The sequence below is a fragment of the Bacillus sp. FDAARGOS_1420 genome, assembly GCF_019344915.1.
In the GTDB taxonomy this organism is placed as follows: Bacteria; Bacillota; Bacilli; order Bacillales; family Bacillaceae_G; genus Bacillus_A; species Bacillus_A mycoides.
Genome location: NZ_JAHWJB010000002.1, coordinates 1,499,459 through 1,614,801, shown reverse-complemented (window position 1 = coordinate 1,614,801; position 115,343 = coordinate 1,499,459). Strand labels below are relative to the sequence as shown.

At 33.1% G+C, this 115,343-nt stretch carries 108 protein-coding genes and 11 pseudogenes (1 of these 119 cut by a window edge); 24 read left to right on the top strand and 95 right to left on the bottom strand.

Translation table 11 applies throughout. From position 1 onward, the window contains the following. Positions 1–96: 96 nt before the first annotated feature. The 17 genes and pseudogenes from I6L50_RS18530 to I6L50_RS18455 all read right to left on the bottom strand — a co-directional run bounded on the left by I6L50_RS18530 (position 97) and on the right by I6L50_RS18455 (position 21,552). Positions 97–1,071 carry a sensor histidine kinase gene (locus I6L50_RS18530; protein WP_219302286.1) on the bottom strand — a complete coding sequence of 325 codons (975 nt, stop codon included), beginning with the start codon at positions 1,069–1,071 and terminating at the stop codon, positions 97–99. Between the two features lie 2 nt (positions 1,072–1,073). Continuing rightward, entirely contained in the window at positions 1,074–1,778 is a 705-nt protein-coding gene (locus I6L50_RS18525) for a response regulator transcription factor (protein WP_219302285.1), read from the bottom strand. A gap of 395 nt (positions 1,779–2,173) precedes the next feature. Then, positions 2,174–4,147, bottom strand: coding sequence for a penicillin-binding transpeptidase domain-containing protein (locus tag I6L50_RS18520; protein WP_219302284.1), 1,974 nt, complete (start codon positions 4,145–4,147; stop codon positions 2,174–2,176). 451 nt (positions 4,148–4,598) lie between these two features. Then, positions 4,599–5,192: an SGNH/GDSL hydrolase family protein gene (locus I6L50_RS18515; protein ID WP_219302283.1), complete on the bottom strand. Its 594-nt coding sequence runs from the start codon at positions 5,190–5,192 to the stop codon at positions 4,599–4,601. Between the two features lie 169 nt (positions 5,193–5,361). Next, complete coding sequence (locus I6L50_RS18510) at positions 5,362–6,393, bottom strand: VanZ family protein (protein ID WP_219302282.1); 1,032 nt, start codon at positions 6,391–6,393, stop codon at positions 5,362–5,364. Between the two features lie 162 nt (positions 6,394–6,555). After that, a pseudogene (locus I6L50_RS34935) lies at positions 6,556–6,687 on the bottom strand (Fic family protein); the annotation flags it as partial. A gap of 89 nt (positions 6,688–6,776) precedes the next feature. After that, entirely contained in the window at positions 6,777–7,934 is a 1,158-nt protein-coding gene (locus I6L50_RS18505; RefSeq protein ID WP_219302281.1) for an acyltransferase family protein, read from the bottom strand. Positions 7,935–8,076: 142 nt separating this feature from the next. After that, positions 8,077–8,592 carry a transglycosylase SLT domain-containing protein gene (locus I6L50_RS18500; protein ID WP_002141806.1) on the bottom strand — a complete coding sequence of 172 codons (516 nt, stop codon included), beginning with the start codon at positions 8,590–8,592 and terminating at the stop codon, positions 8,077–8,079. 754 nt (positions 8,593–9,346) lie between these two features. Then, on the bottom strand, positions 9,347–10,660 hold the full coding sequence (locus tag I6L50_RS18495) for a D-alanyl-D-alanine carboxypeptidase family protein (protein ID WP_307897004.1): 1,314 nt from the start codon (positions 10,658–10,660) through the stop codon (positions 9,347–9,349). A 524-nt stretch (positions 10,661–11,184) separates the two neighbouring features. Continuing rightward, on the bottom strand, positions 11,185–12,267 hold the full coding sequence (locus I6L50_RS18490; protein WP_016101995.1) for a sensor histidine kinase: 1,083 nt from the start codon (positions 12,265–12,267) through the stop codon (positions 11,185–11,187). Beyond that, positions 12,264–12,950, bottom strand: a complete 687-nt coding sequence (locus I6L50_RS18485) for a response regulator transcription factor (protein WP_002085507.1) — start codon at positions 12,948–12,950, stop codon at positions 12,264–12,266. Before I6L50_RS18485 ends, I6L50_RS18490 begins: the two co-directional genes overlap by 4 nt. Positions 12,951–13,297: 347 nt before the next feature. Further along, a complete protein-coding gene (locus tag I6L50_RS18480) occupies positions 13,298–14,464 on the bottom strand; it encodes a hypothetical protein (protein WP_219302280.1) in 1,167 nt (388 codons plus the stop codon). Between the two features lie 350 nt (positions 14,465–14,814). Then, the gene (locus I6L50_RS18475; RefSeq protein WP_219302279.1) at positions 14,815–16,662 is read right to left on the bottom strand and encodes an FtsX-like permease family protein; all 1,848 of its coding nucleotides are present in this window, start codon (positions 16,660–16,662) and stop codon (positions 14,815–14,817) included. A gap of 16 nt (positions 16,663–16,678) precedes the next feature. Beyond that, the gene (locus I6L50_RS18470) at positions 16,679–17,440 is read right to left on the bottom strand and encodes an ABC transporter ATP-binding protein (protein WP_219302278.1); all 762 of its coding nucleotides are present in this window, start codon (positions 17,438–17,440) and stop codon (positions 16,679–16,681) included. 718 nt (positions 17,441–18,158) lie between these two features. Next, positions 18,159–18,818 (bottom strand): CatB-related O-acetyltransferase, encoded by a 660-nt coding sequence (locus tag I6L50_RS18465; protein ID WP_061675943.1) that lies wholly within the window; start codon positions 18,816–18,818, stop codon positions 18,159–18,161. A 755-nt stretch (positions 18,819–19,573) separates the two neighbouring features. Next, positions 19,574–19,723 (bottom strand): hypothetical protein, encoded by a 150-nt coding sequence (locus I6L50_RS18460; RefSeq protein WP_187770547.1) that lies wholly within the window; start codon positions 19,721–19,723, stop codon positions 19,574–19,576. A 359-nt stretch (positions 19,724–20,082) separates the two neighbouring features. After that, on the bottom strand, positions 20,083–21,552 hold the full coding sequence (locus tag I6L50_RS18455) for an aminoacyl-histidine dipeptidase (RefSeq protein WP_016102002.1): 1,470 nt from the start codon (positions 21,550–21,552) through the stop codon (positions 20,083–20,085). A 251-nt stretch (positions 21,553–21,803) separates the two neighbouring features. Here I6L50_RS18455 and I6L50_RS18450 point away from each other — a divergent pair, with 251 nt between their 5' ends. After that, entirely contained in the window at positions 21,804–22,193 is a 390-nt protein-coding gene (locus I6L50_RS18450) for a YxeA family protein (RefSeq protein ID WP_002085522.1), read from the top strand. Between the two features lie 19 nt (positions 22,194–22,212). Here the strand turns inward: I6L50_RS18450 and spoIISB are convergent, their stop codons facing one another. The 5 genes from spoIISB to I6L50_RS18425 form a co-directional block, all read right to left on the bottom strand. Further along, complete coding sequence (gene spoIISB / locus I6L50_RS18445) at positions 22,213–22,389, bottom strand: stage II sporulation protein SB (protein WP_002017052.1); 177 nt, start codon at positions 22,387–22,389, stop codon at positions 22,213–22,215. A 75-nt stretch (positions 22,390–22,464) separates the two neighbouring features. Further along, a complete protein-coding gene (locus I6L50_RS18440) occupies positions 22,465–22,590 on the bottom strand; it encodes a hypothetical protein (protein ID WP_000588712.1) in 126 nt (41 codons plus the stop codon). Between the two features lie 112 nt (positions 22,591–22,702). Beyond that, a complete protein-coding gene (locus I6L50_RS18435) occupies positions 22,703–23,443 on the bottom strand; it encodes a type II toxin-antitoxin system SpoIISA family toxin (RefSeq protein ID WP_002032139.1) in 741 nt (246 codons plus the stop codon). Between the two features lie 338 nt (positions 23,444–23,781). Continuing rightward, entirely contained in the window at positions 23,782–24,519 is a 738-nt protein-coding gene (gene gpmA / locus I6L50_RS18430; RefSeq protein ID WP_002032137.1) for a 2,3-diphosphoglycerate-dependent phosphoglycerate mutase, read from the bottom strand. A 153-nt stretch (positions 24,520–24,672) separates the two neighbouring features. Next, complete coding sequence (locus I6L50_RS18425) at positions 24,673–25,149, bottom strand: MarR family winged helix-turn-helix transcriptional regulator (RefSeq protein WP_002017049.1); 477 nt, start codon at positions 25,147–25,149, stop codon at positions 24,673–24,675. 274 nt (positions 25,150–25,423) lie between these two features. Here I6L50_RS18425 and I6L50_RS18420 point away from each other — a divergent pair, with 274 nt between their 5' ends. Next, positions 25,424–26,056: a type 1 glutamine amidotransferase family protein gene (locus I6L50_RS18420; RefSeq protein ID WP_219302277.1), complete on the top strand. Its 633-nt coding sequence runs from the start codon at positions 25,424–25,426 to the stop codon at positions 26,054–26,056. Between the two features lie 176 nt (positions 26,057–26,232). Here I6L50_RS18420 and I6L50_RS18415 read toward each other — a convergent pair whose 3' ends face one another. The 8 genes from I6L50_RS18415 to I6L50_RS18380 all read right to left on the bottom strand — a co-directional run bounded on the left by I6L50_RS18415 (position 26,233) and on the right by I6L50_RS18380 (position 34,386). Further along, a complete protein-coding gene (locus tag I6L50_RS18415) occupies positions 26,233–26,646 on the bottom strand; it encodes a VOC family protein (protein ID WP_219302276.1) in 414 nt (137 codons plus the stop codon). A 119-nt stretch (positions 26,647–26,765) separates the two neighbouring features. Next, positions 26,766–27,476 (bottom strand): class I SAM-dependent methyltransferase, encoded by a 711-nt coding sequence (locus tag I6L50_RS18410; protein WP_219302275.1) that lies wholly within the window; start codon positions 27,474–27,476, stop codon positions 26,766–26,768. Between the two features lie 106 nt (positions 27,477–27,582). Continuing rightward, entirely contained in the window at positions 27,583–28,344 is a 762-nt protein-coding gene (locus I6L50_RS18405; RefSeq protein ID WP_219302274.1) for an ABC transporter ATP-binding protein, read from the bottom strand. A gap of 12 nt (positions 28,345–28,356) precedes the next feature. Continuing rightward, the gene (locus tag I6L50_RS18400) at positions 28,357–30,696 is read right to left on the bottom strand and encodes an ABC transporter permease (protein ID WP_219302273.1); all 2,340 of its coding nucleotides are present in this window, start codon (positions 30,694–30,696) and stop codon (positions 28,357–28,359) included. A 6-nt stretch (positions 30,697–30,702) separates the two neighbouring features. Continuing rightward, positions 30,703–31,752 carry an MFS transporter gene (locus tag I6L50_RS18395; RefSeq protein WP_257475400.1) on the bottom strand — a complete coding sequence of 350 codons (1,050 nt, stop codon included), beginning with the start codon at positions 31,750–31,752 and terminating at the stop codon, positions 30,703–30,705. A gap of 46 nt (positions 31,753–31,798) precedes the next feature. Continuing rightward, the gene (locus I6L50_RS18390) at positions 31,799–32,434 is read right to left on the bottom strand and encodes a TetR/AcrR family transcriptional regulator (RefSeq protein WP_002069302.1); all 636 of its coding nucleotides are present in this window, start codon (positions 32,432–32,434) and stop codon (positions 31,799–31,801) included. Between the two features lie 256 nt (positions 32,435–32,690). Then, on the bottom strand, positions 32,691–34,043 hold the full coding sequence (locus I6L50_RS18385) for a DEAD/DEAH box helicase (RefSeq protein ID WP_219302272.1): 1,353 nt from the start codon (positions 34,041–34,043) through the stop codon (positions 32,691–32,693). 73 nt (positions 34,044–34,116) lie between these two features. Beyond that, positions 34,117–34,386 carry a hypothetical protein gene (locus tag I6L50_RS18380; RefSeq protein WP_219302271.1) on the bottom strand — a complete coding sequence of 90 codons (270 nt, stop codon included), beginning with the start codon at positions 34,384–34,386 and terminating at the stop codon, positions 34,117–34,119. 62 nt (positions 34,387–34,448) lie between these two features. On the opposite strand from I6L50_RS18380, the gene I6L50_RS18375 reads away from it, so the two are divergent. Then, a complete protein-coding gene (locus I6L50_RS18375; protein ID WP_219302270.1) occupies positions 34,449–35,207 on the top strand; it encodes a hypothetical protein in 759 nt (252 codons plus the stop codon). 40 nt (positions 35,208–35,247) lie between these two features. Here the strand turns inward: I6L50_RS18375 and I6L50_RS18370 are convergent, their stop codons facing one another. Then, entirely contained in the window at positions 35,248–35,937 is a 690-nt protein-coding gene (locus I6L50_RS18370) for an MBL fold metallo-hydrolase (RefSeq protein WP_219302269.1), read from the bottom strand. Between the two features lie 243 nt (positions 35,938–36,180). Here I6L50_RS18370 and I6L50_RS18365 point away from each other — a divergent pair, with 243 nt between their 5' ends. Beyond that, a complete protein-coding gene (locus I6L50_RS18365; RefSeq protein WP_078174372.1) occupies positions 36,181–36,510 on the top strand; it encodes a YkvA family protein in 330 nt (109 codons plus the stop codon). 273 nt (positions 36,511–36,783) lie between these two features. Here I6L50_RS18365 and I6L50_RS18360 read toward each other — a convergent pair whose 3' ends face one another. The 10 genes and pseudogenes from I6L50_RS18360 to I6L50_RS18315 form a co-directional block, all read right to left on the bottom strand. Continuing rightward, positions 36,784–38,019, bottom strand: coding sequence for an MFS transporter (locus tag I6L50_RS18360; RefSeq protein WP_219302268.1), 1,236 nt, complete (start codon positions 38,017–38,019; stop codon positions 36,784–36,786). A 208-nt stretch (positions 38,020–38,227) separates the two neighbouring features. Beyond that, positions 38,228–38,698, bottom strand: coding sequence for a MarR family transcriptional regulator (locus tag I6L50_RS18355; protein WP_219302267.1), 471 nt, complete (start codon positions 38,696–38,698; stop codon positions 38,228–38,230). Between the two features lie 240 nt (positions 38,699–38,938). Continuing rightward, positions 38,939–39,940, bottom strand: coding sequence for a bifunctional threonine ammonia-lyase/L-serine ammonia-lyase TdcB (gene tdcB, locus I6L50_RS18350; protein ID WP_219302266.1), 1,002 nt, complete (start codon positions 39,938–39,940; stop codon positions 38,939–38,941). A 106-nt stretch (positions 39,941–40,046) separates the two neighbouring features. Further along, positions 40,047–40,742 (bottom strand): annotated as a pseudogene (locus tag I6L50_RS18345) (GNAT family N-acyltransferase). Positions 40,743–40,859: 117 nt separating this feature from the next. Beyond that, positions 40,860–41,408, bottom strand: a complete 549-nt coding sequence (plsY, locus tag I6L50_RS18340) for a glycerol-3-phosphate 1-O-acyltransferase PlsY (RefSeq protein WP_219302265.1) — start codon at positions 41,406–41,408, stop codon at positions 40,860–40,862. A gap of 135 nt (positions 41,409–41,543) precedes the next feature. After that, positions 41,544–42,443 (bottom strand): annotated as a pseudogene (locus tag I6L50_RS18335) (BadF/BadG/BcrA/BcrD ATPase family protein). An 18-nt stretch (positions 42,444–42,461) separates the two neighbouring features. After that, positions 42,462–43,613 carry an anhydro-N-acetylmuramic acid kinase AnmK gene (anmK, locus tag I6L50_RS18330; RefSeq protein WP_219302264.1) on the bottom strand — a complete coding sequence of 384 codons (1,152 nt, stop codon included), beginning with the start codon at positions 43,611–43,613 and terminating at the stop codon, positions 42,462–42,464. A 21-nt stretch (positions 43,614–43,634) separates the two neighbouring features. Next, complete coding sequence (locus I6L50_RS18325; protein ID WP_085311091.1) at positions 43,635–43,901, bottom strand: hypothetical protein; 267 nt, start codon at positions 43,899–43,901, stop codon at positions 43,635–43,637. Between the two features lie 77 nt (positions 43,902–43,978). Next, positions 43,979–45,262 carry a PTS sugar transporter subunit IIC gene (locus I6L50_RS18320; protein WP_085311089.1) on the bottom strand — a complete coding sequence of 428 codons (1,284 nt, stop codon included), beginning with the start codon at positions 45,260–45,262 and terminating at the stop codon, positions 43,979–43,981. An 11-nt stretch (positions 45,263–45,273) separates the two neighbouring features. Next, positions 45,274–45,579, bottom strand: coding sequence for a PTS sugar transporter subunit IIB (locus tag I6L50_RS18315; protein WP_219302263.1), 306 nt, complete (start codon positions 45,577–45,579; stop codon positions 45,274–45,276). 226 nt (positions 45,580–45,805) lie between these two features. Here I6L50_RS18315 and I6L50_RS18310 point away from each other — a divergent pair, with 226 nt between their 5' ends. Next, a complete protein-coding gene (locus I6L50_RS18310; RefSeq protein WP_219302262.1) occupies positions 45,806–47,365 on the top strand; it encodes a glycoside hydrolase family 10-like protein in 1,560 nt (519 codons plus the stop codon). A gap of 56 nt (positions 47,366–47,421) precedes the next feature. On the opposite strand, the gene I6L50_RS18305 is transcribed toward I6L50_RS18310, so the two are convergent. From I6L50_RS18305 to I6L50_RS18295, 3 genes are all read right to left on the bottom strand, one after another. Beyond that, entirely contained in the window at positions 47,422–48,255 is an 834-nt protein-coding gene (locus I6L50_RS18305; RefSeq protein WP_219302261.1) for a DUF3974 domain-containing protein, read from the bottom strand. 24 nt (positions 48,256–48,279) lie between these two features. After that, positions 48,280–49,392 carry a toxic anion resistance protein gene (locus I6L50_RS18300; RefSeq protein ID WP_002119468.1) on the bottom strand — a complete coding sequence of 371 codons (1,113 nt, stop codon included), beginning with the start codon at positions 49,390–49,392 and terminating at the stop codon, positions 48,280–48,282. Between the two features lie 344 nt (positions 49,393–49,736). Next, positions 49,737–50,330, bottom strand: coding sequence for an O-methyltransferase (locus tag I6L50_RS18295; protein WP_002085565.1), 594 nt, complete (start codon positions 50,328–50,330; stop codon positions 49,737–49,739). A 305-nt stretch (positions 50,331–50,635) separates the two neighbouring features. On the opposite strand from I6L50_RS18295, the gene I6L50_RS18290 reads away from it, so the two are divergent. After that, complete coding sequence (locus I6L50_RS18290) at positions 50,636–50,794, top strand: hypothetical protein (protein ID WP_002085567.1); 159 nt, start codon at positions 50,636–50,638, stop codon at positions 50,792–50,794. Positions 50,795–50,828: 34 nt separating this feature from the next. On the opposite strand, the gene I6L50_RS18285 is transcribed toward I6L50_RS18290, so the two are convergent. From I6L50_RS18285 to I6L50_RS18275, 3 genes are all read right to left on the bottom strand, one after another. Then, positions 50,829–51,698 carry a sigma-70 family RNA polymerase sigma factor gene (locus I6L50_RS18285; RefSeq protein WP_219302260.1) on the bottom strand — a complete coding sequence of 290 codons (870 nt, stop codon included), beginning with the start codon at positions 51,696–51,698 and terminating at the stop codon, positions 50,829–50,831. Beyond that, complete coding sequence (locus I6L50_RS18280) at positions 51,676–52,986, bottom strand: phytoene desaturase family protein (RefSeq protein ID WP_219302259.1); 1,311 nt, start codon at positions 52,984–52,986, stop codon at positions 51,676–51,678. The genes I6L50_RS18285 and I6L50_RS18280 overlap by 23 nt, the downstream gene beginning before the upstream one ends. 72 nt (positions 52,987–53,058) lie before the next feature. Continuing rightward, a complete protein-coding gene (locus I6L50_RS18275; protein WP_219303719.1) occupies positions 53,059–53,376 on the bottom strand; it encodes a luciferase domain-containing protein in 318 nt (105 codons plus the stop codon). A gap of 291 nt (positions 53,377–53,667) precedes the next feature. On the opposite strand from I6L50_RS18275, the gene I6L50_RS18270 reads away from it, so the two are divergent. After that, positions 53,668–54,300, top strand: a complete 633-nt coding sequence (locus tag I6L50_RS18270) for a cupin domain-containing protein (protein WP_219302258.1) — start codon at positions 53,668–53,670, stop codon at positions 54,298–54,300. 618 nt (positions 54,301–54,918) lie between these two features. Here I6L50_RS18270 and I6L50_RS18265 read toward each other — a convergent pair. Next, on the bottom strand, positions 54,919–56,226 hold the full coding sequence (locus I6L50_RS18265) for an exosporium glycoprotein BclB-related protein (RefSeq protein ID WP_219302257.1): 1,308 nt from the start codon (positions 56,224–56,226) through the stop codon (positions 54,919–54,921). A 469-nt stretch (positions 56,227–56,695) separates the two neighbouring features. Between I6L50_RS18265 and I6L50_RS18260 the strand changes: the two genes are divergently transcribed. After that, positions 56,696–56,986 carry a DUF4183 domain-containing protein gene (locus tag I6L50_RS18260; RefSeq protein ID WP_002136293.1) on the top strand — a complete coding sequence of 97 codons (291 nt, stop codon included), beginning with the start codon at positions 56,696–56,698 and terminating at the stop codon, positions 56,984–56,986. Positions 56,987–57,051: 65 nt separating this feature from the next. Here the strand turns inward: I6L50_RS18260 and I6L50_RS18255 are convergent, their stop codons facing one another. Next, entirely contained in the window at positions 57,052–57,963 is a 912-nt protein-coding gene (locus I6L50_RS18255; protein WP_219302256.1) for a DUF4183 domain-containing protein, read from the bottom strand. A 136-nt stretch (positions 57,964–58,099) separates the two neighbouring features. On the opposite strand from I6L50_RS18255, the pseudogene I6L50_RS18250 reads away from it, so the two are divergent. Further along, positions 58,100–58,300: pseudogene (locus I6L50_RS18250) on the top strand (BclA C-terminal domain-containing protein); the annotation flags it as partial. Between the two features lie 369 nt (positions 58,301–58,669). On the opposite strand, the gene I6L50_RS18245 reads toward I6L50_RS18250, so the two are convergent. Next, a complete protein-coding gene (locus I6L50_RS18245) occupies positions 58,670–59,284 on the bottom strand; it encodes a helix-turn-helix domain-containing protein (protein ID WP_219302255.1) in 615 nt (204 codons plus the stop codon). Positions 59,285–59,343: 59 nt separating this feature from the next. On the opposite strand from I6L50_RS18245, the gene I6L50_RS18240 reads away from it, so the two are divergent. Further along, a complete protein-coding gene (locus I6L50_RS18240) occupies positions 59,344–59,928 on the top strand; it encodes a LysE family translocator (protein ID WP_219302254.1) in 585 nt (194 codons plus the stop codon). Positions 59,929–60,510: 582 nt separating this feature from the next. Here I6L50_RS18240 and I6L50_RS18235 read toward each other — a convergent pair. The 6 genes and pseudogenes from I6L50_RS18235 to gabT form a co-directional block, all read right to left on the bottom strand. Next, positions 60,511–62,307: an ABC transporter ATP-binding protein gene (locus tag I6L50_RS18235; protein WP_113936521.1), complete on the bottom strand. Its 1,797-nt coding sequence runs from the start codon at positions 62,305–62,307 to the stop codon at positions 60,511–60,513. Continuing rightward, positions 62,300–64,054: an ABC transporter ATP-binding protein gene (locus tag I6L50_RS18230; RefSeq protein WP_113936522.1), complete on the bottom strand. Its 1,755-nt coding sequence runs from the start codon at positions 64,052–64,054 to the stop codon at positions 62,300–62,302. Before I6L50_RS18230 ends, I6L50_RS18235 begins: the two co-directional genes overlap by 8 nt. A 262-nt stretch (positions 64,055–64,316) precedes the next feature. Continuing rightward, the gene (locus I6L50_RS18225) at positions 64,317–64,913 is read right to left on the bottom strand and encodes a DUF1349 domain-containing protein (RefSeq protein ID WP_002127357.1); all 597 of its coding nucleotides are present in this window, start codon (positions 64,911–64,913) and stop codon (positions 64,317–64,319) included. 33 nt (positions 64,914–64,946) lie between these two features. Further along, positions 64,947–65,830: pseudogene (locus I6L50_RS18220) on the bottom strand (GNAT family N-acetyltransferase). A gap of 262 nt (positions 65,831–66,092) precedes the next feature. After that, positions 66,093–66,782 (bottom strand): MOSC domain-containing protein, encoded by a 690-nt coding sequence (locus I6L50_RS18215; protein ID WP_002085626.1) that lies wholly within the window; start codon positions 66,780–66,782, stop codon positions 66,093–66,095. 14 nt (positions 66,783–66,796) lie between these two features. Beyond that, a complete protein-coding gene (gene gabT, locus I6L50_RS18210; RefSeq protein WP_219302252.1) occupies positions 66,797–68,122 on the bottom strand; it encodes a 4-aminobutyrate--2-oxoglutarate transaminase in 1,326 nt (441 codons plus the stop codon). Between the two features lie 129 nt (positions 68,123–68,251). Between gabT and I6L50_RS18205 the strand changes: the two genes are divergently transcribed. Beyond that, on the top strand, positions 68,252–69,154 hold the full coding sequence (locus I6L50_RS18205) for a LysR family transcriptional regulator (protein ID WP_219303718.1): 903 nt from the start codon (positions 68,252–68,254) through the stop codon (positions 69,152–69,154). A gap of 308 nt (positions 69,155–69,462) precedes the next feature. On the opposite strand, the gene I6L50_RS18200 is transcribed toward I6L50_RS18205, so the two are convergent. Together I6L50_RS18200 and I6L50_RS36010 are read right to left on the bottom strand one after the other, a co-directional pair. Beyond that, complete coding sequence (locus I6L50_RS18200; RefSeq protein ID WP_219302251.1) at positions 69,463–69,759, bottom strand: heterocycloanthracin/sonorensin family bacteriocin; 297 nt, start codon at positions 69,757–69,759, stop codon at positions 69,463–69,465. 486 nt (positions 69,760–70,245) lie between these two features. Beyond that, positions 70,246–70,323: pseudogene (locus I6L50_RS36010) on the bottom strand (replication-relaxation family protein); the annotation flags it as partial. Between the two features lie 348 nt (positions 70,324–70,671). Here I6L50_RS36010 and I6L50_RS18195 point away from each other — a divergent pair. Next, complete coding sequence (locus I6L50_RS18195; protein ID WP_219302250.1) at positions 70,672–71,103, top strand: hypothetical protein; 432 nt, start codon at positions 70,672–70,674, stop codon at positions 71,101–71,103. 107 nt (positions 71,104–71,210) lie between these two features. On the opposite strand, the gene I6L50_RS18190 is transcribed toward I6L50_RS18195, so the two are convergent. Further along, positions 71,211–72,254, bottom strand: coding sequence for an aspartate-semialdehyde dehydrogenase (locus I6L50_RS18190; RefSeq protein WP_219302249.1), 1,044 nt, complete (start codon positions 72,252–72,254; stop codon positions 71,211–71,213). Between the two features lie 129 nt (positions 72,255–72,383). On the opposite strand from I6L50_RS18190, the gene I6L50_RS18185 reads away from it, so the two are divergent. After that, the gene (locus I6L50_RS18185; RefSeq protein WP_219302248.1) at positions 72,384–73,253 is read left to right on the top strand and encodes a LysR family transcriptional regulator; all 870 of its coding nucleotides are present in this window, start codon (positions 72,384–72,386) and stop codon (positions 73,251–73,253) included. 113 nt (positions 73,254–73,366) lie between these two features. Here the strand turns inward: I6L50_RS18185 and I6L50_RS18180 are convergent, their stop codons facing one another. The 3 genes from I6L50_RS18180 to I6L50_RS18170 all read right to left on the bottom strand — a co-directional run bounded on the left by I6L50_RS18180 (position 73,367) and on the right by I6L50_RS18170 (position 75,784). Further along, positions 73,367–73,972, bottom strand: coding sequence for a PRK06770 family protein (locus I6L50_RS18180; RefSeq protein ID WP_219302247.1), 606 nt, complete (start codon positions 73,970–73,972; stop codon positions 73,367–73,369). A 256-nt stretch (positions 73,973–74,228) separates the two neighbouring features. After that, on the bottom strand, positions 74,229–74,870 hold the full coding sequence (locus I6L50_RS18175) for a nucleoside/nucleotide kinase family protein (RefSeq protein WP_219303717.1): 642 nt from the start codon (positions 74,868–74,870) through the stop codon (positions 74,229–74,231). 17 nt (positions 74,871–74,887) lie between these two features. Next, a complete protein-coding gene (locus I6L50_RS18170) occupies positions 74,888–75,784 on the bottom strand; it encodes a CPBP family intramembrane glutamic endopeptidase (RefSeq protein ID WP_219302246.1) in 897 nt (298 codons plus the stop codon). 383 nt (positions 75,785–76,167) lie between these two features. Between I6L50_RS18170 and cspD the strand changes: the two genes are divergently transcribed. Both cspD and I6L50_RS18160 read left to right on the top strand, forming a co-directional pair. Then, positions 76,168–76,371, top strand: coding sequence for a cold-shock protein CspD (gene cspD, locus I6L50_RS18165; RefSeq protein WP_002012849.1), 204 nt, complete (start codon positions 76,168–76,170; stop codon positions 76,369–76,371). A gap of 86 nt (positions 76,372–76,457) precedes the next feature. Then, positions 76,458–76,643: a cold-shock protein gene (locus I6L50_RS18160; protein ID WP_000286202.1), complete on the top strand. Its 186-nt coding sequence runs from the start codon at positions 76,458–76,460 to the stop codon at positions 76,641–76,643. Positions 76,644–76,686: 43 nt separating this feature from the next. Here I6L50_RS18160 and I6L50_RS18155 read toward each other — a convergent pair whose 3' ends face one another. Then, the gene (locus I6L50_RS18155; protein WP_002031946.1) at positions 76,687–77,238 is read right to left on the bottom strand and encodes a GNAT family N-acetyltransferase; all 552 of its coding nucleotides are present in this window, start codon (positions 77,236–77,238) and stop codon (positions 76,687–76,689) included. Between the two features lie 230 nt (positions 77,239–77,468). Between I6L50_RS18155 and I6L50_RS18150 the strand changes: the two genes are divergently transcribed. Beyond that, the gene (locus I6L50_RS18150; protein WP_219302245.1) at positions 77,469–78,017 is read left to right on the top strand and encodes a hypothetical protein; all 549 of its coding nucleotides are present in this window, start codon (positions 77,469–77,471) and stop codon (positions 78,015–78,017) included. Positions 78,018–78,082: 65 nt separating this feature from the next. Here I6L50_RS18150 and I6L50_RS18145 read toward each other — a convergent pair whose 3' ends face one another. The 5 genes from I6L50_RS18145 to I6L50_RS18125 all read right to left on the bottom strand — a co-directional run bounded on the left by I6L50_RS18145 (position 78,083) and on the right by I6L50_RS18125 (position 82,830). After that, positions 78,083–79,483: a protoporphyrinogen oxidase gene (locus I6L50_RS18145; protein WP_219302244.1), complete on the bottom strand. Its 1,401-nt coding sequence runs from the start codon at positions 79,481–79,483 to the stop codon at positions 78,083–78,085. 60 nt (positions 79,484–79,543) lie between these two features. Next, a complete protein-coding gene (locus I6L50_RS18140; protein WP_002141734.1) occupies positions 79,544–80,272 on the bottom strand; it encodes an alpha/beta fold hydrolase in 729 nt (242 codons plus the stop codon). 114 nt (positions 80,273–80,386) lie between these two features. Then, on the bottom strand, positions 80,387–80,536 hold the full coding sequence (locus I6L50_RS18135) for an aspartyl-phosphate phosphatase Spo0E family protein (RefSeq protein WP_002012842.1): 150 nt from the start codon (positions 80,534–80,536) through the stop codon (positions 80,387–80,389). 241 nt (positions 80,537–80,777) lie between these two features. Then, positions 80,778–81,728, bottom strand: a complete 951-nt coding sequence (locus tag I6L50_RS18130; RefSeq protein WP_219302243.1) for a hypothetical protein — start codon at positions 81,726–81,728, stop codon at positions 80,778–80,780. 484 nt (positions 81,729–82,212) lie between these two features. Then, the gene (locus tag I6L50_RS18125) at positions 82,213–82,830 is read right to left on the bottom strand and encodes an XRE family transcriptional regulator (protein ID WP_219303716.1); all 618 of its coding nucleotides are present in this window, start codon (positions 82,828–82,830) and stop codon (positions 82,213–82,215) included. Positions 82,831–82,944: 114 nt separating this feature from the next. Between I6L50_RS18125 and I6L50_RS18120 the strand changes: the two genes are divergently transcribed. Further along, a complete protein-coding gene (locus I6L50_RS18120; protein WP_113936534.1) occupies positions 82,945–83,835 on the top strand; it encodes a DMT family transporter in 891 nt (296 codons plus the stop codon). A 97-nt stretch (positions 83,836–83,932) separates the two neighbouring features. Here I6L50_RS18120 and I6L50_RS18115 read toward each other — a convergent pair whose 3' ends face one another. From I6L50_RS18115 to I6L50_RS18095, 5 genes and pseudogenes are all read right to left on the bottom strand, one after another. Next, positions 83,933–84,838 (bottom strand): DUF2935 domain-containing protein, encoded by a 906-nt coding sequence (locus tag I6L50_RS18115; protein WP_219302242.1) that lies wholly within the window; start codon positions 84,836–84,838, stop codon positions 83,933–83,935. 306 nt (positions 84,839–85,144) lie between these two features. Next, complete coding sequence (locus tag I6L50_RS18110; RefSeq protein ID WP_219302241.1) at positions 85,145–85,657, bottom strand: GNAT family N-acetyltransferase; 513 nt, start codon at positions 85,655–85,657, stop codon at positions 85,145–85,147. 185 nt (positions 85,658–85,842) lie between these two features. Further along, positions 85,843–86,768 (bottom strand): annotated as a pseudogene (locus I6L50_RS18105) (GNAT family N-acetyltransferase). A gap of 54 nt (positions 86,769–86,822) precedes the next feature. After that, positions 86,823–86,921 (bottom strand): annotated as a pseudogene (locus I6L50_RS18100) (GNAT family N-acetyltransferase); the annotation flags it as partial. Positions 86,922–87,241: 320 nt separating this feature from the next. Next, on the bottom strand, positions 87,242–89,476 hold the full coding sequence (locus tag I6L50_RS18095; protein WP_219302240.1) for an MMPL family transporter: 2,235 nt from the start codon (positions 89,474–89,476) through the stop codon (positions 87,242–87,244). Positions 89,477–89,598: 122 nt separating this feature from the next. Here I6L50_RS18095 and I6L50_RS18090 point away from each other — a divergent pair, with 122 nt between their 5' ends. Beyond that, entirely contained in the window at positions 89,599–90,222 is a 624-nt protein-coding gene (locus I6L50_RS18090; protein WP_219302239.1) for a TetR/AcrR family transcriptional regulator, read from the top strand. 126 nt (positions 90,223–90,348) lie between these two features. Here I6L50_RS18090 and I6L50_RS18085 read toward each other — a convergent pair whose 3' ends face one another. Next, on the bottom strand, positions 90,349–91,002 hold the full coding sequence (locus tag I6L50_RS18085) for an MBL fold metallo-hydrolase (protein WP_219302238.1): 654 nt from the start codon (positions 91,000–91,002) through the stop codon (positions 90,349–90,351). Positions 91,003–91,068: 66 nt separating this feature from the next. Continuing rightward, positions 91,069–91,476, bottom strand: coding sequence for a GNAT family N-acetyltransferase (locus tag I6L50_RS18080; RefSeq protein WP_219302237.1), 408 nt, complete (start codon positions 91,474–91,476; stop codon positions 91,069–91,071). A gap of 456 nt (positions 91,477–91,932) precedes the next feature. On the opposite strand from I6L50_RS18080, the pseudogene I6L50_RS34925 reads away from it, so the two are divergent. Continuing rightward, positions 91,933–92,055, top strand: a pseudogene (locus I6L50_RS34925) (MarR family winged helix-turn-helix transcriptional regulator); the annotation flags it as partial. Between the two features lie 346 nt (positions 92,056–92,401). On the opposite strand, the gene I6L50_RS18075 reads toward I6L50_RS34925, so the two are convergent. The 5 genes from I6L50_RS18075 to I6L50_RS18055 form a co-directional block, all read right to left on the bottom strand. Further along, on the bottom strand, positions 92,402–92,905 hold the full coding sequence (locus I6L50_RS18075) for a GNAT family N-acetyltransferase (protein ID WP_002085671.1): 504 nt from the start codon (positions 92,903–92,905) through the stop codon (positions 92,402–92,404). A 154-nt stretch (positions 92,906–93,059) separates the two neighbouring features. Then, entirely contained in the window at positions 93,060–93,530 is a 471-nt protein-coding gene (locus tag I6L50_RS18070; protein WP_085311005.1) for a DMT family transporter, read from the bottom strand. 19 nt (positions 93,531–93,549) lie between these two features. Next, on the bottom strand, positions 93,550–94,242 hold the full coding sequence (locus tag I6L50_RS18065) for a Crp/Fnr family transcriptional regulator (protein ID WP_060751755.1): 693 nt from the start codon (positions 94,240–94,242) through the stop codon (positions 93,550–93,552). Between the two features lie 18 nt (positions 94,243–94,260). Beyond that, a complete protein-coding gene (locus tag I6L50_RS18060; RefSeq protein WP_219302236.1) occupies positions 94,261–94,686 on the bottom strand; it encodes a DMT family transporter in 426 nt (141 codons plus the stop codon). 181 nt (positions 94,687–94,867) lie between these two features. Next, entirely contained in the window at positions 94,868–95,353 is a 486-nt protein-coding gene (locus tag I6L50_RS18055; protein ID WP_219302235.1) for a DUF2798 domain-containing protein, read from the bottom strand. Between the two features lie 225 nt (positions 95,354–95,578). Between I6L50_RS18055 and I6L50_RS18050 the strand changes: the two genes are divergently transcribed. Together I6L50_RS18050 and I6L50_RS18045 are read left to right on the top strand one after the other, a co-directional pair. Continuing rightward, a complete protein-coding gene (locus I6L50_RS18050; protein WP_219302234.1) occupies positions 95,579–96,181 on the top strand; it encodes a DUF2441 domain-containing protein in 603 nt (200 codons plus the stop codon). A gap of 33 nt (positions 96,182–96,214) precedes the next feature. Then, complete coding sequence (locus tag I6L50_RS18045) at positions 96,215–97,156, top strand: nucleoside hydrolase (protein WP_219302233.1); 942 nt, start codon at positions 96,215–96,217, stop codon at positions 97,154–97,156. 126 nt (positions 97,157–97,282) lie between these two features. On the opposite strand, the gene I6L50_RS18040 is transcribed toward I6L50_RS18045, so the two are convergent. The 4 genes from I6L50_RS18040 to I6L50_RS18025 form a co-directional block, all read right to left on the bottom strand. Next, positions 97,283–98,149 carry an MBL fold metallo-hydrolase gene (locus I6L50_RS18040; RefSeq protein WP_219302232.1) on the bottom strand — a complete coding sequence of 289 codons (867 nt, stop codon included), beginning with the start codon at positions 98,147–98,149 and terminating at the stop codon, positions 97,283–97,285. A 391-nt stretch (positions 98,150–98,540) separates the two neighbouring features. Continuing rightward, complete coding sequence (locus tag I6L50_RS18035) at positions 98,541–99,854, bottom strand: hemolysin family protein (protein ID WP_002085679.1); 1,314 nt, start codon at positions 99,852–99,854, stop codon at positions 98,541–98,543. Between the two features lie 586 nt (positions 99,855–100,440). After that, positions 100,441–101,139 carry a DUF7003 family protein gene (locus I6L50_RS34920; RefSeq protein ID WP_242247362.1) on the bottom strand — a complete coding sequence of 233 codons (699 nt, stop codon included), beginning with the start codon at positions 101,137–101,139 and terminating at the stop codon, positions 100,441–100,443. 436 nt (positions 101,140–101,575) lie between these two features. Beyond that, complete coding sequence (locus tag I6L50_RS18025) at positions 101,576–102,346, bottom strand: class I SAM-dependent methyltransferase (protein ID WP_002085684.1); 771 nt, start codon at positions 102,344–102,346, stop codon at positions 101,576–101,578. 141 nt (positions 102,347–102,487) lie between these two features. Here I6L50_RS18025 and I6L50_RS18020 point away from each other — a divergent pair, with 141 nt between their 5' ends. After that, positions 102,488–103,225, top strand: coding sequence for a ZIP family metal transporter (locus I6L50_RS18020; protein WP_219302231.1), 738 nt, complete (start codon positions 102,488–102,490; stop codon positions 103,223–103,225). Between the two features lie 82 nt (positions 103,226–103,307). Further along, complete coding sequence (locus I6L50_RS18015; RefSeq protein ID WP_219302230.1) at positions 103,308–105,008, top strand: pyruvate oxidase; 1,701 nt, start codon at positions 103,308–103,310, stop codon at positions 105,006–105,008. 45 nt (positions 105,009–105,053) lie between these two features. Here I6L50_RS18015 and I6L50_RS18010 read toward each other — a convergent pair whose 3' ends face one another. The 9 genes and pseudogenes from I6L50_RS18010 to I6L50_RS17970 all read right to left on the bottom strand — a co-directional run bounded on the left by I6L50_RS18010 (position 105,054) and on the right by I6L50_RS17970 (position 113,151). Continuing rightward, positions 105,054–106,058 (bottom strand): ABC transporter permease subunit, encoded by a 1,005-nt coding sequence (locus tag I6L50_RS18010; protein ID WP_016092643.1) that lies wholly within the window; start codon positions 106,056–106,058, stop codon positions 105,054–105,056. 1 nt (position 106,059) lies between these two features. Beyond that, a complete protein-coding gene (locus I6L50_RS18005; protein WP_002141702.1) occupies positions 106,060–106,926 on the bottom strand; it encodes an ABC transporter permease subunit in 867 nt (288 codons plus the stop codon). Between the two features lie 222 nt (positions 106,927–107,148). After that, on the bottom strand, positions 107,149–108,180 hold the full coding sequence (locus I6L50_RS18000) for an alpha/beta fold hydrolase (protein ID WP_113937840.1): 1,032 nt from the start codon (positions 108,178–108,180) through the stop codon (positions 107,149–107,151). 232 nt (positions 108,181–108,412) lie between these two features. Next, on the bottom strand, positions 108,413–110,296 hold the full coding sequence (locus I6L50_RS17995; RefSeq protein ID WP_219302229.1) for an ABC transporter permease: 1,884 nt from the start codon (positions 110,294–110,296) through the stop codon (positions 108,413–108,415). Between the two features lie 12 nt (positions 110,297–110,308). Then, entirely contained in the window at positions 110,309–111,085 is a 777-nt protein-coding gene (locus tag I6L50_RS17990; RefSeq protein ID WP_080025008.1) for an ABC transporter ATP-binding protein, read from the bottom strand. A gap of 252 nt (positions 111,086–111,337) precedes the next feature. Further along, positions 111,338–111,568, bottom strand: a pseudogene (locus I6L50_RS17985) (helix-turn-helix domain-containing protein); the annotation flags it as partial. Positions 111,569–111,783: 215 nt separating this feature from the next. Continuing rightward, positions 111,784–112,314, bottom strand: a complete 531-nt coding sequence (locus tag I6L50_RS17980) for a hypothetical protein (RefSeq protein WP_219302228.1) — start codon at positions 112,312–112,314, stop codon at positions 111,784–111,786. 344 nt (positions 112,315–112,658) lie between these two features. Beyond that, a complete protein-coding gene (locus I6L50_RS17975) occupies positions 112,659–112,997 on the bottom strand; it encodes a DUF1064 domain-containing protein (protein ID WP_219302227.1) in 339 nt (112 codons plus the stop codon). 16 nt (positions 112,998–113,013) lie between these two features. After that, positions 113,014–113,151, bottom strand: a complete 138-nt coding sequence (locus I6L50_RS17970) for a hypothetical protein (protein ID WP_219302226.1) — start codon at positions 113,149–113,151, stop codon at positions 113,014–113,016. Between the two features lie 186 nt (positions 113,152–113,337). Between I6L50_RS17970 and I6L50_RS17965 the strand changes: the two genes are divergently transcribed. Beyond that, the gene (locus tag I6L50_RS17965; RefSeq protein WP_098855789.1) at positions 113,338–113,553 is read left to right on the top strand and encodes a spore germination protein; all 216 of its coding nucleotides are present in this window, start codon (positions 113,338–113,340) and stop codon (positions 113,551–113,553) included. A gap of 405 nt (positions 113,554–113,958) precedes the next feature. Here the strand turns inward: I6L50_RS17965 and I6L50_RS17960 are convergent. Together I6L50_RS17960 and I6L50_RS17955 are read right to left on the bottom strand one after the other, a co-directional pair. Further along, positions 113,959–114,201, bottom strand: a pseudogene (locus tag I6L50_RS17960) (DDE-type integrase/transposase/recombinase); the annotation flags it as partial. Between the two features lie 163 nt (positions 114,202–114,364). Beyond that, positions 114,365–115,343: the 3' portion of an IS110 family RNA-guided transposase gene (locus tag I6L50_RS17955; RefSeq protein WP_219302052.1), read on the bottom strand. Its footprint extends 233 nt past the window's final position; the window shows 979 of its 1,212 coding nt (coding positions 234–1,212); its start codon lies beyond the right edge, outside the window; its stop codon occupies positions 114,365–114,367.

Below are 115,343 nucleotides of genomic sequence, written 5' to 3'. Positions count from 1 at the left end.
TAAGTTTATCTAAGCGTCCCTTCTTCTCATATCGATTAACCTTTCATATATCTAACAGGTCTGTAATATTTCTGAAAAATCAAACTAAACACCGTTCTAACGATTTGCATAAGGGAAAATAATACAGATTGTTGTTCCTTTTCCTACTTCCGACTTTATTTCAATATCATGTTCCAATCTTTTTATAATATTTTTCACAAGATATAATCCCATCCCAGTAGATTCCTTAAATTTCCGACCATTTATTCCCGTATAAAATGGGCGGAATACTCTCGGGAGGTCTTCTTTTGGAATTCCTACACCATGATCGTGTATTTCAAGGATTACTGAGCGCTCTTCTTCTAATGTAGTAATAGTAACGTTTTTTCTACTTCCTGCTGAATACTTAATGGCATTGGATATCACTTGATGAATAACAAACCGAAGCCACTTTCTATCGGTTTCTACCATAATAGTTTGTTTTACTTTTACTTCTGGATAAACATAGCTACGGATAAACAGACGTTTATTTTCACGGATTACTTCTTGAACGATTTCCTGTAACGAAACTCTTTCCACATAAAAATCTTGCTCAAACGTTTGTAATCGCGCCATATATAAGACCATTTCTAATCCGTACTGCATTTGATCTACTTCTTCCACAATACTTTCAAAAACCTCCCCATTCTCTTCTTGTGTGATCAGTTCAATAACTGATAGAGGCGTTTTCATCTGATGCACCCATTGATTAATAAATGTAAGGTGCTCTTTTTGTTTATATTCCCAAGTATGATATTGACTGTATTGTGTCTTTAACACACGCTGAAGTGCTACTGATAATGGAGTGGAATCGAGTTCTTCTAAGGAGTCCTCTAATGTTTCAGAAGGGTTGGATAATTTGTTATAAAATCTACGATGGCTAAAGTAGCGATACAGTAAAAACGCAATTAAAAAGCATCCTCCTAAAAACACACTATATAACGCAGTAGATAAGTGGTTATATCCATCCAGCCAATAAACAGTTAGAACGACAAATAGCTGAATGATTGAGAAACAGATGAAAGGGATATGTTCACGTAAAAATAAATTCATTATTATACCTCATCATTCTTCCAAGTTATTTTCAAACGATATCCAGCACCACGAACTGTTTCTAATGCATTTTTTATTCCGATTTCCTCTAATTTTTTTCGGACACGTGTAACATTTACACTTAACGTATTATCATCTACATACGTATAGTCATCCCAAAGTTTTTCTAAGATTTTCTCTCGACTAACAATACTAGGAGATTGTCGTAAGAGAGTTTCTAGTAAAACAGTTTCTTTTTTTGACAGTATACACATGCTATCATTTAGCTTTAATTCCATTTTTTCTGGATAAAGTATTAAACCGGATTGCTGAACAACTCTTTCTTCCGCTTTCGGTGCGTATTCTCCGTAAATTCTTCGAAGATGACTTCGGATTTTTGCCATTACAACTTCATGATGAAACGGTTTAGTGATATAATCGTCTGCACCATGTTCAAGTGCCATAACTTGCTCCATCTCTCCACTACGTGCTGATATAAATATAATGGGACAAGTAGAGACCGTTCTAATTTGTCGGCACCAGTAGAAACCATCAAAACTCGGTAAATTTACATCTAATAAAACTAAATCAGGTTGAATTTTTTCAAAGTTAGCCAAAATATTTTCAAAATCCTCTGTAATATTCCCTTCATACCCGTACTTATTAATATGGGATTGAAGTAGTTTAGAAATTTTTCGGTCATCTTCTACAATCATGATTTTATACATACATTTAGCTCCTTTTATTTATGTATCTATTTATTATCTAGAAATATCTAATTAATACTTTTATCTTTTAGTATAAAGAAATTCCCCTCTTACTTATATTGAATAACCTTACTTCAAACTAACAGTTTTGTAATATTTCTGAAAATAAAGTTAAGTATAATAGCTCTTATTTTTTAAATTTCAATTATCTAATTTAATATTTAAAAATTTGTTATTTTATAATTTTCAAATAAAAAATAATCGTATTTAATTGTGTAAAAAACACGTAATTAAATACGATTATTAAAATCATAAAATCTGCGTTTAGACATAAATTAACCGATTCCTAATATAATCTTGAATCGGTAAGGTTTGTATATTTACTAAAGAAGTAAATTTCACCTTCTAATTAAGTATTATTTCTGAAAAACATGTTTTATTTTTTCACCTGGAACGTTGCTCCCGCCTCTCCCTTTTACATCTTCAATCATCATGGTAACAATCATGTTTGGCGCGCTTGCATCGAAAGCTACAAACCATCCAAGTTCTTTACCCTCTGCTTCTTTCGATTCTTTCAGTTCTGCTGTACCCGTCTTACCAGCGAGAGTTACACCATCAACTTTAGCAATTCTCCCAGCACCATCAGGATCATTAATAACCTTTATTAACGCACTTTTTAATATCTCTTGATTCTTGGTAGAAATTACATTTTCTTTCCAATTTCCCGCTTCTTTTGTTTTTTTCATAAGATGCGGTGACGGAATGTTACCCTCATTGACAATCGGTGCATAAGTCAATGCTAAATGAAGAGGTGTCATTAATACTTGTCCTTGTCCGTACCCCGTGTCTGCTAGTTGAATATCATTTTTTATCCCATCTTTTGCAATGATTGAAATAGGGAATTCGTATTCAATTGGTAATTTTTCATGAAATCCGTATTTCTTAAATTCATTTACATACTGATCTTTTCCTATTTTCAAAGCTTGTTGAGCAAAATAAATATTATCAGAGTACTTCATTGCCTTATCAAAATCAACTGGACTAGCATCCTTCACACGTGTTACATAATAATTTCCCCAAGATGAATCTTTTGTCCACTTTAATCCTTGAATTTTAAATTCTTCCTTAGGATTTATTGTGTTTGTTTCCAAACCAATTGCACCTGTTATCGTTTTAAATACGGAACCTGGTACAAATGCTTGTGTGAAGCGATTCATCATTGGCAGTTTCGAGTCATTATTCCATGCTTCCCGTTGAGCTTTTGATGCTCCTCTAACTATTGTATTTGGATTATAAGCAGGGCTACTTACAAGTGCGATTGTTTCACCCGTTTTAGGATTGACCGCTGCACTAGATCCTGCTTCATTTTTTATCTCATTAAAGATTTTTTCTTGAATTGCAGCATCAATAGTTAACGTAACATTTTCCCCTTTTTTTGCTTCTTGTTTTGCTACGTTTTTAATCTCTTTCCCGTTCTCATCTTCCATAAATACGCGTCCACCCTTTTCACCACGCAATTTATTCTCTAATACTTTCTCTAAACCTGTCTTACCCACTAAATCATCTGCTTGATAACCTTTTTTTTGAAGCGATTTTAACTCCTCTGCATTTACCTTTCCTATATATCCCGTTAAGTGTGCCGCTGCTTCTCCTAATGGATACGTACGAATATTTACTGGGCGAGATAAAACTCCTTCTAATTCAATATAATCATTCTGTCTGGTTCCCTCTTTTAAAATACCAATTGGTACAAAGGAATCTGGTTTTATCCATTTTGCTGCGAGCTTCTGATCGACCTCTTCTATAGACATATCAAGTAATTGTGCTACTATTTCTTTCGTTTGCGCTGCCGTTTCACCTAGTTTCTCTGGAATAATTCCAACTTCAGACGCTTTACCATTCGTTGCAAGCCCTTTTCCATTTCGATCATATATTTCCCCTCGTTTTCCTTGCTCTGTTTGCATACGTACTTTGTAATCTTTTTTCATACCTGGGAAAATGAAGTCTGGTGTCCAATCTATTTTCCAAGATTCCTTATCTTTATCTTTCACGAGTTTTGCTTCATGGATGAATGAAACAGTTCCTCCATCCGTATCCATATTAACTTCAAAAAGAAAAAGTTCTTTATCTTTATTATTCTCTCCTTTCATTTTAATTTTTAAATTCTTAACTCCAATACCCTCATAAATTTTTTGATATTTCTCTGTGAACTCCTTTTTAGAAATCGTTTTTTTTGCATGTTCTGATAAACGATCATACATATTTGTAAATTTTTTATCATTCCATAAATTGATATATTCTTCAAATGCTTGTTTTGGCGGCTCATCTTTATTGCATCCTACCAACATAACTCCAAAACAAAAGAAAAGCAGCATCCATATTTTTTTCAATTCAATCTTCTCCCTTAATTAAAAATGATTATTCCTTTCTAAATATGTTAAATAAAAAATGTTTTAACGCTTAATAGACAGTGTAAGTAATGAAATAGTTCCACATTTACAAAAAAATTAAATTTATGGTTAAGCTGCATTCAAAAAGGGAAGATTTTAAGATTCTTACAAACGACGAATATATTTCGCGAACGTTATCATTATTAGTGTTGTTTTAACAATTCATTTAAAATACCTTTTAGTTCATTTTCGCCAATTTCATCTTTTTTCTTTATAGATTATTGATACAAAAAAAGAATCCTTATAATAAGGATTCTGCAACAGAAAATAACAAAAATATAAACAATAAAAAGAATTACTTAAAGTATAATTTATAGGCACTCTATATCCTTCTTATTCGCACCAAAAACCCCTGTACAGCATGCGACAGGAGTTTAGGTCATTCTACAGCTTATTTAAAAGAGTCATGTACAGGCAAACTACTAAAAATCAATTCAGCAACTTTTACATATCCTTTTGAGTTTGGATGAATTAAATCCGTAGACCAAAGCGTATTGTCATTAACTAAATGATGATCCCAAAAGTCAACATGATGAAGCTTATACTCTCTACTCAGTGAAAGTATAACTTCATTTGCCTCAAATAATTGTTCTTTTAATACTTGTTTTTTTTCAGAAGGAAATGGAAGCCTAACAGTAAAATCTGGAAGGTTTGCTATAATAATATCAGCACCTGCTTTACTTAATGTATCTATCATAAATTCCATATCGTTCTTATATGCTTGATGATTCCAACGTCCTTTTAAAACATCGTTTGCACCTGCAATTAGACCAACCAAATCTGGATTAAAAGTTAATGCCTGTTCCAATTGCTGTGAGCGAATTTCTTTAGTTACTAACCCACGTTTTGCAAAATTAGCATATTTTAAATCATCTACACACAGTTGAACAAAATGATCTACCCAGCTTTTTAATGCTATTCCCTCAACTTCATCCCCTATCCCCTCTGTAAAACTATCACCAATCGCTACAAATCGCTTCCACATATATAGTCCCCCTTTTTTGTTATTCATATCTACACTATACAATAGCCCGCAGCGTAATTGTTCTTCTTAAATGTTTTTCAATTTCAATTAAATTCCATAGGAGATTTTTTAAATGAGCAAGACAACTCGATTAAACTATTTCACATGAACAAAAACATGAAAATCTACGTTATTTTCTCGCAGAAATAGGTTGAGACCAACTATCTTTCCCATTATCATTTAAGCGTACTTGAAAAACATATATAGGTTGAGAAAAGCCTTTTGTATCAGCGTAGTAATCTATATTATAATCTGTAATGACTAATGTATCACCTGCTTTGAAAGATATTATAGGATCAAAGTCTCCTTGTTTTAGTTTTTGAAATACTTCTTTGGGAGACAGAATTTCGACATCTCGAATATGTGATTTTTTTGTAACTGGCTCATTGTCATTAGGCATTTTTGTAATTTCCTCTTTGTAAACAGGCATTTTATTACCTTCGTCTTTTAACTCTATTGATGTTTTTATAGTGACATCAGTCATGTCTGTTTTTGTAATGGGATCTAGAGGCATATTCCCAAATTCCTTCATTTGATACGAAATCATTATTCCAAGTGTAACAAAACTTACTGTAATCGGAAGAAATAAATATTTGGTCATTTGTGTATCTGTTTCTTTTTTCTTCAACAATATAAGAACTATATTTAACATAGAATATCCTAGCATCATTCCTAAAGTATTATGAAGTAAATCGGCTAGTTCCATACTTCCACGTTGCATTATAAATTCAAGGATTTCAATCAATAAACTTGCTATAATTGAGCTGATTAACATCCATTTTGTTTTTTGAAAAACATTACTAAATAAAGGTAATAAAATTCCTAACGGAAAAAGCATACCTATATTCACAATGATATGGAAAAAAGAAGAAAATGAAAAGGTATTCCATGCTTTTTTATAAACACTAAGTACATCAAAGTCAATTGTTCTTGCAAAAGTTATATCATCTGGACGACCAAATGAAGTAGCTGATAATACAAGGGAATAATATCCTATTATCAATATAAACAATATAACTTGTTGTACGGTAAATTCCCCCCCTCCTTTACATACCTTTTTGTATACTACAAAGTAGCTAAAAACAAAAATGAGTAGTAACAAGAATGTGAGTTGTATTGTAGGAATTGCAAAGGTAACAAGTAGTTCGGAAATAAAATTCATTTTACACCTCTGTTTTTACGAATAAAAGATTCAATAGTTTTATATAACATTTTAGATATAGATAGCGATGTGTTGTTCCCCCTAATAATTATTAATACAGAATTAAACCTGTATACATTGAGCATTTCTTCCTCCTGAAACCAGCTTTATTTGACCAAGCAGCTACAAGGAAACTAGCGTTTTACTAATTGTACTTTCGGCTATGTCTGGAAAAACGTTACGAAGATTCTCTTTAGTAAGAGGATTTTTGGAGTTAAGTATAAAATTAAAAATTTGTTCAATTTTAGTATATTTATATAGAATCCGTAATTGACCGATTCCTAATATACTTAAGAATCGGTAATATTCGTATATTTACTAAAGAAATAAAATCCCTTCAAGCATTACACTTTTTTCCGAAAATTTGTTGTTCTTTGTTTTGCCCAGTTGATACATTTCTTTTCAATTAAATGATACGAAACTATAGAAAGAAGTATTGTCATTGAAATACATAAAACAAGAAGGAAAAAGATAGGTATCTTTGTATACAAAAGTTTAAATAGTACCATCATGATTGGAAAATGACACAAATAGATACTGTATGAAATTTCTCCTAAGTATACAAATACACTCTTATTTAAAAATGCTTTCACTTTTAGGTTACTCATGGCCATTATTATAAATATACTAACACCGATTACGACACCCCAATCTTTTAATAAGAAAGTAGTATCATTACGGGAAAAACCATAAATTAAAATGGAATATAAATATAGAATAACCCCTAATGCAATAAGAAATCCTTTATTAAATTTTTTCATATTCCTATATAAGTAGATAAGCTTTTCCTGATGCTTAAAAAGTAACATTCCAACCATAAACATCGATGTGAAATGCAGTGTATCGGCATAACCATTATAAAATCCCTCTGCTTTCCCTATATGCAACATATTAAGGAAAACACTAATTAAAGAAAAGCTCAAAGCAAATAGTATCGTTTTCTTCCAACTCAGTTTATAAAAAAGAAGGAATAACAACGGAAACACAATAGATATACGCATTTCTTGAGCCAATGACCAGATAACTGGATTATAATTTTCCGTAAAAAAGTTATTAAGAAGCACAAAATGGTTTATAATATCTATTTTTGTTATAGACCCTTGCCATCTATCATAGAACCAATCCCGTAGTCCAGCCACTTCATACGGCGAGAACAAAATAAATAAAGCAAAGGTAATGATTATCCAAAAATAATAAGGAATATAGATTCGTACAAATCGCTTAATTAAATATCCCCAATAATTTGTTTTTGAATGATAAAGTGCCATAGATAACACAAAACCACTTAGTACATAAAAAACGATTACAGCTTCCCCGCCAGCCCATAAAAACCTAAGCGGGGAAAATTTAATAGAATTAGGCAACGATGGTAGCATTAAACAAAAATGTCCAAATACCACTGTAAGTGCCGCTAACCCTCGTATGGAATCTAATTCTTTTATTCTCTTACTCATAAAATGTTCTCCTTGTAAATTGTAGATTTTGCTGTTAATAAAGGCCACTATACTATTGTAGTGGGAGAATTATACATATTGTTTCTTTAAATTCCTAATATAAGCAGTACAAAGTCAATCTATGTATCTGTTTTAGGGAACTTTCGTATTTAGGCATAAGTTATATAATAATAGAAAGAAAAAAGAAATTTCATTCTATAAAATCGTATTGTCGTTTAGAAAACATTTTAAAACTGTTTTCTAAACCCTCGTTATAGTCTGTCTGCTTATTTGTCCATTGAACACCCTTATTCCCAGGCCACCCTGAGGTATTAGCAACATATTTTAATAGCTCTGGTCCTTTTAAATTTTGCTGTAAACCACGGTTATATGCATTTATCATATTAGATATTGCAATTCGAGTATTGGTTTCTGCATTTTTCAAATCTTCGTTCGTTAAATCTTTAGGTGCTAGTCCACCTCGATGAAGCTGAAACAGTCCAAATGATGTGCCCTGATCTCCAATTGCGTTTCGATCAAACTTACTTTCATGGAATGCAATAGATAAAGGAATCCATGGTGGTATACCATGCTCTATTGATATTTGTTGAATCGTGTCTCTTACTTTAACTCGGTTAGTATGATGGTCATATGCGTATTTTGTAAGATATAGCCCTCCTGTTAAAACTAAAATAAATACTCCACTTTTTATTAATGTCCCTCTCATCGACGTCACCTCAATTGTCAGTATCAAAGATTGTCACTAGTAATCCTATCTTTTGGGGATATTAACTCGTAATCATGTATCATCTTGTTATTGTTTGTTTCATTAATTACCGATTTTCAGGTGAAATTATTAGGGGGTTCCCTCCATATAACATTCGCTTTTATCACTTTCGGTACAGTTTACTTTTGTATGGGAGAGCGTTTTCTCTGTATGGTACCGTACTTTTTTCTCGAATACCTTGCTTTTTTATTCGATTGAAATTAAAGAATAACTATATACATAGGGACAAACACTATAAAAAGATACTTAAATTTCTTTAAAAAATTCATTTTTCGGCCTCCATTTCTTTATATAATTAATTTAAAACAAAATATTTAATAAGAAGAAAAGATTTTATTAAATTTTTATAAAATTTAATAACAGGAATAAGTACCAGGTATTTATTTTTATTGTCACTTGATGGAATAATGAATGTGTTTTCATCATGTAACTTTATTAAACTAGCCTTGCACCAGAACCCTTTGAATCGAACAATTCATAATAAACGCCATCCTTTCTGTATATTTCTACAAAAAGAATAGCGTTTTTTGATTATATGGATACAAATTTACCTTAGCTTGATTGCAATACCGAAAGTTCCGAAGAACCAGATTTGAGAATTAATGCAATCTTCCATTCCAAGCCATCCACATAAGAATCTATAATACTTTGAAACCTTTTATTTCAGGCTAATATTTAGTTTTATCCTACAAAGTTAGCCTTTTACTATATCAACCGCACTATTCCACATACCGCTAAAGAAAGATCCTATTTCGCGCATTAAACGTGTAAACCAATTTGCTTGTTCTACTTCAGATTTTGTTACAAGGTCTACTTGTAATGATTTACCTGATAAAAATCCAGGATCTGTACTATCTTTAGGTGATATAGTCATTTTACTAATTGTTACATCTTTTTTAATAGGCGCTTCTTGTTCTTTATTCGATACTTTAAATTCTTTTTTATAAACGTCTTTGTTGCCCTTTGGCATTGGAAGTGAAACAGCTTGCTTCGTTTGAACAACTATATCTTTGTCCTTTGCATTTGCTACTCGCACTGTTTCATGACCTTTTACTACTGAATCTTTTTCATAGACCTTCTTCACTTCAAAATTTGCAAATCCATAATCATATAATTTCTTTGTTTCATCAAAACGTGCTGTATGAGAGTTTGCTTTTATAACTACAGAGATTAGACGCATACCGTTTTTTTCTACTGTACCAGTAAAACAATCTCCGGCTTCTGGAGTAGTTCCTGTTTTTAACCCATCTACACCTTCGTATTGCTTAATTAAGCCTTTTAACATCCAGTTAAAGTTCGTCATATCAATCGGATACTTGCCACCCTTTTGGAATGTTTTTTTAGGGATTTTTGCTGTATCTAATATTTTCGGGAAATCTTGAATAAGACGTTGTGCTAAAATCGCACAATCTCTTGCGGACATTTTATTTTTCTCGTCTGGAGTTGTCCCTTCTGGGTGATGTCCTTTTAAATCATGGTTTGTTAAACCTGTAGAGTTTACAAATTTATAATTTTTCATTCCAAACTCTTTTGATTTATCGTTCATCATTTTCACGAAATTGACTTCTTTTCCAGCAATCTCTTCAGCTAAAGCAATTGTTGCACCGTTTGCAGAGTAGATTACCATTGCCTCATATAACTCTTTGACCGTATAAGAGCCACCATTTTCTAATGGAACGTTTGATAATGAGCGATCTTGCGAAATCTTATATGCATATTCAGAAATTTTAACTTTTTGATCCCATTTAAGTTTTCCTTTATCCACCGCTTCATGAACTAAGTATTCACTCATCATTTTTGTCATACTAGCAATTGCTAATGATTCATCTGCATTTTTTTGATATAAAATTTTCCCGGAATTTGCTTCTACTAAAATTGCTGATCCTGCTTCTACGTCTATAGCAGGAACTGTTTCCGCTGATGCTCTTCCAAATGTAACGGCCATGCTACAAAATAGTGTAAGCACTGTTACTATTGTAATAAATCTCTTGCAAAACATACTTTTCACTTCTGTTACCTCCAATATCTTTGTACTCAAAAAAACGTTATTTTAACATAATCCTCCAAAAAATAGACAGCCTTATCAAATTCTATATACGTATAAGACATTAGAACCACTTTCATATAGACCATCTCATCCCACCCTTTTAGGCACACTGACACTTAGTGTTCCCACACATATCCCTCTTTTTAATACCTTTGTATTTTTCGAAATGATCTGTACTTTCATATCTTTTAGGATTACACTTAATAGACAATCTAAGTAATACATTTGTTCCACATTTATAAAAAAATAAAACCAGTGTGCCCCGGTTGAATACCAAAACACACTGGTTGCTAAATTTACTATCGTCTCTTACATTATTCATATCAATGAACTTCCCCTTTATTCGGTTAATCACTTTATAATAATAAATCAAATTAACTTATCAGTATCATGTCTACTATGAATGGCCTACTTGAATTATTAACTTAAGAAGTTTCTTAAGTTTTAAAAAAAAGCTTATGGAACCTTTCATTCCATAAGCCATTCTATTTAATTGGATGTTCAACAATAAAGGACATCCAGCCTACTTTATATTCTGCATGTATATTACCATTATGAAGTTCAACAATTCTTTTTGAAATAGCGAGTCCCAGTCCATTTCCTTGATCATCTTTTCTGGCCTTATCACCCCTGAAAAACCTTTCAAATAATTTATTAGGATCGCTAACAGGCGGCTTCTCGACTTTATTTGATACTTTCAAAATTGCTTTGTTACCTATTAGCTCAAGACATATTGATAATTCGGATGGTTTCATGCTGTACTTTATCGCATTCATAAACAGATTTTCATAAACACGTACCATTTTTTCTACATCCATGAAAATAGGTATTGTTTCTTCCGTTATTGATTTTTGAACACTTAAACCTGCCTTTTCAAATATAGGAATATATTCTCCAACTATTTGCTCCAACAAGCCTGATAAATCAACTTCGTTAATGTTTAACTTAGCATCGATGTCTGATAAACGGGTGTACTCAAATAGTTCATCAATTAGATATTTCAATCTCTGTGATTTTAAATAAGTGGTTTCGAGATACTCCTGTAATTGTGCTTTACTGTCGTATTGCCCTCTTTTTAATAAATCTACATAGCCGATAATAGATGTCAACGGTGTGCGTAAGTCATGAGATACGTTGGTTATGAGTTCATTTTTTGTACGTTCCAATTGTCTTTCCTGTTCAAATGTATTCTCCAATTCCTTGGACATATAATTAATATTTTGAGCAAGATGAGTCAATTCATCCTTTCCCTCAATCCCAATTGTCAAACCCAGCTTTCCATTGGCAATATCATTAACACTATCAGAAATGAGCTTTAAATATATTATTTTCTTTCGAACCAATATCAAAAAAATGATTATAAAAGTAAAGATTGCTAACGCGAATATAAGAAATGTAAGCATATTATTTTCGAATGTACTAAGATCATCAAGATAGTGATTTAGATTTAATGGTATTATGACATATAGAAAAGTGAGGATTGTTAAACCAAACGAAACAAAAAAACTAACTGCAACAGCACCAAGAAGTTTTATAATTATCTTATTTCTAAAACTAACCTTCTTCATATTTTGTACCCAATTCCCCAAACAGTTTTAATATAAATTGGATGTTTAGAATCCTCTTCAATTTTGTCTCTTATTTTTGTAATATGCACCATGACAGTATTATCCGATTTATAAAAAGCATCTTTCCAAACTGCTTCATATATTTTTGCAACACTGAGAACAATTCCTTTGTTACGAGCAAGTAGTTTGAGTATATCGAACTCTTTTGGAGTTAGCCTTACTTCCGTTCCTCTTACCCATACTTGACGTGTATCTGTATTCACGGTTAAATCACCAATTTCTAAGATGCTTTTATTATTATCTGTATGCGTATTGTATTTTTTAAACCTTCTTAGTTGGGATTTTACTCTAGCGATTAACTCCAACGGGTTAAACGGTTTTGATAAATAATCATCGGCACCAGACGCTAGCCCCTGAATTTTGTCTATATCCTCTGATTTTGCAGATAGCATGATAATAGGCATATTTCGTTCTTCCCTAATTTTCATACATGCTTCAATACCATCCATATTAGGCATCATAATATCCAAAATAATAAGATCGAACTTCTTTTCTTCTAACAATTTTAAAGCTTCAATAGCATCTTCTGCCTTTTGAGTTTTCAGACCTTCATTTTCCAAATAAACAGAGATAAGATTTCTAATCTCTTTATCATCATCAACAATAAGAATTTTTGACTCCATCATATTCCTCCACATTTTTCTCGTATTGAACAACTAAAGGCAAAAGCAGGGGGTACATTTCTATCCTCTTTTTAGTATATACTTGCAATTAAAAGCGCCAAAATAACATAATCGGTATAAAAGATAATGTCTTAAATATTGTTCGAAATTTTCTTTAGATCCATTTACAATTAATAAGTTTTCTTCTTCATTAAATTTAGCTTTTAATAAAAAATAATTATTTTGAGATTCCTTCTTTTAATTAAACTTTTTTGATTACACCTGTAGTTTATATAACTTATAAAATGAAAAAAGAATCCTCTTCAATACGCTCATTAAAGGAAATTCTTTTTCAAATCTTATTTTCTTTACTCGTTACTTATTTTAACCAGTTTTTCTCCTTGTTCTAAAAGTGTTTCATAGTCATTGTTCTCTTTAATTTCTTTGATTTTATTTTCAATTGTGGGCGTATTATTTATATTAAAGTACGTATTTAATACTTCATATGGTGTCTTTCCTTGTTTGGTTGCACTATCTTCAATAGCTTCTTTCCATGGAATATTTGCTTTGTCCATGCTTAATTCAAGGGCTGAACCAGTCTCATATCTCATATTCCGCTCTAAAAACTTTGGAGATTCTGCCTGTCCATTAGCAACGAAGTTGAACGCCTCCATAAAAGTAACATGATATGGCTTCTGTTTCTTTGCAAGTACCATAAGATTTCCACCAGTTAACTTACTATAACGATACTCTAAGTATCGTGCTGAACCTTCTATTGCTTCAGTTTTTGTTTCTCCAATTAATTGAGGCCATTTTTTATAGCGATAGTTACGTACAATTGTCCAATCATATAATGCCTGATTAATACTTTCTGGTCTTGTATCAATCATTGCTTTATCTAATAGCTTAAATTCTAATCCCATTAGCGCGTAATTTTCTTTATTAATCGGATATTCGTGAATAAACTCTCCACCATTTGCATCATATGTCCAATCTTTTTGTTTATAAGCATGAGAACCTTCATGTAATAAGAAAGATGAAAAATCAAAATATAAATCTGGATTACTAAACATTTTAGGATGATATTTTAAATAAAATACATCCATATCATTAATATTTATTGTCCCAAAGTTACAAGGAAACCAGGTAGAAATAGTTCTAAAATCAAAACGAGTTAAGCGATAGACTTTAGGTAGATGCAGAGAATTTGAGACTTTTATTTCCTTTGCAAAAATACTATTTTCTAATCCCGTTACATTAACTGCATAAGCTTCTTGTCTAAAGAATCCCCCGTCTTTATTACTACGTATCAGAACCAATGGCATTTTTTCGAAGCGATAATCTTCGTTCCAAAGTTTATCACTCGATTCTTCAAAGCTCTTATAAATAGTAGCTAATTCTTTTAACATCTTTTGATCCGTGTTATCTAAAGACTTAAACTCTGTATGATATGTTTTATTTAAAATTATGCTTCCCAACATAATTCCTATAAATATTACTAATAAGATTAAAATTACCTTTAAAAATTTTTTCAACACACACTCCTTTTCTAAAACGATAATCCTTATGATGAATAAGGTTTACAAGTTTTATGTTTATTTACACTCTTTTGGTGCAGACCCAATTTTAAATGATAGCTATAATAGACACAATTTATACAAGATATTATTTTGATAATTGTTCCATCCTGTCAAAATTCCGGTTATAGTTAACAATTAATATGGGATGATTATTCAATTTTATTGTAAGGGGATAGTGCAAGAGTTCCTACAAATAAGGTTAAAGTAGTACTCAATGTAGGAACGATACTATTTTCCCACTGCCTTTCCCTTCATCATAACGGGGGGCAATTATGATGATACTTAGTATACATAACATTATTACATTAACCTTCTTTCGGAAGTACAATTCTTTTATACAATTGAACTGTAATCCAGTAGTAAATTGAGTAAATCACTATGAAAATAACAATTGGTAACCAAATTCGAAAATACGGATCGATTAAAAGAGGGCCAAACATATTCATACCAACTAATATGTGAACAATACCGATAATTGCTGGGACTAAGAATACGAAGGATAACTCCTTATAAATCGATTGTGTTAATAATTCCCGGCGAACACCAATTTTACGAAGCATTTGATAACGTATACTATCTTTAGATGCGCCAGATAGAATTTTAAACATTAAGCAACTTGCCATCATTGCTAAAAACGCAATTCCAACGAAGAACCCCATAAACATTAGTCCGCTGGAAAAACTTTGATTCACCTTATATGTTTGATACTTACTATCCAGTTCTTCCACTTTCACATTTTTATATTTAGCTACCTGCAATTCATCAATTTTTTTCCATTCTTTTACGTATGCTCCAAAAACATCTGTTTTCCCAATAAACACCGTATTTTCTGTATCTTTCATACTATCGTATATGTTTTGATCTACAATTTTTATTTTATGATCAGGATGTATATAATTTGGCTGAATTGTTTCGAAAGCTTCTCTCCATTGTTTTGATTCCGCATCCTCTTTACCCCATTGTCTTGACAATGCAAATGCATCCATGGGAATCTCTTCTGAAACTTTCATTATCTTCTCATTTTTTCTATCTTTTACTAAAGGACGATTGTTCTCTAGCTCTTCTTTTATATAATAAACATACTTATCATCTACTTTGTAACGATATTCAAGTTTCTCTTGAAATAAAATACTACTCAAAATGTTCTTTTCTTCTGCTGTTGGATTATGAACTACCGAATCGTAAATTGTTCCTTTATCAGTCTGCTTTAAAACGTCATTTTTAAATGCCATACCACACGCAATTCCACCTGCTCCAAGGGCTACTAAGATCGCTACCGTCGCAAGCACATTTGTTAGGCCATTAATGCGGAAGTTTAATTGAGCAAAGGTAAAAGCATTAAGCCTTTTTTCACTACGCTTTTTATTACTTTTTAATTTTTTAATCATAACTGGGAGAAGTGATCCAAACAACATGTAAGTACTAACAGTTGCTGCGATTAATCCAAGAGCCATTAATGTAGGAACGGTTCCTAGATTTTTTGCCTGTGGTATATAGAGCAGTGATGCATAACCAATACCTAACAAAATCAGACCAAGGAATGCAACTACAACTGTCATTTTTCCTTTTACCGCGACATGCTCTGTTTGTGCATCTGCATGTACAAGTTGTAATACAGAAATACGTGATAATTTAATACTATTCATACTTGCTGATAGTACAAATAATGCAAAGAAGAAGATGCAAGTAGCAACCATAGATGGAATGTACAAAGCTTTGTAACCTTCTCCAGTTAACTCCAATTGTTTCATTAATGACTGTCCGATACCTTCTGCAAGTCCTACACCAATTGTGATCCCAATTACAAGTGATGCCGCACCTAATACAATTGTTTCAAGGAACATCAGTAATGTAACTTTATACTTTTTTGCTCCTAACATCATATACATACCAAACTCTTTTTGGCGAAGAGATAATAAGAAAGAGTTTGCATACATAATGTAAAAAAATGTTACAATCGCTAATAAAAAGGAACCTATTTGGAATATTAATACAATAGGACCAACGTTTGCATTAGATTCAAGGAACGTTTTATTTAGTGATAGCGTTTGAAACATATAGAAAGTTGAAATAGATACAATTAGACCAATAAGTAATACAATATAATCTTGTAACTTACTTTTTAGCCCTGACATGGAAAGTTTAAATAACATGCCCAAACCTCCTTTCTTATGCTTTTTGTGTGCCTAAGTCTGCAAGCACGTCTAAAATTTCTTTGTAAAACTCTTCACGTGTACCATTACGGTGAATTTCTTTATATAACTCACCATCTTGAATGAATAAAATACGCTGACAGTAACTTGCACTGTATGGATCATGTGTAACCATCATAATAGATACACCTTGTTTTTTATTTAAGTTTGTCATTGCATCAAGTAAACTTGTTGCATTTTTAGAATCAAGAGCTCCTGTTGGCTCGTCCCCTAAAATAATTGCCGGCTCATGCACAAGTGCACGTGCTGCTGCTGAACGCTGTTTCTGTCCACCAGATACTTCAGATGGATACTTTTGAAGTATTGCTGAAATTCCTAACATATCAGCTACCCTTTCTACTTTCGGCCCAATATTTCGTGATGGAACACCTTGAAGGGAAAGTGGAAGTGCAATGTTTTCATAAATAGATAAGTTCTCTAATAAGTTAAAATCTTGGAAAATGAACCCTAATTTTTGTGAACGGAAATCTGAAAGCTCACCTTGTTTCATTTTCGTAATATCCGTTCCTGCAATTTCAATAACACCACCTGTCGCTTTATCAAGTGTTGAAATTACATTTAATAATGTTGTTTTGCCAGAACCAGATGGCCCCATAATACCGACAAACTCCCCCTCTTGAATCGAGAATGAAACACCTTTTAATGCGTGTGATTGATTCTCAGCTTTTTTACCGTACACTTTTTGAACGTTTTTCACGTCTACAACTGGTTTCATCATATATATCCTCCTACGTTTGTATGATTGATAAGCTACTGTTTGAGTTATGTCTTTTTCGTTTCCACTTGCAATGCTTCATCTGTAAAAGTATTAAACTTGTCCACCACCAATACACATCCTTTTATTTTTCAAAATAATAAGTCCTTTCATACTTTTGTAATACATAAAAATAGGTATCAAACGGGATTTATTGTATTTAATTTGAATATCCATTTTTAGTAATACACGTAATAGACAAACTAAGTAATAAATATGTTCCCCTTTAAGATAAGAAAGCACTAGGTGTTTTGTTAAGAAAACACAATGAATTGCACATAAAAAATCCCTTTTCGCCATCTCACAAAAAAGAATTATTGCTGCAGCCATTATAAACTTTATAATGGCTGGCTCATGCACAAGTATACATGTTGCTGCCCACTAGATACTTCAGGTGGATGCTTTTGGAGTATCGCTGAAACTTCTAACATATAAGCTACCTTTTCTACCTCCGGGCGAGTAATTCGTGATGGAACACCTTGAAGGGAAAATGAAGAAACAATTTTGTGTAATCATTTGAATTATAAATAAAACATATTAAGAACTACTGGTTATATTTCTTAATTTTTCTTAAGATAATTTATAAAAACTAAACCATAATGGGGAGATTATTTCATAATTGTTTCTAGTACAAATAATAAAAAAACTACATCCTATATTGAATGTAGTTTTTCTAGCTGATTTATTTATTTTTTACTTCATTTTTATAAAAAGCAAATAATGGTTCAATGGCTGGACTAGATAAAAGAGGAATTGCCTTCTCAATCAACTCTCTATCCCAATCATACCAACGCATTTCCATTAGCATATTCATTTCTGTATCAGTGAACCGTTTCTTTATTTCCTTAGCAGGATTACCGCCCACTATCGTATATGGCGGAACATCTTTACTTACGACAGATCCTGCTGCAACGATAGCACCTTCACCGATTGTAACGCCTGGCATTATAATAGCATTCATTCCAATCCAGGCATCACTTTTAATGATTGTATCGCCCTTCGGTTCATATGAATGTTCTATTTGCTCAGCGAATGGATACACTGTAATCCATTCTGAGTGATGATTATGATTACCACCCATTAAAATGATAACGCCACTTGCAATACAAACATAATTTCCAATAATAAGTTTATCAAGATGCCAACCCATCTGTTCAATTGGATTGAACAGTGCTTGGGACTTAGCATCGCCCCATAAATACCTTACACAACCATCTTCAAAATTTTGATTTCCATAATACCCTGAATAATAGGAGTACTCTCCTACTTCAATGAGTGGATTTGTTACTATATCTTTTAAATACTTTGTTTCAGACCAATGATTAAATAATGGATGCTTCATAACTATATTCCTCGCTTCTAAGTATTGTAGATTTTTGCAATTTACTTAGAAGCTTAATACGACAGCGACATTTTTAAACTTTTTCAAACGACGAATCATTATCTTCAAGCCTTTCAGTTATAATGAAAAATCATAACGTAATAAATTACACAAGTCAAATTAACCAAGTTATAATAAATCCGAGAGTGCGGACAAGAAAACCATTTTATATTTTTTTGAAACTCTTTATTTTTTTATTTAAATTACGGTACATGAAATTCACATGACACTTGTGTAGTAATACTTTCTCCTTATCAAGGGGGGGTATAATATTACAGTAGAACTTTACATAGGTGTAGCTTTTGAATAAAGTTTGATTAAATTAACTTAATAAACCTTGATAAAAGAGCGAATAGAAAAAGCGTGTTTTGAAAAAAAGATTGATCAAAACACGCTTTTTCTATATTCAATTGAATCATCCTTTTATAAAAAAGTTTGATAATTTTTGTGAACCTTACTCAATTAAAGCGCCCGACTGTGGTATATACATTATCCTCAATTACTTCTTGGGGTAGTATCAGGAAAATGCGGATTTACAACGCTAAGGAAATGTCACTTATTAAAAAAGCCGATTTCCATCTCAAGGAATCGACTTTTTAGTTCATTAAGTAAGAGGCTTGAAAAAATAGCCTGTATATATTTGAACGATGAATAACTTACCTATTTTCTTGTGTTTGTTTGCATTACATAAAGAAAATTCAGAAAAACATAACGTATTATTTATCTGTTTGTTTTTGCTTCTTTTCCAAATACTCCGCACGCAATTTTTCAAGTTGCTGCTTTTTATCAAATTTGGCAGGCGTCTGTTTTTCATGAAACTTTGCCACAGCTGCCTGACCTTTGTAATCCAATTGATATTTCCCCACTTTGTTCACCTACTTTTCTTGTCTTTAAAGAGAATCTATTCAACAAATATAATATACCTTATTTTACTGAAGTAAACCTTATTAGTCAAAGGAACTTAAAGTAAAAAGCTTGATAATAAGGGGAAAACCAATCTAAAAAGTCGCTTTCCTTAGGTAAAGGAAAGCGACTTTTTGTGTAGTCTTATTCAATTAAATGGCCCGATTGTTGAAGAAAGAGATACTCTGCAAAATAGATCTTTTTATCAAACTTTATTTTAAATCAACAATAGGTAAATTTCTTGGCCATTATTTTGCTTCACATAAAATTCTATACAAAAAAGCAACCTATAAATTTAGGCTGCTTTTTATTCCGTCTTTTATTACTTAGCTAATTCTTTCGTTCCCTGCATTACATCAACGAAAAATCCCCAGTTATTCACAACAGAAGAAATACTAATATGTTCATCTGGAGTGTGAACATTAAAGATATCTGGACCGAATGAAATAGCATCTAACTCAGGCATTTTTTGAACAAATACACTGCACTCAATTCCTGCATGTACTGCGAAGATTTCAGCATCTTTGCTGTATTTTTCTTGGTGCACTTTTTCGAATAGATTACGGATAGGCGAATTAGGATTATATGGCCACTCTGGATATTCAGACTCTTTTTCAAATGTTGCCCCTACTAATTCCGCAATATACTTAATTTCATCTACAATATGTTGTTTTAAGCTACTTACAGAACTTCTCACTTCGCTTCGTAATTTAATCTCATCTTGCAGTGTTTGAATAACTCCTAAATTAGTTGAGCTTTCTACAAGACCTTTAATATCCATGCTCATACTTTGTATACCATTTGGAATTAAGAATAATGAAGAAATAAGCTGTTTTTGTGTTTCTTTAGAAAAGACTTTTTCCGCCTTTTCTTCTACTTTTGTAAGTGAAACATGAACATCCGGATCAACAGCACGTAGCTCTTCTTGTAACATACGTGTCCATGATTTTAGTTTTTCTTCTACTTGCTGTACATCTTCTGCACGTAATAAAATTGTAGCTACACTTTCACGCGGAATTGCATTTGTTTTTAAGCCGCCATGAACTTCACTCATATTAAACTGAATGTGAAGTGATAAATCACGTAAAACTCGTCCTAATACTTTATTCGCATTACCGCGTTGTTTATCAATTTCCAAACCAGAATGTCCACCTTTAAGTCCCCCAACATATAGTCGGTATGTGTCCATATCTACTGACGCTTCATCCCAAATCACTGAAATCGTTTCAACTGCTTTCGCACCACCTGCGCTACTCACTAGTAATTTATGATCTTCTTCAGAATCAATATTAATAAATATTTTTCCGTCAAAATGATTTGAATCAACAGCGAATGCACCGCCCATTGTCGTTTCTTCTTCAGTTGTAATAACAACTTCTAAAGCTGGATGCGGGATGTCTGTTGAATCTAATAATGCTAATGCATATGCAACGGCAATACCATTATCCGCACCTAAAGTAGTTTCGTTTGCATATAACATATCTCCAATAATTCTTAATTCAATTGGATCTTTCTCAAAATCATGAACTGTCGCTTGGTTTTTTTCACACACCATATCAGAGTGCCCCTGAATGATAATAGCTGGAACATTCTCATAACCAGAAGTAGCTTCTTTTTTTATAATGACATTTAATGCTTCGTCTTGAATAACTTCTAAATTACGTTCCTTTGCGAAACTCACTAAGTAATCACTAATTTCTTTTTCATTACCTGATCCTCTAGGAATCTTTGAAATTTCTGCAAAATGATAAAATACAGGGTGCTTTGTTAATTGTTCTAAAGTAGAATACATTTTTAAGCTCCTCTCCAATTGACAAAATAATATGTACGTCCTTTATTATTATACCATGATTCATTATTTTACTTTTATTTTAAGATTTCAAAAATTCATTATAACCTATTCATTCCATCCTCATATTTTTTAATTTAGTGTAAATAAGCTATACTCTTACAAGATTGTAAGAGTGCTGTAATCAAAATCGATTTTTCTATAAAAAAAATAATCGTATACTTTAAATACATAATTTAAAGGAGATAATGAAAATGAAAAAAATTTTATCTGTTATTACACTAAGTTTATTATTTTGCAACTTAACTATCGGGTGTGAAAGAGCTTCTCTAAATAGAATCGGTAAGGATGTATATTACGTACAGATAAAAGGTGAAGGGTTTATTGAAAAGATAGAAGGTAGAAACTTACGGAACTACACATTGCCGGCATATGATGAAGATGGAGTAAGAAAACAAATTACATTTAGAAGTAAAAAACAATCAAACGATCAAAAATTAAATGAAAAGGCATTTTTGTGCATTTATGTAGACCAAGAAAATAAAGATAAAAATGAAATATCATCGATTGAAGTAAAATCCTATGAAGAAATTCAAAAAGCGGATTTACCTTTAAAAGTAAAAGAAAAGTTTAATGCAAAATGAAAAATAAAGGAAAATGCTCTTATGCATTTTCCTTTATTTTTTTCACTCGAGCATATTTCGAACTATTACTATCCATAAGTTTTTCTAAACGATTTATATTTTCTGTTAATGCACCTTTCACAAGAGAGAAATCTGTATTTGATTCTTCTTTTTTAGTTTTAAAAAACGAAGATTTTTGAGCATTTACTTCTGCCATCTCTTCTCCCCCTTTTCAAAAAGATACAGCCTTTTATTTATATTATATAGCAAATGCAGACAGAGTGTACACGTATCATTTTCTTTTTAATTCTTCTTCTAACTCTTCTACTTGCTGCAAAGTATCTCCTTTTATTAAAGAGAAATCTGTTGTATCTTCATTATCTTCTTTAAAAAAATCATTGTCATAATCTTTTATCACTACAATCACCTCTACGTGCTAGTGTAGGAATGATTGTCCAATTTTATACAAGCTTGTCTGAATTTGTTCTCCCTTTATGTATAGGTGAAAAGGACAGAAAAAGATTCTGTCCTTATTTACTAAAATAACTATGATGAATTGTTAAATTATATACATTTTCAAAATCTCGATCTTGAAGGTTATTTTTCTTCCCATCAATAACAATGAAAACATCACTAACTATTTTTGCTGGTATAATTCCGACATTTTCTACTTGCACCGCTTTCTGCTCATTCAATTGCTCGATGTGTTCTAATGGAACAATAATACTAAATTGAGAGCGGATACCACGAAAGTTTGTATTTAATTCCTTCACCGCTTCAAATACAACAATTTTCGCACCAATCTTTTCCCCATATGAATCTAAAAATGTGTTTAAGCTTTTTGTATATTCCTCTTCCGTATGCCATTCCATTGTCCCAAAGGCTGTTGGATTCACATTTTGAATAATTGTCGTATATATTTCTCCTCTTGCTTTTGAAGCAATTAATGACCTTTTAATTGATTGGACCGTCTTTCCAATATCGCTGAATTTTGCGCCCCATATTTCTGAAATATTTGGTGTCAAAATGAATGCAATATCAACGAAAATTACCATCGCAGTAAACATTAAAAGATTTTTCCAGAGGGTTAAATCTATTCCTTTTATCGTGAAATAAACTGTGACTGATGTTATGAACAAACCGTACCACGTTTTTCGAATTCGTTGTTTCTTCTCCTCGTACAACTCTTCATTTCTCCAATAAAAGAAAACAAGAACAATAAAGACGATTGCTAAAATAAATAAGCCAATTCGAATGTTAGAGATCGTCAATCACATCACCCTCCATTCCAAAACTACTCACGATACCATTACATGCACAAACAGCTCTCTTTATGACAAAAGACGTGGACAACCTTCTAAAGTTAGCAACATCGCATATACATTAGAAGCAGGCCACGTCTTTTATCCCGCATTAACGGGCAGTAAGCCCCCCCACCTCAAAATTCAGCGAAAGCAAAGACGTTAGGTGAGGGATCAACTGCCCATAAAAGCCCGATTGGTGAAGGCTAATAATCAGTGCGGGATGAACACCCTCCACTGATTAAAGTTTCACTTTATCATGAATCTACATTGTATATGTAGACAAGCATGCGTTTCAAATTTTCATGTTAAAAAGAAATATGTTTCGGAATTTCCCCTTCAGGTACTTCTCCATCCATACTTAAGTAATAATGACGAATCGGACGTAATTTTTCATCTAACTCATAAACAAGCGGAATGCTAGTTGGAATATTTAATGAAACCACACCATCACTTGAAAGGTTGTCTAAGTATTTCACTAGCGAACGAATTGTATTACCGTGCGATGAAATAATTACTTTCTCACCACTTTTTAATGACGGTGCAATTTCTGAATGCCAATAATCAACTACTCTTTTCTCCGTATCCTCTAAACATTCAGTCAATGGGAATTCATCTTTTTTTAACGTTTTATATCTTGGATTGTTCGCCTCATATCGAGGATCATCTTCAGTAAGTGCAGGCGGTCTCACATCTATACTTCTTCTCCAAATATGAACTTGTTCATCTCCATATTTTTTTGCAGTTTCGTCTTTATTCAATCCTTGTAGTGCACCATAGTGGCGTTCATTCAACTTCCATGAGTTATGTATAGGAACCCAAGTGAGATCCATTTCATGCAGTACAATCCATAATGTACGAATTGCTCGTTTTAGTACCGAGGTATACGCAACATCAAATGTATATCCATTCTTTTTTAATATTGTTCCTGCTTCTCTCGCTTCACTTAATCCATTCTTTGATAAATCCACATCTGTCCATCCTGTAAATCGATTTTCAAGATTCCACAAACTTTGTCCGTGACGAATGAGTACAAGTTTTATCATTATAATTCCCCTCTCGGAAATATGAATTTTAAAATTTCAATACGTACACATATAAAGTTTTTGGCAATGTGAATTTTTTATCCATAGTTGCCAAATATACAGATAAAAATTTATGATTTTTCAAACTACAAAACAAGATACTGTTTCTATCTTTTATTCTACTGGTATCTCACGCTTAGACGTCCATGCATCAAATCCTGAACGGCTATTTGCCATTTCATTCATAACTTGATGCCAATTTTCTTCACATGATTCGCCAAACTGTGAGAAAATAGCTCCCATTTGTTCTCTTTGAACATCGCTCAGTTTTTTCTCTAAGTCTGTTCCTTCTTCTGTTAAAGACAGCTGTTTCACACGACGATCATGTGCAGCTTCATTACTCTCAATAAGTCCTTTATCTAACAGTTGGCGCAACGGTCCGTGAAGAGCTTGTTTACTTATTTCTAAAAGTGATAGCAGCTCATTTACACTAAGCCCTGGAAAACGAGCGATAAAAAACAGAATTCTATGATGTACACGCTGTATACTATACTCTTTTATTATTTCATCTGGTTTTTCTGTAAAAGTTTTATATGCAAAGTAAAATAATGCTAATGCCTCATTCATTTGCTCTTCTTTATGTTGTGTCATCTACTTTCCCCCTGTATGTAAATTATACCACAACTCAATTATGAATAATTAAGTTGGTATATTGAGCCTAATTTCTTCATTCTAAAACCAACAAATTTCAACTATTATATTTTTTGAAGGTTGTTTAATTCGTAAACCATACCTTCAAATAAAGTATCCAAATTATTTTTTAAAGAATTCTTAAGGAAATAGGTTAAATTCAAATGATAAATATTGTAAAATTTATTTATTAATATTTTTTTGAAAAACTCAATTGTGATTGGAGTGTTATTGTATGCAAACAAAAAAAGTTTATCTTTATGTATTTAATACGATGTCAGACTGGGAATATGGACATTTAATTGCAGAACTAAACTCAGGAAGATATTTCAAAAAAGAGTTAGCCCCTTTAAAGGTAGTTACAGTAGGAGCTAATAATGAAATTATTACTACGATGGGAGGACTGAGCATAAAGCCAGATATTTCCCTGGATGAATGTACTCTTGAGAGTAACGATCTTTTAGTTTTACCTGGAGGGACTACTTGGGGGGAAAGCATTCATCACCCTATCTTAAAAAAAATTGGTGAAGCGTTAAAACTCGGCACTATTGTTGCTGCCATTTGTGGTGCAACTGAGGGGTTAGCGAATTTGGGATACCTAGATTCTAGAAAACATACAAGCAATGATTTAGAATATATTAAAATGGTTTGTCCTAATTATAAAGGAGAACAACTTTATAAGATGGAACCTGCAGTATGTGATGAAAATTTGATTACTGCATCAGGAGTAGCTCCTCTGGAATTTGCAATGGAAGTATTGAAAAAAATTGATGTATTTGCACCAGATACGTTACATTCGTGGTATAACCTAAATAAGACTTATAAGCCTGAATACTTCTTCCAGTTAATGAATTCAATTACTAGATAAGCTGAAAAATTAAATTAGCAGTTTTATATTATATAAAAAACTTAAAAAGCACCCCTAAAGTCGTTATAAATACAAACGATGACGGTTGTAAAACAAAAAATAAAAGGGATGATACATATTTATCTTGTATCATCCCTTTTATTTTTTATAACATTAATATCACCATATTATTTTAATTATTCATCTCCAGCAAGAGTTAACTGCCAAGATACACCATACTTATCATTTAACCAGCCAAATTTTTTACTAAATGGATAGGCACCTAAAGGCATAAGTATTGCTCCATCCTGCGCTAGTTTATTAAAGACCGTTTCAATTTCTTCTTCCGTCTCACAAGTTACATAAAGAGACATAGCTGGAGTGAATGTAAAATCATGCTTTACATAACTATCAATACACATGAACTCTTGTCCATTTAGCGTGAATGTTGCATGAATTACAGTTCCCTCTTTACCTGGTCCATTCTCATCATAACGAGAGATACTTACAATTTCTGATTGATTAAATAGCGATGTGTAAAAATTCATCGCTTCCTCAGCTTTGCCCTCAAACATCAAGAACGTAGTAATTTTTTGATTTGTGTTATTCATATAGAGACAGCCCCTTGTTATGTATTTATGCAAAACAGACATCGGACAACAAAACCGAACGTACATTCCGATAAATATATTGTCTATAAAGACAATGAATTTGTCAATTCTCTATTTTTTTATTTCTTCTTAAACAATGCTGTCCAAAGAAATGACTCTCCAAACATATTATTTGGTTGTTCAATTTGTTTCATCTTCCTAATTTCAATCACTTCAAACTCTTTAAATATTTCCCTTAATTTTTCTTCCGAATAGGCAAGACCACCTTGTAAACTCCAACCTCTATATACGTCCCAATCCGTTATTTCTGATCCATTCCTCTCATCTAAATCGCCAGCTGCAAAACATGTTAATCCGAAATAACCACCAGATTTCAATGAGTTTTTAATTAAATCCACATAATTTATTCTTCTATGCGGTGGAATGTGATGCAAACAGCCCGAATCGTATACAAAATCAAATTCATTTTGAGCACCTAAATTAAAAATTGAATCACAAATAAAGTGAATTTCTATTCCTTTTTCTAATGCTCTCTCTTTCGCCCAATTAATACCTTCTATAGATAAATCTACTGCTGTTACATCAAATCCCTCATTCGCTAAATAAATTGCGTTTCTTCCTGGACCACATCCAAGTTCTAATACTTTCCCTTTTGAAACACTCTCTTTTTGTATATACGAAACTAGATTCTCATCTGGAACATTTTCAAAAAACGGAACATCTTTTTCTCTATTCACATAAAATTCATTCCAAAATGGTTCTGCAGGTCTTAATAATGAATCAAGCATTTTTAATATATCTTCTTGTGTACGTAACGTTTCATTTTTCATTTATACCCCTCCATAATCAATAGTCAGAAAATTATTATATCTCTTTTTAAACTTTTAAACAAAGAAAAAACTCCTATATTCAATAGGAGTCAAAAATATTATCTCTTTAAAATCCAAGTACGGTTAACCATTTTAACAACTGCTCTTCTCGCACTTTCAAATCATCGTTTCTATACTTACCCATCTGTATTTCGCTAACAATTTCCCCGTCCACCATAAAAAGAACTCTTTCTGTTTTAGCTGCTACCTTTACGTCATGAGTAACTAGCAAAATTGTAGTTCCCATACGGTTTATATTTGCTAAAATATCCATTACCTCTTCTGTCGCTTTTAAATTCAAAGCACCCGTTGGCTCGTCAGCAAAAATAATATTAGGTTTATTTATGAGTGCTCTACAAATAGATACCCTTTGTAATTCGCCTCCTGATGCTTCAGTTATATTATTAGTTGCAATTTGACTAATTCCCGTTTTTTTCATCAATTCAAGTGCACGTTTATTTATTATTTTCCTGCTCTCAAATTTTGCTAAATACGCAGGCAAAACTATATTATCAAAAAGATTCAAATTTCTAAGAAGATTGCTCTGTTGAAAAATAAATCCCATTTCGCTGAGTCGTAATTTTGCTAACACTTCTTCTTTCATACATGTTATTTCTTTACTATCAACTTTCACACTTCCTGATGACATTTGATCCATTCCGCTAATATTATATAGTAACGTCGATTTCCCTGAACCAGAAGGTCCCATAACCGATATAAACTCTCCCTCATAAATCTCTAAATTTATATTTTTTAACATATGGTAAGTTTTATTTCCATCCATTTCGTATTTTTTATTTAATTGTTTTACTTCTAAAATTTTTTTCAAATTACACACCTCCTACTCCCCATTTAGCTTTAAATCATTTGTTTGTTTCACTGTAAAACTACTGAAAAGTGTTGCTACGGTCACAGATATAAATAAAATAGCTGGACATATTACATAAGAAATGATCGGATTAACAACAAACTTTATGTGAGCTGCTCCCATAAATGAACCTAACCAGCTTATTAGTGTTTCTCCAAACGTAGCAGCTATAAATGTCCCTGTTAAAATACCTACTAATACTATAGAGATAGAACGAGTAACATATTGTATACGAATATCTTTGTAGGAAAAGCCGATACTTTTCATAATTAATATTTGCGAAGAATCTTTTACCAATAACATTTTAAAAAACATCGCCGTTATTAAAACCGATATCAATATAGCAATCAAAATTGCCACTTGTGTCACGAGTCTTAATTGTTTAATTGTCTCCCCTAAAGTTTGAGATAAATAATTATCCGTATCTGTTATTTTTGCAGAATTAAAATTTTGTTTATACTCCTTCACTTTTTCTTGTAGATTCACTTTGGGTTTCATATCTACATTTACTACGTACCATAATATATTTTCTTTATTATAAGAAAAACTCGCTTTAGCTGTTTTTCCTCCATTCGTTACATCTTGATATATACCACTAATAGTTAGCATTTTCTCTTTTCCTTCTACAAATAAAACGATTTCATCCCCTATATTCTTTTTTAATTCATTTGCGTTCATATAAGAGAGAGCGATCTCATTTTCATTTTTTGGTGCCATACCTTTAACATATTCTATTGGAAATTGGGCGAAATCTCCCACTTCTACATTTAAGTTTTCATGTGTACCATCAGCTTTCACCATTTTAAATGTACTCGTTACAAATGCTGCATATTTTTCTACCTCTTCATCGTTTCCGACATACGATATAACGTCATTAAACCGTTTTTCTATATTTTCAGATTGCTGTAAATCTATTCGTATATCACTCTTTCCTGTTCCCATATAATTAACAAATTGCGGTGACTGAATCGTGTACAAAAAGTTAACTGGTACAACAATCATGAACACTGCAATAATTAAAACGATACTTAATACTCGATATAACTTAAATCGTTTCACTACATCTTGTATACCAATAAATATATTTACATTTGTAATTTTAGTTTGATAGAGAGAAAAAAATCTTCTAATCTTTCTTTTTCCTAGTTTATCTCTTGATCGTAAAGCGTCTATTGCTGTAATTCTCCTGAAATTCCGCAAAATGATGCGGCAAAAAAGGATAACGGCTAGAAATAACAATGTTGTGACTATCAATGGCACAACATAATATAAAATACTTTTATTAGCTGTCCCCATATAAAGTGCGATGTTAGAGGTAAATATTTTTGTAACAAATAACGAAAGGATATATCCACATATACATCCGATAGCTGAAATAACAACATATTTTGTTACATATAGTTTTTGAATATCTTTACTTTGAATGCCTATAGCTTTCATAACACCAATTTCCCGATAATCTTCTTCCATTGAAGTCATAATCGTAAATCTAATACATAAAATCGCGATTAGCATTAATAATGCACTGATAATGATCAGCACTGCAGCTATTATTCCATCTGTTAATGAATTGAGTGTTTTAAAGAGTGAATACGTAATAGAGGGACCTTTTTGAGGTAAGTTTGATGACTGGTATAAATTTTCAAATTCATTTATTTTATTTAAATCTGTTAGCTGGAATTCAATAAGATATTCACTTTCTCCAAAATTCCCCTTTATTCTTTCGAAGTCTTCATCGCTTATTACAAATCGTTTTGAACTAACAAGTGATGGGTTCATTTGAACATCACGAACAAATGCCGAAATAGTAAATTCTAGCTCATTATTATTTTTCACAACCCATATTTTATCTCCAATACGCAAATTATATTTTTGCATATAATAAATTGGTACACCTATTTCTCCTTTCCTAACATTGATCAATTCATTATTTAAATCTAATAAAAAGTCCAAAATAGTATTTTGCTTAACGAAGCTAATGTCCATTACACTATTATGTTCCGCTTGATTTTTCTTCTTTATAAAAATGTTAGATCCGCCTATTTGAACCATCTCTGCTGTTTGTTGTTTTTTTACAAAAGGAGTTTGCGCTACAAATGAATCAATTGACTTTTGGTTTATTTCTCCGGCATGCATTTGTACGAAGTGCGGTGCGTTTGATACTTTAAACAATTGATCCGTTGAGTTCAATAGATTTATAACGTTACTTGAAGCACTTGCGATTAAAAGACTTGATAACATGATAAACATAAATAGAATGGTAATTATCATTTTATTTTGAGAGAAATCTCTTTTTAACATTCTCCTAATCATATGAAGCTAGTTCCCTTCATTCCATAATATTTTCTTCGTCACCATCGCTATTATTATCATTATGAAACTAATAACTAATATAGGTAAATAAATTTTCATACTGAATCCTTCAAACATAAAACCATAAATGACTTGCCCAATTGGTGCCATACATTGAGATACCGCTGTTATAATTGCCATTACTTTTCCTAGGTTTTCATTTGGTGTTTTCTTTTGGACTACAGTAATCACATAGATGGATACAATTGTCACGATCATTGCAATTAGAATAGAAGAAAGTATAAAGAGGATAAATGGTGGATAGTATCCTAAATTAAGAATAACTGGCGTAACTGATAGTGCCATTGGTAGTACTAATAAAGCTATTAAAAGCATCCAGTAATACAATGTTTTCATCTGTAGCTTTTTCGCAAAAAAACCTATCGATAATGCACCTAAAATAGTAGCAAAATCGATCAATCCCATTCCAATTCCGTATAACGTGTCGCTACTTTCCATTGTTACTCGTATAATAATTGGAGCGCCAACAACAAATAGCGGTGTAAGTATTAAATTTAGTAATGCAGCTAAAAGCATAGATTTCAAAATAAATGGTTGTTTTAAAACATATATAAATCCTTCTTTCATATCCTTTACAATTGTCGGTATTATATGGCTTTCTCGTGCTCTTTTTATAAAAGGTATTTTAATAAACATTTCTAAAATCGCAGATAAAAAGAAAGCAAGACAACTTATTATTACGAGCATTTTCAAACCAATTATACCGTACAGTATTCCTCCTAATACAGGAGCAACTATATTTGACAATGCTTGCACACCATTTACGATACCGTTCGCTTGCTCTAACTTATTCTCTGGAACTAATTGCGGAATACTCGTTACCGCATATAATCCTGCGAATATATCAGCACGCCCTGTTATATCTAGCACATATAATGACAGGGCAAAACGTACAAGTGTTGAACCTAAAATAGTAATAATTTGTCCACTCACCATTAAGTGAAAATCTTTCATCGAAGACCTTATACTGGCTGACATCCTTATCACACCTTTCATTCGATTCAGACCGACTGTCGGTCGATAATATCCAAACAGAAAATTATTATTTCTGTTTGATTAAAACCTCCACCATGTAATCAAAGGCTCCCTCTTTCGCTCCAACAGATGCTTCCATCATTTTGATATAAGCTTTAGCCCTCCTCATCATTTCTTCCGGCTTCCATTGGAATAAACCCTCATCAAATATGACTTGTGCTGAAGAGAGTAATAATTCAATCGTTTCTTGTGGGTATGGAGTAGAAAATATGCCTTCAGCGATTCCTTGTTCTAAAATCTCTGCTAAAACAGGAGATAAATGAATAATTGATTGTACTATACTTTTTTGATGCATTTCCGCATTATTTGGCTGATGAAATTGTTCAATCATTTTATCTTTTACATCTCCTGATTTTGGTGATTGTTCCATTAAAACTCGAAATAACTTATCCAAAACTGGGATATTAGGGTTAGAGACAATTGCTTTCGCTTTAGCAACATCTGCTTTAATAATCCTCATAATAATTTCATCCATTACTTCTTCTTTCGACTTAAAATAATGATAAAACGTCCCCTTTGCTATACCAATCTCTTTTAAAATGTCATTTACTGTAGTTTTCGTATACCCTTTTGTAACAAACAAACGTTCAGCAGTTTCTAAAATTTCATTTCTACGCTCCCCATATTCTTTTACGATCCTCATTCATGTACTCCTTCCTACGGACCGACTGTCGGTTTATTTAAAGTATATGTTTAGTATGTGAAAAGTTTCCTGTTATCGTACATATACAACAACCTACTTTATATTTCCTTTATGAATTTTAAAATTTATTTTTAATACGGTGAATGAAATTTTAAAGGTTGTTTCTATGTAATCACCCTTGTACTTATATCGACTTCGTTGTATAAAAACAAAAAAGAGCCGCAACACTTTGCGACTCTTTTTGAATAATAACTATTTAACGGCCACGTCTTTGCTGACCTTGTTTTGTACTACTTTTCTTATTACTTGGCTTATTAAATGATCGATTGTTATCATTTCTAGAACTATTTCTTGAATCGTTTCTTGGACCACCTTTTGAACCACTTCTTAAACCTTCACGGCTATCTCTTTGACGATATTGACCTGATTTCTTTGGAGCCGGCTTTTGTACCGGTTTTCCATTTTCATCTACATTTTTTATCATCGGTTGTTCGATTATTTGTCTTTGTATTGGTGCACCAAGCGTTTTTTCAATTTCTTCTAAATGTTTTTCATCTTTCGCTGCAACGAACGTAATTGCAAGACCTGATCCACCTGCACGTCCTGTTCGGCCAATGCGGTGAATATAACTTTCTACATCTTCAGGGATATCAAAGTTAAATACGTGCGTTACACCATCTACATCAAGTCCACGAGCTGCTACATCAGTCGCAATTAAGTACTGAATTTTAGCTTCGCGGAAACTCTTCATGACTCTTTCACGTTTCGCTTGAGGTATATCACCATGAAGTTCAGCACAATTATAACCAAGTCCCTTTAAATCATCATAAAGCTTACTTGCTCTAACCTTTGTACGACAGAAAATAACTGCTAAAAATGGCTGATCACGATCCATAACAAAACGAAGTGCATCTGGCTTTGCACGATCTGTCGTCTCAATGACACGCTGCTCAATTGTATCTACCGTTACTTCTTCACTTTGTACTTGAATCATTTGCGGCTCTTCCATATAACGCTTCGCCAATTTTTTAATATCTTTTGGCATCGTTGCTGAGAATAACATCGTTTGTTTACTATCAGGTGTCTCATCTAAAATATCTTCAATATCATATAAGAATCCGAAATAAAGCATTTGATCTGCTTCATCTAGTACAATCGTTGAAAGATTACTTAAATCAATTGTTTCACGTCGTATATGATCTAATAATCGTCCTGGTGTCGCTACAACAATATGTGTATTACCTTTTAATTTTCTCAATTGTTGTGCTACATCTTGTCCGCCATATATCGCTAGTACATTAATATCTTCTCTTTGAACAAGCATTTTTTTAATTTCAGTTGTAATTTGCAGTGCTAGTTCCCTTGTTGGTGCAACAATTAAAGCCTGAACATCACTAGACTCTGGATCGATTTTTTCTAAAATCGGTAACACGAATGCTAACGTTTTACCCGTTCCTGTTTTCGCCTGCCCAATAATATCTTTACCTGACATAATAACAGGAATTGCCTTCTCCTGAATCGGTGTTGCTTCTGTAATTCCATTTTCACGTAATGTATGATTAAAAGTTTCACTAATTCCTAATTCTAAAAAGTTTTTCAAATAGACCACTTCTTTTCCTTATTTTTCACATTAGCTTTCATTGTACCATTTGTTTCGCCAAATATGAAAAATAAAAAAATTCTTATCTTCTTTTTTTATTTTCATCGTGTATTAGATGCACAAATTCTTTTTGTTTTTTCTCGGATTTTATTAATGCTTCCATGTTTGTCGAATTCAAAATATACTTCTTAATTTTTCTATTACTCCAAATTAGACCTGTATATTTCGGATCTTCGTGTAACCTTCGAAACCACTCAAATTCGCTTAATTTGGCAATATGGTGTTTTAATTTCACGTCATTTCGAGGATAAAATAAAATTATATCCATTATTACATCGAACAATAAACTCATCTTCTCCCCTCCTATACATATATATTTCAAATTTACGGAAACATAGTTAAAGGATGATGAAATTGACCACTACATTCATAAAGATATTTTGCATATTTTTCTTACTATATTTTCAATCGACCTCAATTATTATGGCAAAATCTCAAACAAATGTGATAAGTGAATTTAAACAAGCTTTACTCAAAAATGATAAAAAATTAATGCAGTCATATGTAACAGAAGGGATTGAACTACCTACTTTCCAAAAGGAAAAACCTATTCATGAAATTAAAATAGTACCATCTCCAAAAGAGGATACTACAATTCTTATTTCTTATTTCAAAGACACTGATGATGGATTTACTATCGGTTGTATTTTAGAAATAGTAACAAAAAACTACAAAATATCTCAAATTAATCAAATTTATGATGGAACTAATCCTCTTATGAAAGAAGCTACTATTGTAAAAGAATATGAAATGAAGTGTAAGGAACATATACTTACTCCTACCAAATTCCCGTTCGAAATTCAGCAATTTCACGGTTACATCTATAACGATAATCTGGAACTACGTTACTATAATGAAAATATTAGTGGGATTTTAAAAATCACGGTTTCACCAGTTCACAATAAATTAGAGCAATATGTACACAAGGGAACAAAGTTCTATAATTTTAAAAATAATATGAAAGCATTATATAACCCTCATTTTAATTTAGCATATGAGCTTATATTTCAGAAAGACGGTTTTCAATATACAATCGCAATTGGTAACAAACTACATATAAAAGAAAAATACAATGTTAATGATTTGATTCAAATTGCAGAATCTATGAATTGAAAAACCCTATCTTTCCGATATAGGAAAGATAGGGTTTTTATTATTTTATAGTAAATTCCCCTCCATGATAGCAATAATATCTTTCTGCTTTAAGACATTTAATCTTCTTCAAAGACTGTTCCGCTCTTTCTATATCTAAACAAAACTTTGGATTAGCTATAACTAATTCCCGATTCTCTTGAACCGCTGCGTCTCCCGTAATTACACAGTCTAAATTCGGAAAATATAATGAAATATGCCCCGAAGTATGTCCTGGCGTTGCTACTATTTGACACTCATTATTCAAAATCATTTGACCATTATATACCTGTTCATCAACGGAAATATGTCTTATATTTTTTAACTGCTGTATAAACCATTCGCCAAATTCTTTTTCTTCTTTTGGCATACGTTCTAGCATTTCTTCAGCTTGAACTAATCTCTCTGATTTTATTTCACCATTAATATAGTTTGATTCAATTTCACTAGCAATAACATTAATTTGAGGATATTTCACTTTGAAATCATATAAAGCTCCTATATGATCATCATCATAATGGGTAATAATTATATTTTTTAAGTTTTTCATCTCATACCCATGTTTTACAATTGCATCTTCAATTAAAGGTGAAAAATTCATATAACCTGTATCCACTAAAGTTAATTCATTGTTTACTATAATTAAGCTCGGATAAATACATTGTTTCCCCCCGTTAAATTCGAATTCAATTGGTAGTTCTATTATCTTCATTTTTCTTCCCCCATACCGATTATTAAATGTTTAATAATAAATAAATCATCCACATACACTTTACTGTACATACTTATGTAACGGAACACTGTGAGTCGTTACATAACCAACATTCTATTATTTTAAACAGGTAATTCCCTATTTTTATGGAATATACATAAGAAAAACAATAAAATTGATTATTTCCCTACTTCTTTGTCTATCCTTTTAAAAAATCTATGTTTTTGTAATAGGAGTGTTTATATGGAGAAACAGACCCTTTGGAAAAAATTCAAAAAAAGCTCAGCAAACCTCGGGAAATCAAGCGTATATGAAAGTATTATTTTATACTACACAATGAGAAAAAAAGGGTTACCTACTAAAGCGAAATTCATAATATTAGCTGCTTTATCTTATTACGTATTAGCAATCGACTTCATTCCAGATATAGCTGCTATTATTGGGATTGGCTTATTAGATGATGTTTTAGCAATCGCTATAGCGCATAAATTTGTAATGCGCCATGCGGACAGTGAAATTCGAGAAAAGAGCAAAGTAAAAATGGAGTCATTATTTACTTCAGCACAAGCATAATTAAACTATCTAGTCATTTACATAGCTTTTTACTTTCAAAAAAGCTAACTTTAATTATTGATAGTTCTATTTAACCTTCACCATGAGAGCATTACAGAATAAATTCTTAATTTTTCTTAGCTCTCAAACTGTAAACAAATAGGGGCCAGTACTTGTTCCTAAGTTCTGACACCCTATTATTTGTTCTTATATTTATCTGTTATACAATTCATTCAGGAAAGATTCCCGTAGAAACATCCTTATATAAAGAAAGACCATAATAGTGCAGATAGTTTATACAGTTACATGCGTCCCTTTATACAAAACTGCTATTGCAACTACTATAAGAATCATCCCCATAAAAGCAGGAGCAGCATGACCAAGTGATACATAGATTTGTCCTCCAATAATTGGACCAATCATTCTTGCCAAAGCTTGAATAGATTGGCTACCACCTTGAATCCTCCCTTGTTCACTAGAATCGACAGACTTTGAAAGCATCCCATTGAATGAAGGTCCGAAAATTGAGTCACCAAAACCAAACAGTAACATCCCAACGATTAGAAGAGGATATAGGGAAAACAAAGCAGATGCTGCAATAAAACTGTAGCCAATAATCTCCGAAACCATTCCAAGTATAGCTATTTGTTTATCACTAAGCTTGATCAAAAGCTTTGGCATTATAAAAGCTTGTGAAATGATGTCTTGAAAGCCCATAATTGAAAACATAAGTCCGATTAGTGCAGGCTTCCAGCTAAAAGTATCCATCGTAAATTGTGTGAAAATTGCTTGTAAAGATCCGTTAGGTATCCAAAGTAAAAACGCTGAGACAAGTAACCATTTTAAGTTTTTCATGGAAAGTATGTTTGCAAGTTGTACAAAAGGATTTAACCTTACAAAAGTAATCTCTTTTAACCTATTATTTTTGTCAAGACTCTCAGGCATATATTTCATCCCATATAAGACATTTAATAAGGTTATGAACGCTCCAAAATATAAAGGTACAGAATGACCAAACTTGGCAAGTAATCCCCCAAGTGTTGGTCCAATAATGGTTCCTGCACCTACCACTGCACTCACCCATCCAAAGTACTTCGTTCTCTGTTGTGGAGGAATGATATCTGCAAAATATGCGAAAATTGTACTTATACTCCCGCCTGTTATACCTTCTATTATGCGTCCAGCAAATAGTACCCATAAGGCCCCTCCTATACCAAAAACTAAGTACCCGATTGCGGAACCGAAAAGGCATATTAAAAGTAATGGACGACGGCCATATTTATCGCTCAAAGCCCCGAGTGCAGGAGCAGCAAAAAACACGCAAACCGCATAAACAGAGGTCAGTAGCGTAACAACTAGAGCCTGTTCTTCCGGACTACTTATATAAGGCTGCACTAAGAATGGCACTACAGGCATAATGATACTGAAACCTATTCCACAAAGAAATACAGAAATAAGGCCGAATATTAAAGCATGTTTATCTATGTTTTTTTCAGTTTCGCTTTCATTTTGTGATTTAAAAATAGACATTTAACTTCTCCCCTTAAAACATTTTGTTGCTTTGTCAACAAAATGATAACTCTGTTTTGTTGATTAGTCAACAAAAATACAATAATAAAAAGGTAGCCTTACTATGAACAGGCTACCTTTTTATTATTTAAATGTATCCCGCATGAACGGGAAAATAAGTTAGTTTTCGGGATTAACTACCCGTAAAAGCCCGAATGCTTCAACTTTATTATGACTTAACATGTATACCTTGTTTCTTTATTTCTGCATCCAAATGCCTACTATACTTTTCCACGAAGTTAATTATACTGTCGAATTCTTCCTCGGTTACTTGCTCAAATACAGCTTTATCCCGCTCTTGAAACTCTTTGTGCAGTTCTTCATGAATTTTATAAACTTCTTTCCCTTGTTCGGTAAGCCTAAAATAAATTTCTTTCTTATTTTCCGACTTTTGATAGCTTTCGATAAGGCCTTTTTTTATGAGCTTCTTAGTCATTCTACTTATTGCACCGCGAGTCACATAAAAAGCCTCTGCAAGTTGTGTCACGTTAGAATCTGTATTGTTTTCAATATATTCAATACAATGTACTTCAGAAGACTTAAAACCCTTCAGACCTGCTTCCATCTTATCCTTATTTAGCCAAACCATCTTATTATATAATTCCCTGAAACCGTTCATGACCTGTTCTTCCTTATTCATGGCCTATCCTCCTAACAGCTCATTCATACATTAAAACCATTATATTAAATTTCTGTTTCTGTTTCGACAATATTGATATAATTATTTGAGTTATCTATGAAAATAGATGCTTAAATAAAATAATTCACTATACGGAAAATACAGCATGTGTATTACAACTTGTACTATACAGTAGACAAAAAGCAGAGCTAAGATTAGTTTTCTTAACTCTGCTTTCATAAAATTTATGTTTTTTAAAGATTATTTCACTTCATTAGCTACAAAAAATTGCTCACAAACACTCGAAATGCGTTGCAAATCTACGTTCCCACCAGATATAACCGCTACTACTTTTTTCCCTTTTATATATGTATCCACTTTCCCTGCAAGTAGAGCAGCAGTAGCTAATGCACCTGCACCTTCTACAACGGCTTTACCACGCTGTAATAAGTCTTTCATCGCTACTTCTAATTCACCTTCTGACACTGTTACAATATCATCTACTAATTCTTTTACAACCTCAAAAGTTAAATCACCTGGTATTTTAACTGCGCAACCATCTGCTATAGTAGGTGCCTCATAATGTTCTACGATTGTCCCTTTATTATAAGATGCCTTCATCCCATGAACATTTTCAGCTTGTACACCAATTATATTGATTGATGGATTAAAAGACTTTAATGCAACAGCAATACCAGAAATAATGCCACCTCCGCCAATTGGTACAATGACCGTATCTACATCCCACATATCATCAAGAATGTCCAAACCAATTGTACCTTGACCAGCCATTACCTCCACATCATCATATGGATGTAAGTATGTTTCACCTGTTTTCCTAATAATCTCCTCACATTTTGCCTTCGCATCATCAAAAGTTTCACCATATAAAATCACTTCTGATCCGTATCCTCTAGTTGCTTCAACTTTCGCCTTCGGTGCAGAAATCGGCATCACAATTTTACTCTTAATACCAAGTAAATGAGCAGATAAAGCAACTCCTTGCGCATGATTACCAGCGGAACAAGCAATTACGCCTCGCTCTTTTTCTTGATCTGTCAACTGTGACATTTTATTAAACGCACCACGAAATTTAAAAGAACCCGTTAATTGCATATTTTCTAATTTCAAGTGAATTTCTCCGCCTGTTTTACTAGTCAAATAAAATGATTTTACTAAAGGAGTTTTACGAGCATTTCTGTCTAAAATGTTTTGAGCTTTTTTAATGTCTGTTATATGTAATGGTAGTTTTTTAGTTATCATGCTAACACCTCTTCTAATAATTTATAATCTACTGTTTGTCTCATTTTTAAGTTTTCGTAAGTAATAATCCCTTTATACGCAACCAACTATGTTCAAAAATCATTGCTCATATATGTACGCCATTCTTTAATGTACATCTGTGTAAACAATTCAACATCCTTTTCATATCACGTTCTTTGTAATGATTCAGACATGCAATTTGGATCCAGTTATTCTTTTGTAAATACGCTGATTCATAATGAACAATATATCCTTGTAACGCTAACGCATCACCTAGCGCCTTAGAAGACTGATCTTCATTTAATTGAATGGTAACTATAATTGGCACGGCATGTTCTTTAGGTGAAACAAGATTTAAACCCATATTAGTAATAGCTTGTTCAATATATGTATACGTCTCTTTTATTTTTTCAAATACCATTTCATCTTCAAATATTTTTAATGCTTCTTGCAATGCATAAATTAAATTCCATGAATGGGAGTATGGGATACTTTCATTTTCTTCGTACATACCAATGTCCATATAAGCAGGTACTGCCTCGTTTACTTTTACAATTGAAAGTAAACGAATTTCATATACGTTTTCTCCATGTTCTTGCAAGTAAAAATCTAAATTTGAAATTTTATGATCTAATGAGAATGGTCGTTTTCCTCGCAACGCAACCATACCTACTAACTTATCACCATCTAAACAAATTAAATAAGTATTTTCTTCATGAAAACGATCTATACGAACATGCTCTTTCGTTTCTTCATGTTACGGAATTTCTTCTACAAATGTTTTATAATTCAATTTATGTATACTTTCAAATTCCCAAGATTAATCAGCAACTTTATAAATTAACCCCATGTTGTATCTCCTTTATGTATTTAATAAAAATTATAAGTGGAGATTAACTCCACTTATTAAAAGTTCATTTCATTCTCGATTTACATATAAAATAAGTACAATGATAAGTGCACTTAAAATAGTCGTAACAATAGAGTAAGAATACAAAATCATGCAAACTGGTAAACAAGCGATTGTAATTAGTCCGGGCTTAGTAAATCCTTTAAAGATTAAATAAAATATAATGAAAACAGCAATAAGAGTAAGCGCTATCAAATGATCAAATGCAATTAACCCTCCAATAAATGTTGAAATGCCTTTTCCGCCCTTGCCTTTAAATAAAATTGGGTAAATATGTCCAAGTATAACAGCCAATAATGCCAGCATTACGAATGTAGCATCTTCAAAAAGGTATTTTGCTATATAAACTACAATTGCACCTTTAATCGCATCACCTATAAATGTAGCGACAAAATACCCTTTTCCATATACTCTCCCCATATTTCTTGCACCGGGATTTCCGCTTCCTTCATCACGAATATCAACGTTATGTCTCCATTTTGTTACTATATAAGCGGTCAATATGTTTCCAAACAAATAAGAAGCCACTACATAAAACAATTGCATACTATTAATCATGTAATCATTCACTTTCTACATGGGAGTACTTATACAATATTCAATAACTATGTATATTGTACTTTTTCTTGCTTTACATCCCTTTGTATATTTTAACATCATATTTTTACAAATCATACAAAAATTCTCATACTTCTATTTTATAAAATATACACCCTTCATTAAATGATATGTTCCTTTCACTGCCATTTCTGATGGTGATACGAATGTAACTTCTCCCATACTTTTCTCACAGCATTTCTTAAATTCAGCATATATTTCAGGTACTGAACACAATATACTACCACTAACTGCAATTAAAGGTGATAAATCAAACTGCATCTTGTTGTAAATATTCACCGTAATTATCGTTAATTCCTTAGCCGCTTGCAGAATAATTTTATGTGCATCATCATTCCCATTCCTCGCTTCCTCTATAATTAATGGTGCAATTGCTGCAACTTTATCTTTTGAAGAACTATATACTAGTCTTTTTATATGAGATGATGTTAAAAGTCGAAACTCGTCTTGAATCCTTAAGCTTAATGGACAAAGTCTAACTCCTTGATCAAATTGATTTGCCATTCTCTTTAAACCTTGTAACGCAATCCAATAACCGCTTCCCTCATCCCCTAAAATATGTCCCCATCCACCGCTATACTCGTACACTTCGTCTTTCTTTCCTATACAAATTGCACCTGTACCACCTATAGTTAATATTCCATTCTTACCTTTTAAAGCAGCTGCATGTGCAATCATTGCGTCATTAAAAACTTCAATTTTCGTTTCATATTTCTTTATTAATCGTAATGTTAATTCATTTGTATTCGCTCCACTTATACCCGCTAACCCTAAACAAATACAAACGCAGTGCCCATCTATTAAAGCTTTCTTGCATTGATCGATCGCCTCCATAATATGCGAAACTGCTTTTTCATAATCTATTAATATATTTCCAAACCCACTCGTACCTCTTACAACTTCGTTTCCGTCTTAATCAAATGCAATTGCTTCTGTCTTCGTGCCCCCACCATCTACTCCAATCATATACTTCATATGTTCGCCTCATTTTCATCATCTTATTGGAGGGAATGTTATATTCCCTAAAACTACAGATTGCTTTGCACCTGTTGCGCTTGGCACATTACTCGGATTACGATGATGCGTTTCGTTTGCTAAAATCGCAAAGGCGATTGCTTCTTTCGCCTCTGAAGAATAGCCTATATCTTCTTGAATGAATATCGCGCACTTTTCTTCCTTCAATCCATTTCGTATCATTTCAACAAGTGTACGATTATAACTGCCCCCACCACCTAAAATTACTTCATCGATTTCATAATACGGCAGAATAAACTCCTTATAATGATGAACAATTGAACTTGCTGTAAACATCGTGACAGTCGTCAAAAGATTTTCTTTACCATGCTTTTCAAACCGCTTCAATAATTCACTTACAAACTCTTCTCCAAACTGTTCTCTACCAGTTGATTTCGGTGGATTCATTTTCAAAAATGGATGGTTCATACAATATGTCAAAATTTCATCTACAACTACTCCTTGTTTTGCAATCCTACCATTTTGATCATATGGCAACTGAAATAATCTTTGACATACATCATCGATTACCATATTTCCTGGGCCAGTATCAAAAGCAATAACGCTCTTATCACTTAGATGACTTGGTATTACTGTAACATTACCGATCCCGCCAATATTTTGTAGTAATCTATTTTTAGTTTGATGACGATACAAAATGACCTCTGAATATGGCACAAGTGGTGCACCTTGTCCCCCTGCTGCCATATCCATCGTTCGAAAATTAGAGATAACCGAAGTGTTCGTTTCATACGCTATAACTGCTGGTTCCCCAATTTGAAATGTTGAAGAAATAATATTACCTTCTGGTGCTGGTTGATGATAAATCGTTTGTCCGTGAGAACCTATTAAATCTAATTGTTTTAGCGACAAATCAGCCTGTTTACAAACTTCCTTTACAGCATTGGCGAAACATAAACCAAGTTTGAAATTTAAACTACATATTAGTTGCACATTTGAATTCTCTATTGATAATGCATGTTGTATCTCATTTTTTATATCATTGCAAAATGGAACAGTAGTAAAATGGATGAGTTCGACCTTAGAATCTACACCGTTCCCTTCTATATGAACGAGCGCTACATCTATTCCATCTAACGATGTACCGGACATTATTCCTGCAATATACATAAAATGCATGCCCCCTATTCACTAAAAAACAATTATGTAAGTAAACAACGTACAACCTACAGAAAACAATATAAATCTAATAAACAACTGGACTTTCGATACAAATGTGCCATCAATGAAAGAAACAACGATCGTAAGCAAAACACTTGCCGCAATGCTTGTAACGATCCATATACTATGCATTTGTGGTAGATTTAGCATTCTTAATAAAGGTACTAAGAGTAAATTTGCACATATTACTCCAAACAATAATATAAATACACCTTTATAACTAAATTTTATATTCATTCCATTTCACCTCTCTCGATTTAATATGAAAGAAGTGATAGACAAAAAGTCTATCACTCAAAATAACAGTATAAAACTTAAGGGCTAACAGATTCCCCGTCACCATTCTTTTCAATTTCAAGCATATTTTTGTCATACATTTTAAAGAATGGTAGGTAAATAAGGAATGATATTGCTATATTTATAAAAACTAATACTACTGCACGCCAATCTCCACCTGTGGCTAAATACGCGCCAATTGGAGCTGGTAATGTCCACGGCGGCATAATATGTGTTGGCGTTACAAATCCCATCGCAGTTGCTGAATATGCAACAGTTGCTGTTACGAGTGGTGTAATGATAAACGGGATAATTAAAATTGGATTTAGTACAATCGGCAATCCAAAAATAACAGGTTCATTAATATTAAAGATACCAGGCACAATACAAGTTCTTGATAATGCTTTCGAATATTTTGATCGACCAAATACAATCATAGCTAATACAAGTCCTAACGTCGCACCAGAACCACCAATCCATATAAACCATTGATATAATGGTTCTGGTGAAATGAATGGCAACTGGTTTGCTCCACTAGCAACTGCTTCACCATTTTTCCCTAAATATACTTCCCATAATGGCCGGGCAACAGTTCCAACAACCGACACACCATGGATTCCGAATGACCAAAAAAATGTAATTAAAAATACTGGAATGATTACACCGAAGTAACTATCACCAGCTTTTACTAACGGTGCCGCTAATTTATCAACTACATGATGTAAATCAATACTAAAAACTACAGTTACTAAACTCATTAAAATAATTACGAATGCAGCAGGTATAAGTGCTTCAAACGAACGTGAAACAGACGGCGGTACTTGTTCTGGCATTTTAATCATTACATTTTTCGTCTTACAAAATCTTAAAATCTCTACTGATAAAATAGATACGATCATCGTTACGAATAATCCATGCCCCCCGAGATTTGTCATCGGAAGCATAAATCCTTTTTTATCGATTAATTCGGGCGTCAATGTTAAAAGTAGTGAGCATACTGCTAACTGTGCCCCTGATAAAGCATCTAACTTATAACTTTTCGCTAAATTGTATCCTATACCAAATGCTATATATAAAGACATAATAAACATCGTTAAACGATATGGTATTAATATACTTGTTTGATTTTTCAATGCCCAAACTGATATGAAACTATCTTTCGGTAATGGTGGAAATGCTACTATTAAAAAGAAACTCCCTACGATAATAAATGGTAACGCCGAAATAACTCCATCACGGATTGCTTGTAAATGCCTCTGTTCAGAAAGCCTTGCCATCGGTCCAGATAAGTTTTTATCAAGAAACGTGACAAACTTATTCATAACGCTTCCCCCTAACTAATTAATTCATTTACAGTTTTTAATAAAGTCGGTCCACCAAGCGGCGTGTATGCTTGCGGCGGAATAATACCGCACGGAATAGATTCTTGTTCTGTAAGTTTTTTTACAGCGTCAAATCGATGTCTAACTTGAGGTGCAACCATTACAACATCCCAACCATTCTTTACTTCTTCCTCCACCTCACTTGTTCCAATAGCATGCACTTCCATGTTCATACCTTTTTTCTCTGCTTCTTTTTTTAAAGCGTTTACAATAATTGCGCTGGACATTCCTCCAGAACAAACGAATAAAACTTTCATTATTGAATCCTCCTATACTTATAAATTGTTTCCTTCAAATGAAAGAAAGTTTCACTTTACTAACAAGCATATGAAGAAATGAAACGATTTAGTTATACTGAAAGTAAATTTCACTAAAAATATTTTTCCTATTAAATTAATGTTTCAATATGCAATTTTCTCTATTGCAAGGCCAACCCCGCCTCAAATAATATATTAGATAATCATATGATAGGGAGGCGTATAAATGATTGTTAAACGTTTATTAATGATATGTTGTACCGTCATCTTTTTTATTCCTTTCTCTTTCATTTCCCCTCACTCTACTTATGCTGAAGTAAATACTACTTACAAAAAACATGAATTACGGGCTGTATGGCTAGCATCTGTTCTCAATATTGATTGGCCTTCAAAAACTGGCTTACCTATTGAAAAGCAGAAACAAGAATTTATAAGACTATTAGACGATGTAAAAAACACTGGTATGAATGCAGTCGTTGTACAAATTAAACCGACTGCTGATGCTTTCTATCCTTCAAATTACGGTCCTTGGTCTGAATACATTACGGGTACACAAGGAAAAGACCCTGGATACGACCCACTCGCATTTATGATTGAAGAAGCACATAAAAGAAATATCGAATTCCACGCATGGATTAATCCATACCGAATAACGATGAATCACACTGATATAAATCGATTATCGGATAATCACCCTGCAAAACAGCATCCCGATTGGGTTGTACCTTACGGCGGGAAGCTATATTACAACCCTGGTATTCCAGATGTGAAAAACTTTATAACGGAAAGCGCTTTAGAAATCGTAAAAAATTATGATGTTGATGCAATTCATATGGACGATTATTTTTATCCTTATAAAGTAGTTGGCGAAGAATTTCCTGATCAAAAAACATTTGAATCATATAATAATGGGAATTTTTCAACTATCGAAGATTGGCGTCGCAATAATGTAAATGAACTCGTAAAAGGTTTAAATACTGCTATAAAACAAGAAAAATCATACGTAAAATTTGGCATTAGTCCATTTGGCGTATGGCGAAATATAGCTGATGATCCAACTGGCTCTAACACAACTGCAGGTCAAAGAAACTTTGATGACCTTTACGCTGACACACGTGAGTGGATACAAAAAGGATATATTGACTACATTACACCGCAAATATATTGGAATATAGGTTTTACACCTGCTGCATATGATATATTAGTAGATTGGTGGGTAAAAGAAACCAATAATAAACCCATTCACCTATACATCGGTCAGGCGGCCTATAAAATTAATAACAACTCTGTCCCTGCTTGGTCTGATCCTGAAGAATATCCAAAACAAATCGCATTAAATCGTCAATATCCTGAAATAAAAGGAAGTATGCATTTTAGCTTAAAAGATATTAATAACAATCCACTAGGAGTTAAAAACAGACTCTCAAAAGACATATATAAGCATCTTGCATTAATCCCACCTATGCCTTGGCTTGATCAAGACCCACCAAAACAACCTACTTTAAAAGGTGCTATTCCAAGAGAAGAAGGTATTGCTATAGGTATCATTGATGATAGAGAGAATGACTCTGCTTATTACGCAATTTACCGTGTAAATGGAAAAAATGAAGTGGATATAGAAAATCCAAAACATTTACTTACTACTGTAAGAAAAACAAAACTTGGAGAAATTTACGTAGATAAAACGGCTATTTCTGGAGAAACGTATACGTATGTGGTAACTGCAGTTGATCGATTGCATAATGAAAGCATTCCTTCTAGTTTTACTACCGTTAAGGCAAAATAAAATCTCAAAAAAAACGCCTTAAAGCTGAGAAATACTTAGCTTTTAAGGCGCCTTTTTTATTTATTCTTAAACTTCTCAGTCGCTGCTCTCATCTTCACATTCAAATCATGATCAATGGAGTCGCGAATATCACGCTCTACTACTTCCATTTCTTTTTGGAAATTTTGCAAGTAGACTTTTAACTCTTCTTCTTTTTCTGGTCGTTGTGATGGAGGTAATTGCACCACTAAAGATAACATCGCAGTTAAATCTTTCATTAAAAACGTTTCAAGTTTATGTTGTTGTTCAAACATACGCTGCTCTTGATAGTACGGCAATGCATTTAATACTGAAATTGTAATGTCATCAACCGTTCTTTGTAGTGAAGGATTAATCGAGCGTTTATATGCTTGAATTGTATTTAATGCATCTGGATATCGATCATAGAAATACAGTTTATAAAACGATAAGTCTGTCGGCTTTACAGTTTGCTGCGTTTCTTGTCTTAAGAAATCTTTCACTTTCATCGCGGCCACATCGATATCTTCATTTGTAAGCTTTTTCGTTGTTTTTGCCATTACATGCACTTTTTTCTGTTTTTCTTTCGGTAACATTGAAAATACTTGTTCTCTCGTACGTTGACCTGATGTACAGAAAAGAGTATTCAATGTATGTTGTTCTTTCTTTCCTTCCGTACGAATCCAGCGATAAAAGAGTGGATGTTGCGTAAACTCTTGTAAAAACGGTGTCGATTTGTTTGATAATTTCTCAATGGAATCGTGTGCTCTCTTATATGGTTTCGTCCATGAAAAATAAAGTTTACGTCCGAAGTATACAACTAAAACAACGACAGTAAATGCGATTAAAAGTAATGATCCTAATAGTAATAATACTCCTTGAATGAAACTCATTTTTTCACCTCCTCTAAAAGTCTGTTATTTCCTTGGACGCTGAATGAGTTTCTGCTTCATCTCATCATTAAATGTATCTAGTTCAATTACAAATTTCTTACTAGACTCAATAATACGTTCTGACGATTTCTCAGATGCTTCAATAGCGGCAAATACATTTTGGAATGATTCACGTAATTTATCCATGCTAATTGCAGGATTTTCAAGGAGTTTTGTTGTTTCTTCTGTATTTTGTTTTAATGCTTGTGAATTGCTTAATACCATTGATTCAATCGCTTCATTTGTTGCATTAACAGCATCAATTGTTTTACGTTGATTTGTTAATGCAAGCTGTATTGCAGCGGAAACCGTTACAACATTTTGCGTCATCGTAATTGCATTACGAATTGCCTCTGATAGCTTTTCATTATTTTTCTTAATGATGTCTACAGATGCGATAGATTGTAATAATACACTTTTTGCTTGTTGCATATTACGAGTACGCACAAGTATCTTTTCTAATGCATCATTTATTAACGGAATATCCCTTTGACGTTCTGGATTTTGTTTCTCAGCTTCAAGCATACCAGCAAGTTTTCTTCCTAAGTATACTTGTTTATCAAGAGCGTGAATTTTATCGTGTGATTGCTCTTTTAACATTTCAAGACCAACCGTATCCTCTTGCAAGTTATCACGGCCAATGAGAAGTGATCTTATAATCTCCTCGATTTGCTTATCTATAGATTGATATTTATGCACGTAATTTTCAAGCGGATTTTTCTTAAACACTTTAAACATAAGTTTCTTCATACCAGTTGCTTTTAATGAGTTTGGATCAAGTTCCGATACCACTTTTCGTAATTCTAACAATGTATTTGGAATTTCTTCATTCTTTCCATTCATCATCGCTGTCACTGGACGTTTTAAAGCTGATAGCGTTTGTCCTGCCGCTTGCTGCTCTTTATCCCCTAAGTCTCCAAGCTGCGACAATACTTTTGATAAATCTGTATTTTGCTCGCTATTTAACTTTTGTACATAAAGATCTGCTTCTTTATTCAGTTCTTCAAGTTCTGCATCTTTTATTACTGTATCCACTACTACTTCTACATTATTATCTTTCACAATCGATACAGGTTCTTTTTTCTCGAGTTCAGTCAACAAAATCGCTCCTTTATTTATATGTGCGAATTTATGTGCACTATATTTCATCTAATATATCGTATTTCATATACATTTTTGCTTGAAATCGATTTTTCAAGAAATACCTGCTTATGCAGTCATTCCCTGTTTCATAGTATAAGTATACCTGTTCTCGTCATTATTTTCCTCAGACTTAAGACCTAGAGAACAACATGCTGAAGACGGATTCTTCACAGCTTACCTTACTTATCACCACTGACTATTAATTTTAAATTCCATTTAGTTACCTTCTTAAATTCATACAATGCTCTATCTTTTGACATATACTATCTTTCAATGTGATAATTATATTAGGTCCACTTCTAATTATTCTTCCGCGCAACAAATGCTCCCTTTTGAAAAGCTAATAATACGGTTTCAAACGTAACGTCTTCTTCAATCATCTTTATAAATCCAGCTAATTCCCCCGCATGAGAAGTTGCATTATCAATTACAAGAAAACCTTTTGGCTCTAAAATACGTTTTATATGTTCCCACCACCACATGTATTGCGTGCGCTCTGAATCTAGGAAAATAAAATCAAATGAACGATCTACTTGCGAATCTAAAAATGCCCCAGCCTCTTGATTATGAATATCGATTCTCTGTGTAAGATTTGCCCTTTCAAAATTTCCAAGTGCCTCTCCAACCCGTTCTGAAGAAAGTTCTACAGTTATAACATTTCCATTTGTTTCTTCTACCGCATTTGCTAGCCACAATGTAGAATAGCCATTTGAAGTTCCAATTTCTAAAATTTTTTTTGCATTGCACCCCTTTACTAATACTGATAAAAACTGCCCCATTTCACGAGAAATATTTCTTAATTTTTCTTCTCTTTTTTCTTTATGTCGATCATGCTCTTCTCCATATTGTTCAAGTTGCAATAATAATGAATCTAGAGTATTCATTTTCTCCATCACCTTTCCAAGCAATATGATGAAAAAGTACATGATGCCCGTCTACTTTTCATTATATGCGAAATGCACACCTTTTTCCTGTTATACGACAAAGAATTAAAATTTTTTATAGCATATTGTTTCGTTTTTTGGTAAAGTTAATTTCTACGTGCAATTATTTAATTCACATTATTTTACAATCAGTTTTCAATTATAAGATAATCTAAACCCCATTTAAATGAATCGGTATTTCTAATTCAACTAAGCGCCCTTTTCGGACGCATTTTCTTTTGTTTATATATTTCTGTAAGAAAGGATGCTTACACATGAACGTGATTAACTTAGATGCTGCTAGAAGACGTAAACAGCATAAAAAACTAATGATAACTATACCGATTATTAAACGCATTTATGAAGAAGACGGGGAAATTAAATTCGAGGTAGCCGGCGAAAAAGATGTACCTCTTGAAATGTTAGAAAAATAAAAAAAAGACGCATTTCTAAAGAAATGCGTCTTTTTTATACTATTACATTTAAGTGCATAAGTTTTTCAGGATTAACCATCATATAAATGTTTGAAATTTTCTCATCCTCAAATATGAATGAAAGTACATACGTCACTTTATTATTTATTGTAACTATAACGCCTGGTGCACCATTTACTATTTTGAAATCAACACTATACTTTTCTGGCAATCGTTTTGCAATTCCAAAGAACAAACGTATAATTTTATCTGCAGAATAAATCGGATTAATTGCAGTTGTAACTTTACCACCACCATCTGCTTTAAATATCGCATCTGTTTTTAATACTTCTAACATGCCTTGCGTATCCCCACACTGTAATGATGATACAAACTTTTCCACATAGGCAGCCATTTTCTTCGTACTTAATGTTGATTGCTTCGGCTTATCTAAAATACTTTTTCGTGCGCGTTGAAAGATCTTCCGGCAATTCACACTACTCTTATCAACAATTGAAGCTATTTCCTCGTAGTCATAACTGAAAACCTCTCTTAATATGAAAACAACCCTTTCTACCTCAGACAATTGTTGTAAAAGTAATAAATATGCCGTAGAAATTGATTCTTTCATTACAAATGACTCTACTGGCTCATCAGACTCTTCCACAAATGGCTCTGGTAACCACATCCCTACATATACATTACGTTTATGCGCTGCCGAACGTAATTTATCAATTGAACGATTTGTCGCCATTTTACACAAATATGCTTTCATATTTTCTATAGATTGAACATCCTCTATATTATTTACCGCGATAAATACGTCATGAACGATATCTTCAGCGTCCATAACACTCCCAAGGATTCTATATGCTAATGAAAATAATAATGGTTGATACGCTTCATATAATTGCTCCGTTTCCATGATGAACTGCCTCACTTTCTAATTGCTTTAAAATGTGTAACGCTGCACGTTTCCCGCTTGCTACCGCAGCATCAGCTAATATTTCATCATGCCCAGCCCAATCTCCTGCAACGTAAACACCTGGCATTTCAGGTATATTAGGGCCCGGTTTTTCAACACGGTCAATATGAGGAAAATCATGTACTACCGTTATTTTCGGTAAATATTGCTTTGCAACAACTTCTCTTTTCCAATTAGGATGTAGCAATTCCATCGTATTTTCTAACTGTTCTTGATCATCATGAAAATGATTTATCTCAAGCATAGGATTATGGTACTTAATTAAACTCACTACAAGTGCTCCATCTTCACTTAATTTGGCTGCTCTTGATTGATTCGTGAAAAATATAGGTTGATCTAACCCTAATGCAAATTGATGTGTAGGATTGGTTAAGCGTCTTAAACCAATATCTAATGCAGCGACGGTAACCGGTACCGATTGTTCACTCCATCTATACAAACTTGTTCCTTCTGCACCTTTTATTATTTTACAAGCTTCTTTCGGTGGCATCGTCACGACAACTGCATCAACTTCAAATACTTCATCATCCAAACATCGAATTTTTTGTACACCTTCACAATGTTCTACTTCCAATACATGCTTACTAGCCTGAAATTGCACCCCAACATTATTCGCTATATCTCTTAATTTTGTTATTATCGTCTCCCAACCACCATCTACATAAAATACTCCTTCTTTCATAGACAGCTGTATTTGCTTTAGTACAGATGATGCTAATTGTATTGTAGGAGCAAACGTATATGTTGTTGTTCGGCATAGTGCATAAAATATATTTCGAACCATCGGATCTTTTATTTCATTTTCTGCCCATGTAGATAAACTCATTTTTTGAACTTCTCCTACATCTAATTTTCCTAAATGAATCATAAGACGAGAGAATTGTACTTTTGCAGCCCATGAAAGTAACGGTGTTGATAAAATGGAGCGAAAATCTGTTGGAATGGTAAATACATCCCCTTTCCATATTCCATATGCTTTTGTAGATGGCATTCCACCTGGAAGATTCAAACCTAACTCATTAAAAGTTAAAAATGCTGCTCCTCCTCTGTATAAAGCATGTGCACCAAGATTCATGCAAATGCCATTTTTATTTATAGTCATCCCCCGACCACCAAAGCGACTGGATTTTTCTAATACAATAACTTTCCTTCCAGATTTCGCTAAATATATAGATGCTGTTAACCCAGCAAGCCCACCGCCAACAATTGCTACATCAAATGTATTCATAATAAAATCCCTCCTTATCGTTCTACATACAAGACGAACGATTTAGGAGGGATGTGACATAAAAATAAATTTTTATTTATCTACTTTATTTCTTTTTTGTATTCGGTCATATTGCATACGAAATAACTCAACTGCGAATGGAATATCCTCTTCACTCTTTATATAATAACTTATCCATCCTGATTCGGGTAATACATGGTGTGGTTGAACTGATCCTTGATTAATTAATTCATCTCGCTTTAGTTTCGGAAATGGTAAATCAGCTAACTTATCCCCGTGAAGATGCCCTAATTCTTTCTTGCCATAGTTTAATTCTACTCCACCAAATCGGTGTGGCTTTTCAGAAACACCTCCCCAGCTAAGCACTTCTTTTCTAATTACTTCACTAATAAAAGGCCAATTCCTTTCTATAAGGCATTAGTCTTTTCATATAACGTAACCATTAAAATATACGAAATAAATTTTAATATTTTTACTCCTAACCTAACATCAATAATTCCGACTTTCATTAGTTCGCTCTAATTTTTATCCGTATTTACATTATGAGAAATAAAAAGCACAACCTATATTATTTATAAAACAGGTGAATTTATTATGATACAGACAAATGCACATAACTAACACTAGGCACATATCCTAAAGTTGTATCCATACTTACCTATAGAAAGGCGGGTAATACAATTGACTTCTAATATCGACTACGCTTCCCCCTCAACTAATTTCACTCATGATTTAAGTAAAAGTAATTTTTTTAAGAAAGATGCCCAAAATTATATAAATGTACTTGGCATTAAACAATTAAATACTTTAGAAAATACTTCTTTATTAGATATTTATTTAAGTACAGGCAACGTTGTAGAACCACATATTCATCAAAATGCAGCTGAACTTGTTTACTGTATTTCAGGATCTGCAGTTGTTTCTTTACTTAACCCATTTACGAATCAAATATTAAACTTACCGATAAAACCAGGGCAAGTTGCCAACATTCCACAAGCGTGGTGGCATTATGAAATTGCTTCAGCAGATAATACTCATTTATTAGCTATATTCAATGCCCCAACCCCAGAAGTTATTTTTGGTTCTGATATTTTAAGATTAACTCCCGCTAATATGATGGCTCATACTTATTGCCTCAATGAACAACAATGGAAACAAGCAGTATCCCCAATTCAATCAACTACGGTAATTGGTCCCCCGGCGAACTGTAATCAAAACCGTGACATGATAAATCAGTCAACTCAGCCCCCTACTCAACAACAAAATCTATATTACCAAGATTCTTATTACTTCCCTCTATACTGGGGGTATTAATTAGTATCATTTTAATAGAACCATCATTTATCTCCTCGGAAAATACCAAGGAGATTTTTTATCGTAACAATTAATAGAGTTCATACATATAATATTTATATATTTAATTGGAGGTGATAGTACTATGAGTAATTATAACTATCGAAAAAACTACTCTAATAATAAAAATAGTAGCTCTTCAGCATCCTCTCAATCTTCGAACTCTCAATCTTCCGATTCCCAGTCACAAAGAGATTTAGCCGAGCAAGGCTATATAAAGAAAAAAGGATGTAACTGTAATAAAAATAAATAGTTTATTACTAATTTGAGCAATGACATTTCACCGCTCATGATTAACAATTTAACCCACTAGTATATAGTTTATTTAATGGATGAATTCTGTTTTTAATAGAATTCATCTTTTTTGTTTATATGTAATTTTTCAAACCATATAACTTATTCCATAAACAATAAAGTGTAAATCATAAATTTTGATTTTTCTTATATACCAACTTAATAAAGAGTAATTTCCCAATTGGTTTATTACCTATCTTTCAAAAAAATATAGCCCCACCTAATAAAATTAGGTGGGGCTATATACAAATGCCTGTTTAAATTTCAAACAAACATTGTAACAAGTTAGACGATATTAATACCTGCACTTACAAATCCAGCAACTGCAGCTATTGGACTAGCTGCTGTTAATGAAACATATAATAGTATTTGATCCCCAGCAACTACTGGAATACTTTCAGCTACGATCCCTGATGCTGTGTCCAAAATTGCTATTGTAGTAAATGTTGGTGTTAATAATAGAGGCGCTCCCTGAACTGTAAACGTATTACTTCCTGCAGGTGCAATTAATATTTGCATCTGAATTTGTACCGGTGTTAATACCGCTAATGCAGCTGTTGCACTAAAGAAACCTGCTAATGACGTAATAGTTCCTGCACGTGGTGCTACAAATGCATAATCACCTACCCCTAACGCTAGTGTGATATCAGTTCCACCTGTTAATGCTACGCCAGGCTGACTAAAACCAAATCCAAGGAGAGTTCCTGTATTAGCTACTAATGCGTTAACTAACGCAGCTGGCGTTGTACCTGAAGCATACGGAATAATAGCTCCGCCTCCTGTTGCTCCCGTTGCTCCTGTTACTCCTGTTGCTCCCGTTGCTCCTGTTGCTCCTGTTGCTCCTGTTGCTCCTGTTGCTCCTGTTGCTCCTGTTGCTCCTGTTGCTCCCGTTGCTCCTGTTGCTCCTGTTGCTCCTGTTGCTCCTGTTGCTCCTGTTGCTCCTGTTGCTCCTGTTGCTCCTGTTGCTCCTGTTGCTCCTGTTGCTCCTGTTCCTGCCGGGCCTGTCACTCCTGTTGCTCCTGTTGCTCCTGTTGCTCCTGTTGCTCCTGTTGCTCCTGTTGCTCCTGTTGCTCCTGTTGCTCCTGTTGCTCCTGCTCCTCCTGCTCCTGTCGCTCCTGTTGGGCCTGTTGGGCCTGTTGCTCCGCCTCCTGGAGTAGCACCAATTAGTTGTGTTAATAAGTTTAATAGAAGTTGTAAACTCGCAGGATCAATAATTAAAGAGAAGAAGAATGGTGCAAGGGCACTGTAGAATTGTTGTAATAAAGAAAGTAATTCGCTTAAGTTTGGATTAGGGGATTGTAGTACATTGATAATACTTTGAATTAGTTGTTTTAAATAATTACCCTCTGGAGATGGTGCTAATCCATTTAGTAAATTTAATAGTTGAGTAAACAAATTGAGTAAATTTAATCTGTTTGCATCACTTGGATTTGCAAAAAACGCTGCAATAGCTGAAATTAAAGAATTTAGTAAAGTGATTAATTGTCCTAATTGAGTGCTAGTAATTGGAACTGTTTGTGGATTATTACAACATTCTGGAGTGAAAACTATCGGATTGCAGTTATTATGACCAAAACAATTGTTATGTGACATTTATTTCCTCCTGACTTGTCTTATAGTTGAGTGTTTTCCTATTATAAGAACCATAAAAGTGTACAAAGAGTTATGTTATATATTCACTTAAAATAGGAAACATGAATTATAATTAAACTTTAAAACGACATTTAATTATGTTCATGACTCACATATTAATTATATGTTTTTAATAATTGACTGCTTAGATTAAACACCTAAACTTAAGAGTTTATTTTATTTTTCCACGTTTATCTATTAGGTCCAAAAGCACATTTTCATTTAAAAATTAAAACATAAATAAATCATTAGCATATATTCCACAAGTAACAACATCATTCTTTCAAATAATTAAAAATGATACCTTTACTAATATTGTGTTCCTTCTATAATCATGAAGCCGTTTCTATTATAAAAAACTTTCATACAATATAGTGGACAAGTTTTTCTATACTTCGTTCAAAAAAATAATTAAAGGAGTGAAATTTAATTGCCAATCATTCAACCATTTATCGCTTCTAGGAGATTTACATCTACACTAGGAGCTGGAACAGGAACAGGTGCTGCTTTTGCAATTGCTGCAACAGCTTGTTTAAACGATGCCGGTACTACTGCAACTGCCTTTCCGACTTTTACGTATTACAACCTCTATGTAAACGGCATAATTCAACCTAGCGTGAACTCCAGTGTCACCACAGGTCCTACTGGTGCTATTACAATTCCTGGCGGAGATGCATTAGACGGTGGAATCCCAATAACAATTGAATTTATCGTCACTTAATTTTAACTAATGTAATTTAGAACAAAAAAAGACAGATTTCTTTTTCCATTAAGAATCTGTCTTTTTTAATTAATAATAATAAATTGTAATATAATTGATGACCCTTGCGAAGGTGGTTGATTATCCAATAAAGTTAGTTTACCAGTACTAACTTCATAAAATGGTTGTGGTTGCAAAATTCCATTAATAAACAAATTTATATATGAAACCTCACTAGGTGATAATATATTCGTTGTCCCATATTGAGCTATCCCATCTGCATCTGTATATATAAGTTTCTCTCCATCTGAAAAAGTATAATATAATAAATTGGTTGTTGTTATGGGACCAATAACCCCAGGTTCTCCTGTTGGTCCTGTTAGGCCTGTTGGTCCCGTTAGACCTGTTGATCCCGTTGTACCGGTCGGGCCTGTTACACCTGTGGATCCCGTTGTACCGGTCGGGCCTGTTACACCTGTGGATCCCGTTGTACCAGTCGGGCCTGTTACACCTGTGAATCCCGTTGTGCCGGTCGGGCCCGTTACACCTGTGGATCCCGTTGTGCCAGTCGGGCCCGTTAGACCTGTGGATCCCGTTGTGCCAGTCGGGCCTGTTACACCTGTGGATCCCGTTGTACCAGTCGGGCCTGTTACACCTGTTGGTCCCGTTAGACCAGTCGGGCCTGTTACACCTGTTGGTCCCGTTAGACCGGTCGGGCCTGTTACACCTGTTGGTCCCATTAGACCGGTCGGGCCTGTTACACCTGTTGGTCCCGTTGTACCAGTCGGGCCTGTTACACCTGTGGATCCCGTTGTGCCGGTCGGGCCTGTTACACCTGTTGGCCCCGTTGTACCAGTCGGGCCTGTTACACCTGTTGGTCCCGTTAGACCGGTCGGGCCTGTTGGAATATAAATTGGGGGAAGAACTGGAAATGTAGGTCCAATATTTCCAGGTTCTATCATAGCTTTATTTATTGATAATTTATCATCTCGCTTCAATTTAATACCTCATTCCACATTTTTGTCTACTAATTTATATAATAATAACTCTATCATTTTAGAAAAATTCCATAACTAATCTTTTTTTCATTCTCAAATGATTTTTACATATATTAAACATTCACCTTTGCTATAACTACTATTGAACTCTTCCATTCCACTTCCTAGATCTATTTTTACTCCCGCAATATCAACTTCAAATTATAATAATAATTTAATTACCAATTTATTTGCTGGTAATACAATTTCACTTCAATTATTCGGCATATTATCCATCTTTAATTTAGTTGAAGGTGGTTCAACAGGTACCTTTCTAACAATTATACGAATCGATTAAAAAATGATTCATTCTTTTTTTAATAAACATTTTTAAATACTAAACAGTAACTATCACGACAGTGATTAAGCAACAAAAACACATTTCACTATATTCATAGTAGTAACTATCTTTACTAAATTTTCCGTATATATATTATCAATTTACACTGCGCCCATGCTGATGTTACATTAAATAAGAAGACAATTTCTCCTTTACGAACCATCTCAATACGTATTTGAGAAATATTCTCCAATCCTATACGCGAGAGCAATACTGTGTTGACACTCAAATGAGTGTCTTTTTTTGTAAATTGTAATAAATAAAACCATCTCTTATAGATGGTTTTATCAAAACATATCTCTTTATATTTTAAATAAAATAGCAAGTTTATGAAGCTGGATAATAAATGGTCATACTTAACCGAGTTAGCGTTCGTCCGGAATTATGATAAGAGTGCGGTCTATCCGCCTTAAAGCGAATTGAATCTCCGCTATTTAATGTATATTGACAATCATTTATTTCAATTGTCAATTCTCCCTCAAACACCGTTATAAATTCTTCGGTCCCTTCTTTATGGCCTTCCGAACTTAATTTTCCTTCCTTTTTAATTTCAACCGTATAGATTTCAAAGTTCCTATCATCTTGAAAAGGAAAAGAAGGATACACTTTATATCTCCCATTGTCTTCTGATAATACTTGAACATCGTTTCGTAAAACCACTTTCGTATCAGGCTGTGGATTATTAATTAAAGACGTAAAAGACACTTTTAAACCATTCGCAATTTTCCATATCGTTGTTAGTGTCGGGCTTGAATCTCCTCTTTCAATTTGTCCAATCATCGTTTTACTCACACCCGTTAATTGGGAAACCTTTTCTAAACTTAATTTTTCTTTCTCACGTATTGCCTTTATATTTTTCGCCAAAATAAGTTGAATTTCTTCCATAAAAAACACTCCTATACTATATACAACATAACGACCGTTATGTATAATAAAAAGCACACGTTATATTGTTCTTTTCGGTCATTATAACACACGAAAAATACTTAGGGGGTTTTGAAATGCCTTTATTTTCTTTTTTATTATTTGTTTTTATTAGTAGCTTCACACCCGGTCCTAACAATTTTTTAGCTATGACATACGCAAATCAACTTGGTTTGAAAAGGAGCATGCAATTTTGCTTTGGAGTAGCTTTCGGTTTTTTCCTCCTCACTTCTTTATGTAGTTTCTTTAATATCGTACTAATTAATATTTTACCCAAAATCGAATTACCTTTAAAAATTTTAGGAGTAGCATACATGCTATATCTAGCTATTAAAATACTCACTAGTAAAGGCAGTACAGATCCCGATGAAAAAGATAATAAAAACTTATTTACAGTGGGGATTTTTCTTCAGTTTGTTAACCCTAAAGGGATATTATTCGGACTGACTGTAGTTTCTACTTTTATTCTCCCTTACTACAATTCATATTCCAGTTTTCTACTTTTTTCATTATTTCTAGGTGTAATCGGTTTAATGAGTACATTTAGTTGGAGCCTGTTTGGTTCAATATTCCAAAAACTTTTATTACAACATACTCAATTATTTAACATCATTATGGCTGTTTTATTGGTTTTCAGCGCTATATCAATCGTTATAAACTAGCTCTATACTCATTCCGGTTACTTATAAACTACCTTTCTATATATTTTTAAAACTTAGATTGTTTTTAATAGTAATCTATTTCATAGTTCTAATTCATTCATGGGTTGAGGTGATACTCTATATACCATTTGTGACATATCGAAACGAACTAATTCCGATATGTCACAAATGCTTAAAGTTTTTACCTAGTCAGCTTAAAGTTTTTACCTAGTCAGCTCAAATCTCCCACCTATTTATTGGACTCTGCTCTATTCACTCCTTAAGGCGGGAGTTTTCTGCAAAAAAATAGTAACGTATAGCTTTAATCGAAGCGGATTTTTGTTCATTTCCCACTAAATATAAGCTGAAACCAAACTGACTTGCCCCCCAACATAACAAAGCAACAAACACCGAATCAATCTTACTTCAAATTTACTCAACTTCATACCACCAGCCTTATGATCAAGCCAACCTCTTTTCACCTAGTCTGCAAAAGTACGCTGTTAAAACATTCAGTGAAAGACTATTCGGATAGCAATGTTTGCAAATATAAAAAATGAGGTTTCTCTTTTCTAGAGAAACCTCACCACATCAATATTTTTGTTAAATTTTAAACTGACTCGTATACAAATCAAAGTAGAATCCTTTCTCTTCCATAAGAGATTCGTGATTTCCTCTTTCAAAAATACTACCATCTTTAATTACAAGTATTTGATCTGCTTTTTCAATCGTTTTCAGCCGATGAGCGATTACAAAACTTGTTCGCCCTCTCATTAAATTATTTAATCCAGATTGAATTTGTAATTCTGTTCTCGTATCAATATTAGATGTTGCTTCGTCGAGAATTAATATATCTGCATCTGCTAAAATCGCTCGTGCAATCGCAAGGAGTTGTTTTTGTCCTTGACTTAAATTCGAACCTTCTGAAGCAATTTCCGTTTCATATTGATTTGGTAGATGTTTTATAAAAGAATGTGCTGATGCTGCTTTTGCTGCTGCAACTACTTCTTCATCACTTGCATCTAAACGTCCATATCGAATATTTTCCATAATCGTTCCTGCAAATAAATACGTATCCTGTAAAACAACCCCTATTTTACTCCGCAAAGAATTAATATCATAATCCTTTATATCTTTTTCATCAATGCTAATTTGCCCTTTTTGAATGTCATAAAAGCGAGTTAACAAATTAATAATTGTTGTTTTTCCTGATCCAGTTGGACCGACTAAAGCGATTGTCTCCCCAGGATTCGCCTTGAGACTCACATCTTTTAAAATCATGTTGTCCTGTGCGTATCCAAATGAAACTTTCTCAAGCCTAACATGTCCTTGTAAATTTTGTACAAGTACTGCATCTTTTTTATTTTGAATTTCTGGTACTTCATCCATAATTTCAAAGACACGTTCTCCTCCAGCAACTGCCGCTTGAATCGTATTCATTAAAGTTGCAAATTGACTAAGTGGCCTTGAAAATTGTCGAGAATAATTAATAAAAGCTGCAATGACACCTACTGTTGTCATTCCGTTTAATACCATTACCGATCCAGTTCCAATTACAAGCCCCATTCCTAAGTTATTAATAAAGTTCATACTTGGAAAAATAAATGCTGAAAACGTTTCAGCCTTCGTTGCTGAAATTCTTAGCTGTTCGTTAATTTTATTGAAGTTATGTACGGTTTCTTTTTCTTTTCCGTATAACGTAGTTACGTCTGCACCTGTAATGGCTTCCTCAATAAATCCATTTAATTCTCCTAAATCCTTTTGACGCTTCGCAAAGTTTTTCCCACTATAAGCAACTAGTTTTTTCGTAACGAAAAACATAATAGGTACTGTAATTAAAGTTACAATCGCTAAAATCCAATCTAATGAAAACATCGCAATTGTTACACCTATAAACGTTAACGCTGATGAAATGATTTGCACAACACTTTGTGTCAAAGCTTGATTTAAGTTATCAATATCATTTGTCACACGGCTCATTAAATCACCTTGAGAACGTACATCAAAGAATCGTAGAGAAAGTGTTTGGATTTTTTCAAAAATATCTTGTCGTATTTTTTGTATCGTCTTTAATGCAACATTAATCATTACAAATGTTTGTAACCATGTTAATAATACGGTTATCCCATATATCGCAATGAGTAGCATGCACATTCTCGCTGTCCCGCTTAAATCCTTCGGTACAATGTATTCATCAATGATGACCCCCATATAATATGGCCCAAGTAAACCTAGTAATGTCGTGATAAATACAAGAATAATAACGAACATAAGAGATGCTTTTTGATATCCCATATAGTTCCATACTCGCATTATAGTTCCTTTAGTATTCTTAGTTTTTCCCGTTTTCGGATTGTTACGTCCACCTTTATTTCCAAATTGTCCTTGAAAATTACGCATGCTCTTCCCCTCCTTCTTGCTGCAGGCTACCACCTTGGGAAAGATAAATTTCCTGATACACTTCACAAGTTGCCAATAAATCCTCATGCGTACCATTTCCAACTAATTCACCGTTATTCAAAACGAGGATTTTATCAGCATCTATAATAGAAGATATTTTTGATGCAATTAAAAATGTCGTTGTGCCACTATATCTTGTCCTTAACGCTTCCTGTATTACAGCTTCTGACTTCGCATCAACTGCCGATGTAGAATCGTCTAATACAAGAATAGATGGCTTTCTCACTAGGGCTCTTGCAATAGATATACGTTGTTTTTGACCACCAGATAGATTGGTTGCACCTTGTGTTAAGTTATATTCATAAGAGTCTTCCAGCTTATTGATAAACTCAGTCGCACAAGCAGATGAAGATGCTAATTCCAATTCATCATAAGTTGCATCTTCTTTGCCATAACGTAAATTCTCTTCTATACTGCCTGAAAAAAGAAGTGCCTTTTGTGGAACGAAGCCAATGGAAGCACGAAGTTTTTGCAAATCGTATGCTTTCACATTAACATCATCTATACATATTTCACCTTGATCAACATCGTAAAGTCGTGGCAATAGTTTCGCCAATGTAGATTTACCACTTCCGGTCGATCCAATAATCCCTATTTTTTCACCTTTACGTACAGTAAATGAAATATCTTTTAAAACATATTCATTATTTTTCGTATAACTATAGCTAACATTTTTAAACTCTACATTACCACCCACTTGTTTTGGTTCATATACGTCGCCTTCAGTTGTAATATCAACTTCAGTATGTAAGACTTGTTGTACACGATCAGCTGATGGAAAAGCACGGGCAATTTGAATAAATACCATACTAATAGACATAAGTGACATTAAAATGATATTTAAATAGTTAATAAAAGCTAAAATGGCCCCTACTTGGAGTGTACCGTTAAAAACTTTCTCGCCACCAATCCATAAAGTTGCTACAATTCCGCTATTTACAACTAGCATAATAATTGGCATCATCAATGAAATAATTTGTATTGCACGAATATTTATTTCAGTTAAACTTGTATTAACTTTCTCAAACTGTGCGATTTCATATTTTTGTCTTACATATGCTTTTATAACACGTACACCGGATAAATTTTCTTGTAGCTTTGTGTTTACTTTATCTAATGCTTCTTGTACTCGCTTAAATGAACCGCTCGATTGACCTGCAATCAATACAATTGCAACTAATAATACGGGTACCACAACAAGTAAAATTGGAAATAGGTCTCTCGCTGTTACAAAGACTATAATGATACTTCCAATAAATAATAACGGTCCACGGACAAGTACACGTAACGTCATCGTCATTGCCGATTGAATAGATGTAATATCATTTGTCACGATTGTTAATAATTTACCTGTTCCAAATGAATCACGATTTTTGCTAGAAAATGTTTCTATTTTCGCGAACACATCTTTTCGTATGTCTGTAGCGAAATTAACAGCAGCTTTTGTAGAATACATCATACAACCAAGTCCTCCAACTAAACCGATTGCTGCTGCTCCTATCATAAGAAGCCCCATTTTTATTACATAATTCAAATCCCGGTTTGCAATTCCAACATCAATAATATGTTGCATTATTGTCGGTTGAATTAAGTCCATCGCAACCTCAAGTACCATAAATAGCGGTCCAATAATAGCGAAGAACATGTATGGTTTTAAATACTGTAACAACTTGCGAAATGATTTCATACACAATCTCCTTTTTTCATGAAATTACCATCGAATAATTTATATTCCTCCTTATTTGAGCGATATAGTCTGTAATTTCTCCATTAGTCCTATTATATTAGGCAAATTAATATTTAACATTATTAAATGATAAGTTTTAAATCATTTTTAGTCAATAAAATGGAACTTTAATCTACCAGGCATTTTCACTGCCAGTTGATGTGAATACTCTTTAACTTAATAAAAACCGCATTCTCATTTAGTAAGAATGCGGTTTTCCCATCTATATTTGTTCAATTTTAAAATCGAAAACCTCGGTCTCGAATCCATTATTTTCAGAAGGACTACACGTATAAAAACCAATTTTAACAGGCTCATTACCTATGTCCTCCATCAAATGAGCGATTCTTATTTGTTCCCATCGCTGACTCGTTTTCACATATATTGTATAATCGCCAAGTTTTCGAATAATTCGAAAACGTAATTGTTGCTTAGCAAACTCATTTGGATAGTCTTGCGTTGACCAATCAGAATAGCCATTATTCGTTACGACAGCACCTAAATGTGATGGGCCCTCAGGAATATATTCTAAAGATGTTTTTAACCAACACTTCTCAGAAATCATAACAAATAAACCCGCTTGATCGTATGTCGCATTTGGATTCATGCGCAATTGAACCTCAGCCTGAAAATCTGTCATTATCTCATCATAAAATACATGGCCATTCATTACTTCAAAACCATAATGGGTTTTCAGCCAAAAATCTGTTTCTTCTTTCGAATGGACAATGAATGTATCATTGTCTTCAAGTTTGTAAAATTTAGGTGCGTTCATTACAGTAAGTTGCTCAATATGATTTGGTATATATGATGTTTTCATAATTCCTCCATAAAAAAGCATTTAAATTAATATTTAAAACTCAGTTAATACCGGGAATTTATAACCTTTAAAATCTAATTCTTTATTACTTCGAACCATTAAATACTTACTAGTCTGTAATTCTGTATATTGTACATCATCAATTCCTAATTGATCTGGGTAGAAATAAAATTCAATCTCCGTAAATTCCCCAGAGATTTCCTCACATAATTCATCTAAAATCGGAATTACCGGCGCAAATACTCCAAATAATTTTAGTTTTTGATTTTCTACTGTAAAAACAATCAGCGCATCTAATTTCTCTGAATAATAAAGGTTTTCATTCCATGTTGAATCATACATATTTAAATAAAACGAAGAGCGGTAATTTAACGTTGAAAATTTATTAGAAAGCCTTTGGCCATTTTCAATAATCTCATGTATTAATTGTCTATCCTCTTCATTATAAAAATCTAACTTTTTAAGTTGAGAATCTTTGTAACCTTTATTTTCGCATGATACTGTCATCAAATATTCTTGCACAATTTGAAAACCAAATGGTTTATATAGTTCCGGATTTTCAGTAAACAAGACCGCACACTCGCATTGCTCATCAATTTCCTCTATCATCTTACTAAACAATTGTTTCATTAATCCTCGTCTACGATAATTCGGATGTGTCATTACTGATTGAATACCCGTTGCATTTATTTTTTCACCATTAATTAAAAGCGGAAGTGAAAATGCCGCAACATTTGCAATCGCATTATCATCTTGTAAAAATGATAATGCTTTATATGTATAATCCCAATACCCTTTCTCTGAAAAATCCTGCAATGTTTGGCTCGTAATCCCAAACACTTCTTCAAATAAAGGAAATAACTGTTCTCTTCTCGGTTCTTCTAATAGAAAGTTTGCCATTTTTTAACATTCCCCATGTTGTCCCTCCATACGTCGATTCCATTAATTTAGATATACTTATATGACCTACTCTCAAAAAATAGGCCTTTCAAATCAATATAGTATCATAAAACTTTTAAAAATGGTTTAATTTATTTTATGTTTTGATTATTAAAAAACAAGTCGAATAAACTAGTATTAAGATTTTTGAATAATATCATGTTTATTATATAGCAAATGGTGCTTCCTACTTATCTTTCCGATAATAGAAATACACCATTTTATGCAAATATAATTCACCTATTCTTTGGTTCCCTCAAGTCGCTCCTTCGTACTAATTTCTTCTCCCTTCACTCGCTTTTCAAACGTCTTTCTCCAACTAGTAGACAGTGCATTTACTTCTAAAATCCTTTTTAATCCTTCAGAGTTTTGTTTTTCTTTATGCATTATGCGATTCGCAAACAAAATTGACACACCTTTTGGATCAGGCTTCAACAATTTTAAAGTATCTACCGGTAATATCCACCCTTCTTTTAATACTCGAAAATAAAAACCTGTGTATCCTGTATCTTGAAAATATAATGGCAACTTTGGAATATTATATTTCTTCGCTAATTTAAAACAAGGTTGTCTTGGCTGCGTTACTTGTACAATCGCTTCTCCGAGTTGAAACGTGTCACCAATACAAACATCTTCTTCACGCATTCCGCTTACTGTTATATTTTCACCGAAAGCCCCATATACAAGTTCCTGATTCAACTCTTTTTCCCAGTAAGGATAGTGGTCACCAGTATAAACACAAACCGCTTTATCTACACCTCCATGATGAACTAAATCCGCCTGCCCATCTCCATTAAACTTTAAAAATGATAAAAAAACAGGTTCCTTTACTTGCTTTTTATTTATCCCTGTTTGAATTAACTTCCCACCATACATAACCTCTTTTGGCAATCCTAGATTTAAAGATAGGATTTCATATACTTTAGTCATTCAAATCCCTCCTCTTACTTGCGGCACAACTTTTCAAAAGACTCATTTATTATTTCAAATCCTCTATCTATTTCTTCGTTTGAGATAACTAGAGGTGGTAAAAAGCGTAGTACATTATCAAATATCCCCGCTCCAATACTTATAAGCCCATTCTTCCAAAAATCTTCAATTAGCTTTACTGTTAGTTCTTTTGCAGTTTCTTTCGTTATGCGATTCGTTACAAGTTCCATTGCAACCATCGCACCGATTCCACGAACATCACCAATCACTTCGTACTTTAATTGCATTTGATGTAGATGTAACATTATTCTATTTCCAATTTGCTGAGCCCTTTCAACTAGGTTTTCTTCTTCCATTATTTCAAATACAGCAAGACCAACTGCACAAGATAACGGACTACCTGCAAAAGTTCCACCAATTTGTCCTCTCCCAGGAATGTCCATCAACTCCGCACGACCGACAATAGCACTTAATGGTAAACCGCCAGCAATTGATTTTGACAAAGTCATTATGTCAGGCTCTATATGAAAATGTTCTGTTGCAAACCATTTCCCTGTTCGGCCAAATCCAGTTTGCACTTCATCCATTATCATTAAAATACCGTATTGATTACAAATTTCTCGTAATCGTTTTACAAATGTAATAGAAGGAACAATAAACCCACCTTCCCCTTGTACTGGTTCCATTACGATTGCTGCTACTTTTTCAGGTGATACTTCTTCTAAAAACTTTTCAAACTGATAGATGACTTGAGAATCCACTTCTTCAGTAGAAACTCCTTCTTCAGCTCTGTAATAGTACGGATACGGCAATATATGCATGTCTGAAACGAACGGACCAAATCCTGCTTTATATGGAGTTTCTTTGGTCGATAGAGACATTGTCATTAATGTTCTCCCATGAAATCCTCGTTCAAACGAAATTACTTTACTCCTCCCTGTTACTTTACGTGCGATCTTTACAGCATTTTCAATCGCTTCCGCACCACTATTGGCAAACATCGTTTTTTTCTTACTTGTACCTGGCACTTTCTCATTAATTTTCTCCGCTAAAGTAATATAATTTTCATATGGAGTTACATGAAAACAAGGATGTATAAATGATTCTGCTTGTTTTTGTACCGCTCTTACAACTTTCGGATGACAATGTCCAACATTTTGCATACCAATTCCACCAGCAAAATCAATAAACTGATTTCCATCTACATCTGTTATTATCGCTCCCCTTGCTTCTTTTACATATAAAGGCGTTAAATGATATATTCCTGTCGGTACAGCCTCCTCATACCTTTTTTGAAGTACTTGTGAATAACTGCCCGGTAATACACTAGATTTCAACAATTCTTCTTCACCTCATCTAATTTTTTAATCAATCCATTTCTGATAAAGTGATTATATATCCCACAAAACCATTGTTCAATTCAATTATTTATATAATAATGATAGGTATATCCTATGATTAAACTTGAGGTGATTTCAATCGAATTACGACAATTAGAATACTTTTTAGCTGTTTCGAAAGAATTACATTTCACAAGAGCAGCCGAGAAATTAAATATTTCACAACCTTCACTAAGCCAACAAATACGTGCATTAGAACATGAAGTAGGAATGCCACTTTTTGATCGAATTGGTAAAAAAATATCTTTAACTGAAGCAGGAAAAGTTTTATTATCGCACAGTAAAACAATCTTTCACGAAGTCGAACAAGCCCGCTCTGCCATTCAAGATTTAAACGGATTACAACATGGATCCTTAACAATCGGCTCATTGTTAACCGTCGTAAATTATCTACTACCACCAGCCATTTTAAATTTCAATAATTTATATCCGAATATTGAACTTTCTGTATTAGGTCTTCGTACAGGGGAAATTCGTGAAAAATTATTACAAAATGAATTAGATATTGGCATTACATTTCTTCCAGTGCAAGATAAAGAGATTGTTTCTATCCCACTATATAAAAGTGAACTTACATTAGTCGTGCCGACCGGTCATCGATTAACTGAACATGATCATGTATCTATTGCTGAATTACAGAACTACCCTTTAATTCTTTTACCTAAAAATTTCTTTTTAACCGAACTAATTACATCTCATTGTCAAAAATTCAACTTTACACCAAAACCAATTTTAGAAATTAGTACGATGGAATCTTTAATTCAAATGGTCTCAAAAGATATGGGAATTACAGTATTACCAAAACCTTATATAGATTTTTTGCAAAGCGAACACATTCAATCTATTAAAATTGAAAACCCCACTCCAACAATAGATATAGGACTTATTTATAGAAAAGATAAATACATGTGCGCTGCTACCCGAGAATTCATTGAACAACTAAAGTTAACAGTACAATCTCTACAAAATTAAACATAAAAAGAGATTATCCTATGTAGCCGTTACACAACGCCCTATTAGAATAATCTCTTTTTATAATAATATAAAACATTACATTTTATGGTTTCTTTTCTAATAACCTATTATTCATTATAAGTGCTAAATTATTATCGTATTATTAAGCTACACATCAACGATATTTTATGTCTATTTCGTATAGGTGTTAGCAAGTCCGTTTGCAATCTTGTTAGCACATTTTTATAAAAATTATATAGTACTTCACAAAGTGGGAATCCGTTTCGATCAATCTTTTTTCAAAATGGATTCCTTTTTGTCTCTTATCAATATTCAAATGTTACAGTAGTACCATTAAAACCATCAAAACAATTAGAGCAATTAGAACAATTAGAGCAACCACCACAACCAAAACAACTAAAGCAACCGAAGCAACCAAAACAACGGAATCCACCACAACGACCACCGCCACAACCGCCACAACGACCACAACCGCCACAGCGACGAGCATCATCTGTAATATAGTAATATGGATATTGGTTTTGCTGGTCCCAATACACAATATTTCCAGACTGATAATCATTAAGGCTTAACGCTTGTAGTTCTTGTTGAAACTTATTCATTTTCATGACCTCCGTTTATAAACTACAACCCAATCGATGCTTTCCTATATTTCTGTTCGTTAAATCTAAGTAGAGATAGCGCTTAAAGTGAAACTTTAATCAGTGGGGAGTGTTCATCCCCCACTGATTATTAGCCCGACTCCCACCTAACTTCTTTGCTCCAGTCGAATTTTGAGGTGGGAGTTTTACTGCCCACAAATAGCGGGTTAAACTAAGTTCAATACGTACACCTACAAAATATGACCTATCACTAGATGATGTACCTTGTTCATATGCCTATTTTTAGGTTGTTTTTACTACGGGCTCATTTTTACAAATGGAAATTATAAAATATGAATTTAAACAATAACATTTAGATTTATGTTATCATTTTCTAGTTCTATAGTCGTATATTCCATAATTTTGTTTGGTCATCTTCGTATTTCCAATATGCACTCCCATCTTTTTCTTCGCTTCAATAACTGCTATATCAGAGCTAATTTTGAACGGTATTTTTCCATTATGCTTCTGTTTATAAATCTGCGTAAGCTCTTCTTACTTTTTTAACTTCTCTTCATTTATTTTTATCTCCGGTGTATTTCCAACCCTTATTTTTATCATTTAACCTCTTTTATCACAGTCCTTTTTTCTTTTCAGCTGACTAAAATAAATATTATTTGATGTCTACTCAAAATCTTGTTAAAATCGTTGCAAGAACATACATTCTGATTATTATTAATGTGCGTATAACATTTCAAAACTAGATTAAATAGTTCCAAATGAATAAAGCTCTATATTGAAACTTCTTATTGGCGATCAACTATTTTTTGAAACGAGCAAACCTGTATGTATAAGATTGAAATAGCCACATTGAACAGTTAAAGAATAAATTTTTGAATCATCCATTTATTATGTTAAGAGAGGAAAGTACTTATGAATAAAAGCAAACCAGTTGATGAATTGACTATTGAAGACTTGAAACAAAACCCGATATGGGAATGGGCAATAGATGAAGAGGAAAATGAAGAGTGCGATGAAACGTGGGTAAAACCAGTGGAAACTATAAATTTCACAGAAGAATTAAACGGTTCAATAGTACTGGGCGAATTAATAATACATAATGATGAGAAATTCCCTATGATGTGTAGTATTGATATTGAAAATAACGAGGTATTAATTAGTTCCATTGTTTTTTATAACGAAAAAGAAAATGAGTATATTGCTATAGAAGATGTAGTGAAAAAGGTTGAGATGCCAATCTCAATTAATATTTATCTCACAATTAATGGAGAGCCTAGATTTTTAAAATTCTCTGCAAATAAAATTGATATTTATAAAAACACTATAAAAACTAACTTAAATTAAATTCTAATTGAAGTTAGGAGAATACTCATTAAGTAAAAAATGGGAAACCATTATAATTAACGGTTTCCCATATATCCTCCTATTTTCAATATTTATATAAATTTATACTAAATAATCCCCTTTTCCACCAATGTCTCTGCGATTTGAACTGAGTTCCAAGCCGCACCTTTTAATAAATTATCAGAAACAATCCAAAGATGGAATCCTTTTGGCGTATCCGGATCTTTGCGTATTCTACCTACAAATGTATCTATTTTACCCTCTGCATATAATGGTGTTGGATAAATTTGTTCACTAGGATTATCTTGTAAAATAACACCTGGTGCATTCAGTAGTACTTCTTTAATTTCTGCAACGGTCGCTTCTTTTTCAAGTTCAATATAAACCGATTCAGAATGCCCCGATACAACTGGAACTCTGACGCAAGTAGCTGCCATTTTCAGCTTTGGATCTTCTAAAATTTTCTTCGTCTCTTGAATCATCTTTACTTCTTCGAATGTGAAATCATTTTCTGTAAATATATCCACTTGCGGCAATACATTAAATGCAATTGGATAATGTTTTTTATCTTTTTTCGCTGGTAATATAGTACTCTTCACTTCTTGACCTGTAAGCATTGACTTAGCCTGTTCTTTTAATTCATGAATCGCATGAATTCCTGAACCTGATACGGCTTGATACGTTGAAACAATAATTCGTTCTAAACCAAATGATTTTCGAATTGGCTGAAGAGCTGTTACCATCTGTAGTGCTGAGCAATTCGGAACTGCAATGATCCCTTTATGTTTCCTTAAAGTATGTGCATTTACTTCTGGAACGACGAGTGGTACATCGTGTGCCATTCGGTATTCACTTGTGTTGTCAATTACGATTGCACCACTAGAAACTGCATGATTTACATATTGTCTAGAAACTTCTCCTCCAGCACTAAAAAATGCAATGTCTACACCTTCAAAACTAGTTGATTTTGCCTCTTGTATTTTAATCTCCCTTCCTTTAAATTTTACTGCCTTACCAGCAGATCGTTTTGACGAGAGTAATGTAATTTCTTCTATATTAAATTTCGTTTCTCTATCTAACAATGCAATAATTTTTTGCCCTACTGCACCTGTAGCCCCAACTACAGCTACATGATAGCTCTTTTCACTCATTTTTTCTCCTCCAATTTCACTTGAATAAATTTCTCCACAACTTAATTTTAAAAGAAATTTAATGATTTGAAAAATTGAAATACATGATATAATCATTCACAAATCATGATAATAAAAGAGGTATCACTTATGGAAATGAGACATGTTAAAACATTTTGTGCCATTGTTAAATATGGCAACTTTTCTAAAGCTGCTCATGCATTAGGTTATGCGCAATCTACTGTGACAGCTCATATTAAATCATTAGAGAGCGATTTAAACATTCCTCTATTCGACCGATTAGGAAAAAAAATACTTCTTACAAAAGCAGGTCATCAATTTCATCCGTACGCATTAGAATTACTTACTATTTATGATAAAGCGCAAGAAATCCCTCAAAACAGTGACCATTTAGAAGGAACATTGACTATTACATCTAATGAATCATTGGCAGTGTATCGGTTACCACAATTATTACGTACTTACAAACAGGAAAATCCGAAAGTAAATATCGTACTTGAGACAAATACCAATGAGCAAGCATTGAAAAAACTACATGAAGGAGAAACCGATGTTATCTTCATAATTGGAGAAAGTATAGAGCATAATGATTTTATTACGTGTAATTTATGTAATGAAACATTTGGATGGATTTTCCCTGCTCATTTCCCTTCAAACACTGATCCACTCCTTTTATTACAAAATACTCAATTTATATTTACTGAACAAAGCTGCGGCTATAGACCAATGGTAGATCGTTTTTTACGTCAAAGTGGGAATATTCCCGCTAAAACATTCGAAACTTCCAATGTTGAAGTCATTAAACAATCTGTGATGTGTGAGTTAGGAATTTCAATTCTCCCTTACATCGTTGTACAAGAAAGTTGTCAAAAAGAGCAACTCTGTTTTCAGCCCATCGAAACTCCAGCAGTCATTCAAAGCCATGTAATCTATCATAAATCTAGATGGATATCACCCGTTTTACAATCGTTTCTTACATTGTTAGAGAGAATAGAATAGAAAAGTAAGCGAGTAATTACAAAAATGAGTAACTGCTCTAAAAAGCAATTACTCATTTTTATTAAAACATTTGTGTTCATAACAATACAGGTGTTTCAAAATCAATATGTACCTTATTTATTAGTTTGTCCCCCACCTGCAATTAATTTACTACCTGAATATGTACCTTTTTGTATAAAAACTTGATTAATTAATTCTTTTTGCTCCTTTTCTGACATTACTCCTTTCCCTTCTCCTAAATTCCCACTTTGTAATTTCCAAATCTTGTTGTGGTCCACATCAACCTTTTCATATTTTCCTTGTTTCCATCGTTCTAAAATATCCACATATGTACTTTTTTGTGCAACATCATTACTATTTATAATTTCAAGTAAACTTTCAATACGTTCTTGTGTAATAAAGATATATCCCCATTTTTGATCTGCTTTCGCTTTTTGATGTGCCATTTCATGTAATGCTGTCTGTATGTTCTCATCTGTCCATTTGAAATTTTTATTAAAACCACTATTCGGCAATGAATAATTCCCATTTTCTAACATCTTTGCATCTTCGGCTTTTACATTACTATCAGCTAGCACTTCTACTGCCGGAGCGGCTGGTGATTCCTTTTTCGCAGCTGGTTTACTATTATTCAGATAATACAGCATACCATACGTTACACCTACCCCGATTACCGCCATACCAGCTATAATTCCTATGATTTTAAATAATGTTTTCATCTTGCTTGTTTCCTCCCAAATATCTCTGTTCTTACTACCTCATTATTTCTTATATAAAACAGTTCCTTCATTCAAAATAGTTCATCCCACCCCCTATCATATTATTTATATATATTTCCTTATATTGTATTTCTTTTTTTGTAAAATTGAAAGATTATTCTGTTAAAAAATAAAGATATTCTACAAAATTTCCCTTTATATTTATATGGAAACAAAAAAACAACGAGCGCCTTCTAAAACACTCGTTGTTTTTACTTTATGCTCGATTCTCTTTTAACCACTCCGTAATAGCATCTAACCTCGAAACATCAAAACGTCTTTCTTCACACACGTTTAAGCTGTTTAAACTTTTCACAATTTCTAATTCATTCGACTTTATACTTTTTGCTTCAATCAATTTACAGTACCCGTCTGTGACGTTATTTAAATTTTCATAATAACGCTGAAATGCTTTAGATATATGTAAATGTTTTTCAAAGTTTCTTCTTTTTTTCGTCCCATCAGACTCTTTCCGTTTTCTAAGCTCTTCATCACTTGTATATAAATAAAAATATTGATCTGGAAAACCAATTTCTTCGTTAATTATCTTTTCTTTATAAAAGTTTTCTATTAAAGATAACGGCTGATTAAATATATCAAAATGGAAACACCAATTATAACTAAGTGGCTGATAAATATCACCATCGAGTATTACTAACTCATATTGCTGCGACTTCTGCATTGCTATATTCCAGCGCTCTACTTGTTTTTCAAAATACCATGTTCTATGTTCATTTTTTGGTCTTTCAAATAATAGATTAACTTCAGGTATAATAAATGCACCGTAATTTTTTTCTAACTCACGACACGTACTGCTCTTACCAACAGCACTTGCTCCCTCAAACGCTATAATCCCCATAGTTTCTCCCACTTTCATTAACTTAAATCTCTTTGCTTCGCATTTTTCCCCCATAACTGTCTCCATAAAACAATTGAAGCGATAGAAAGCATTATTGTTGTAATGATACTACCTTCAATACCAAATGAGCCTCCATAAAGCACTTCTGACCCATTTGTTACAGGTTTAAATAACGGCGTTGAATATATCGTCATGCCACTAACTGCAAAACCATAGACGTTATATTGCGCCCAATTCCAAATGGAATGCCACGCGCATATCCCCCAAAGACTACTGTCTTTTAAAACGTAAAATGCTGCAAATACACCAACTAATATTATATTCGATATTGAAAGAATTGTAATACCAGGATTAAGTAAATGAAGAAAACCAAATAAAAAGGACGTCACTACAATCCCAACCCATATACGACTTCTAACAGAAATAACTGGAAACAACCAGCCTCGTACAATAATTTCTTCCGTTGCACCTTGTATTAAAAAAGCAATTAAAGATCCTACAATACCAAATATGGCGGTTGCCGTAATTGGTTGCATTTGTAGTTTTACAATCCCTGTTAATACAAGTACAATTACTGGTATTGAAATGAAGACAAATCCTATTAACGCACCTCTCAAGTAATTTCTCGTCCATTGCACTTTCCAAAAACCAATGGATGAAAATGACCTTTTTTCTACAAACCTAATCCATAAAAAAATAAAAAATATAGCCCCACCAAACGTTAATATCATCTCAATATTATTATAAATTGCCTTTACAGATGATGTATCCGCTTTCGGTAAAAACAGCATAAATAACATAAAAAATTCACCTAAAGTTAAAAATACAATAGCTAGTATTACAGCTAAAATAGGATGAACTTTTCTTCTTCCTTCTTTCGCAGCTTCGATTATTTTAAATTGAGTATTTCGCAATATTCTCTCCTCCTAAACAAATAAATCACAACTGTTCTTAAATATATATATCCTTTCCCTTATACATACTTATTAATTAAAATGTTCTCAGTTTAGCATAAATCCAAATTAGGCATAATATATAAATAAAAGAGATGTCTTTGTGCCTTTTGCTATAAAACCCCCTATTTTTTCTTGATTTTCCCAACACTTGCTATTTCCCACCATTTGTTGTAAGATAGTAATTAAGGTCAATTTAGCACTATATTTTCTTTGCATATTATCAAGTATCAATCAGGAATGTTTTGTACTCCTTATGGATTTTTGATAATATGTGAACTTTTATTTCCAATCGAATAAGGCCGATCATATTGTAATCTTTTTAAATTTTAGGAGGCATTACCATGACATTAACAGGTAAAGTAAAATGGTTTAACAGCGAAAAAGGTTTCGGTTTCATCGAAGTTGCAGACGGTAGCGACGTATTCGTTCACTTCTCAGCTATCACTGGCGACGGCTTCAAATCTCTTGACGAAGGTCAAGAAGTTAGCTTCGAAGTTGAAGACGGTAACCGTGGACCTCAAGCTAAAAACGTTGTAAAGCTATAATTCAATCAATAAAAAGGTTGTTACCAGCTCGGTTAACAACCTTTTTAATATATAACTAAAAATTTTTACATAAAAGGAGTGGTTACATGTATCGCAATCGAAAGAACGATGTAGCAGAAGTACCACCAGAACAAACCCCTGTTTGGGAATGTGAATCAGAGGATTGTTTAGGATGGATGAGAAAGAACTTTTCATTTGAAGAAGAGCCTAAATGCCCTTTATGTAAAAGTAGTATGAAAAGCGGAGAACGTTTATTACCTAAAATAGGTTGATTTTTACAAGCCCCTCTTATTTTAAATAAGAGGGGCTTTTTTATTAATAATGAATATCCTCTACATCTGTTCGTACAATAGAATACATTAATGCATCGTGTTGTTTATTTCCTTGATGAATGTATCCACGTAACAGCCCTTCTTGTTGAAAACCTAATTTAGATAACATATTACACGAAGTTATATTTTCAGGATATGTAATAGCTCCAATTCTAAATAAGCCTAAATCTCGAAATCCATAAGTAATAATTTCTCGAGCAGCTTCAGAAGCATAACCATTCCCCCAATAACGAGGATGCAAATCATATCCAATCTCTGAGCGTTTACTCCAAAGTTGTAAATTATTTAATCCAATTGTTCCTACTAAATTATTTGTGTCTTTTAATACAATCCCCCAACGCATTGCCTTTTTCTCAAAGTAATTTTTCGAAAAAGATTCAATCATACGTGAAGCTTGTCCAAACTCAGTAAAAGAATTCATACCGTAATAACACGTTACCTCATCTAATGAGAATATTTCATATATTTTTTGACAATAAGATTGTTCTATTTCAACTAAGCGCAAGCGTTCTGTTTCTAACATAGGAAATACCATAGGATCACTCCTTTCTCTCTACTCATTTATTATAGCAGAAAAAGTATTTATAATTAGGAAAGTCCTTAATGTCCCACAAATCAAATATTTCTAGCGATGTTTATCCTATTAATAATATATAACTTCGTTGTATTTATTAATTCCCCTCTAAAAACCACCCCTAATTTATACCCTCTCATGTTAAAATATAGAAAAAGAGTAAATACTTCTTACGGAGGTGCTTAAACTTTATGTATATTTTCATTGGCTTATCCCTCTTGCTCATTTTACTCATTTTTTTATTCGCAAAAAAATTCACACCAAACTCATTTATGATGACAAGTTTTAAAGGAAATAGCTTTAAGACATTTTCAGTTGGTATATTAATCGCTGCCACACTCTCTCTTTCATACGGAATGTATCACGCAGCAACATATCAACCTAGATATTTAGATATTAAATTGCAAAATCAAAATTTCACTGTTTTTGGTAATGTTGGTGAGTTTGGTTATTTCTCAGAAGAATTACTAAAAAAAAATGCAGAAGTTGAACTGTATTTTGTCTCTTGGGAAACAATACAATTAAATAATCCAGAAATAATAGTAGACTACCCTTCAGGCAAACAGGAAACATGGAAGCCTAATATAACATTAATTCCTACAAATAAATTAAAAGAAAAACATAGTATTAAAGAACTTTATCGGCTCTCACCGTATTCCTTTGAAGAATCTGGGAAAATAACATTAACTATTAAAGAGAATAAAGCCAATCATAAAAAGATTGCAATTAATGTGAAATAATTACAAATAAAATGTCCCTCCATTATGTTGGAGGGACATTTTATTTACATATGTATTCAATATTATTATTTTGACTGTTCATTCAATGTCGTAATTATTTCATTGGCAGTATTCTTTCCGTTTCCAATACAAGCACCAATTCCTACACCGTAATATGAAGCACCAGCTAAGTATACATTAGGATAAAGCACGGCCAATTTTTCTTGTAATGATTGAACAGCTTGATTATGTTCTAAATGATATTTCGGCATTAAATCTTTCCAATTTGTAACTTCAATTACTTCCGGTTCACCTTTAATTCCGAGGCTCTTTTCAATATCATATAAAGCAACTCGTACTAATTCTTCTTCACTATAACTTTTGATCGTTTCATATACTGGATTAGTGCTCTTATAAAACATTCTTACTAATAGCTTTTGTTTACCAGATGTATGTTTCCACTTCCTGCTTGTCCATGTGCAAGCATCACAATGTAAATCACTGTTTTCCGTTACGATAAAACCTGTGCCGTCAGCCGGTAGTTGTTCATCTAGTATGTCAAAACCTAAGTAAATACTTATAAGCGATGAATTTTTAAATTTATTAAAATGCTCATTTAACTCATTAGACTGTAATAACGTTTGTGCGATATCATGTGGAGCTGCTAAAACGACATAATCAGCTTGTATTGTCTCATGATTTGCAAAAGAAACCTCATACCGATCCCCTTTTTTACTTATCACTGTTGTTACAGCACCTTTATTAATGACAGTCTCCGTCAGCACTTCTTCTAAGCGATTAATAATTGTAGATAGTCCACTTTTAAATGATACAAACTTTTTATTTCCTGCTGACTGAAATTGTTTTTTATTCTCTTCAAAACCTTTAATAATACTTCCGTATTTATTTTTATACTCAAGTAAATATGGTAACGTAGATGCCATTGTAAGCTCATTCAATTTACCGGAATATACACCTGAAAGCACAGGTGCAATTTGTCTTTCCACTAACTCTTTCCCTAAAAAGCTTTCTAAAAATACAGCAAGTGATGTATCCTTTGTAAACTCCTTATTTTTCGTAATAAAATCTTTTAAAGCAACGATTTTCCCTTTTTTTGAGACTAGTGTACTGCTAAATAATGATTCAACACTCATAGGAATCCCAAATATAGTGTCAGCAGGAATTGGATGTAATATGTTATCAGAGTATATGTAAGAAATACCTGTTTCGTTATATACCATTTCATTTTCTAAATTTAAATCTTTTACAAGCGGCAAAACATGTTCATTACGAGCTACGATAGAATCTGCTCCAGATTCCATAATAAATTCATTTTCTTCCACACTGTGGATTTTACCACCTAAATACTCTTCTTTCTCAATAAGGATTAAATTTAAATCTATATTATAATCCTTCTTTAATTTTTCTAAATAAAACATAGTAGAAAGTCCAGTAATACCTCCACCGATGACAACGACTGTTTTCATATTTGCTGCGCCCCTAACCGATACAATTAATAATTCCTTTATTATTATAACCAAAAATTATCATAGTCGACTAGCAGCTTGCGCATTCTGTAAGAAATTAGACAATATATATGAATATATTTTAGGCTGATCATTATGCACTAAATGACCTGCAAACGGAATAACAGCAATATGTATATTGTTGTTTAATTGTTTAAACGTTGTAGCGGCTGTAACTTCATCTGCTGAATCTCCCCCAACAATACACAGTGTAGGTACTTGAAGATTAGCTACATCACCTGTTTCATGAAATGGGTACCACTCCTTAACTTGCCACGATTTCAGCAACCCTTTCCAATCACTTTTTACATGAATTTGATTCATATAAGTTACAACTTCTTCATTTTCCATCAACTGTTGATGACACTTTACTTCATACTCCTGAGACTCTTCCCAATTATCTCGCTCAATAGGAAAGATACCTGAAAAAGTTAATGTCCTCACTTTATCTGGATATTTTTTTGCAAATAATAAAGCGGCTATCCCCCCTAGTGAAACACCCGCTATATGACAACTATTAATTTGCAAATGTTCTAGTGTATCATTCAAATCATCAGCAGAGCAAAGAAAATAATTATCTAATGTACCTCCTGATTCTCCATGTCCCCTCAAATCAGGACGAATTACTTTATATTGTTTTTCTGTAAAAAATTCTACCTGTTCTTCAAACTCTACTAAACCTGTCATACCACCAGAATGTAAAAGCACAATTGGTTCCCCTTCACCTGAAATATGCGTATGTAGTATCATTTATCCCCCTCCTTTAAAACTGAACATTCTATTTATTGGTAGTATATCGAATATATTTCTAAATTACCAAATAAAAAAGAACTATAACATATTCAACTCACGTCATAGTTCTTTCTATTTTAAAAACATAAACCAGTTTATTAATTTGTCAATTTCTTGGCTGAGTGCTATTACTTTTTCATGTTGAAGTCCATAATTTGAGACTAGATTCAATAATTCTTCTTTTTTCAATTCAATTATTTTTTCTAACTTCACTAATTCCATGTCGTCTTTATTCGCTCCAATTTCAAAATATATGTATTTTAGTATAGCCTACTTACATAATAAGTAAAAGTCTCATGCTAATGTAAAATCTTACATATTTGAAAAAATAATATACTACTAACAAAAAAAGAGACTTAAACTAAGCCTATTATTACAGGGCATTATAATTTTCTACCATTTTTTATAAATATATTAGTTTATGAGTGTGTACCATTTACTATTAATTTAAAGTTAGACACTTTTACTCATTAATAATACAACAGAATTTCTCAAATGTTTTATCTTTATATTCTGGAACCCTTGTTAAGTGATCAAAATAACTATATGAAAATTTAAATATGTGTCCAAAATCCCAATTAAATTCACTGTAGTCTTTAAGCCAGAATGCATTATCTAGCGGAAGTGTATCAACTTGTTTTGCTTTTGTGAGCGGTAAACGATCTACAGGAGAATTCAATATTATTTGGGCATTCAGCATTAAATTGCGACTTTTTCTAAGTACATAAACTAGCTTTAATAGTGGTTTTATTCCTCGTTGAAATAATTCTACATGCCCTAAGTCATATAATATATTAATCGCATGTGAGAAGGTAAGCATATGACCAATTAAATCGTGATGTGATTCTGCCTTATATATAACATTAAATTTAGATAACTCATTTAAAATAAATTCAGATAATTGCTTCGGGTTTTTAATTTCGCTTTGAATCTCATCATTATTTATAATTAGTTGCTTTACTTCTTTAGTTGTAAAACCAATCCAAGATCTACCGGGAATTGTTTTTTGAAACGATAATATAAGGTTTGCTATATTATTAATATCTTGCTCACTCCCCCAATGACTTAACTCCTTAATGGCTAGTAAACTTAAAGAAGCGTAAATTACATTATGACCAACCCAATGGAGTTCATCAATCGTTTGTTCCAAAGATTTGATTATCGTTTCTTCAGCACTTTGATAATCGACACCTTGTTTATTATCAATTGTTTCGCCTAACCTTTGCTTATGGAGCATCATTTTCGCTTGAGAATAAATGTTACAGGCAGTTTTTTCATCAATGTTATTGTTTTTCGTAAAAAAATAACTAGCAATGGCAGCTGCTCCGAAATGTGCATGCCAAATATCATTTGTTTCTTTTTTACATTGAGATATAATTGAGAGCCCATCTTTTAATACATTTATATTTTCCATTATTATCCGCTCTTACCCCCTAATAAAAATGACTTTTCAGCATCTACAAAGTCGGCAAAAAGCCAGGTGAAAACTCTTGAAAAGTTTCCTCCTTTACAGCTATAAATTTAAATTGCCCCTGTCGCTCAACAAGAATTAAATTTGCTTCTAATAATATTTTGAGATGATACTTATTCATCCCTAATGCAGTCTCAATCTTCCACAATTGTGTTTGTTTTGATTATGAAATAAATAACGAACAATCTCTCGTTTTACTCCTGCCAAAGCCTTAAAAATTTTCACTCTTTGTTTATCTGAATTATTTGGTTTGATAGTCATGGAACTATCTTAATTTTTTGTCAAGTCTCTCATCTTCTTAAACATACAAAGTGAAAATCAAATGTGTATGTATTTATAGATAGTTGTTTTATTATACACGCGAATCTTTATGTAATTGATACTTTCTATTATGTTACCACTTAGTATGTATCCTTAAGCTACTTCCTTAGCTTAACGAAGGTGTTAATACAAATAAGATGTGATTCATTTCATCACTCTTATTCAAAAATCTATGTTTCACGTTCGGTGGAATACGCACAACATCTCCTTCTTCTAAAAAATATTCATTCCCTTCCAATTCCACATACACTTCCCCTTTCATTACAACTGCAATTTCTTCCTTATCTTCGTGGGAATAGTGACTTTCTGTTGTATTTGCATATCCGTTTAAATCCATCATTAACATTTCAATGCGAGCTTTCATAAAATCTGGTGTTAACACATCATAAACAATATGATCATTATTTTCTCGATATACTTTTTTCCGATCTTTCTTCTTAGAAATAAGTGAGTCTGTATCAATATCATTAATAAAAAGAGTAAACAGCGGTACATTTAATGCTTTCGCTATTAATTCCAATACATTTAAAGAAGGATTGGCATGTCCTCTTTCAATTTGACTAATAAGTGAAGTACTGATTCCTGCATAATCAGCAAATTCACGAATTGTCATATTATTTTTCTTACGATAACTTAAAACAGTTTGACCTAGTCGATAATGAATCATTGTTACAACTTCCTTTCGTCCATCATAATACATCTTTCGTTCCTTTTGTGCTGACATACTAAACAGTGGCAATTAATGCTTCCTTATTTCATCTTAGGCTTATATACTAACTTTTGTACATTATATTATATACAGTTCATTATAATAAACAATCAAACGGAGGGACAAACTTTGAAATCACCTATTCTTTCATATTTCATCTTATTTTTCGGCGTGTTCGCCTTATCTACTTCAGCAATCTTCGTAAAAATAGCAGATGCCCCTGCAGCAATCACTGCTTTTTATCGATTATTGTTTGCTACGGTAATTCTTTTACCGTTTCTAATATTTAATACAAACAATCGAAGCGAACTTTGCTCATTATCAAAAAAGCACTGGGGATTTGGACTCTTATCTGGATTATTTCTAGCAGCTCATTATGTACTATGGTTTGAATCATTACAGTATACTTCTGTAGCAAGTTCTACAGTTATTGTAACGTTGCAACCTTTATTTTCAATGGTCGGTGGTTATTTTTTATTTAAGGAACGGTTTACGAAAGGTGCAATTATAGGCTGCCTTATTGCAATTTCAGGAAGTATCGTGATTGGGTGGCAAGATTTTCAAATTAGTGGTGAGGCTTTATACGGCGATATTTTAGCTTTTATTGCTGCTGGCGTCATAACAGCTTACTTTTTCATTAGTCAACATGTTCGTAAAGACCTATCCCTAATACCGTACTCGGTAATTAGTTATGGCAGTAGTTCACTTTTTCTCGGTATATTTGCTTACACACAGCAGTCATCTTTCTTCAATTACACTACACAAACATGGTGGTCCTTTATAGGTCTTGCATTCATTGCAACGATTTTAGGACAAACAATTTTCAATTGGTTATTAAAATGGATGAGCGCTACTGTTATCTCGATGAGTATTTTAGGAGAGACAATTGGAACTTGTATTTTAGCCTATTTCATTTTAGATGAAACAATTTCTTTACAGCAAGGACTAGGAATTCTACTTATTTTCATTGGATTAGCAATATTTTTATTACAACCGAAACAATTGAATCACAATTTATAAAGTGAAACTTTAATCAGTGGGAGTTTTACTGCCCACAAATAGCGGGATAAACAAGAAAAGCATGACATTAGTTTGCCATGCTTTTCTTGTTTATTTATTATTGCGGAGATTGTTCCACTTGCTTTTGCTTTAGCCTTTGCTCCAATACATGAATCATAAAGAGGAAATGCTCTGCCTCTCTTGTAACATGATCAGCAAGCAATGGATTTATGACATTTCGAATTTGGCATGTTTGAATTAACTCTAATCCTGCTTTTTTGAAATTCCTTAACTCAACAGTAGCATTTTCACTATCTTTATTCATTTTTCCTATAATCGGATATGTCGGTTCTTTTTGATATAACATCGATTCAACATCTCTAGCTTGATTAAGAAGAATTTCAAAATCATCTCCAAATTTCAACGCTGTATGAACAAGATTTCTCTCCGATTGATCCAGTAATGAAGCAATAAAACGTGAGTGTTCCATCATAATTCGTAACCAGAAAACATTCTCGCTAATAATCGCATCTTGAATAGGATCCATCTTGCCTTCATTAAACTTTTGAAGTGTCCGCATAAAATATTCCGCTTCTCGTGCAACATGATCCACTAAAAGTGGAAAATTAAACCCTTTCACTTTACAATTGATGATTAAAATTAGTAAGTTTCTTTTATAATTACGAAAAGCATACACTAACTGAATGCTCTCTTCATTTAATTGCCTTACCGCTTGAACAGTTTGTGGAATAGTAAATGCTTTTTGCAGCTGCCTATCAAACTGATTATAAAACTGTTCTACTTGCTGAATTAAATTTTTATCGTTACGATTAAACCCCTCACCAAGAAACAAAGCATGCTCTTTCATAATACGTAACCAAAATCTATTTTCAGTTATAGATCGTTCAATAAATACTTGTTCTGTTAATGATTCAGATGGAGCTGCTTTCAATTCCGGTGGCAACAGCATAGCTCGCTGTGGGTCCATAATAAAATGTCCAGGAATAGGTTGGTCTGTCGACATTACAATCACTCCTTGTTCCTTGAATGCTCAATTATACTATGTATGAAAATAAATAAAATTTAAATATACTTATGCAATCGTTTTTTCAAGGTTTTTGAAATTTCCACATATGCATTCCCCTTGCACATAGAAATAGATTCTATTAAGTCATATGCTTTCCGGATTAAGATGATTCCTAATGCTTCATCCGTTAAAACATCCTTTAAATAAAAATTGCTCTTTATTTTTAATAAACTAAAAAAAGTATGGCGTCCTTTTGCCATACTTTTTTCAAAACAAATCGATATTTCTGTTCAATTTCCCCCCCTATTTATTATGTATAATCAAACCATTTGGTCTAAAACGACTCATCATGATTTCGTTAACAAAGTTCCCATGAGCCTTCAAATTCCCAACCTTTACACCCTCTTCGATAAATCCAAATTTTTCATATAATACTTTGGCTCTAGGATTCGTTTCTAATACACCAAGTTCCACTCGTTCTAACATTAGCCAATTATCAGCTAAATCAAGCATTTTTGTAAGAAGTACTTTTCCAATTCCTTTATTGTGATACTCACTATCTACTCCGATGAATAAATCACCCGAGTGGGATCTTCGCCCTGGACTTTGGGTTAAACCGACAAATCCAACAACTTCTCTATCATATTCTGCTACAAATTCAAATTGATTCTGTGCTAAATTTCGAATTCTATTCTCCATTGCATCTACACGCATACTAGGTAGGAAAACCATATATGGTAAAACATCATCTTGTATGCATATACGATGAATTGCTCTAGCATCTTGTGTTTCTACTGCTCTAACGTTAATCTCCATCTTTTTCCCCTCCATTCAAATATAATATTCTAATATCCCATATTAAAATCCTGCCAACCCTTATTTCTTTGTGTTATTTTCATATAATTATTTCGATATAATATTCGCTTTTTGAACATCATCTCTTATATTCCCTCTCGTTCAAAATGAAAAAATCACTTAGAATATGCTAAGTGATTTTTTATTTAATTTTTTACCCTATTATACAACTCAAGCAGTTCTTCTACTGAAATACCATTTATTTTCATACCAGTAATATCACAATTTTCTATTTCAATATTTTTCAGATTACTACTACGTATTGTAGTACTTTCCAAATCACATCTATCAAATGAAATAGGATCTTTATCCTCTCCAAGGCTTGTATCTCTAAATTGAACTCCACCTAAAGTCACAAAATTAAATTTACTGCCAGAAATATTTAAATCTGCATATAAGGAATTTCTAAAATTAATATTCCTAAAGGTTGATTGACTTACATTACAATTACTCATATTTATATTCATTACATTACTACTAACATATGAACTATTTTTTAAATTCACTTGATAATACTCTGTATTTGCCAAATTACAGTTTTCGTATTGACCATTTTTCATATCTTTATTTTGAACTAAGTCTTCTTTGCTTAAAGCTATCTTTATTTTTTTCACATAACAATACTCATCTTCCGTTTCAAAAATTGTCTCATAGCCCATTTTTTTATAAAAATGATGATTATTAATCTTTCTACTAGACGTCTCAAGATCCCAAATTCTTACGCTTGGAAACTCTTCTTCTATAAAATCAATAACCTGTGCTCCAATTCCTATTCCTTGATGTTTAGGATCTAAAAATACACAATCAATTCTACCGTAAGACTTACCAGAAATCGTAACTATAATTCCCCGATAATTTCTTTATTCATTATCACTTTGAAAGATTCCAGTTCTTCAATCGAATATTTCATCATTTCAACTGATGAATATCCTGGTGGTTGAATATTATAATCAATTACACCCTCTTGATCAGACAACCATTGTTTTGCTTCTTCATCGAATGTTCTTTTCATTATTTCTGTCAACTTTTCAGCATCTAAAATTGTAGCTTTTTCAATAGATATTATCGTCATTTTGTTTTCCCCTTAAATGTTACAAACCAATAACTTATATGTACAACAAAGTTATTAATTCACTTTTGTTTTTAATACTTTTCCCATTATTACATAAGGAACATCATCTTTACTTGGATGAAACGGTTCCAATACATTTACCCAATCTAATTTTCCATTCATCACTCCTATTTTTAGCGATTATATTTACTAGCATTTATAAATAATTACAAAATAAGGAATATTAAAACAGGATATTTATCTTCCCATTCATTTGCTAAATACAATAAACCTGCACAATAAAAAGCTCTGGAGCATTTTTATAAAAAATTCATGCTTCAGAGCTTAAGAAAAATTTTAATACACTTAAAACTTCATCATACATTTCGTCTATATTTTTCATTGTATATTCCAAATGACCATTCTATATCAGACCAACAAAAAAGAAGGTGGCCTAAAAATCAGTTTTACTGACTTTTTCGGCAACCTTCTTTTTATAAAGTATCTTCTTTTCTTAATTGCTTTTCTTCTTTCCAAAGCTTTCCTGGCCAAAAAGCAAAACGTCCTAATACAACTGTAATTGCTGGTACTAATAATGGTCTTACAATAAACGTATCTAGTAATACACCGATTGCTGTTACTATACCGAATTGAACGAGAACTTGAATTGGTAACGTACCTAACACTGCAAAAGTTCCTGCTAAAATTAAACCAGCTGATGTAATTACACTTCCTGTTTGTATAACACCATTTTTTACTGCATCTACATGATTTTGTTTCTTTCTATTTTTCCATATTTCTGAAACCATGAAGATATTATAATCTTCCCCTAAGGCAACTAAAAATACGAATGCATATAACGGTATCGCACCTTGTATCGCGGGAGCTCCCATACCGAAATGCAGTAAAATCCAGCCTGCTCCTAATGCAGAGAAGAAAGATAAAACGACAGTTACAATTAAGTAAATCATCGCAACGATTGAACGTAAATACACGAGTAAAAGTAAAGCGATGATACTAATCATAACCGGAATAATAACCGCTTCATCCCGTTCAGTAATTTGCTTTGTATCATATAAGGAAGCTGTTTCTCCGCCAATCCATAAATGATTCTCAGCTTTACTAATTCCTTCAGCTTTTAATACCTTTTCTACACTATTTTTCAATTTAGGGATTTGATCTAACGCTTCAATGGAGTAAGGGTTTTCTGCTAAAGAAACTTCATACATTTGCAATTGATTATTTTCTTTTCCCTTCATTGGCTCTTTCACTTTATTAACAAAAGATAATTTCTCTATTTCTTGTTTAATAGGTAAATCTTTTCCCTTTGAATCAACTACAATCTTTACCGGTGCTAATTCTCCAGCTGAAAAATGATCAGTAATTAGTGTAAATCCTTCACGTGATGGCATATCTTTCGGGAATGATTCTAATAAATCGTACGTGTATTGAATACGTGGTACAAATGAAGCCAAGCCTCCTAATAAAAATACGATTAGCATAATAATTGTCCACGGTTTACGTACAACAATATCACCAAGTTTTTTACTAAAGAACCCTTTAGTATTTTTTACTTTTACTACTTTCTTTTTCTTTCTTGCAAACTCTTCATTCATTGCAGCTGTTCTCGGTATGAACGGGAAAAATGCAACTCTACCGAAAATTAATAATAATGCTGGCAGAATCGTTAAAGCAGCGATTCCCATAATGAAAACAGCCACACTAAATGGAACTGCGAATCGATGAAAAGCTCCATAATGAGCAAGTAATAACGTTCCTAACCCTAGTACTACAGTAAGTGCACTCATTATAATTGCCCCGCCAGATGCTTTTATCGCAAGTTGCAATGCTTTATACTTACTTTCTTCTTCTAGCAAGTACTCTTTATATCTTGAAATAAGAAATAAACAATAGTCCGTTCCTGCTCCAAACAGTAAGACAGTCATAATCGATATAGCCTGTGCATCTACTTTAATCCATCCATTGTCTGCTAAAAAGCCCAGTGTCGGACTAATAATTCCATATGCAAAGCCAACAACAAGTAAAGGTAAAATTGCTAAAATTGGTGAACGGTACAATAAAATTAATAAAACCAATACTAGTAGTACAGTAGCAACTAATAATTTCACATCAGCTTGACTAAATAAACTTACCGCATCCGTTTGAATACCTACAGGTCCAGATAATCGAACATGTAAACCAGAGTCGGTAATTTTTTGTTTGAATGGATCTTCATCCACTTTACTATTCACTATTTTTCGTAACTCTTCTAAATTACCTTTTAATATATCCGTTCCAGCAGATTTATTAAAAAATATTGGTGTGACAAATGATGTACCATCTTTTGATGCACTTTTTGATAATACTTGCTCTGGAATTGTATCAAATGGTGGTAACAATGATTGTTCTTTTAAAGGGTCCGTTTTTAACTCTTTATAAACGTCCTGTATTAATTTGTAGTCTTTTGACTCTAATCCACCATCCCGATGCCATACAACTAACAACGGATTTCCTGCATTATTAGGAAATTCTTTTTTCATAAGTGCTTCAGCTTGCTGTGACATAGCTGTTTCAGGTAAATTTTTCGGATTCGGTTCTTTCGTACTGTTTACTTGTGGTAACGTAAATGAAAGTACTAATGTAATAAGAATCCATACCGATAAAGTTATCCATTGCGTATTCTTCCCTGCTACAAGCCTCCCTAACATATGTAACGGGTGCTTTTTCATAAAACCCCACCTTCCTTTTTTCCTCCAATATTAATTATATATACTGGTCGGTTAATTAATCAAGAATGATTAAAAAATTATGTTATAATTATCTCAATAATAAATGTCAGGAGCGAATGTATTTGGATCAAAAACAACGTCCTCTCGGAAGGCCTCGTCAAAATAAAAATACAAAGTCTACAAAAGAAATCATTTTAGAAGTTGCAACTAGGTTATTTCTCACTCAAAATTATCAAGTTGTTTCGATGGATGAGGTCGCGAAAGAATGTGGTGTTACAAAAGCAACCGTCTACTATTACTATTCAACAAAAGCGGATTTATTTACCGCTACTATGATTCAAATGATGGTACGAATAAGAGAAAATATGGATCAAATCCTCTCTACAAATAAGACTTTGGAAGAAAGATTATTGGACTTTGCTACAGTATACTTACACGCAACGATGGATATTGATATGAATAATTTTATGAAAGATGCAAAACTCTCTTTATCTGAAGAGCAATTAAAGGAATTAAAAAATGCCGAGGATAACATGTATGAAGTGTTGGAAAAAGCGCTAGATAACGCAATTCTCCTTGGAGAAATTCCTAAAGGAAATCCTAAATTTGCTGCCCATGCTTTCGTCGCTTTATTATCAATCGGGAATTTTAAAGATGAGAATCACAACCCTACTCTTGCAAATATAGATGAATTAGCAAAAGAAATCGTTTCGTTTTATTGGAATGGATTAAGTCATCAAAATTAAATTGATTATATTTAATAAAGAGCACATTTGAAACTCCTTCAAACATGCTCTTTATTAATTTAAGGGTTTTATTTATATACTAGCAATTAGATTATACTTTAGCACCGATTAACAAAAAATTCTTATCTACAGCTTTTGAATTTGTGCATTTATATTCCCCTTACTTAACCCACCATGGTAACAAACTACAGAATCAATTTCTAGATTTAAATACTTCTTCAAAGAATTTTGCGCTTCTTTTATATCCAAAGTAGTTGGGGCATGAATTCCCCCTAAAATTCCGTTTACGCTATACATTGAATCCCCAGCGATAAGAGTTTTACTTTGTCTCAAATATAAACTAATATGACCAGGAGTGTGCCCTGGGGTATGAATAGTAAGAATACCACCGCAATATGGAAGTTCTTGGCCTTCAACCAAAGTATCATCCACTTTTCCTTTTGGTGGATTCTCTACATTTCCATCTTTCAATAAAGGTAAATCCCCTTCAATATATGGCTTATCTAGCTCGTGAGCATAGACTTTTATATTACTTCCACAGTTTTGTAATAGTTCAGGAAGACTACCTATATGATCTATATCTTGATGCGTCAAAATCACGGATTTTAGTTTATCAAACGATACTCCAACCTTACCCATTTCTACTCGTATATCTTCAATTTGTCCAGGAAATCCAGTATCTATTAAAACTGCCATTTCATCATCCCATAAAAGAATTGGGTGAATAATAAATTCTTGAAATTCAAGGTGTAGCATTTCTACTCCTTTAGCAATCTCCATACAGCAATTCTCCTTTATAATGAAGTTTGAAAATATGTACGAGTACACCGAAAATATAAAGCCCCGCTATCTTATAATATGTTTTGTCATTCCAATAGAGAATGCCTTAAACCCAATAGATTCATAGTAAGATTGCAAATTTTCTACACACATAAGTTGGGGAATAACCTTGTTTTGTTCACAGTGCCGGATTAATCGTTCCACTATTTCTTTTCCAATGCCCATGGACTGATACTCTGGCATTACACATACACCGCAAATAATGCCCGTTATTACACCATCTGATATTACTCGTCCCATCCCAATTAATTGTTGCTCCTTAAAAGCATATATCACATACCAACTTTGTTTACACATTTGCTCTAACTCGTTAACCGATAATTTAAGAGAATTCCATCCTAAAGATTCATACATAGTTAATAATTCATTGAAATCTTTAGGGGGTTCAATCGTGTAATTTAAAATAGTTTTCATGTAAATACTCCCTATCATCCTTTTTGTTTTATTCCAAAAAAATTTTGACCGTCGTTAAACTGACTAGAACAATACTTCAATAAGAAAAAGAAGGCATCTCACCATTGTGAATTACCTTCTTTTTTATAAATCCATCATTATATTATCAACCAAAAATCATACAGCTACATATGATAAGAACAAACAAAACTAATAAACTATTTGAGAAATAACCCATAGAGTACTACCCCTTTATTTCATTATGTAAAAGATTTTACCATAAAATTATTAATAGTATAATGACCGAAAAAGACATTGGCTTCATTAGTTTTTTATGTATAAAGTAATATTTTATAATCTTTCTATTCACCGCTCATAAAAAACTTTAACTTTTCCTCTACTGCATCTCTCACGATTTACATAACATTGATATTAGTAATAAAATAATTACTAAATTGATAAAGGACACGAAAAATAATGACTAATAAAGAATTAACAAACGAATACATGAATTTATTATTAAATATGTCAGGTACTTTTAAATTATTATCAGAGAAATCCACTGAATTTACACATTTAGAGCAACACATAGTTGAGTATACAAAAGAAGACCTCGATTTTATTAAATTCATATAATAATCTATAGGATAGTTAGTCCATTATGAGGGCAAATTATTCTTTTTATTTACATAATGAATGAAATAAGTAAACAATAAATATTTAGTTTAATCAGTATAATAAAGATATATAACTTGAAACGTTCGATTGTTTTTGGGAGGAGGACAAAGCCTCGGTGCGAAGGCAGCACTCCGCTTTCGAGGACATGCTTCAGTTATAGTTTGTCACTATTTGGATTATAAATCAGTTCTTTTATCTTTATCTGGATTCTCGCCCAAACTAATGACCTCTTCTCCTTTTCAATAGTTTCGAGTTAGGTCCGGGATTTCTAAAGGTCGCGTACGTTCCAAACAATCTCACCGCGCTCGTCCCACGTACTGTGATGCCTCTCAAATCCTATCTTTTCTAACACCCGGAAGGACGCAACATTCCATGCGCCTACAGTCGACCAAAGTCTGTGGCGCCCGGTAGCAATCGCAGCGTCCAGCACAACAGATGCTGCCTCAGTCGCATAGCCTTTGCCATGAGCACTGCGGAACAACTCGTATGCGATCTCCGGCTCTTCCAGTGTGGAACGACCGATAATCAAGCCACAGTATCCGATGAAATCACCTTCGTCTCGTCGGCGGATAGTGAGAAGGGAAATACCATTTTCGACTGCCCTCTTACGCATCTCGATAAGCTTGCTACGAACGGCGTCAAGGGTTGGCATATCCACACCACGTTCGCCAATTAATTTTCTCATCCAGACTGAATCGGATTCCTCCCACATACTCAGATCAAGTCGTTCAGTTTTCAGCTGGAACTCCATAGCTTTAAATAAAGCTGTCATAGTGGAAACCTCCTAGTTATGTCACTGCACTCATAATATAATGTACACCATCTTCCAACATGTACTGAATCACTTATTTTCTCTCCTTATCGCTCATTTACTACCACCTAAATGTATATGTTCTAATTATTAACACCTTTTTCCTTTAAATTCTTTAGGCCCTATCCTCATTTATAGTAATAGCTTTCTTATTCGAAAAAAGATTTTTAAAAATTCCTACCCCTACAATTAATAGACCTATACCAATTAATTTATTTATTTGTATAGGCACTCTCTCCATTCCAAACAATCCAAATGTATCAACACATAATGCAACAACTAATTGAGTAATAAGGCTAATGAGCACCGTATAAGCTGGACCTAAACTCTTTATTGCACCCATTATACAAATAATTAATCCGATACCAAACAATCCACTTATATAAAATAAATAATTTGCAGTATAAAAGTTAACGCTTATACTTTTCTCTGTAATGATATGAAATAAAACAGAACTTATGAGACCTATTCCAAGAACACATGCAGTTGTTAACCACTGTCCTACAATTTCATTCACTTTCGTATTAAAAACAGATTGTAAGCTAATTAATATTCCAGCTAATATAGCTAAACTAAATCCAATCATAACCCTTCTCTCCCTTTCATTACTCATATATATTATCTTTAGCAACTTCCTTCATTCTAGAAAAATCTTTAATCACAATAACTCCATTATTCTTTTCAATTAATTTTTCACTATAAAATTTTTGTAAAACTCGAATTACATGCCTATAACTTACACCTATAAAATCTGCAATACTTGATACAGAAGTTGAATCTAAATCCTCTTTATACATATTCCCATTACTATCCGTTGAAATCGAAAGTAAATAACTAGCTACACGTACTTCTACCGGATAAAGTAAATTTAGAGCTGTAAAACGAGTCGATATTTTTAACGTGTTCGCAATGTTTTCAAGCAAGAACTTCATAAATATAGGATCATGTAATAACTTATTTCTAATAACTGTATTAGAAATGGAGATTGCTACAACATCTGAACAAGCTTCAACAACATTATGTGCTTTGCTATTTTGTATTAATTCAATATCACCAACAATTGCTAATGGATTGATAAAGCGAAGGATTAGTTTCTTTCCTTCTGGTGTAATCGTGTAAACTTTTACTTTTCCTTTAATAACAAAATATAAACGATGAATTTCATCATCTTTATCGCAAATAAGTTTGCCTTTTTCAAAATGATTTACTTGAAAATTGTCAGTACTTATTCCTGAAAAAATTTCAAGTATATTATAAGCTTTCAAATATTGAATAATTAAGTCTGATTTATTATCCACTTACAGTCCCTTCTTTCCTTACATATTAAACACAAAAACACCTAAAATCATTACTATTGTTCCCACAATATGGTATCTCTCCATTTGTATCTTTTTTATATGAAATAATCCTTTCATTTCAATAACAGTAGCTGTTAATAATTGAGCAACCATAAGTGTTCCAGCTGTTAATGTAACTCCCATTGAATATATCGCCATTGTTTCCGCACAAATAATCAACCCACCAAGTGCGCCAGCTGCTAAATATACTTTTTTTACACCTTTTAAATCCGTTACTTTCTCTTCTTTCTTTAACAAAAATATAGTTGTTGCAATAAGAAACCCAATTAAATGCGTCATAATACTCGTCGACCATATACCGATATCTGAACTAAGTTTCGCATTAAACGTACCTTGAAGTGTAATGAATACTCCTCCAAAAACTGAAAGTAAAATACCTTTCAAAAAAATCATCTCCTAATCTTCTATCTATGATTTAATTAAAAGCTACAATACTACAACGACAAAAGGACAAATGTCACATCAATATGAAAATAATTAGTAATGTACACGAAAAAACACATCTCAAAATATGTGAGATGCGTTTAAAACATTTAATCCTTATATAATATTTTAGTAATTAAAACTACGCTACATTAACAGCTTTATTCTTCAAAACAAACTTTCCAAATAAGAAACGTACAAGAGGTCCCATTATTATTAATTGAAGTGGGTACGCCATAATAAAATTTTTAATAAAGACCGAGAAATAAATTGAAATGAATGAGTCACCATGTAACCCATTATGTAAATACATCATAGCCATTCCGTAAAATGACATAAAGAATACCATTCCGATTACCATTGTTGTTGCCATCGCAATAATCATGTTTACTTTTTTTGATTTATCAAATGGTAATGCAAATACAATCTTTTTCGCACATGGTCCAACGATACATATTTCAATTAATAGCGCAATAATAAATCCAATTATTAGTTCTAATGCGATCTCCTTAATATGAATTGGCCCTCCTGCTCCATTCATTAATAAATTGTAAAACGTCATAACGATAACCATCCCGAGGCACATCATCATACCAAATTGGAGGTTTTCCTTTCTTGTTGTTGGCAATTTTCATCATCCCTTCTCTTTGAGTCTTTGTCATTATATCGATATTGGAAACTCCTTCGTAAGTGAACATTTTGTGAACATTTTTAAAGCGTTTACGTGCATTTCTTTCACTTTCCACTCGAATCCTATCCCACTCTATAACTTTATGATTATAAAGGTTTTATATATTTCAATGTTGAATTACTAAATTTAACATTGAATTACATTACTACTAGGAGGATAACCATGAATGACACAAAATTTTACGTATACCACATCGTTACAAGGAAAAAAATGAATATTGGACAAATCATTCATTTCGATAAAAATCAAACTAATACCCTCTATCACTTCTTTTTTGAAAGAGAACAATTAAACTCTAACGGTGAAGATGGCATAAAAATTTTAAACAATCATTATAAAAGTGACGGATTACATATAAATAATGAAAATGCTAAAGTAGTTATGAATTATATAGATCAAACAATTAGAGCTGTTAGAGAAACGATTGTAGAAATGGTTAGACTGCAAGAATTTCCTGAATATCCGTCAAGGTTGTCTTGCTTATATGCTGCCAAAAGCTATGAAGATGCTTTGAAATGGAAAGCTTTATTTGATTCTTATAATCGAGATGCTTTGCAGATTGTTAAACTACGAGTGATCGGTAGTTCTTTTGAAGGTGACGGAAGTCTTTTACCGAAAGAAGATGGTATTCCTTTCGCTCAAAAAATGGAACAAGCTAGAGAGTATTGGAAAGGAAACGTTAGAAATGAACTTCCTGAGTTACTGATTAATGGGAGAATTGAAGTGGTGGAAATTATTGATGATTGTTCATCAATTAAAATTTAATTCCTGGTTAGATTTTAAAGAATGGAGATTAAAATGATGAAAAAAGTGTACTTCAATCATGATGGTGGTGTAGATGATTTAATATCACTATTTTTACTACTCCAGATGGAAAATGTAGAGCTTACAGGTGTTTCAGTTATTCCTGCAGATTGTTATTTAGAACCAGCGATGTCTGCCAGTCGTAAAATTATAGATCGCTTCGGCAAAAATAATATTGAGGTAGCAGCATCAAATTCCCGTGCGAAAAATCCATTTCCAAAAGATTGGCGGATGCATGCATTTTATGTAGATGCTTTACCCATTTTAAATGAGTCTGGGAAAGTTGTTACACCTGCATCCAAAAAACCTGCACATCATCATATAATAGAGACTCTTCTACAAACTGATGGAAAAACAACTTTATTATTTACAGGGCCCCTAACTGACCTTGCTCGTGCACTATATGAATCTCCAATAATCGAAGATAAAATTGAACGTCTCGTTTGGATGGGCGGTACATTTCGTACTGCAGGCAATGTACATGAGCCGGAACATGACGGAACAGCCGAGTGGAATTCATTTTGGGATCCCGAAGCAGTAGCTCGTGTTTGGAATGCTAATATAATCATTGATTTAGTAACTCTAGAAAGTACAAACCAGGTTCCGCTAACTATAGACATACGTGAACAGTGGGCAAAAGAGCGTAAGTATATTGGTGTTGATTTCCTTGGTCAATGTTATGCGATGGTCCCCCCTCTCGTTCACTTTTCAACTAACTCTACCTACTATTTGTGGGATGTATTAACTGCTGCGTTTGTTGGGAAAGCTGATCTTGCAAAGGTACAAGCGATTAAAAGTATTGTTCATACATACGGACCTAGTCAAGGACGTACAGTGGCAACTGATGATGGGCGACCTGTAAATGTCGTTTATGATGTAAAACGTGATGTATTTTTCAACTATATAACTGAATTAGCAAAGAAAGCTTCTACTTGAAATTCTATCTATACGAAAAATAAATAAAGTCGTATAACTTCAGATGATGAGCCTGCAAAAAAAATTCAAATTGGTTGCGACTTAATATTTGATCAGAATAAGCGTTAATTTGATTAGAGTTGTATTTTACAGATTATTCATTTCATAACCATTTACAAAAAACGTTATTGTTTCTAATTCATCTTCATTTAATTCTCTATCTATGTCTCGTTTATACGATGCCTTTATATTCGCTTCATCGCCTTTATGAGTTTCCGTATAAGTTCCTACTGTTTTTAGCAAATGAATTTCTTGTAAAAACTCATCCCTATTTATAGCTGTCCCATGGGAAAGAATATATGTCTCAGCATCAAATGCCTCTAATTCTTCTACTAATTTAAACGTTCGTTTCGTCGTATAGTTCCACTTAGAAGAAAAAATATTTGCATAAATACAATCTCCTAAAAACAATATCTTTTCTTCTTTAATATAAATGACAACAGAGTCATGTGAATGGTCTCCGCCCACATGCTTTAACACACATGTCACATCACCAAGGTCTAATTCAAGTTGCTTCTGAAAGGTTAAGGTCGGCGGAATAATTTGAATATTTCTTGGTTGTTCACTGAACTCTTTTTTTATACAGTCCGCACAAAATTCAATTTCTGTGCCTTCTTTTACTCGTGTGTCCAACGCGTCATCTGTCCATTTATAAGAAACTAGTTTCTGCATCTCTCTTTTCGTTTCAGAATGCGCAATAGATAATGCACCTTGTAGTACAGGTAATCCAAAAATATGATCCCAGTGCCAATGCGTTAATGCTACAAAATCAGGATTTGAGATATTTTGCTCTTTTAGCATTTCTAAAAACAATTGTGCATGTGCTTCTGAATTACCTGCATCTATCATCAAAGTCTTTTCATTTCCAATGACCATTCCTAATATAGGTCTATCTGTTTCAGAAACAGGTGTCATATACCAAAATGAGTTTCCTATTTTTTTAATTTGCTGCATAACTATTGCCTCCATTTTATGAGTGTGTAACAATTTCCAGCCGAGAAAATTCTTTATTTTGTATTTTGATTACTATTAAATAACAATGTCAGAAATAAAATCATTCTACATTTTTTATTATCTAGTGAAATACAAATACTAATTTTGACAAGGGCATCCTTTCTCAACATTTGTTGCTTTTAATCTATTTTACGCTACGAATTTACATGTAAATTATATTACAATTTGTATAAATGAGATACATTTTACAATATCGAAGGGGTGTTGAACCTGGAATGCAAAGGAAACAATCATTCCCTATTTCGGTAATGTGTTAACAGGTAAAGAGTTGATCAATCAATGAATTTAATGAGGATGGCTACCATGTTATAAGCTGAATAAAAAGCAGCAACTATACAGTTGCTGCTTCTAACATTTCTTTTTGTATTTCAACACGCTTGATTTGGTGAGGGTCTTTAGAAAGAATTTTAAATACATATCCTTCGCTATTTACTGTTTGCCCTTCCTGGATATCATAATTCTGCATCAGAATCCAACCACCAATCGTGTCAACATCACTATCATTCATATGTAATCCTAGTAAATCATTTAATTCGCTAATTAATACTTTACCTTCTACGACAACATGTCCTTCATTCATTTGCTGAATGGGCGGACGCTCATCTTCATCATATTCATCACGGATTTCTCCTACAATCTCTTCCAGAATATCCTCAATGGTTACAATACCAGCCGTACCGCCGTATTCATCATATAAGACAGCCAACGGAATACGTTTCTTTTGCATTTGTAGTAAAAGATTATGTATTGGTATGGTCTCAATTACTTCAATTACTGGACGCGTATACGATTGAATAGAATTAAATTCTTTTGTTTCCTTATTCATATAACGAATAAAGAAGTCTTTCACATTCACCATGCCAATGATTTCATCTTTATCTTCCCCAAATACTGGGTAACGTGTATACTTTTCATCACGGATTATTTTCATATGGTCTGCTAAAGAATTATCTACATGTAGCCCTATAATTTCTGTACGAGGGACCATGATTTCTTTCGCAATACGATTATCAAATTCAAAAATATTATTTACATATTTGTATTCAGCTTGATTAATTTCTCCACGTTCATAACTTTCAGAAAGAATCAATCGTAATTCTTCTTCTGTATGTGCTACATCATGCTCTGATGCAGGTTTTAAGCCGAACATTCCTGTTATCATCCTTGCAGAGCCATTTAACAAGCGAATAAACGGATACATGATTTTGTAGAACCAGATAAGCGGAGCCGAAAGTAATAAAGTAACCTTCTCAGCCTTTTGAATCGCGAATGTTTTTGGTGCTAATTCACCAACTACAACATGTAAGTACGTCATAATAGTAAAAGCAATTCCTAAAGATAATACACCTGCAATGGAAGGATTGATGTTCCACTTATCAAATAAAGGATGTAAAAGTCTCTCAATCGTTGGTTCACCTAGTGCCCCGAGTCCCATTGCTGTAACTGTAATCCCTAATTGACAAGCTGACAAATACTCATCCAAGTTTGATGTCACTTTCTTCGCTGCCAGCGCACCCTTCTTTCCTTCTAATACAAATTGATCAATCTTTGATCCTCTTACTTTTACAATAGCAAACTCAATTGCTACGAAAAATGCAGTACATGCGATTAAAACCACTACCATGATTAAATTAAATATGTCCAACTAATTCCCTTAGCTTCCTTGAAACTAAAGGATTCACCTCCTGATATATTTTCTCTTTCCAGACCTACTTCATACACATTGACATGAGATTGTATAAAATCTACATTCTCAAAATGATGAGGGGTACTCTGAGAAAATCGAGGTCATTTAGCCACCTATCCGAGTCAACATCTGAGTCCAATACATTTCCACCGCCTTGATTAAATTATCTATATGTTAGCATGAGAAATAAATCCCAGTCAACGTTAACATTTTGTATACCCTGAAATTCAAACAAAAAGCTTCTCTTTCCTGTTACATAAAACCTCTTAATGTGTGCATCAAACACTATAACATTTCCTTCACTTCCACTAACTATATTATTTTTTTGTTCATTATTTACATTCCTTCTCACATTAAAAATAAAGCGAAGAAACATTTATCTATCTTTTTTAAAAATATTTTGACACACATATTAGTAATAACTAATACGATTGTTCAACTCAAATGATTTAGATGTGAAAGCGAAGTTCATACATGGCTTTCACATCTAAATCATGTTACAAATACTTCAATGTATCATAGGTGGGGAAAAACAGTTTCTTATTTAAATGTCATCCTCTTCTTGTTTTTCAAAATCACTCCATGTCCAATTGGTCCAATCATTATTTACTTTCCCTACAGTTATCAAATTCACATTATTTAATTCAATCGCTTTAGCTAAACTTTGAAAGAATATGCTCTCACTCGGTTTTTGATCATCACTTATATCAGGATGTTCCCATTCTTCTGTTTGATAAAATAGATTTGGTTTAAATTCTGCATTGGTTTCATCTAATATGTCCGAGGGATTTACCCAGAATTTCTCCTTATATTTAGAAGTTAAAAAACGAATAAGTTTGGTAGGATGAAATGAATCTGTTTCAATTCCTAAACGCTTATACTCTTCTACAGTTGGTGTTAAAGTGATACGTTCTCCTTTCAAAAGTAACTCCATATGAAAAGGATCTACAAGGAAATGATCTTCATCATCGTACCAATATTCTTCATTTACAAGCGTTAAGATTTCATCGAAACATGAAAAGAATCCTTGCTGTCTCATGCTATTACTATACACATAGAAGTTATTCGATATCTCAAGGTTTGCATCAACGCCCACAACCTCAAATACAATGAGCCACTTGTCTTCCTCTCGAAAAACAGATATTCTGGATTGTGCTAAGTCAAAATTATAGTTATCAAGTACTGGAAAATCAAACTCCTCCGCGTACCTATCTAGTGTTTCAAGTATTTTTTCTGCTTTCATAACATTACTCTCCATAAAGTTAGTATAGTAAATTTTTATTACATTCGTTTTTCTTTATTTAACTCATAAACATTATCTAAATACCAGGACATTTTTTTATGTCCCTCTAAACTGGCAACCATCCAGTTTTATTTATTTGTATATTATATAAAACTCTAATGGCTCAGTAAACAACATTTGATTATGACCTTATCCTTCATTTTCTTTATAATTGTATTTTCACAATCCCCACCATAGCACTCCACTGCAGCTCCTCTTATTCTTCCTTACAATTAAAACAAAGACACATAGTCTATTGTTAATGTGAAATACAGTTTGCTCATTTTTTCTAATAACTTACTATATAAGAAAAGACGCGTTTCTATATAAACGCGCCTGATTGTTATATTCTTAGGAACACTTCTTTATGTCACTTATCAACTAATAATCAGCATCCCTATCTTTTCTTCCGGCAAACTACCACCATAGAATAACAATCCTCCTGCAACTCATTCCCATCCCAATCATTATATATATGTAACAATTCAAACCCATTCGCTACTAGTAATCTTTCTAATTCTTGTGGATACGTATACCGAAGATCTATTGTTGTTTTCAGTTCCTCTACTAGCGCATTATCCTCATAAAACCTTCTTGTTGTTATGTAGTACTGTATTTGCTGAATTGAATCATAATTCATCTCAGTATATAAATCACATCTTCTTCCCTGTTCATCTGTAATAGTTGTCCAATATTCTTCTGTAGGTGGTTGTATTAATTCTTCCTTTGACGGAAAACGTGTATCAAATATGAATATACCATTATCAGTTATTACATTATGAATCGATGCTAATAATTGATTTTGATGTGTATTAGTAAGAAAATGTTGGAATCCATGTCCTACCATAAATGCTAACGGAATTGTCTCTTCGACGCTCAATTGCAAGCAGTCTTGCTGTAACCACTTTATATTCTTTAAACTCGCAGATTTACTCTTCGCTTCAGCAAGCATTCCTTCATGTATATCTATACCAATCATTTGATACCCTTTTTCGATAAAAGGAATAGTGACTCTCCCTGTTCCACATGCAATATCTAAAATCCATTCATTTTGTATATTTAGTTTTTGCGCCCATGATAGTAAAAACGGAAAATCTGAAAAACTTTTATTTTCTATATCATATCGTTTTGGATTTTCATATTCAGATAAGTTCCATTTTGTTTGCACTTACATTCCCCATTTCATTTTAATATGTAAATTATAATGAATTTACAGTTTTTTCTCTATAATTAGTCATAATAATTTGGACTAATCTCCCTCCCCCATTAGTAAGCTGAAAACAAGGGGATAGAATTGGAGTGTGATGATATGGAACGTTTATGGATTCCTATAATCGTTACGTTTTTTTCGTTCGGTGGATTACTATTAGGAGGTGCTGTTGGAGTAGCAACACGCCAACTAATTGAAGAAAAGATGCATCGCTTATACGCATTATGTGGTGGGATTTTGCTTGGGCTTTTATCACTTGAAATTATTCCTGAAACATTTTCAAGCTATGAAATAATTGGGCCTATGCTCGGTATAGCTATCGGTATTTTAGTTATGAGCTTATTAGATAACTATTGTCATCATCCGATTATACATAAGAAAGATCAACAAGCATGGCAAACCTTCCTTTTTCTTTCTTTCGCTATATTCATTCATAATATGCCGAGTGGATTTGCGTTAGGAACAGCGTTTATAAATCATAATGACTCTGCCATTCCTTTCTTACTTGCGATTGTCATTCACCATATTCCAGAAGGGTTAGCTTTAATTATTCCATTTCTTTTTACAAAACATAAATACATTTCATTTTTATTAACAACTTTATTACTTTCTCTCATCCTAGGGACCGGTACTGTTTTTGGCATTATGATGGACGGGAAAGCTCTCCATTTACAAGGACTTATTATGGGAAGCGCAATTGGTTCTCTTGGCTATGTCACAATTCACGAAATGCTTTGGAAAGCAAAAAAACAGCTACCTTTCCTTCCGTTTCTATCGTGGTCTATTAGTGGATTTTTACTAATAATAGCCTTCACTCTTTTCACTGGACATCATTAAAACAAATAAGTTATATCATTTGTATATTTTCCCTTTTTCTCCAAAACATAATAGTATCTACCTATTATAAGGAGGAACGATTATGTTTGGAAAAACAGCCGGTGAAGCATTAGTGGATCTTTTAATTGACTGGGGTGTAGAACACATATATGGTATGCCTGGAGATTCCATTAATTCTATTATTGAAGCTTTAAGAAAAAAACAAGATAAAATTAAATTTATTCAAGTTCGCCATGAAGAAGCTGGTGCGTTAGCAGCGGCAGCCTATGCGAAATTAACAGGAAAACTTGGTGTTTGTATGGCTATTGCAGGACCTGGAGCTATTCATTTATTAAATGGTTTATATGATGCGAAACTCGATCAAGCTCCCGTATTAGCAATTTCAGGACAAGTCGAAAGTGATTTACTCGGAACGGATTTTTTCCAAGAAGTAAACTTAGAAAGAATGTTTGATGATGTCGCGGTTTATAACCAACGAATAATGTCAGCTGAACAGTTACCTGCTGTAGTTAATCAAGCGATTCGAATGGCATATACAAAAAAAGGTGTCTCTGTTCTTACAATTCCAGATGATGTTCCAAAATTTGAAGTGAAAAATGGTGCGCGCATTACAAACTCTTCCTTTACATTACCAGAAATATTTCCGCAAGAAGAAGATTTAGCTGTAGCGAAACTCGCACTTAATGAAGCGAAAAAACCTGTTATTTTAGCCGGAAAAGGAGCTAAACATGCGAGAGATTCTTTACTTGCATTTGCAGAACACATCGGTGCTCCAATCGTACTTACATTACCAGCTAAAGGGATTGTTCCTGATGAACACCCTCTTTGTATCGGTGGATTAGGATTAATCGGGACGAAACCTTCTTATGAAGCAATGAAGCATGCAGATACTTTAATTATGGTTGGTACTTCTTATCCGTTCACTGGTTTCTTGCCCGAAAAAGCAAAAACACTTCATATTGATACAGACCCTGCACAAATCGGGAAACGTTATACGACAGATATCGGCTTAGCTGGTGATGCTGATAAAACATTAAAATGGTTAATTGAAAATGTAGAAAAACACGAGGATCATTCCTTCTTAGAGCATCATCAAGAAATGATGAAAAAGTGGGAAGAAAAATTACACACTCAAGAAGAAGATTCTTCTACTCCAATTAAACCACAACGAGTTATGCATGCACTGCAGAAAGTAGCAGAAGATGACGCAATTCTTTCAGTCGATGTCGGAAATGTAACAGTATGGACTGCAAGGCACTTCCGTATGACAAACCAGAAATTTATCATTTCTAGTTGGCTTGCAACACTTGGCTGCGGTTTACCTGGTGCACTTGCTGGACAAATTGCTTTCCCGGATAAACAAGTGTTTGCAGTTTGTGGTGACGGCGGATTTGGAATGACAATGAATGATTTCGTAACAGCTGTTAAATATAAACTACCAATCGTTGTCATTGTATTAAACAATAATAAAATTGCTATGATTAAATTCGAACAAGAAGTTATGGGGAATATTGAATTTGGTACAGACTTAACGAATCCTGATTTCGCAAAATACGCAGAGGCGTGCGGTGGTATTGGATACCGTGTAGAACATTTAGATGACTTACTTCCTGCCTTTGAAAATGCGGTAAAACAAAGTAAACCATGCATTATTGATGTAGTTGTAGATGTAAATGAAGCACCAATGCCAGCAAAAATCACATTTGGTCAAGCAGCTGGTTATACGAAACATATGATAAAAGAATTATTTGAAGAAGGTAAGATTGATTTACCACCACTTTAAACAAAAAAAGATAGCTGAAAACAATTTGTCTTCAGCTATCTTTCTTTATTTTTGTACCTCTTTATAGAAAGAAAAATCATTCATAGTAGGTTGTACTTGCTTCTCTACTTTCACTTCTTTATCCTTCCTCTTCGGCATTCTTACATTTCCTAGTTTAATCGCATCTTGCATACTATTACTAATAAGATTTCCTGACAAAATTGTCATACTATAAAAAGCAATCGGAATAAGTACAATCCATGTATGAGTAGTTAAGTGACGGAAGTTTTGACCAATTAGGCCAGTCCATTCCTTTGTTACACTATCTGCATCTATAGCGCCAAAAATTATTGTTCCGCCAAAAAATAATTCCAACAAACCAAGATGCAAGAGGAGTAATAAAGTACTTACAAATTGCTGGGCTACTAATAAAAGAAATGATGGTAACATATGCGGCCATACATGGCGTTTCAACCTCTGCCACTTACTTCCGCCGAGCACAGTGGCCGCCAACATAAATTCTTCTTTCTTAATACGCTTGACTTCTTGCGCTACATACAACATAACTGTCGGTACTGCAAGACATGCAAGAACTATAATTTGAAACGCAACTCGCAAATGAAACGGAGCAGCTGCCTCTCCACTGTCGAACATTAAAACTCCCCTTAATATAAAATAGGAAATCATAACCATTGGTACAATGCTGAATGGGTCAAAAAAGGACGAAATAATTGGAAAAGAACGCCGACTATACATACCGAGAAGTAAGCCTATGCCCCCTCCAATAATTACTCGTAAAATCGCTATAATTAAACTCGCACCAACCGTCCATTTCGCTCCCTCTATTATTAGTTGAAAAAGATCGCGGCCTTTCGCATCACTTCCGAACCAAAATTTACTCGATGGTGAAAACGGAGCAACCTCTAATTCTCCTTTTGCGTTATACATCATCGTTAGTTCACGAATATTCCCATCGAAAAACAACGTATTCCCAATACTAACAATCATAAGGACACTTAAAAAGGTTACACCAAACCAAAACCTTACATCTTTTTTAACAACTTGCCACATATTACGCACGCTCCTTTATAACATTTTGCAAAAGCGTATGTAATAAACGAAACAAGATAAAAATCGGTACATATAATATAATTAAACTTACTGTGAAAATTTCTATGTTCGAATGTTCTTTTACAAATACAAACATTCCATATGTGTTAAAAATCCATTCAATAATATATAAATTGGATAGCATAAATAAAATATTTGTTTTCGCATAATAAACTGTCGTCAATAAAACATTTCTTGAAATATGATGTGTCAAAATATGCCGTAAGCTTAACCCTTTACTCTTGGCAAACATACTATAATCTTTCTCTAATTCTTCTCTGAACCTTAATAACAAAAGTTTAATAAACAATAACGTTGTTGGTATTGTAAGACATATAATCGGTAACAAACGTACTCTTTCTTCCCCTAATCCAGCCAGTTTGATTGGCATAAACCCTGTTTTTTGAAAAATAATTACGACAAGAAGTTGCGATAATAAAATAAGTAAAATATCTGGTATGCTCTCAAGGGTAAGAAAAATCCCATTCCATATTCTTTGTTTCATATGAGTTCGCTGCAGTACAAAAACAACAAGTACATACGCTATACATAAAGAAAGTAAAAATGCTGAAAGAAATACTATCATCGTTTCAATATAATGGATCCAAATTTGCGGAAATAATTTTCTCGGCGCTTGAAAACCATATGTAATTTCAGTTGGGTGAAGTACTTTCTCACCAACATATATAATTGCATTCCAAAAACCGATTAAATCAATTTGTAATCCCTTAAATAACCGAGGGAGCGCACCTAGACAGATTATACATAAGATTGCAGCAAATAATTGTAAACAAGTAACCCCACACCACTTACCAATTCGAATGAACATAAATTACCCCTTCTATTTAAATGAATATTCAGAAACTAAAACTATGTATAGTACCTATATCTTTTAATAAAATAACTCCTCTCTCGACAAAACATATCGATTCTCGTCATTTCTCTGAAGTTGTATTATATCTTTCGACTATTATCCAACATTTTCCTTCTTGATCGATTATATACTATAAAAAAGCACTTATTTTTAAAATAAGTGCTTTTTTATTTAATTTCATTTTACGAATGTATCACACAACCACTCATAAAACTTTTCCTTCTCTTCAAATTGAGGGTAATGTGCTGAGTTTTCAAAAGCTATAAATTCTTTTTGATTCGCTTCAATCCTATCAAAATACTGTTTAGCTGCATGAAATGAAGTATTATAGTCATATTTACCCATAAGAAAATAAAGCGGTAACTTCAGTTTAGTTACTTTAGTAGGTAATGGATTCTTTAAGTCTTTTTCTAATAAGACAGTTTGAGAGTGTGATAATCCAACGTTATAACGAATTACATCTAACAAGTTATATTCATTACTGAATAACATCCCCATGTTATCACCATCTGGATTTTCAATGAGTCTTGATGTTCCACCATATTTCGCAACATAATTTCGCGGGGTATATGTATCACCATTTTTAATTTTTTCAGTTAACCCTTTTAAATGTGAAACCTCATCCGCATTCCCAGCATTTTGTGCCTGTTCAATAACGTAGTTTAAACTATCCATCTCACTTTCTACTGTATCGCTCATCTGTCCAATGCCAATATATGCTTCATATTTTTCAGGAGCTTTGTTGGCAGCCTGTATTCCAATATATGTACCATAAGAATGGCCTATTAAAATTACTTTTTCTTTGCCTAGACGTTTTGAAACGTAATCCGTCATAGCTAATAAATCCTCCACGAGTAGATCTGATGAAAGGTTAGAATAGTCTTCAAAGAAATGATACGATTTTCCACTTGCTCTTTGATCGTAATTGACAACCGTGAATTTCTCTTCCAATAAGTCTTGGTATTTTTGAGCATATGGTATTTCCGAAGAACCTGGTCCACCATGTACAAAGATAATAACTGGATTACTCTTATCTTTGCCGCGTATCATAATTTCATGACCAGTTCCATTTATCTCTACTTGTTCTAATGTACTTATACTGTTTTTGACCCTTATTTGTGAGGTCCATGTAGGAAATACCAACGCTATGATTAGTAATAGTATAGTGATGACTCCGATAAGTTTTATTAATTTTTTTATCTTCCTCATACAACGTTTCCTTTCCTTTAAATTTATAAAAATATCAATTCCATCTAAATTTGTTTGTACATTATTAGTCTCCCATACACTTCTTAACTTTCCACTACATAAACCCTTAATATTTCCTTAATTTTCTATATATTCATTACAGAAAGACTTGAAAACATCTCGCATACACGTATTTATGTATCACAAACACAGAAAAAGCCCTTGTTTTCATAACAAGGACTCGATTGTTTTCCTATTTCGCTATCTTTTCTTTCGGCATTACCATACCTTTATAAAGTTGGACAGTAATCCAATAATAAATGAAATAAATTACTATGAAGATTCCTATTGGCATCCACACTTTTACAAATGGGTCAACTAATATGAAGCTGAATAAGTTAAGCCCTACTAACACGTGGGAAATTCCAATAATTGCTGGGAAGATAAATAAATATGAGATTTCTTTATATATACTTTTTGTTAACATACTACGTCTCACACCGATTTTCCGTAACATTTCATAACGGCGTACATCACGAGAAGCTCCTGTTAATATTTTGAACATAAGAGAACTCGCCATCATTGCTAAAAACGCAATTCCAAGGAAAAATCCCATAAACATTGTTCCGCTCATGAAACTGTTCATAAATTGATAAATTGTCATTTTCGTAAATAAGTCTACTTTTGTACCTGTTGTTTTTTCAATTTGTTCTTTTTGCCTCTTATCAATTTCTGTCAATAACGGTTTATATTTTTTCATATCATCTACTTTTGCTAATGTTACAGTATGTTCTGTTCCTTGAATTCCTTTGTAATGCTCTTCATCTGCAATTCTTACCGGTTTTCCGTTAAACTGATTATGTGTAATTTGTATCTCTCTTACAACCGCATCTTCCCAATCTTTTGGCATACGAGGAAGCTTATTCGCTACTTCAGGAGCTTCCAAAGCAGAATAGACAGGTTCAGTTAAAGGTGCAGCCACACGTTTACGAGCAGGTTCTTTTAAAGTCTTTGTATCAAAATGATCTGAAATAAGTGGTGGTTTTTCAGTTAAGTCGTTACGTAAATAATAAACCGCTTCTCCATCTACTTTATACTTATACTTGCTTTCTTCAACAATTTCCATTTCTTTTAATGCCGCTTTATCTTGTTCATTTGGATCATGAATTACGACATCATATACACGTGAGAAGTCTGTCATAATGCCCACATTCTTTTGAAACGCCATACCTGCTGTCATTGCACCTGCACCTAATGCAATTAACATCGCTACAGTGCCTAGTACTCTCGATAAACTAGTTACTCGAAAACGTAACTGTGCATAAGTAAAACTATTTAATCCCGTTTCATTTCGTTTTTTATTCCCCTTAATTTTCATTACAAAAAGTGGGAGTAATGAGCTAAAAATGAAATACGTTCCTACTGTCGTAACAATTGTCGCTATTATAAATCCTAGTTCAGCAAACATTTTTATATTCACCATAAAATAGTATCCTGTACTTACTAGCAATACACCTAGTACTGTCATAATAACAGTGCGAGTCTTACTTTTCTTCACCTCATCTTGCGTTTCATCTTCACGTATTAATTCTAATTCTGTTTTACGTAATAATCGGAAACTATTCATTAAACCAGTAATGAAAAATAATATTAAGAAGAAAATAGATGTAACTAATATAGCTGGTGTGTACACAGATGCGTAATTACCTTTTGCTGAAATTTCCATTCCATTCATTAAAAAATTTCCTGCTACACTAGCAAGTACTATTCCTACTAAAATACCGATAATAATACTGACAATACCCATACCAAAAGTCTCAATAAATAATAATTGCGCTACTTTTTTCTTTTTCGCTCCAAGCATCATGTACATACCGAGTTCTTTCCTTCTTAATGTAAGTAAAAAAGAATTGGCATATATGATGTAAAAAACTGTAATGAAAGAAAGCAATATTGCACCAACCCAGAAGACGAGCCTAATACTACTAATGAGACTATTATCTTTTGTAAATTCACTATTCATCGCCATCGTTTGGAACATGTAAAAAATACTAATACTAATAACGAGACCAATAAGTAACACCATATAATCCTTTAACATTTTTTTCATACTATGACGTGATAATTTGAATAACATAGTCTCGCCTCCTTACTTCGACTCAGTTGCTGAGCCCATTTGGGCAAGCACACCTAAAATATCTTGATAGAAATTTTCTCGTGTTCCTTGACGATTTAACTCTTTATAAAGTAGACCATCTTGAATAAATAGAATACGCTCACAATAACTCGCACTAAATGCATCGTGTGTAACCATTAAAATACTGACATTGTGATTTTCATGTAAATCTTGCATCGCTTCTAATAAACTTTTTGCATTTTTACTATCAAGTGCTCCTGTCGGTTCATCTGCTAATACGATTGCCGGATTATGTACTAAAGCTCGTGCTGCCGCTGTTCTTTGCTTTTGTCCACCAGAAACAGCAGTCGGATATTTTGTTAAAATTTCAGTAATCCCTAATTTCTTTGCTACTTCATTGACTTTTCCAGTAATCTCACTTGACGGTACGCCTTGCAGGGAAAGTGGTAAAGCGATATTTTCATAAATTGATAAATTTTCTAGTAGATTAAAGTCTTGAAAAATAAATCCTAATTTTTGAGAACGAAAATCTGATAACGCATTCCCCTTCATAGAAGTAATATTTGTGCCAGCTATTGTTACACTACCACCTGTCGCTTGATCAAGTGTACTAATCACATTTAGTAATGTCGTTTTACCAGATCCAGAAGGACCCATAATCCCTACAAACTCTCCTTCTTTAATACTTAATGAAACACCCCTTAATGCTTTTGACTGATTCTCATTTCTTTTCCCATACGTTTTTTCTACACTTTCTACAGTAACTACATTTGTTGACATCTCTTTCACTCCATCCCTTTTGTATAGTATTAATTTCTCATATATTTCTTATCTTTTTGTCATATAAATCCTTAAGAGTTTTTTAACTTTTCAATCTCAAAAGAAATATGAATCATATCACTTCTTAATATTCTCATTTTTCTAAAATCCGTTCATTCGATTTCCCTTACATTTACCTTACAATTTTGTAAGGTAAAAAAGAAAACACACCACTTTGAAGTGAACCCCGAAAACGGGACACATATCAAAACACCTAAACCATCTGCTCAATTCGCTTAGCTTTTTTGGCCCATTTCCAAAAGGATATTGTTTTCCTGCAGGTTGTTGAAAACGATAAGTTTGATCTGTACGATACCATTTCATCCATGTCTTAATTTGGGAAACATTTTTAATTCCGAGTATTTCCATAATGGTGCGATTTGAATAACCCTCCTTTTTCAACTCAATCACTTTCCACTTTACTCCTTCTGGGTAATGTACTCTTCCCTTCAAATGAAAAACACCTCCAATGAACGTGGTTCAAGTCGGAGGAAGGCACCTTAGGGCGTCTTTTCTTTATAGGCTAGCACCAAATCCTGTATCCATTATTTGTTCACTTTGAATACATACGGTTTAAGTTTATTATCAAATTACCAATATAATTAAAGTAAAAAAAATCCCTCAGATAAGCTGAGAGAATCTTTAAAATTCACATTATTTTTCCTTCTTTAATCGCATTTTTCTATCTGGTCGCCTTCTTCACCTGTGTTTACTGCCGAACTATCCGTTCCGCCTCCCACTGCATGTTGCTGTTTGGTGTTAGAACTTTCGATGGCAGCGTTGGTTCCCGCTGCACTGTCATCTCCACCACCACTTGCCACTTGAGTAGCACTAGCCTGTTTCTCACGGGTTCTATTAATTTGATTATTGATGATGAGTACAAATTCTGCCTCTTCATCCGAAGTTTCTTTTTTCATTTTATGCGGCTCAATCTGATCCCCACTAATTCCTTTATTTATCGCTTCGCCTCCAGCGCCCACCGTTTCTTGCTGTCGGGTATTCGATGAATCGATTGCTGCATTACTTCCTGCCGCACTATTTTGTCCGGCTCCACTGGCAATTTGTGTTGTATTCGGTGCAAATGTAATCTGATTATTAATGACAATGACAATTTTTCGTTTATCATCAAGATTTCCCAAATTAATTTCTTGCCCATCTTTTTTTACAAATCGAAACGTGATTTTTTCATTGTTTTCCATGTTCTCACCCCCTTTGTAATATTAAATGACTAAAGAATGATAATGGATTGGACAAGGGTATTTTTTTATACATATGTGCACCCACCCACAATGAAGGATGTATTCCTATGACTACTTTTCATAAGAAGTGAATGTTATTTTTCTTAAACCGTTCCAATGTAAACTTTTAAATATTAGTTTACATTCAAAACATTGATTTCACTGAATTAATGTTACTTTTCATATTTTCGAAGAAAACACCAACAAAAGTATACATTCAAAACACTGATTTTATTAGATTTATAAAGTGACGTCGTTTTGGTGTTAACTATATCTATTTTCGTTCGTTGTGTTCGTTTGTTTTGTTAAATTTCTTCAATATGCCAAACATCTACTTGAAACTCTTCTTGAGAAATAACCATCTTTCTAGCTTCTATGTACGTTACTTTAAAATCAGGTGTAAACCTCATAGCAGACTTCTTCGACTTACCTGACTTTGTTATGCTGCTCTTAATCTCAAAAGATGGTATAAGAGTGAAAGAGGGATGACACCCTATGCGACCGACATCATCCCTGTTTTGTAAATACTTGTAATAATTCATTTCTGACTGTGAATCAAAGTTAATTCCGTCATAAGTTACTTTCTTCTGTTTGATCCGTGGTGCATTCTTTTTCTTGGCTGTCGCCTTTCTCTTTCTAATCAACTAGTAACCTCTCTTTCTATTCCATTTGTCCTTTGCACTCTTCAAGAAAATCAATAACTTCCTGAACATGCTCCCTTGTTGTCATACTTTCCATTACGTATCCTTCATCGTTATAAACATTAACCTTACTTCCTGTGAACTCCATCCCATACATTCCATCTGTTCCTAATAACTTTACGTTACGTTACCTTCCATTCTTTTAACCTCGCTTTCTATTAAAAGGATTATTTTATTAGGTTTTCTAACAACCTTCATTTTTAAATTTTCAGATCCAGATGCACATCTAGACTCATAAACCATATGTTAATTTAAATACTTTCTAAGAAAGTAGGTGAAAACAATGCCATCTATTGTTGGAAATATGGTTGTACAGAATAGTAACGGTTCTTTCAACTTAGGTGATTTTTATAACGTTTCTCCAAAGGAAAATACAAAAGCTTATAATGGTTCAGGTTCATCAAATGTTGCTTTTGTTGCCAATACCTTTAGCGGTGTTAGTGCAACAAACACATACGATTCTGATATTGCAGACCAAAACCAAGTTGGGACAGTCTAGAATTGTTCATTTCCCTCTTCCTCCCTGAATAAAACTCAATATTCCGTCAATACTGTATATGACATTAGATTTTCTCCTTGTTCCCCCTTGGAGAACCGAGCAGTTAGCTTTTGCTAGCTGCTCTTTTTACAAATAGTAATTAATTAACACAAGCGCATTTCAGAAAAGCTTCGTATGATACGGTGTATTCCTTTCTTTTAGAAAATGAAACTCGTCACGAGAGCACTTTTATGAAGTGCTCTTTTGGTTTTTCAAATACATACAAAATGAAATTTTTATAGTAATTTTAGTTGCTCGTATAATCTTCTCGGCTTCTTGATCTCCGATATCTCACCATTAAAGGGTTCTGGTGCAAAAATAAAATAAAAGAGAATAAAGCGCATATATTCCTAACGGAATCGTATCTTATGCTGCAAGTCCAAACAATTGATGGATGAATTCTTTCTGATTTTGGACAGACTGGTCCCGTAAATCAAGCTGTTCTTTTTTAATCATATGCATGGCTTCTACTCCAGAAAGAATGGATGTAGCTGTGTCAAAACATTTGAATCCTAGCATAGAACGGATTCGCTTCTTTATAAAGCGATGATCTTGTTCTACTATGTTATTTAAGTACTTTTGTTGTCTAAGTTGCATACCATCAGGTATGCTTTTCTTACGATTAGTCAACCTGTATTTATAGATTTTTGATGGATTGAGTACCAAAAATCTATATCACACATGTATCCACGTATAACGCATACTAAATACCCCTAATATGATTCGTTTTTTTACTAGGGGGAGATATGATATGATGAATAAAACTATGATATTAGGCCGTTAACCGATAATCATAGTGTATATCGTGTGTAATAAGATGAAAGAGAAGCTTCAGTAACTTATTCACACACGCAATGGACGCAACTTTATGACATTTGTTATAGGGTTGCGTTTTTAATTTATCGTAGTACCCTATAATGTGATTTCGCCCGTAACGCCGTTGTTTAATCATGTTTTGGATAATCAGGAAAAGTAGTTTTCGTAAATGTTTATTTCCACGTTTATTAATTTTATCTTTATAAAAAGTTTTACCGGATTGAAAGCGACGTATATCAATACCGGCATATGCATTCAATTGCTTGTTATTCGCAAAACGAGTAATATCTCCTATTTCAGCCATTAAACGTACAGCTGTATTTGGCCCAATTCCAGGAAGGCTCAAAATGATACTATATTCTGCACGTTGTTCGGCAAGATGTACCATCTTGTTAATGCAATGTTCCTTTTGATGAAGAAGTTCTTGATAACGCCTTGCGTATACCTTGAGTTGATCACATAGGACATCATTTTGTGAAACGGCTGGATAGGAATTTTTCGCTATTTCAAGTATTTGAATTGCCTTTTTCTCTGCCATGATAGTTGATATTTTTTTATTGGTATTGGCACGAATACGATTTTTTATGATTGTTTTAGAAAGATTTAAAACACAATCTGGATGGGGAAATAGTTGAACAAAATTTAAAAATAGATCCGATTTACTAGTGAACATTTTTTCTAATTCAGGAAATGTTAATTGAATTACTTTGTGCATACGACTACGAATCATCGATAATTCTCCATCCAGTTCGCTATAAAATCTCGAAAGAGACTTTAACTGATGGAATAAGTGGTCCGTTCTATGAGATACCCTTCGGGTAACTGTAAAATGAGTAATGGCTAGTCGATGTGCATCACTTCGGTCCGTTTTATGAATCCGTAAGGAATCACATTGTAATTTTGCTTCTAAGGGGTTTAATAGACAATATGTATAT

Bases quoted from the DNA above. Each gene is read 5' to 3' on its own strand.
- I6L50_RS18530 (WP_219302286.1), bottom strand. From the start codon at position 1,071: ATGAATTTATTTTTACGTGAACATATCCCTTTCATCTGTTTCTCAATC.
- I6L50_RS18525 (WP_219302285.1), bottom strand. From the start codon at position 1,778: ATGTATAAAATCATGATTGTAGAAGATGACCGAAAAATTTCTAAACTA.
- I6L50_RS18515 (WP_219302283.1), bottom strand. From the start codon at position 5,192: ATGTGGAAGCGATTTGTAGCGATTGGTGATAGTTTTACAGAGGGGATA.
- I6L50_RS18510 (WP_219302282.1), bottom strand. From the start codon at position 6,393: ATGAATTTTATTTCCGAACTACTTGTTACCTTTGCAATTCCTACAATA.
- I6L50_RS18500 (WP_002141806.1), bottom strand. From the start codon at position 8,592: ATGAGAGGGACATTAATAAAAAGTGGAGTATTTATTTTAGTTTTAACA.
- I6L50_RS18490 (WP_016101995.1), bottom strand. From the start codon at position 12,267: ATGAAGAAGGTTAGTTTTAGAAATAAGATAATTATAAAACTTCTTGGT.
- I6L50_RS18485 (WP_002085507.1), bottom strand. From the start codon at position 12,950: ATGGAGTCAAAAATTCTTATTGTTGATGATGATAAAGAGATTAGAAAT.
- I6L50_RS18475 (WP_219302279.1), bottom strand. From the start codon at position 16,662: ATGTTATTTAAACTTTCCATGTCAGGGCTAAAAAGTAAGTTACAAGAT.
- I6L50_RS18470 (WP_219302278.1), bottom strand. From the start codon at position 17,440: ATGATGAAACCAGTTGTAGACGTGAAAAACGTTCAAAAAGTGTACGGT.
- I6L50_RS18465 (WP_061675943.1), bottom strand. From the start codon at position 18,818: ATGAAGCATCCATTATTTAATCATTGGTCTGAAACAAAGTATTTAAAA.
- I6L50_RS18455 (WP_016102002.1), bottom strand. From the start codon at position 21,552: ATGTATTCTACTTTAGAACAATTAACAAAGCACCCTGTATTTTATCAT.
- I6L50_RS18450 (WP_002085522.1), top strand. From the start codon at position 21,804: ATGAAAAAAATTTTATCTGTTATTACACTAAGTTTATTATTTTGCAAC.
- spoIISB (WP_002017052.1), bottom strand. From the start codon at position 22,389: ATGGCAGAAGTAAATGCTCAAAAATCTTCGTTTTTTAAAACTAAAAAA.
- gpmA (WP_002032137.1), bottom strand. From the start codon at position 24,519: ATGATAAAACTTGTACTCATTCGTCACGGACAAAGTTTGTGGAATCTT.
- I6L50_RS18425 (WP_002017049.1), bottom strand. From the start codon at position 25,149: ATGACACAACATAAAGAAGAGCAAATGAATGAGGCATTAGCATTATTT.
- I6L50_RS18420 (WP_219302277.1), top strand. From the start codon at position 25,424: ATGCAAACAAAAAAAGTTTATCTTTATGTATTTAATACGATGTCAGAC.
- I6L50_RS18415 (WP_219302276.1), bottom strand. From the start codon at position 26,646: ATGAATAACACAAATCAAAAAATTACTACGTTCTTGATGTTTGAGGGC.
- I6L50_RS18410 (WP_219302275.1), bottom strand. From the start codon at position 27,476: ATGAAAAATGAAACGTTACGTACACAAGAAGATATATTAAAAATGCTT.
- I6L50_RS18400 (WP_219302273.1), bottom strand. From the start codon at position 30,696: ATGATTAGGAGAATGTTAAAAAGAGATTTCTCTCAAAATAAAATGATA.
- I6L50_RS18395 (WP_257475400.1), bottom strand. From the start codon at position 31,752: ATGAAAGGTGTGATAAGGATGTCAGCCAGTATAAGGTCTTCGATGAAA.
- I6L50_RS18390 (WP_002069302.1), bottom strand. From the start codon at position 32,434: ATGAGGATCGTAAAAGAATATGGGGAGCGTAGAAATGAAATTTTAGAA.
- I6L50_RS18380 (WP_219302271.1), bottom strand. From the start codon at position 34,386: ATGAGTTTATTGTTCGATGTAATAATGGATATAATTTTATTTTATCCT.
- I6L50_RS18370 (WP_219302269.1), bottom strand. From the start codon at position 35,937: ATGAAGATAATAGAACTACCAATTGAATTCGAATTTAACGGGGGGAAA.
- I6L50_RS18365 (WP_078174372.1), top strand. From the start codon at position 36,181: ATGGAGAAACAGACCCTTTGGAAAAAATTCAAAAAAAGCTCAGCAAAC.
- I6L50_RS18360 (WP_219302268.1), bottom strand. From the start codon at position 38,019: ATGTCTATTTTTAAATCACAAAATGAAAGCGAAACTGAAAAAAACATA.
- I6L50_RS18355 (WP_219302267.1), bottom strand. From the start codon at position 38,698: ATGAATAAGGAAGAACAGGTCATGAACGGTTTCAGGGAATTATATAAT.
- tdcB (WP_219302266.1), bottom strand. From the start codon at position 39,940: ATGATAACTAAAAAACTACCATTACATATAACAGACATTAAAAAAGCT.
- plsY (WP_219302265.1), bottom strand. From the start codon at position 41,408: ATGATTAATAGTATGCAATTGTTTTATGTAGTGGCTTCTTATTTGTTT.
- anmK (WP_219302264.1), bottom strand. From the start codon at position 43,613: ATGTATATTGCAGGAATAATGTCCGGTACATCGTTAGATGGAATAGAT.
- I6L50_RS18325 (WP_085311091.1), bottom strand. From the start codon at position 43,901: ATGAATATAAAATTTAGTTATAAAGGTGTATTTATATTATTGTTTGGA.
- I6L50_RS18320 (WP_085311089.1), bottom strand. From the start codon at position 45,262: ATGAATAAGTTTGTCACGTTTCTTGATAAAAACTTATCTGGACCGATG.
- I6L50_RS18315 (WP_219302263.1), bottom strand. From the start codon at position 45,579: ATGAAAGTTTTATTCGTTTGTTCTGGAGGAATGTCCAGCGCAATTATT.
- I6L50_RS18310 (WP_219302262.1), top strand. From the start codon at position 45,806: ATGATTGTTAAACGTTTATTAATGATATGTTGTACCGTCATCTTTTTT.
- I6L50_RS18305 (WP_219302261.1), bottom strand. From the start codon at position 48,255: ATGAGTTTCATTCAAGGAGTATTATTACTATTAGGATCATTACTTTTA.
- I6L50_RS18295 (WP_002085565.1), bottom strand. From the start codon at position 50,330: ATGGAGAAAATGAATACTCTAGATTCATTATTATTGCAACTTGAACAA.
- I6L50_RS18290 (WP_002085567.1), top strand. From the start codon at position 50,636: ATGAACGTGATTAACTTAGATGCTGCTAGAAGACGTAAACAGCATAAA.
- I6L50_RS18285 (WP_219302260.1), bottom strand. From the start codon at position 51,698: ATGGAAACGGAGCAATTATATGAAGCGTATCAACCATTATTATTTTCA.
- I6L50_RS18280 (WP_219302259.1), bottom strand. From the start codon at position 52,986: ATGAATACATTTGATGTAGCAATTGTTGGCGGTGGGCTTGCTGGGTTA.
- I6L50_RS18265 (WP_219302257.1), bottom strand. From the start codon at position 56,226: ATGTCACATAACAATTGTTTTGGTCATAATAACTGCAATCCGATAGTT.
- I6L50_RS18240 (WP_219302254.1), top strand. From the start codon at position 59,344: ATGCCTTTATTTTCTTTTTTATTATTTGTTTTTATTAGTAGCTTCACA.
- I6L50_RS18235 (WP_113936521.1), bottom strand. From the start codon at position 62,307: ATGCGTAATTTTCAAGGACAATTTGGAAATAAAGGTGGACGTAACAAT.
- I6L50_RS18230 (WP_113936522.1), bottom strand. From the start codon at position 64,054: ATGAAATCATTTCGCAAGTTGTTACAGTATTTAAAACCATACATGTTC.
- I6L50_RS18225 (WP_002127357.1), bottom strand. From the start codon at position 64,913: ATGAAAACATCATATATACCAAATCATATTGAGCAACTTACTGTAATG.
- I6L50_RS18215 (WP_002085626.1), bottom strand. From the start codon at position 66,782: ATGACTAAAGTATATGAAATCCTATCTTTAAATCTAGGATTGCCAAAA.
- I6L50_RS18200 (WP_219302251.1), bottom strand. From the start codon at position 69,759: ATGAATAAGTTTCAACAAGAACTACAAGCGTTAAGCCTTAATGATTAT.
- I6L50_RS18195 (WP_219302250.1), top strand. From the start codon at position 70,672: ATGAATAAAAGCAAACCAGTTGATGAATTGACTATTGAAGACTTGAAA.
- I6L50_RS18190 (WP_219302249.1), bottom strand. From the start codon at position 72,254: ATGAGTGAAAAGAGCTATCATGTAGCTGTAGTTGGGGCTACAGGTGCA.
- I6L50_RS18185 (WP_219302248.1), top strand. From the start codon at position 72,384: ATGGAAATGAGACATGTTAAAACATTTTGTGCCATTGTTAAATATGGC.
- I6L50_RS18180 (WP_219302247.1), bottom strand. From the start codon at position 73,972: ATGAAAACATTATTTAAAATCATAGGAATTATAGCTGGTATGGCGGTA.
- I6L50_RS18175 (WP_219303717.1), bottom strand. From the start codon at position 74,870: ATGGGGATTATAGCGTTTGAGGGAGCAAGTGCTGTTGGTAAGAGCAGT.
- cspD (WP_002012849.1), top strand. From the start codon at position 76,168: ATGACATTAACAGGTAAAGTAAAATGGTTTAACAGCGAAAAAGGTTTC.
- I6L50_RS18160 (WP_000286202.1), top strand. From the start codon at position 76,458: ATGTATCGCAATCGAAAGAACGATGTAGCAGAAGTACCACCAGAACAA.
- I6L50_RS18155 (WP_002031946.1), bottom strand. From the start codon at position 77,238: ATGGTATTTCCTATGTTAGAAACAGAACGCTTGCGCTTAGTTGAAATA.
- I6L50_RS18150 (WP_219302245.1), top strand. From the start codon at position 77,469: ATGTATATTTTCATTGGCTTATCCCTCTTGCTCATTTTACTCATTTTT.
- I6L50_RS18145 (WP_219302244.1), bottom strand. From the start codon at position 79,483: ATGAAAACAGTCGTTGTCATCGGTGGAGGTATTACTGGACTTTCTACT.
- I6L50_RS18140 (WP_002141734.1), bottom strand. From the start codon at position 80,272: ATGATACTACATACGCATATTTCAGGTGAAGGGGAACCAATTGTGCTT.
- I6L50_RS18135 (WP_002012842.1), bottom strand. From the start codon at position 80,536: ATGGAATTAGTGAAGTTAGAAAAAATAATTGAATTGAAAAAAGAAGAA.
- I6L50_RS18130 (WP_219302243.1), bottom strand. From the start codon at position 81,728: ATGGAAAATATAAATGTATTAAAAGATGGGCTCTCAATTATATCTCAA.
- I6L50_RS18125 (WP_219303716.1), bottom strand. From the start codon at position 82,830: ATGTCAGCACAAAAGGAACGAAAGATGTATTATGATGGACGAAAGGAA.
- I6L50_RS18115 (WP_219302242.1), bottom strand. From the start codon at position 84,838: ATGTCGACAGACCAACCTATTCCTGGACATTTTATTATGGACCCACAG.
- I6L50_RS18110 (WP_219302241.1), bottom strand. From the start codon at position 85,657: ATGGAGATTAACGTTAGAGCAGTAGAAACACAAGATGCTAGAGCAATT.
- I6L50_RS18095 (WP_219302240.1), bottom strand. From the start codon at position 89,476: ATGAAAAAGCACCCGTTACATATGTTAGGGAGGCTTGTAGCAGGGAAG.
- I6L50_RS18085 (WP_219302238.1), bottom strand. From the start codon at position 91,002: ATGGAGATTGCTAAAGGAGTAGAAATGCTACACCTTGAATTTCAAGAA.
- I6L50_RS18080 (WP_219302237.1), bottom strand. From the start codon at position 91,476: ATGAAAACTATTTTAAATTACACGATTGAACCCCCTAAAGATTTCAAT.
- I6L50_RS18075 (WP_002085671.1), bottom strand. From the start codon at position 92,905: ATGACAGCTTTATTTAAAGCTATGGAGTTCCAGCTGAAAACTGAACGA.
- I6L50_RS18070 (WP_085311005.1), bottom strand. From the start codon at position 93,530: ATGATTGGATTTAGTTTAGCTATATTAGCTGGAATATTAATTAGCTTA.
- I6L50_RS18050 (WP_219302234.1), top strand. From the start codon at position 95,579: ATGAATGACACAAAATTTTACGTATACCACATCGTTACAAGGAAAAAA.
- I6L50_RS18045 (WP_219302233.1), top strand. From the start codon at position 96,215: ATGATGAAAAAAGTGTACTTCAATCATGATGGTGGTGTAGATGATTTA.
- I6L50_RS18040 (WP_219302232.1), bottom strand. From the start codon at position 98,149: ATGCAGCAAATTAAAAAAATAGGAAACTCATTTTGGTATATGACACCT.
- I6L50_RS34920 (WP_242247362.1), bottom strand. From the start codon at position 101,139: ATGAAAGCAGAAAAAATACTTGAAACACTAGATAGGTACGCGGAGGAG.
- I6L50_RS18020 (WP_219302231.1), top strand. From the start codon at position 102,488: ATGGAACGTTTATGGATTCCTATAATCGTTACGTTTTTTTCGTTCGGT.
- I6L50_RS18015 (WP_219302230.1), top strand. From the start codon at position 103,308: ATGTTTGGAAAAACAGCCGGTGAAGCATTAGTGGATCTTTTAATTGAC.
- I6L50_RS18010 (WP_016092643.1), bottom strand. From the start codon at position 106,058: ATGTGGCAAGTTGTTAAAAAAGATGTAAGGTTTTGGTTTGGTGTAACC.
- I6L50_RS18005 (WP_002141702.1), bottom strand. From the start codon at position 106,926: ATGTTCATTCGAATTGGTAAGTGGTGTGGGGTTACTTGTTTACAATTA.
- I6L50_RS18000 (WP_113937840.1), bottom strand. From the start codon at position 108,180: ATGAGGAAGATAAAAAAATTAATAAAACTTATCGGAGTCATCACTATA.
- I6L50_RS17995 (WP_219302229.1), bottom strand. From the start codon at position 110,296: ATGTTATTCAAATTATCACGTCATAGTATGAAAAAAATGTTAAAGGAT.
- I6L50_RS17980 (WP_219302228.1), bottom strand. From the start codon at position 112,314: ATGGAAAACAATGAAAAAATCACGTTTCGATTTGTAAAAAAAGATGGG.
- I6L50_RS17970 (WP_219302226.1), bottom strand. From the start codon at position 113,151: ATGTATGGGATGGAGTTCACAGGAAGTAAGGTTAATGTTTATAACGAT.
- I6L50_RS17965 (WP_098855789.1), top strand. From the start codon at position 113,338: ATGCCATCTATTGTTGGAAATATGGTTGTACAGAATAGTAACGGTTCT.